This window comes from Phytopseudomonas straminea, from assembly GCF_900112645.1.
GTDB lineage: Bacteria > Pseudomonadota > Gammaproteobacteria > Pseudomonadales > Pseudomonadaceae > Aquipseudomonas > Aquipseudomonas straminea.
The window spans coordinates 342,113-455,240 of record NZ_FOMO01000001.1 but is presented as its reverse complement, the minus strand read 5'-3'; the positions used below and the strand labels follow the sequence as shown (position 1 = coordinate 455,240).

Sequence of the window (113,128 nt, the reverse complement as noted above, 5' to 3'; positions counted from 1 at the left end):
AATTCGACCGCCTCGACCAGCGCGAGCGCTTCGCTGGCCGGATACTTCCAGGCCGCTGCCCAGTGCGGCGGTTCAGCGCGCCAGCGATCGCTGCTAGGGCGCTGGCCCTGGCGCAGTACCACGCCGTCGGTGGCGAAGGGCAGCGGATTGCGATACCACTGCTCGCGCCAATACTGGGCTTCGTTGGGCGTGCCAATCGACTGGCTGTAAACGCTGCTGTCCTCGAAACCCATCCGCCCCAGGCCTTCCAGGCGCTGCTGCATATCGCTTGTGCCATTGGGCCAGTCCCAGACGAACAGTCCGATGCTGGCCGCTTGGTCCTGCTGCAATTGCTGACGGGCCATCAGGCCCGCCACCGTACTGCGTGCGGCGGCGCTGCCTTCGCGGGCCTGCACATGGCCCGGTCGCTTGAGGTACAGCTCGCCTTGCAGAATCAACTCGCTGTGCTCGCTCAGTTGCTTGGGGATGGCCGCGATCTGTGCAGCCTTGTGCATCCAGTCCTGGCCGCTGTTGCCATCGCCACGGCTGACCACCTGCTGCAGCTGGCCGCCTTCATAGCGCAGGGTGATTGCCACGCCGTCGACCTTGGGTTGTATCCACAGGTCGTCGCGGCTGGCCATCCACTGCGCGACGGCGCGCTCGTCCGCCAGTTTGCGCAGCCCGGTCTGCGCCACGGGATGCTGCACGGGGCCTCCGGCGCCGCTCAGCGGATTGGCGGTGCCGGCATCATTGCGGCAGCGCTGCCATTGTTCGAGGCGGGCGCGGGCCTGGTCGTAAAGCTCATCGCTGACCAGCGAGCGGCCCTGGCGGTGATAGGCATCGTCCCACTGCGCGATCTGGGTGGCGAGTTCGGCGACCTGGCGATCATGGGCTGGCGTCTGTGGCGGGCAGGTGTCGGCGAGGGCGGCGGCGGGCAGTAACAGGGAAATGCAGATAGCGATCCAGGCGTTCATGGGCGGAGCATCCTTGCTCGGGCGATGAATCTGCAGGCTAGTCGCCGCACCTTCAGGCCGCAAACCAGAGTCTTCTGGAAAGTGCGCATTGGCCGACATTTCCAGCACCCGACTATTTGTTGCGGAAAATGTCCGATGCTAAAGTTGCGGCCCCCGCACACACCAAAAGGACTTGCCCGGCGGCGGGATGTATTGCCGGGCCTCATCTCTGGAGGTCTAGACGCTCATGCGCATTTCCATTCTGCTGTGTTCCGCCGCCCTGGCCGTTGCCAGCTCGTTCGTCCATGCTGCCGATAACAATCAGCTCAAGTGTCAGCAGAAGATGGCCGCCAACGCCGACAAGATCGCCCAGGTCAAGCAGCTGGCCGGTCTGCTCGGCAACAAGCAGGCCGATGACACACTCGCCCAGGTCGAAGGCAGTTGCGACCAGCTCGGCGCCAACGCCGAAGGCAGCTCTGCTCCGGTTGCCCAGCAGGGCGATGGCAAGGCTGAAAACATCGCGGCTGCCGCCGAAACCCTGAAGAACCTGGGTTCGCTGTTCGGCAAATGATCCATTTGCCCGCCTGGCGGGCATGAAAAAGCCTCCGTGGACGTCGTGCCCACGGAGGCTTTTTTGTTGCCGCCGCACAAGGTGCGGCGGTGGCTTGGGCTTACAGGCCGGCGGCGGCGCGCAGTTCGGCGGCCTTGTCGGTTTTTTCCCAGGTGAAACTGGTGAAGCTGTCGTCGCCGACGGTCAGCTGCTGCGGCTCGCGGCCGAAGTGGCCGTAGGCGGCAGTCGGCTGGTACATCGGGTGCAGTAGGTCGAGCATCTTGGTGATGGCGTACGGACGCAGATCGAACACGTCGCGCACCAGCTTGATGATGGTCTCTTCCGCCACCTTGTTGGTGCCGAAGGTGTTGATCGAGATGGAGGTCGGCTGGGCCACGCCGATGGCGTAGGACACCTGGATCTCGCAACGTTCGGCCAGGCCGGCAGCGACGATGTTCTTGGCGACGTAGCGGCCGGCGTAGGCTGCCGAGCGGTCGACCTTGGACGGATCCTTGCCGGAAAACGCGCCGCCACCGTGGCGGGCCATGCCGCCGTAGCTGTCGACGATGATCTTGCGGCCGGTCAGGCCACAGTCGCCCACCGGGCCGCCGATCACGAAATTGCCGGTCGGGTTGATGTGGAACTGGGTGTCCTTGTGCAGCAGTTCGGCCGGCAGGGTGTGCTTGATCACCAGCTCCATCACCGCTTCGCGCAGGTCGCTTAGGCTGACGTCCGGGTTGTGCTGGGTGGACAGCACCACGGCGTCGATGCCGACTACCTTGCCGTTTTCGTAACGGCAGGTGACCTGGGATTTGGCATCCGGACGCAGCCACGGCAGCAGGCCGGACTTGCGGGCTTCGGCCTGGCGCTCGACCAGCGCGTGGGAGAAGCGAATCGGCGCCGGCATCAGCACGTCGGTTTCGTTGCTGGCGTAGCCGAACATCAGGCCCTGGTCGCCGGCGCCCTGGTCTTCCGGCTTGGCGCGGTCGACGCCCTGGTTGATGTCCGGGGACTGCTTGCCGATGATGTTCATCACGCCACAGGTGGCTCCGTCGAAGCCGACGTCGGAGCTGGTGTAACCGATATTGCAGATCACGTCGCGGACGATCTGCTCGAGGTCGACCCAGGCGCTGGTGGTCACTTCACCGGCAATGATCGCCACGCCGGTCTTGACCAGGGTTTCCACAGCCACGCGGGCGTGCTTGTCCTGGGTGATGATGGCGTCGAGCACGGCATCGGAAATCTGGTCGGCGATCTTGTCCGGGTGCCCTTCGGACACGGACTCGGAGGTAAACAGGGAGTATTCGCTCATCTATCGGTTGTCCTGGCGAGTGAGGGCCTCTCGGCCACGTGCGTGAGTGGAAGGGTGCGCTGGAAATGCCGCACCTGAATTTGAAAGCCATTGCGCAGGCCGACATACAGGCTTTCGCCAGGTGTCAGGCCGGCGGCGATTGCCCAGTGGGCGAGATCGTCCTGCTCGAAGCCTAGCCAGAGATCGCCGCAGGTGTCGCGGGCCCAGCTCTGGTCGTGGCTGCACAGTTCGGTGATCAGCAGGCTGCCGCCCGGATTGACCTGTTCGGCCAGTTTGCTCAAAGCCTGGGCCGGGGCGGCGAAATGGTGCAGCACCATGTTCAGCACCACGCAATCGGCGCTCGAGTAGGCATCCTGCAGGGCGTCGGCCAGGTGCAGCTGCACGTTGTCCAGGCCCTCCTGCTGGCAGCGTTGGCGAGCGAGCTCGAGCATCGCTTCACTGTTGTCCAGGGCGGTCACACGAGTGAAGCGGCGTGCCAGTTCCGGCAGGAAGCCGCCATCGCCGGGGCCGATTTCCAGGGCGCTGGCCTGGGCCGGTAAATCCAGCGAGTCGAGCAGCGCCACGACGCTGTCGCGGTACTGCGGCAGGCCGGCGATCAGATCCTGCTGAGCCTGGAAACGCTCGGCGCTGCGGGCGAAGAAATCGCGGCTGGCAGCGGCCCGTTGCTGGTGCACCTGGGCCACGCGCTGACGCACCTCGGCGGGCAGTTCGAGATTGTCGACTTCCTGCAGCAGCGCGGCATGCAGGGCGCCGCCGGGACTTTCGAGGTGGGCGAGGGCGCGGCGATAGAAGATCGCATTGCCTTCGCGACGTGTCGCCACCAGGCCGGCCTGGGCCAACACCTTGAGGTGATGGCTCATGCCCGACTGGCCGATGGCGAAAATCTGCGCCAGCTCCAGCACGCCAAACGAGTCGTTGCTCAGGGAGCGCAAAACGTTCAGGCGCAAGCCGTCGCCCGCAGCCTTGCACAGGGCGGACAGCAGGTCGGTGGGCTCGAAGTCGAGTGAGGGTGCGCGTTGTGTCATGGGGCGCAGTCTAGTCGGTCATTTTTCAGCCAGCAACCGCAATATCAAAAAGTTTTGATATTGCGGTCGGTCCGGCGCAGTCGCGAGATTTTCGAGGCTGCTGTGGATAAAAAGCGCAGCAATATTGTCGCGGACGACCATCTGTCATTGCCCCGGCGGTACTGGCTGGGCGAAAATGGGCGCCTTTTTTCGTCCAAGCTGCTTCGGCAGCCACCCGCAGGAGATTAGCGATGCCCAGCCGTCGTGAGCGTGCCAATGCCATTCGTGCCCTCAGCATGGATGCTGTGCAGAAAGCCAACAGCGGCCACCCCGGTGCCCCCATGGGCATGGCGGATATCGCCGAAGTGCTGTGGCGTGACTACCTGAAGCACAACCCGGCCAACCCGAATTTCGCCGATCGTGACCGCTTCGTGCTGTCCAACGGCCACGGCTCGATGCTGATCTACTCGCTGCTGCACCTGACCGGCTACGACCTGTCCATCGACGACCTGAAGAACTTCCGCCAGCTGCACAGCAAGACCCCGGGCCACCCGGAGTACGGCTATGCGCCGGGCGTCGAAACCACCACCGGCCCGCTCGGCCAGGGTATCGCCAACGCTGTGGGTTTCGCCCTCGCCGAGAAGATCATGGCAGCGCAGTTCAACCGCGACGGCCACAACATTGTCGATCACCACACCTACGCGTTCCTCGGTGACGGCTGCATGATGGAAGGCATCAGCCATGAAGTCTGCTCCCTGGCCGGCACCCTGGGTCTGGGCAAACTGATTGCCTTCTACGACGACAACGGCATTTCCATCGACGGCGAAGTGCACGGCTGGTTCACCGACGACACGCCGGCGCGCTTCGAAGCCTACGGCTGGCAGGTGATCCGCAATGTCGACGGCCACGATGCCGAAGAAATCAAGATGGCCATCGACACCGCACGCAAGTCCAGCGATCGTCCGACGCTGATCTGCTGCAAGACCATTATCGGTTTCGGCTCGCCGAACAAGCAGGGCAAGGAAGAGTCCCACGGCGCTGCCCTGGGCCACGACGAGATCGCCCTGACCCGCGCTGCCCTGAACTGGAGCCACGCACCGTTCGAAGTTCCGGCCGACATCTACGCCGAGTGGGATGCCAAGGAAGCCGGCCTGGCTGCCGAAGCCGAGTGGGACCAGCGCTTCGCTGCCTACTCCGCCGCCCATCCGGAACTGGCCAACGAATTCGTGCGCCGCATGGCCGGCGAGCTGCCGGCCGACTTCTCCGAAAAGGCCAGCGAGTTCATCCGCTCCGTGGCCGAGAAGGGCGAAACCATCGCCAGCCGCAAGGCCAGCCAGAACTGCCTGAACGCCTTCGGCCCGCTGCTGCCGGAGTTGCTCGGCGGCTCGGCGGACCTGGCCGGTTCCAATCTGACCTTGTGGAAGGGCTGCAAGCCGGTCGTCGCCGAAGATGCTTCGGGCAACTACATGTACTACGGCGTGCGCGAGTTCGGCATGAGCGCCATCATGAACGGCGTCGCCCTGCACGGCGGCCTGATCCCTTACGGCGCGACCTTCCTGATGTTCATGGAATACGCCCGTAACGCGGTGCGCATGTCGGCGCTGATGAAGCTGCGCGTGCTCTACGTGTTCACCCACGATTCCATCGGCCTCGGCGAAGACGGCCCGACCCACCAGCCGGTTGAGCAGCTGACCAGCCTGCGTACCACGCCGAACCTGGACACCTGGCGCCCGGCGGATACCGTCGAAGCAGCGGTGGCCTGGAAGCACTCGGTCGAGCGCAAGGACGGCCCGAGCGCGCTGATCTTCTCGCGCCAGAACCTGCCGCATAACCTGCGCGACCACGAAACCGAAGCGGCCATCAGCCGTGGCGGCTACGTGCTGAAAGACTGCGCCGGCGAGCCGGAACTGATCCTGATCGCCACCGGCTCGGAAGTCGGCCTGGCCATCCAGGCCGCCGACAAGCTGAGCGAGCAGGGCCGCAAGGTCCGCGTGGTGTCGATGCCGTCGACCAACGTCTTCGACCAGCAGGACGCTGCCTACAAGCAGTCGGTACTGCCGCTGCAGGTCACCGCGCGGATCGCCATCGAAGCTGCCCACGCGGACTTCTGGTACAAGTACGTCGGCCTCGAAGGCCGCGTGATCGGCATGGAAACCTACGGTGAGTCGGCGCCCGCCGGTCAGCTGTTCGAGCACTTCGGGTTCACCGTCGAGAACATCATCGGCACCGCCGAAGAACTGCTCGACGCTTGACCCTGTCAGCCGAGACGAGCCTGCGCGGTTCGTCTCGGCTCATGCTCGATTCTCTCAGATCCTCTTCAAAGGATCGCGAGCTAGAGCAGTGCAAGGCAAAAACAGGCGAGGAAGCGGAGTTTACTAGTGTAAATGAGCATTCCGAGCCTGTTTTTAACGCAGCAATGCCGACGCGTAGCAGTCTTTGAACAGGATCTCCGAGATCGCCATGTCCCATCGCCCTTACCGCGTTGCCCTGAACGGCTATGGCCGCATCGGTCGTTGCGTCTTGCGTGCGCTGCATGAGCGGGCAGGCGAGGCTCGGCTGGAAATCGTCGCGCTCAATGACCTGGCCGACCAGGCCAGCATCGAATACCTGACCCGTTTCGACTCCACCCACGGGCGTTTCCCCGGCGAGGTGAAGGTCGCCGGTGACCATCTGCACATCAACGGCAAGCCGCTCAAGGTGCTGCGCCAGCGCGAGCCCGAGGGCGTCGGCTGGCGTGCGCTGGACATCGACCTGTTGCTCGAATGCTCCGGCCAGTACACCACGCGCGAGCAGGCCGAGCGCTTCGTGCGTGCAGGCGCGCCGCGGGTGCTGCTGTCGCAGCCGATGGCCAGTGAGAGCGATGTCGACGCCACGGTGGTGTACGGCGTCAATCAGCAGTGCCTGACGGGCAGCGAGCGTCTGGTCTCCAACGCATCCTGCACCACCAACTGCGGTGTGCCACTGCTCAAGCTGCTCGACGAGGCGGTGGGGCTGGAGTACATCTCCATCACCACCATCCACTCGGCGATGAACGACCAGCCGGTGATCGATGCCTATCACGACGAGGACCTGCGTCGTACGCGTTCGGCCTTCCAGTCGGTGATTCCGGTGTCCACGGGCCTGGCGCGCGGCATCGAACGGCTGCTCCCGGAACTTGCCGGGCGAATCCAGGCCAAAGCCATTCGGGTGCCGACGGTCAACGTGTCCTGCCTGGATATCACCTTGCAGACCGCCCGCGACACCAGTGCCGAGGAGATCAACCGGATCCTGCGCCAGGCCGCCGAACAGGGGCCGCTGCAGGGTCTGCTGGCGTACACCGAGTTGCCGCACGCCAGTTGCGACTTCAACCATGATCCCCATTCGGCCATCGTCGACGGCAGTCAGACACGGGTTTCCGGGCCTCGCCTGGTCAACCTGCTGGCCTGGTTCGACAACGAATGGGGCTTCGCCAATCGTATGCTCGACATGGCCGTGCATTATCTCGATGCCGCCGCTCACTTATCACCAGCCCCTGTTAAGGACTGATTCAATGACCCTGAACATCGCGAAAATGACCGACCTTGATCTGCAAGGTAAGCGCGTGCTGATCCGTGAAGACCTCAACGTGCCGGTCAAGGACGGCGTTGTGAAGAGTGATGCGCGCATTCTTGCCGCGCTGCCGACCATCAAGCTGGCCCTGGAAAAAGGCGCCGCGGTAATGGTCTGCTCGCACCTGGGCCGCCCGACCGAAGGTGAATTCAGCGAAGAGAACAGCCTGGCGCCGGTGGCCGCCTACCTGAGCAAGGCCCTTGGCCGCGAGGTACCGCTGGTCAAGGACTACCTGAACGGTGTCGAACTGAAGGCCGGTGAGCTGGTGCTGTTCGAGAACGTGCGTTTCAACAAGGGCGAGAAGAAGAACGCCGACGAGCTGGCCCAGCAATACGCCGCCCTGTGCGACGTGTTCGTGATGGACGCCTTCGGTACTGCCCACCGTGCCGAGGGCTCGACCCAAGGCGTGGCCAAATTCGCCAAGGTCGCCGCGGCCGGCCCGCTGCTGGCCGCCGAACTGGACGCATTGGGCAAGGCCCTGGGTGCGCCGGCCCAGCCGATGGCGGCGATCGTCGCTGGCTCCAAGGTGTCGACCAAGTTGGACGTGCTGAACAGCCTGAGCGGCATTTGCGATCAGCTGATCGTCGGCGGCGGCATTGCCAATACCTTCCTGGCGGCGGCCGGTTTCCCGGTCGGCAAGTCGCTCTATGAGGCTGACCTGGTCGACACTGCCAAGGCCATCGCCGCCAAGGTCAACGTGCCGCTGCCGGTCGACGTGGTGGTCGCCAAGGAGTTTTCCGAGTCTGCCGTCGCGACCGTCAAAGCGGTCGCCGACGTGGCCGACGACGACATGATCCTCGACATCGGCCCGCAAACCGCCAAGCAGTTCGCCGAGCTGCTCAAGGCCTCGAAGACCATTCTGTGGAACGGCCCGGTCGGTGTGTTCGAGTTCGATCAGTTTGGTGAAGGCACCAAGGCCCTGGCCCTGGCCATCGCCGAAAGCCCAGCGTTCTCCATCGCTGGTGGTGGCGACACCCTGGCAGCCATCGACAAGTACGATGTGGCCTCGCGCATTTCCTACATTTCCACCGGCGGCGGTGCCTTCCTCGAGTTCGTCGAGGGCAAGGTACTGCCGGCAGTGGAAATCCTGCAGAAGCGCGCCGCCGAGTAATAAAGGTAAAAGCCAGGGTCGGTACGCTTGCGTACAGACCCTAAACCTTGGCGGCCTGTGGTGGTCATTAGCCTTGTACGGAAATCAGCCAGCAAGGAGTGACCCATGCGTAACGCGGCCGTGGTACTGATGGTGTGTGTGGTTCTGGGCGGATGTGCAGGTGGCGGCTCGCCACGCGACGACGCCTGCCGAGTCCTGAGCCCGGCGGAAATCGATCTGCCGACCACGCGCGACGATCAGCGCATCGAAGGGCAGAGTACTGGTGATTCGACGCCGCCCGTGGGCGAGCAGAACTGCTAAGGCAAGGAGAGTGCGATGACCCGATACCAATGCACGGCCGTGTTGTTCGGCCTGGCCATGCTAGCCGGTTGTGCCGGCAAGGATTACGCCGAGAGTCAGCCGTGGAACCACTGGGTCTGCGACAGCCATGCCGAAGTGTTCTGGCGTTACGCCGACCCGGCCCATGAGAAGGTCGATGTGCGCATGGGTGGCAGCGATGTCGTCCACCGCCTGAGCCTGGAACCGTCCGGTTCCGGCGAGCTGTACAGCGACGGTACGCTGTCCTTCCACGCCAAGGGTGAGGAAGGGCTGATCTACCGCACCGCCAATGACGATTTGCTCGGGCGCGGCTGCAAGGCGCCCTGAAAGACCTGCGAGCGGCATGCCCACTCGCGCAAACTTGAATAGCGCCTGCCACTGCGGCAGGCTTGCACGATCAACGAGCCCTATCGGGAGATAGCAAAACATGGCACTTATCAGCATGCGCCAGATGCTCGACCACGCCGCCGAATTCGGCTACGGCGTGCCGGCCTTCAACGTCAACAACCTCGAGCAGATGCGCGCCATCATGGAAGCCGCCGACAAGACCGATTCGCCGGTCATCGTCCAGGCCTCTGCGGGTGCCCGCAAGTACGCCGGTGCACCGTTCCTGCGCCACCTGATCCTCGCTGCGATCGAAGAATTCCCGCACATCCCGGTGTGCATGCACCAGGACCACGGCACCAGCCCTGACGTCTGCCAGCGCTCCATCCAGCTGGGTTTCAGCTCGGTGATGATGGACGGCTCGCTCAAGGAAGACGGCAAGACTCCGGCCGACTACGACTACAACGTGCGCGTCACCCAGCAGACCGTTGCCTTCGCTCACGCTTGCGGCGTTTCGGTGGAAGGTGAGCTGGGCTGCCTGGGTAGCCTGGAAACCGGCATGGCCGGTGAAGAAGACGGCGTCGGCGCCGAAGGCGTGCTCGATCACAGCCAACTGCTGACCGACCCGGAAGAAGCGGCTGACTTCGTCAAGAAGACTCAGGTCGACGCCCTGGCCATCGCCATCGGCACCAGCCACGGCGCCTACAAGTTCACCAAGCCGCCAACCGGCGATGTGCTGTCCATCGAGCGCATCAAGGAAATCCACAAGCGCATCCCCAACACCCACCTGGTGATGCACGGTTCCAGCTCGGTGCCGCAGGATTGGCTGGCGATCATCAACGAGTACGGCGGCGACATCAAGGAAACCTACGGCGTGCCGGTCGAAGAGATCGTCGAAGGCATCAAGTACGGCGTGCGCAAGGTCAATATCGACACCGACCTGCGCCTGGCTTCCACCGGTGCGATCCGTCGTTTCATGGCCCAGAACCCGGCCGAGTTCGACCCGCGCAAATACTTCGCCAAGACCGTCGAAGCCATGCGTGACGTGTGCATCGCCCGTTATGAAGCTTTCGGCACCGCCGGTAATGCCTCGAAGATCAAGCCGATCTCTCTGGAAGGCATGTTCCTGCGTTACGCCAAGGGTGAGCTGGCCGCCAAGATCAACTGATCTCGCATAGCCGCAAAGCCGCCTGCCCTTAGCGGGGCCGGCGGCTTTTCTGTATCTGGTGACGGCGTTTTGATTGCGAGTATTGGGTGTCGACCAGGTACGCGCGTGTCGTCTGTCGCCCACGAAAAACCATGTAAAACTCCTGTTCCACCGCGCCCGAGGCGCTGCGCCATACTGCCGCCACGCGTTTCAGGATGTCGGCTCCCATGCCTCAGAACTCTCGCCTCTGGCTGCCATTCGGCTTGGCCGTGCTCGTTGCCACCGTACTCGGTAGCATCGTTCAGACCCAGTTCAATCTCGCCGCCCTGCAGCAGCTTGGGGCGCAGATCCCGCCAGCTATTCGCCTGCAAGCCACTGCCCGTGATCTGCTGGGCTTCAGCCCGACTCTCGCCGCTCTGGTGATCGCTGCTTTCATCATCGCCTTGCCGCTGACCACCTGGCTGGCGCCTGCCCGCGGCGCATTGCGCTGGCTGGCGTTTCTGCTCGCGGGCGCCCTGGCCATGTGGCTGGCACTGACCTTCGCCAATGCCGTGGCGCCGATGCCGACCCTGATCGGCGCCAATCGCACCCTGGTCGGCACCCTGGCGCTGATGTGTTGCGGCGGCCTGGGTAGTCTGGTGTTCGCACGCTTCAGTGGGGGCGCACGCTGATGGCCTTGAAGAACGGGGTGGTGGCTTTGCTGGCACTGGGGCTCTGCGCGAGCGCGCTGGCCGAGGCCGATTATCGGATCGAAACCGTCACCGGCGGCCTGGCGTACCCTTGGTCTATGGCCTTCCTGCCCGATGGCCGCATGCTGGTGACCGAGCGCACTGGGCAGCTACGCCTGATCGACGCCCAGGGCAAGCTGCAGGCCGAGCCAATCGGCGGTATGCCGGCGCCCTTCGTGGCCACCCAGGCCGGCCTGATGGAGGTAGCGCTAGACCCGCATTTTGCCAGCGACCCGTGGATCTACCTGAGCTACGCCCACGGTGAGGCGGATGCCAACAACACACGGCTGGCTCGCGCCCGGCTGGTCGATGGCGAGCTACGTGATTTTCAGGTGCTGTTCACCGCCCAGCCGGCCAAGGCCGGCGCCTCCCACTATGGCGGGCGCATCGCCTTCCTGCCGGACGACACCCTGGTGCTGACCCTGGGCGATGGCTTCGACTGGCGTGAGCAGGCGCAGAACCCGGCCAATCACCTGGGCAAGACGGTGCGACTGAACCGCGACGGCAGCATTCCGCCGGACAACCCGCTGCGTGGCCAGCCGGGCGCCGCCGAGGAGATCTACAGCCTCGGACACCGCAACGTGCAGGGTATCGTCTACGACCGCCAGCGCCAGCGCCTGTACAGCCACGAGCACGGCCCCAAAGGCGGCGACGAGCTGAACCTGCTGCAGCCCGGCGGCAATTACGGCTGGCCGCTGGCGTCCTTTGGCGTCGATTACACCGGCGCGCTGGTCACCCCTTTTACCGAGCTGCCGGATTACCTCTCGCCGGAGTTGCACTGGACGCCGTCGGTCGCGCCCTCCGGGCTGGCGTTGTACACCGGTGACCGTTTCCCGCACTGGAAGGGCGATCTGTTCGTTTCCACGCTGAAGGAAAAGAGCGTGCGCCGGGTGCGCCTGGAGAAAGGCCGGCTGGCAGGGGAGGACATCCTCTTCCAGGAACTGGAGGAGCGCATTCGCGGTGTCTACAACGGGCCCGATGGCGCGCTGTATCTGCTAACCGACAGCGAGGAAGGCAGGCTGCTGCGGGTCGTGCCGCTGTAGTGCAGGTGCGGCATAATTGACCGCCAAGTCCGACCTGCCGTACCGCCATGACACCCCTCAAATACCTCCAGGGTTATCCCGCCTCCTTGCAGGAGCAAGTCCGCCAGATGATTGCGGGCGAGCGCCTGGGCGATTACCTGGCGCAGCGCTATCAGGGCCGCCACGGGATCCAGAGCGACAAGGCGCTGTACGTCTACGTCATGGCGCTCAAGCAGGAACACCTGAAGAATGCGCCGGCCATCGACAAGGTGCTGTTCGACAACCGTTTAGACCTGACCCATCGCGCCCTCGGCCTGCACACCAGTATCTCTCGGGTGCAGGGCGGCAAGCTCAAGGCCAAGAAGGAGATTCGCGTCGCCTCGCTGTTTCGCGAGGCGGCGCCGCAGTTCCTGCAGATGATCGTGGTGCACGAGCTGGCGCACCTGAAGGAAAGCGATCACAACAAGGCGTTCTACAAACTCTGCGAATACATGCTGCCGGACTATCAGCAACTGGAGTTCGACCTGCGCCTGTATCTAACCTGGCGTGATCTGCAGGCTGGTACGCCTCAATAGGCTTCGATGATTTCGTGATGCTGCGAGCGGCCGGCGACGGTCAGCTCGATTTCGTCACCGATGTGCCGTCCCAGCAGACGCTGGCCGAGCGGTGCATCCGGGCTCAGCACGAGAATCGCGCGCTGCTCGACCTGCACCTTGATCGCCGCGCCTTCCGGGCCGAGAAACAGCCATTGCTGCTGGTCGTTTTCGTCGGCCAGCAGTACCAGGCTGGTCAGCCGAATGCCCTGGGCATCGTCATAGGGGCGCACCTGCAGCTGGCGCCAGACGCGCAGGCGCTGGCCGATCTCTTCCACGCGGCGAGCCTGCCCGGCGGCCAGGTAGGCGGCTTCCAGCCCGAGGGTGTCGTATTTGTTCTCGGCGATGTTCTCTTCATGGGTGGCCGTTTCATGGGCGACCCGCGCTGCCTGTTCGGCTGCCTGCAGTTCCAGACCGAGCCGTTCGATGACCTGCTGCACGATAGCCTGCTTGTCCATGGCGGTCAGACCCCGACTGCCGGCTTTTCGCGGTTCTTCAGCAAGTGCGCCGCCAGGGTGCGTAGTGGGCCGAGCTGGCGGGCGATCAGCGACAGCTGGGTTTGCACCAGGCGCTGGGCGTCGTCCAAGTCATCGGGCATCTGCTCCAGGCTGCTGGCAAGGCGATCCTCATGGTCACTCTGGATGGCCACCGGCGTCTGTTCGCTGAGGCCGCGGGCAATCTCGTCGAGGCTGTCTGCCAGGCGCAAGGCAATGGCCGGCAGTTCGTTCTGCTCGTCGGCCAAAAGCGCCTCGCCACGGTGCGCACCGAGCCCCGACAGGTAGCTGAGCAGGGTGTGGGAGAGCACCAGAAAGCGAAAGCCGATATCCGCCTCCTTCCGGAAGTGTCCCGGCTCCATCAGCATGTTGCCAAGGGTGGTCGACAGCGCCGCATCGGCATTGTGGGCATTGCGCCGGGCCAGGCGATAGGCGAGGTCGTCGCGTTTGCCTTCGGCGTATTGGCGCATGATCTGCCGCAGGTAGGTGCTGTTGCAGCTCAGGGTGTTGGCCACCACGCGATTGAGTCGGCGGCCCTGCCAGTCCGGCAGGATCAGGAACACCGCTAGGCCGGCGATCAGGCTGCCGAGCAGGGTATCGAACAGGCGCGGCAGGATCAGCCCGTAGCCGTCGCCCACTTGGTTGAAGCAGAACAGCACCATCAGGGTGATCGCCGCGGTAGCCACGGTGTAGCGACTGGAGCGGGTGGCGAAGAACACCACGCCGGCGGCGACGGCGAAGAACGCCTGGACCAGCTGCGCTGGGAACAGGTCGATCAGCGCCCAGCCCAGCAGCAGGCCGAGCACGGTGCCGACGATGCGCTGCACCAGCTTCATGCGCGTGGCGCCGTAGTTGGGCTGGCAGACGAACAGGGTGGTGAGCAGGATCCAGTAGCCCTGGGTCGGGTGAATCCAGTGCAGCACGCCGTAACCGGCAGCCAGGGCTATGGACAGGCGCAGGGCGTGGCGGAACAGCAGCGAAGTGGGCGTGAGCTGCAGGCGGATGCGCTCCCACACATCGCGTAGTGACTGCGGTTCGCGGTCGAGCAGCGAGCTGTCCTGCTCCTCGGCGAGGGCGTCGGGGTTGCTGGCGCTGCCGAGCAGGCGATCTAGGGTGCCAAGGTTGCCGGCCAGGGCGCCGAGCGAGCGCAGCAGGTGCTTCCACGCCGGGTTGCTCTGGATGCGCAGGTGTTCCAGGGAGGCTTGCAGGTCGGCCTGGGCCTGGCTGTACTGCTCGCCGTACTCGAATGGCTGGCGCAGCTCGATGGCCTGGGCCAGCGCATGGCAGGCCTTGCCATGCAGACGCAGCAGGCGCTGGCAGCGGAACATCACGTCGCTGTGGAAGAAGGCTTCAGCCAGGGCGTTGTAGGGATAGTGCGAGGAGCTGGCGCGCTCGTGAATGTCCTGGGCGAGAAAGTACAGCTTCAGGTAGCGGCTGACCTTGGGGCCGGGACGACCATTGCCGACCCGGTGCAGGATGATTTCCTTGGTGGCGTTGAGCGCCGCCACCACCCGACCATTCTGCTTGGCCAGGTCCAGGCGCCGGGCTTCCACGTCCAGCTGACGCAGCGGCTCGAACAGCGCGGCCTTGAGCTTGAGGTAGAGCCCCAGCTCGCGGAACAGCCGGGCCAGGCTCTGCTGCACCGGCTGGTGGGCGAACAACGCATGCCACAGTACCGAGAGCACCCCGTACCAGGCGGCGCCCGCCACCAGCAGCAGCGGCTCCATCCACAACCCGGCAACGCCGCCGCGCTGTTCCACACCGATCATGCTGTACACCGCCAGAATCAGCGTGGCCGAGCCGAGGGTGGCGAAGCGTTCGCCGAGGGCGCCGAGCATCGTCAGGGAAAAGGCGGAGAGCGCGAGAGCGGTGACGAACAGCCAGGGGTAGGGGAACAGGAATTCGACCGTATAGGCCGCAGCGCTGAAACAGCCCAGGGTGACCAGCAGGGCGGTCAGCCGGCCCTGCCAGCTGTCGTCGGTCTCGGCCAGGGCGCTGGCGATCACACCGAGAAACAGCGGAATCAGGCTGTGCATCCAGCCCTGATGCCAGCACAGCGCCAGGCTGCCACCCAAGGCGATGAATACCCGCAGGCTGTAGCTGAACTTGTCCAGCGCCCAGAGGCGGCGCAGCGAGTGGCGCAAGGAGGAAGACGGCATCCGGATCGCGACCTGTACGGGTGAGGTGACTGATTGGGGCTCAACGCGGCGTTTCGATTGTGCCTTGCTGGCATCGTTCAGTGCGAGCGGCGCTTGCGTGATACGCCGAGCCGCGCACGCTGACGACGGGTGCAGCGTCTCGGTCACTAGGGCTGAACTCTGCTTGCAGCGCCTGGCTCCAAAGTTTTACTCATTGCACGCCATCATCGACAGGAGCGCCCCATGATCGATCTCCATTACTGGACGACCCCCAATGGCCACAAGATCAGCATCTTTCTCGAAGAGAGCGGGCTGGAGTACAACGTGTACCCGGTCAATATCGGCGAAGGCCAGCAGTTCGAGCCGGCGTTCCTGAAGATCGCGCCGAACAACCGTATTCCGGCCATCGTCGACAACAATCCCAGCGACGGCGGCGAGCCGATTTCGCTGTTCGAGTCCGGGGCGATTCTTGAATACCTGGCCGACAAGATCGGGCGCTTCATGCCGCTGCAGCCACGCCTGCGCGTCGAGGTGCAGCAGTGGCTGCACTGGCAGATGGGCGGCCTGGGCCCGATGGCGGGGCAGAACCATCACTTCGTACGCTTCGCGCCGGAGCAGATTCCCTATGCCATCGACCGCTACGTGAAGGAGACCGCGCGCCTGTACGGTGTGCTCGATCGTCGCCTCGAGGGGCGCGAGTACGTGGCCGGCGACTACTCGATCGCCGACATGGCCATCTATCCTTGGGCCAAGGGCTGGGAGCTGCAGCGCCAGCGCCTGGAGGATTTCCCCAACATGGCCGCCTGGCTGGCGCGCATGGGCAAGCGTTCGGCAGTGCAGCGCGCCTATCAAGTCGCGGAAGCCATCGGCCAGCGCCCGGATGAGGTATTGACCAGTGAGGCGCGCAAGGCGCTGTTCTGAAATGGACTGCTAGCGTGGCACTAGTTACGCCAGTTGCAGCTCCTGCGCCGGCACCGGCCGGCCAATGAAGTAGCCCTGAACGTAGTCACAGCCCAGCTGGCGCAGTCGCTCCAGCTGCTCGGCGCGTTCCACGCCTTCGGCGAGCACCTTCATCTCCATGCTGTGGGCAAGGGCAATGACCGCCCGGGTGATCGCCAGGTCGTCCTTGTCGTCGGGCAGGCCGGCGACGAAGCTTTGATCGAGTTTGAGCTTGTGCACCGGCAGGCGTTTCAAGCGCGCTAGCGAGCTGTAGCCGGTGCCAAAGTCGTCAATGGCCAGGCGCACGCCCAGGCCGCGCAGGCGTTCGAGCAAGGCCTGGGCCTGATCCGGGTCGTCCATCACTGCACTTTCCGTCACTTCCAGTTCCAGGCAGCCGGCCGGCAGGCCGGTGCTGGCCAGTATCTGGGCGACGCGCTGGTCCAGTTCGCCGCGGCTGAACAGGCGGCTGGAAACATTCACGGCGACGAATTGCAGACTACGCCCGGTGCTGCGCCAGGCGACCATCTGCCGGCACGCCTGTTCGAGCACCCAGGCGTCAATGGCGGCGATCATGCCGCTGTCTTCGGCAATCGGGATGAATTCGCCGGGCGGTACCAGGCCGCGTTGCGGGTGCTGCCAGCGCACCAGGGCCTCTACCCCTATCAATTGGTTGTCGGTCAGGCTGTGAAGCGGTTGGTAATGCACCCGCAGCTCGCTGTTCTCGATGGCGTGGCGCATGCCGGCGATCATCTCTACACGTTGGCGGGCATACTCGGTCTGCTCCTGGTCATAGAACGCGAAGCCGCCACGGCCAGTGCTCTTGGCTTTGAACAGCGCCGAGTCGACGTTACGCAGCACCTGATCGACGCTGTTGGCGTCATTCGGATACAGGCAGATACCGACACTGGCGGAAATGAACAGCTCCTGGCCTTCGAGCAGGAAGGGGGCGTCCAGGCAATCGATCAGTGTCTGTGCCAGTTGCGCCGCCTGCTCGGCCTGGGCGCAGTCTTCGCTGAGCACGGCAAACTCGTCGCCACCCAGGCGCGCCAGGGTGCTGCCATTACCCAACTGGCTGGCTAGTCGCTCACCAGTGGCCTTGAGCAGCAGGTCGCCGAGGTTGTGGCCGAGGCTCTCGTTGATGTGCTTGAAGTGATCTAGGTCGACGACCAGCACGGCGCCACGCTCCTCATCACGCTGGGCGCGCTGCAGGGCATGCTCGACTCGCTCGCTGAACAACAGGCGGTTGGGCAGGCCGCTCAGAGGATCATGGTGGACGAGGTGATCAAGCTCATGCTGGGAATGCTTGAGCACGGTGATGTCCGAGAACACCGCCACGTAATGGCTGAGCAGGCCGTTATCACCACGAATGGTGCGGATGCACTGCCACTGCGGATAGATTTCGCCGTTTTTGCGGCGGTTCCACACCTCGCCGCTCCAGGTGCCCTGAGTCTGCAGGGTGTGCCAGAGATGCTGGTAAAACGCCGCGTCATGGCGACCGGACTTGAGTAGGGTCGGGTGCTTGCCGAGGATTTCCGCTTCGCTGTAGCCAGTGATGCGACTGAACGCCGGGTTGATGTGCACGATGGTCTGCTGCGCATCGGTGACCAGCACACCTTCTTGGGTGGATTCGAATACCGCCGCCGCCTGGCGCAGACTGTCGGCATCGGCGCGGCGCTGGGTGATGTCCTTGACCGTGCCGATAAAGCGCGCAGGGCGCCCCTGTGTATCGAGCTGCAACCGTCCGCGCGACAGCACCCAGCGGTAGCTGCCGTCACGGTGGCGTAGGCGATAGCTGTTTTCGTAGGCGCTGTCTTCGCTGGCCTGCATCAATTGGTCGAGAACGCGCTGATAAACGGCGCGGTCGTCGGGATGCAGCAGTTCTTGCCAATGGTCGCGGTCGGCGCTCAGCTCACCATCGTGCATGCCCAGCAGGGCGTGATAAGCCGGCGAGTAATACACGCGCTGGTGGATCAGATCCCAGTCCCATAGACCATCTTCGGTGGCCGACAGCGCCAGGCTGAGTCGCTCTTCGCTGGCGTGCAGCGCGGTGCCGATCTTCGCCTGGCGTTCCAGGTGGCGACTGATCGTCAGGTACAGCAGGGCACTGGTCAGCAGCACGAACACCAGACCCTTCCAGACCTGAACCTGCTCCGCCTGTCGGGCGGTGAGACCGAGCGAGGCCAGTAGCAGGTCGCTGAACACGATCCACAGGCCGGCGGCGATCAGGTAGTTCAAAGTCAGGCGCAGTGCGCCCTGGCGAGTGCTCATGGGGAATGGTTGGCTTGGTTTTCGGGGGAAAAGATCATCCGTGGGGGCATCCTTGTAACATCCTTAGCCAAAAGACCAAGTGGTTTTCCAGCAGCGAGTGTTGATAATGGAGATGCGGCACTTTGTCCGCATCGCTTTTTCTCTGCAAGAGGTACCCCTGCCCATGTGGTACAACGGTTTTCTCGATCTGCCGGTCTGGCAGCTCATCGTCGTCACCCTGGTGCTGACTCACATCACCATCGTAGCCGTCACGGTCTATCTGCACCGTTATTCGGCGCACCGCTCCCTGGAGCTGAACCCTGCTCTCAAGCACTTCTTCCGATTCTGGCTGTGGATGACCACAGGCATGAATACCCGCGAGTGGACGGCCATCCACCGCAAGCATCACGCCAAATGTGAAACCGCCGAAGACCCCCACAGCCCGGTTGTGAAGGGCCTCGGCACGGTAATGCGCAAAGGTGCCGAGCTGTATGCCGAAGAGGCGAAGAACGAAGACACCCTGCGCATCTACGGCAAGAACTGCCCGGATGACTGGATCGAGCGCAACATCTATTCGCGCTTCCCGATTGGCGGCGTGTCGCTGATGCTGATCATCGATGTGCTGTTGTTCGGCGCCTTGGGCCTGACCGTCTGGGCCGTACAGATGATCTGGATTCCCTTCTGGGCTGCCGGGGTCATCAACGGGCTGGGCCATGCCGTCGGTTATCGCAACTTCGAATGCCGCGACGCGGCCACCAATCTGGTGCCCTGGGGCATCATCGTTGGCGGCGAGGAGCTGCACAACAACCACCACACCTACCCCAACTCCGCCAAGCTGTCGGTCAAACGCTGGGAGTTCGACATGGGCTGGGCGTGGATCCGGCTGTTCAGCATGCTGGGCCTGGCCAAGGTTCAGCGCGTTGCGCCGATTGCCCATCGCGTGCCGGGCAAAGGGATTCTGGACATGGATACCGCCATGGCCATCCTCAACAACCGTTTCCAGATCATGGCTCAGTACCGCAAGCTGGTGATCGGGCCGCTGGTCAAGCAGGAGCTGGCCAAGGCCGACGAGTCCGTTCGTCATCAGTTTCGCCGGGCCAAGCGCCTGCTCTCTCGTGAACCGAGTCTGCTGCAGGACAAGCAGCAGGTGCGTATCGACGCCATGCTGGCGCACAGCCAAGCGCTCAAGGTGATCTACGAGAAGCGCCTGGCACTGCAACTGATATGGGCGCGTACCAGTGCCAATGGTCATGACATGCTCGAAGCGATCAAACACTGGGTACACGACGCCGAAGCGAGCGGCATTCAATCGCTGCGTGATTTCGCCGAGCAGTTGAAAACCTACTCTCTGCGCCCAGTGGCCGCGTGATGTAGCGCACAAAGCCGGGAGGTCGGTGAACCGCCCACTGCAGCCATGGTCATAGTTGTGACCCGGCTGCCACCCAAAAGCCCGCCATTCGGCGGGCTTTTTCGATTCTCCTTGGCGGCCTTAACCGCAAGCAAGGGGCCAATGCTCTGGATCGGTATATGGATGAACTCGCTGCTATTGACCTGGAAGAGCTGACCCTGGCTCTGCTGCACAGCCGTGCTGAAGGCACCCGGCTGCGCGAGCGCGAGCAACTGTTCAGCACGCTCCTGGGCAGCGTCAATGCGGTGCTCTGGGCGTTCGACTGGGAGGCTCAACAGATCATCTATGTCAGCCCGGCTTACGAGTTGATTTTCGGACGCTCGGCCGGCTTGTTGCTGGCCGACTATGGAGAGTGGCGCAACAGCATCTATCCCGATGATGTGGAATACGCGGCCGAAAGCATGGCCAAGGTGCTGGAGACCGGTGCCGTGGAGGCTCGCGAATACCGGATCATCCGCGCTGACGGCGAGATTCGCTGGCTCAGCGACAAATGCTTTATCGGCAGACAAAGTGAAACTCATGCGTCGCCGATCATCTTCGGTATTGCCGAAGATATCACCGAGAAGAAGCAGCTCGAAGGTGAGCTGCACCGCCTGGCCACCACCGACGTGCTGACCCAGAGCAGTAACCGTCGGCACTTCTTCGAATGCGCGCAAAGCGAGTTCGAGCTGGCGCGCACCCACGGGCAGCCGCTGGCCTTCCTGCTGCTCGACCTGGACGACTTCAAACATATCAATGACACCTACGGCCACCAGGTCGGCGACCAGGTGCTGCAGCAGCTGGCCAATTGCGCCAGTTCGGTACTGCGCCGTGGTGACCTGTTCGGACGAATCGGAGGTGAAGAGTTCGCAGCGCTGTTCCCGGGATGCGAGCCGGAGCTGGCCTCGCAGATCGCCCAGCGCCTGCAACGCGAAATTCAGCGTCTGTCTTTCAGCCATGAAGGCACCACCTTCGGTATTACCGTTAGCCAGGGCCTGACCACGTTACGCAGCGGGGACCCAGGCCTGGACGTGCTATACGCCCGGGCCGATGCGGCGATGTACCAGGCCAAGCGTCAGGGCAAGAATCAGATCGTCACCAGCTGAGTTGGCGGAATATCGCCTTAACCTTGCTTTTATACGGCGGAAAATCGCTCATTTTTATCGATGAGCGCACGCCCCTTCCTGTCATTTTGCCAGTAACATATTGAAATGTTGGCGCTTATGCGACTTTGGTCGTCCATGGCATGCAATCTGCTGTGTTAAATTCCACAGCAACGGCCTACAGAGCCGAAAATAACAATGCCGAGAGTCGAACGATGCCTATTGCCTGTCGCAGCAGTCAGTCCAACCTGTTTCACCCTTACCCCTAAGTTTTCGTATTGCCGTCTTCGTAGTCATGGCGCCCTCCGGCTGCCTGGCGCCTGACGGCCGTACCCGAATTCGGCTGGCTGCGCGCCATGAAGGCGGCATCTGGCGGGCCGATGTGCAACACCACTAAAAGAACACTGGAGAGATCACGATGAAAAAAGCTTCCCTGGCGCTGGCCGTAGCCGCCGGCACTCTGGGTCTGACCCTGGGCAACGTTGCCAACGCTGCCTTTATTGAAGACAGCACGGCCAAGCTGGATCTGCGTAACTATTACTTCGATAACGACAACCGTGAAAGCCAAGGTGACGTTGGCGTTGGTGCTGCTCGTAGTGGCCAAGTTCGTGAGTGGGGCCAAGCGTTTCAGCTGAACTTGCAGTCGGGCTTCACCGAAGGCCCCGTTGGTTTTGGTGTAGACGCACTGGGCCTGCTGGGTGTGCGTCTTGATGGTGGTGGCCGTGCAGGCAAAGCCGGTCAAGATCGTACCCCGAGCGCTATGTTTCCGCTTGAAAGCGATGGCAGTGCTCGCGATGAGTTCAGCAGCTTGGGCCTGACCGGCAAGATCCGCTTCTCCAAGACGGTTGCACAGATTGGTACTTTGCAGCCGAAACTGCCGGTCGTGACCTTCAACGATGGTCGCCTGATCCCGCAAACCTTCGAAGGTGTGCAGATCACCTCCAATGAAATCGACAACCTGACCTTGATTGCAGGTCAGTTGGAGCACGCCAAGGGGCGTACCTCCAGCAACGCCGACTCCCTGGCGATTGCTGGTGCTGCCAATGGCGCCGATAGCAATAAGTTCTACTACGGTGGTGCTGACTACAAAATCAACAAGGATCTGTTGGTGCAGTACTACTACGGTAACCTGGACGACTTCTACAAGCAGCACTTCCTGGGGCTGACCCATACGCTCGCTCTTGGCGCTGGTTCCCTGAAGTCTGACCTCCGTTATTTCGATACCAGCTCCGACGGCAAGAATGGCAGTGTCGCTGGTCGTGCTGAAGGTTACCGCGCAGCTGGCAAGCCGGGTAATGACGGCGAAGCTGACAACCGCACCTGGAGCGCCTTCTTCACTTATAGCCTGGAAGGTCATGCCCTTAGTGCTGGCTACCAACAGGTGTCTGGTGACAGTAACTTCATGCAGCTGAACCAGACTTCGATCCCTGGCCAGGGCGGTGCTACCACTTACCTGATCACCGACCGTCAGATCACCAACTTTGCCCGCGCTGGCGAGCGTACCTGGATCACCCAGTACGGTTACGACTTCGGCAAGATCGGTGTGCCGGGCCTGACCGCCAACGTGCTGTACATGAAAGGCGACAACATCAAAGCAGTTGGTGGTGACCAGAAAGAGTGGGAGCGTGACCTGACCGTCAGCTACGTGGTACAGGAAGGCGTTGCCAAAGGCCTGGGCTTCGCCTGGCGTAATGCCTCGCTGCGCAGCGAAGCTACTGCTGACACCGACCAGAACCGCCTGATCGTCAGCTACAGTATCCCGCTGCTGTAAGCAGACCGTATCGAGCCGCACCACGCGGCGGCTCGTTCAAATGCAAAAGCCCGGACTGGTTCCGGGCTTTTGCGTTTCTGCTGGTTGGTTAAATTAATTGGCAGTAGCTGCAGGCTGCTGCTGGGTGATGCAGTGGATATTGCCGCCGCCCAGCAGGATTTCCCGGCCCGGCACCATCACCACTCGGTGCTCGGGGAACAGGCGCTCGAGGATGGCCTTGGCTTCTGCGTCCTTCGGGTCGTTGAAGCTGGGGGCGACGATGCCGCCGTTGACGATCAGGAAGTTCACGTAGGAACCGGCCAGGCGCACCTCAGGGCTGCGCTCCTGGCTGCCGGCTGCGCGGTCGACACCGGCGCATTCTTCCTCGGTGGCATACAGCGGGCCCGGGATCGGCATCTTGTGCACGGTCAGGGCGCGGCCTTTGGCGTCGCGGACTTTTTCCAGTACGCCCATGGCTTCCTGGCAACGGCTGTAGTTGGGATCCTGCGGATCGTCGGTCCAGGCCAACAGCACTTCGCCCGGTCGCACGTAACAGCAGAAGTTGTCGACGTGGCCGTCGGTCTCGTCGTTGTACAGGCCATGCGGCAGCCAGATCACGGTATCGATGGCCAGGTGATCAGCCAGCATGACTTCAATCTGTTCACGGTTTAGGTGCGGGTTGCGGTTGTGGTTGAGCAGGCACTCTTCGGTGGTGATCAGGGTGCCTTCACCGTCGACGTGGATCGAGCCGCCCTCGAGCACGAAACCTTCAGTGCGGTAGCGGTCGTAGCCTTCGATATTGAGGATCTTGCTGGCGACCTGATCATCACGCAGCCAGGGGAAGTAAAGGCCGCCCTCGAACCCGCCCCAGGCGTTGAAACCCCAGTCCACGCCGCGCACTTCGCCCTTCTGGTCGGTGACGAAGGTTGGGCCGGTATCGCGAACCCAGGCGTCGTCGGTGGTCATCTCGACGACGCGAATACGCTCGTGATCCAGGTGTGCGCAGGCATTTTCGTATTGCGCCGCCGAGGCGCAGACGGTGACCGGCTCGAACTCGGCGATGGCCTTGGCCACGGCGACGAACGCGTGCTGGCCAGGCTTGCCACCCAGTCGCCAGTTGTCCGGGCGCTCCGGCCACACGATCCAGATCTGGCTGTGTGGCTCCCATTCGGCCGGCATGCGGAAGCCATCGGCGCGGGGTGTGGAGGTCAAGGTGTTCATGGCGTTGCTCCGGTGCTGAAGTCGTTCAAGGGGGCAGGAGGCGGTTGCGCCATCCCAGGGTTCAATGGGGCATACAGAATCTGGTCGCCGTTTACGGAGCTTATCCCTAGTGCGCTTACAGCCCTTGCATCACATGCCTGTATTGCGGCGAGGCGAGGGCTTATACGCGGCGAGAAATGCTCATTCGAAATGATCTTATAGTCGATAAATATCGGCTTTGAAAGGATGTTTTTAGCACTATCCAGCATATTTAAAATATATTTGCGGATAAGTATTTGTATTAAATGAAATTGTTCGGGCTGATGGGCGCAACTCGCATGCGGTTCAGCGAAGCATGGCCACGGCGGCACCTTTCAGCTGATTGCGCGTTTGCGCAGGAAGGGCGGCAGGTAAAGCCCTAGGTACGCTTCGAATACGCGCAAGCCTTCCTCGGCATAGCGTGGGGTGATTTCTCCGTGCTGGTGAATCGAGCGGGCGTACACCCGATCGCCAAGCTCCATGGCCAGGCCGAACACATCGATATCGTCCGGCAGCGCCGGCAACTCGAAGTAGCGGTCGAACAGTGCCCGGTGCTGCTGACTGAGCTCGATATCGTGCTGGCGGTCAGCCTGGGTCACCTCGCTCAGACCGTGTTGGGCGAGGATCAGCTGCCTGGCCGCCGCATCGCCGGCATAGATGCGCAGCATTCGCTGCTCGATGATTCGGGAAAGATCACGCCAGGACTGCAACTGGTCCGCGTCGATGGGCTCCTGCAGGCAGTCTCGGAAGGCACGGTGAACATCGGCCGTCAGCGCCTGGAGCAAGGCGGGTACGCTAGGAAAGAAGTGGTAGACCGAGGACGGTGCGATTTCCGCGCGTTCGGCCACGGTGTAGATCGACAGCGCCGCCACCCCTTGCTCGGCCAGTAGCGTGCGGGCCGCGGCGAGAATCTGTTCGATACGTGCCTGGCTGCTGGCGCGGGGCTTGCGGGCGCTCACTCAGGCGTTCCTGGCTGCTTGCAGGCGTGTGCCAGGCCAATAACTGGCAAAGCCGGAAGGCGGTGAATCAATGTGGTCTTCCTATTTGACGATGGTGGCGAGTGCGACGAGATACCGTGGCGTCAGTACCTGGCCGGTCGCCGAATGATAGCGCCAGGCGACTATGAAAACGCCGGCTTCCGCCGGCGTTTTGCGCATCACACGGTGTGCAGGTACCAGTTGTACTCGAGATCGGAGATGGTCGTCTCGAACTCCTGCAACTCGGCTTCCTTGCAGGCGACGAAGATATCGATGTAATCCGGGCTGATGTACTTGTTGAGTACCTCGCTGTCGTCCAGCTGACGCAGGGCATCGCGTAGGTTGTTCGGCAGGCTCTGCTCCAGCTGCTCGTAAGAGTTGCCCTCGATGGGCTCGCCCGGATCCAGCTGGTTGGTCAGACCGTGATGAATACCGGCCAGGATCGCCGCCATCATCAGGTACGGGTTGGCATCGGCGCCGGCTACCCGGTGTTCGATGCGGATCGCATCGCTGCTGCCGGTCGGCACGCGTACCGCTACGGTGCGGTTGTCCAGGCCCCAGCTCGGCGCATTGGGCACGTAGAACTGCGCGCCGAAACGGCGGTAGGAGTTGACGTTCGGGCACAGGAAGGCCATCGACGCCGGCATGGTGTCGAGAATGCCTGCAATGGCATGACGCAGCGGGGCGTGCTGCTCCGGATCCTCGGTGGCGAAGATGTTCTGCCCGGTTTTCTTGTCGAGTAGCGAGATGTGCACGTGCAGACCATTGCCCGCTTGACCCGGATAGGGCTTGGCCATGAAGGTGGAGTCCATCTCATGGTCGTAGGCGATGTTCTTGATCAGGCGCTTGAGCAGCAGCGCGTGGTCGCAGGCCTTGAGCGCGTCCTTGGTGTGGTGCAGGTTGACCTCGAACTGCGCCGGTGCGCTTTCCTTGACGATGGCGTCGGCGGGCAGCGCTTGTTCCTTGGCCGCTTCGAGCATGTCCTGCAGGCAGTCCACGTACTCGTCGAGGTCGTCGATCAGGTAGACCTGGGTGGAGTGCGGACGCTTGCCGGAAATCGGCGAGCGCGGCGGTTGCGGGCGGCCATTCACGTTCTCCTGGTCGATCAGGTAGAACTCCAGTTCGAAGGCCGCGCAGATGGTCAGGCCAAGTTCGTCGAACTTCTGTACCACCTGACGCAATACCTCACGGGGATCGGCAAAGAAGGGGCTGCCGTCCAGTTCGTGCATGGTCATCAGCAATTGCGCGGTCGGGCGCTTCTGCCAGGGTTCCTTGCACAGGGTATCGGGGATGGGGAAGCAGATACGGTCGGCGTCGCCGATGTCCAGGCCAAGGCCGGTGCTTTCGACGGTTGAGCCGTTGATGTCCAGGGCGAACAGCGAAGCGGGCAGGTTGATGCCCTTTTCATACACCTTGTGGAGGCTGGCGCGTTCGATGCGCTTGCCGCGCACGACACCATTCATATCTGCAATCAGAAGGTCGACGAACTGAACCTCAGGGTGTTCCTTGAGGAACGCGTTCGCTTCATTGAGCTGAACGGCACGCGGGGGTACCGACATGATGCAACACCTTTGTTGTTAAAAATATCAATCAATTGCTGACGCACAGCGAGTCAATCCCAAACGCCAGAGGCTGTCAAGGCAGCTCGATGTTGCCCCAATGAGGGGCGCTGCGGCCATTTTTAGGGCGTTTCAGGGCATTTCCAGCGTTAGATCTCTGCACCCTTTTAGACGCGGCTGTGGGGCGGTGCGCGAATCATTGAGCCAGCTTGTGTTGAAAAATGAACAAGGATAAGCTCGGTCAAACCCCACATAATCCAACAATACGGGTGTTTCATGAGCTGCATGTCGCTGTCCGGCGTCATTGCCAGCCTCCCACGGTGCGCGGCATTGCCGGCTGTGGTAGAGGTTGCTCGATCCTCTTGCGCAGCCCTTGCGGCGCGCACTGCGGCGCATCGCATTGCGGTATCTCTTACCTGCTCCTTCGCTCGAAAATCTGCACACTTCTCAATCCGTGAAGACGTTTGCGTCTTCATTGCTAGGCGACGAGTATCGCGACGCCTCGATGCGCTCAACTGCATTGCCAATCGTGAACCTTGCCGTGAAGCAGGTGACGGCGCGCGCTTTGCAAAGGCATCTGACTCTGTCGAGTGCAACAAAGGTCGGTTACAGTCGGTGCACGATGGTGAAGCACCGCTGGGCATGCGCTGCGCTCTGCCGCCAGTGCCTGGAGGGTCGCTCGGGCAGTTGCCCGCAGTCGTGTAACACCCTGGTTTATTCCGCATCCACCTGGCAGGCCTGCCAGGCCTCTCGTGGTGCGGGGCATGTCGAGCCGGCCGAGGATGCCGGTTTCAAAACACTGAGGTCTCTATGAGCACCAAACTGGACCAGCTCTCGAGCTGGTTGAAAGAACGCAAGATCACCGAAGTCGAATGTCTGGTCAGCGACCTGACGGGGATTGCCCGGGGCAAGATCTCGCCGACCAACAAATTCCTCGACGAAAAGGGCATGCGCCTGCCCGAAAGCGTGTTGCTGCAGACTGTCACCGGCGACTACGTCGAAGACGACATCTATTACGACCTGCTCGACCCGGCAGATATCGACATGTTCTGCCGGCCGGACGAGAACGCCGTATTCATTGTACCCTGGGCCATCGAGCCCACCGCCCAGGTGATCCACGACACCTACGACAAGCAGGGCAACCCCATCGAGCTGTCGCCGCGCAACATCCTCAAGAAGGTGCTGCGCCTGTATGCAGAGAAAGGCTGGCAACCCATCGTGGCGCCGGAGATGGAGTTCTACCTGACCAAGCGCAACAGCGACCCGGACTTCCCGCTGGTGGCTCCGATGGGCCGTTCCGGGCGCCCGGAAACCGGCCGGCAGAGTTTCTCGATCGATGCGGCCAACGAATTTGACCCGCTGTTCGAAGACATGTACGACTGGTGCGAGCTGCAGGGCCTGGACCTGGACACTCTGATCCACGAGGAAGGCCCGGCGCAGATGGAGATCAACTTCCGTCACGGCGAGGCTCTGCACCTGGCCGACCAGATCCTGGTGTTCAAACGCACCATGCGCGAGGCGGCGCTCAAGCACGACGTGGCGGCGACCTTCATGGCCAAGCCGATCACCGATGAGCCGGGCAGCGCCATGCATCTGCACCAGAGCATCATCGACGTGAAGACCGGCAAGAACATCTTCTCCAACGAAGACGGTTCGATGAGCCAGCTGTTCATGCATCACATCGGTGGCCTGCAGAAATACATCCCCGAAGTGCTGCCGCTGTTCGCGCCCAACGTAAACTCGTTCCGCCGCTTCCTGCCCGACACCTCGGCGCCGGTGAACGTCGAGTGGGGCGAGGAAAACCGCACCGTCGGCCTGCGCGTGCCGGATGCCACGCCGAATAACCGCCGCGTGGAAAACCGCCTGGCTGGCGCCGACGCCAACCCTTATCTGGCCCTGGCAGCCAGCCTGCTGTGCGGCTACATCGGCATGGTCGAGGGCATCGAGCCCAGCGCGCCGGTCGTCGGCCGCGGCTACGAGCGCCGCAACCTGCGCCTGCCGCTGACTTTGGAGGCGGCGCTGGAGCGCATGGAAACCTGCCAGGTGGTCGAACAGTATCTGGGCCACAAGTTCGTCAGCGGCTACGTGGCGGTCAAGCGTGCCGAGCACGAGAATTTCAAGCGGGTGATCAGCTCCTGGGAACGCGAGTTCCTGCTGCTCTCGGTCTGATCCAGTCGGGGCTGCCGTGTGATCCGACCGGCCCCGCATTTATAAGAGGTGAACATGACGGCAAACAATGCAAAGACCCAGCAATGGCAGGCCATGAGCCGCGATCATCACCTGGCGCCTTTCAGCGACTTCAAACAATTGGCCGAGAAAGGTCCGCGCATCATCACCCGCGGTGAGGGCGTGCATCTGTGGGACAGCGAGGGCAACAAGATCCTCGATGGCATGGCCGGGCTTTGGTGCCTGGCCGTCGGCTACGGCCGTGAGGAACTGGTCGAGGCGGCCAGCAAGCAGATGCGCGAGCTGCCGTTTTACAACACCTTCTTCCAGACCGCCCACCCGCCAGTGTTGGAGCTGGCCAAGGCACTCGCCGAGGTGACGCCAGCTGGCATGAACCACGTGTTCTTCACCGGCTCAGGCTCGGAAGGCAACGACACCATGCTGCGCATGGTTCGCCATTATTGGGCACTCAAGGGCAAGCCGAACAAGAAGGTGGTGATCGCCCGCGAAAACGGCTACCACGGCTCCACCGTCGCCGGCGCCAGCCTGGGGGGCATGAAGGGCATGCACGAGCAGGGCGACCTACCGATTCCGGGTATCGTGCATATCGCCCAGCCTTACTGGTTCGGCGAGGGCGGCGACATGACGCCGGAAGCCTTCGGCATCTGGGCTGCCGACGAGCTGGAGAAGAAGATTCTCGAAGTCGGCGAAGACAATGTCGCCGCCTTTCTGGCTGAGCCGATCCAGGGCGCCGGCGGGGTGATCATCCCGCCGGACAGCTACTGGCCGCGGGTGCGCGAGATTCTCGCCAAGTACGACATCCTGTTCATCGCCGACGAAGTGATCTGCGGCTTCGGACGCACCGGTGAGTGGTTCGGCAGCGACTTCTACGGCAACAAGCCGGACATGATGACCATCGCCAAGGGCCTGACCTCCGGCTACGTGCCGATGGGCGGCCTGGTGGTGCGCGACGAGATCGTCAAGGTGCTCAACGAGGGTGGCGACTTCAACCACGGCTTCACCTATTCCGGGCACCCGGTGGCGGCGGCGGTGGCACTGGAGAACATCCGAATTCTGCGCGAAGAAAAGATCATCGAGCGGGTCAGAGAAGAAACGGCACCGTATTTGCAGAAACGCCTGCGCGAATTGGCGGATCACCCGCTGGTCGGTGAAGTGCGCGGCGTAGGTATGCTCGGCGCCATCGAACTGGTGAAGGATAAAGTCACTCGCGCGCGTTACCCGAGCGACAAGGCGGTGGGCATGATCTGCCGCGGTCACTGTTTCGAGAACGGACTGATCATGCGCGCCGTGGGCGACACCATGATCATTTCGCCGCCGCTGGTGATCAGCAAGAGCGAGATCGACGAGCTGGTGGAAAAGGCCCGCAAGTGCCTGGACCTCACCGCCCGTGCTTTACTGGCCTGACGGCTGCTGCAAGGCGTTTCGAAGGTAGCGACAGTTGGTGCAATAAATTGCCTGCCAGGGCTTGAGCGATGGGGCTGCTATCGCCAGACTTGCCGGCCAAAAAAACGGGCCTTCCGCACAGCGCGGCGGCCCGGTTAATCGACATCACATAGGGAGCTGAACCGCATGATCAAGACTTTCGGCAAGACTCTGCTGGCGGTGACGCTGGCCGGCGCCGTGGCCGGTATGGCGCAGGCTGATGGCAAGGTCCTCAACATCTACAACTGGTCGGACTACATCGCCCCGGACACCATCGAGAAATTCACCAAGGAGACCGGCATCAAGGTCACCTACGACGTCTTCGATTCCAACGAAACCCTGGAAGCCAAGCTGTTCGCCGGCAAATCGGGTTACGACATCGTGGTGCCGTCCAACAGCTTCCTGGCCAAGCAGATCAAGGCCAAGGTCTACCAGCCGCTGGACAAGTCCAAGCTGCCGAACTGGGACAACCTGGACAAGAACCTGCTGAAAACCGTCGAGGTCAGCGACCCGGGTAACAAGTATTCCTTCCCGTACATGTGGGGCACCGTGGGCATCGGTTTCAACCCCGAGAAGGTCAAGGCTGCGCTGGGCGAAAACGCCCCGGTTGATTCCTGGGACCTGCTGTTCAAGCCCGAGAACATCGAGAAGCTGAAGTCCTGCGGCGTGTCCTTCCTCGACTCGCCAACCGAGATCCTGCCGATCGCCATGCAGTACCTGGGCTATGAACCGACCAGCACCGATCCGAAGCAGCTCAAGGAAGCCGAAGCGCTGTTCATGAAGATCCGCCCGTCGGTCACCTACTTCCACTCCTCCAAGTACATCTCCGATCTGGCCAACGGCAACCTCTGCGTGGCCGTGGGCTACTCGGGCGACATCTACCAGGCCAAGTCGCGCGCCGAAGAGGCCGGTGGCAAGGTCAAAGTCTCCTACAACATTCCCAAGCAAGGTGCCGGCGCCTTCTTCGACATGGTGGCCATTCCGGCCGATGCGGAGAACGTCGAGTCCGCCCATGCCTTCCTGAACTTCCTGCTCAAGCCGGAAATCATGGCCGAGATCACCAACGAAGTGCACTTCCCGAACGGCAACGCGAAAGCCACCCCGCTGGTCGACGAAGCCATTCGTAACGACCCAGGCGTTTACCCGACCCAGGAAACCATGGGCAAGCTGTATGCCTTCCCGGACCTGCCGGCGGCCGCCCAGCGCACCATGACCCGCAGCTGGACCAAGATCAAGTCCGGTCGCTGATCGGCTGATGACCGCGGCGCCTGGTGCCGCGGTCCGTTTCAGCAGGCAAAGGGGCGGATCGTCGCCCATCGAGGGCAGCGCCACGACCGTGGCGCTCTCCCAGATCGCGATACGTCACCTCGGTGACGAGACACAAGAAGAGGACGACCTGTGCATTTTTCCCTGGGCAAGATCCTGACAACGACCGCGCTTTCGGTTGGCTTGGCAACCCTGGCACATGCGGACGGCACCGTGCATATCTACAACTGGAGCGACTACATCGGCGAGAACACCCTGGCCGAGTTCCAGAAGGCCACGGGCATCAAGCCGGTCTACGACGTCTTCGACTCCAACGAAACCCTGGAAGGTAAACTGCTCGCCGGCCGTACCGGCTACGACGTGGTGGTGCCGTCCAATCATTTTCTCGGCAAGCAGATCAAGGCGGGTGCGTTCCAGAAGCTCGACCGTTCGCTGCTGCCGAACTGGAACAACCTCGACCCGGCGCTGCTCAAGCAGCTGGAAACCAACGACCCGGGCAATCAATACGCCGTGCCTTATCTGTGGGGTACCAACGGCATCGGCTACAACGTGGCCAAGGTCAAGGAAGTGCTCGGTGTCGACAAGATCGATTCCTGGGCCGTGCTGTTCGAGCCGCAGAACATGAAGAAGCTCGCCAGCTGCGGCGTGTCCTTCATGGATTCGGCAGACGAGGTTATTCCCTCGGTGCTCAACTACCTGGGCCTGGACCCGAACAGCCAGAGCGCTGACGACTACGCCAAGGCCGAAGCCAAGCTGATGGAGGTGCGCCCCTATATCAGCTACTTCCACTCCTCCAAGTACATCTCCGATCTGGCCAACGGCAACATCTGCGTGGCGTTCGGCTACTCCGGTGACGTGCTGCAGGCCGCCGACCGTGCCGCGGAGGCCGGCAAGGGCGTCGAAATCGCCTATGCGATTCCCAAGGAAGGCGCCAACCTGTGGTTCGACATGCTTGCCATCCCCAAAGATGCCAGCAACGTCAAAGAGGCCCACGCCTTCATCAACTACCTCCTAGATCCCAAGGTGATCGCCGGGGTCAGTGACTACGTGGGTTACGCCAATGCCAACACCAAGGCGGGCGAGCTGATGGATCAGGAAATCCGCGAGGACGAGTCGGTGTACCCGCCGCAGGCCGTGCTGGACAAGTTGTACGTGATGGCCGAACTGCCGCCCAAGGCGCAGCGCCTGATGACGCGAAGCTGGACGAAGATCAAGTCCGGAAGATGATCAACCCTTTAGCGCCCGGCCTCTGTCGGGCGCCATTTTTACTGCGGGAGTTTGGTAATGGCAGTTGCTTCCAGTACCTATAAGAAGGTCATCGAGGGGAGCCAGCAACCCAAAGAGGTGTTGGTCAAGATCGAGCGTGTGACCAAGAAGTTCGACGAAACCGTCGCGGTCGACGATGTCTCGCTGACCATCAACAAGGGCGAGATCTTCGCCCTGCTCGGTGGTTCCGGTTCCGGCAAGTCGACCCTGTTGCGCATGCTCGCCGGCTTCGAGCGGCCGACCGAAGGGCGCATCTTCCTCGACGGCCAGGACATTACCGACCTGCCGCCGTACGATCGACCGATCAACATGATGTTCCAGTCCTACGCGCTGTTCCCGCACATGAGCGTGGCCGACAACATCGCCTTCGGCCTCAAGCAGGACAAGATGCCCAAGGCCGAGATCGACGCCCGTGTTGCCGAGATGCTCAAGCTGGTGCACATGACCCAGTACGCCAAGCGCAAACCGCACCAGCTTTCCGGCGGCCAGCGTCAGCGCGTGGCGCTGGCCCGCTCGCTGGCCAAACGCCCCAAGCTGCTGCTGCTCGACGAGCCGATGGGCGCGCTGGACAAGAAGCTGCGCTCGCAGATGCAGCTCGAGCTGGTGGAAATCATCGAGCGCGTCGGCGTGACCTGTGTGATGGTCACCCACGATCAGGAAGAGGCCATGACCATGGCCCAGCGCATCGCCATCATGCACCTGGGCTGGATCGCCCAGATCGGCAGCCCCATCGACGTCTACGAGACGCCGGCCAGCCGTCTGGTCTGCGAGTTCATCGGTAACGTCAACCTGTTCGACGGGCAGATCGTGCATGACGACACCGACCACGCGGTGATCGACTGCCCGCAGCTCGACAAGCCGATCTATATCGGCCACGGCATCAGCACCCGTGCCCAGGAGACCCAGGTCACCTACGCCCTGCGCCCGGAAAAACTGCTGATGGCCACCCAGCTGCCGGCTGACCACGAGCACCCGGAATACAACTGGAGCAACGGCACCGTGCATGACATCGCCTATCTGGGCGGCCATTCGGTGTACTACGTCAAACTGACCTCCGGGCAGATCGTGCAGTGCTTCATCGCCAACGCCGAGCGCCGTGGCAAGCGGCCGACCTGGGATGACCCGGTGGTGGTGTTCTGGGAAGACGACAGCGGCGTGGTGTTGCAGTCATGAAAATGAGCAGCCTGACCAAGCGTATGCCTAATGGCCGGCACCTGGTGATCGGCATCCCATTCATCTGGCTGTTCCTGTTCTTCCTGCTGCCGTTCATCATCGTGCTGAAGATCAGCTTCGCCGAAGCCGATGTGGCGATCCCGCCGTACACGGAAATCTATACCTGGGTCGACAATACACTGCAGGTGGTGCTGAACCTGGGCAACTACATCTTCCTTACCGAGGATGAGCTGTATCTGGCCGCGTACCTTGGCTCGCTGAAAATCGCCTTTTTCAGCACCCTTGCCTGTTTGCTAATCGGCTACCCGATGGCCTACGCCATCGCCCGGGCCAAGAAGGAAACCCAGACGGTCCTGCTGCTGCTGGTGATGATGCCGACCTGGACCGCGATCCTGATCCGCGTTTACGCGTGGATGGGCATCCTCAGCAACAACGGTCTGCTCAACGGCTTTTTGCAGAGCATCGGCTTGATCGACGCGCCACTGCAGATCCTCAACACCAACACCGCGGTGTACATCGGCATCGTTTACTCGTACCTGCCGTTCATGATCCTGCCGCTGTTCGCCAACCTGGTGAAACACGATCAGAGCCTGCTCGAAGCAGCTTCGGATCTGGGTTCGAGCACCTTCAACAGCTTCTGGAAGATCACCGTACCGCTGTCCAAGAACGGCATCATCGCCGGCTGCATGCTGGTGTTCATCCCGGTGGTTGGCGAGTTCGTGATCCCCGAGCTGCTCGGCGGGCCGGAAACCCTGATGATCGGCAAGGTGCTGTGGCAGGAGTTCTTCAACAACCGCGACTGGCCGGTAGCCTCGGCGCTGGCGGTGGTGATGCTGGCGATCCTCTTGGTGCCCATCATTCTGTTCAACCGTAACCAAGCCAAAGAGCTGGAGGGCCGGGCATGAAGAATTTCCGTTTCTCCACGCTGATGCTGTGGGCAGGCCTGACTTTCATCTATCTGCCGATGGTCATCCTGGTGATCTACTCGTTCAACGCCTCGCGGCTGGTGACGGTGTGGGGCGGCTGGTCGACCAAGTGGTACGTGAGCCTGCTCGACGACCGCCAGCTGATGGGCGCCGTCTGGCGTTCCCTGGAGATCGCCTGCTACACGGCGATCGCCGCGGTGGCGCTGGGTACGCTGGCGGCCTTCGTGCTGACCCGCATCAGCCGCTTTAAGGGCCGCACGCTGTTCGGCGGCCTGGTCACCGCACCGCTGGTAATGCCGGAAGTGATCACCGGTCTGTCACTGCTGCTGCTGTTCGTGGCCATGGCCCAACTGATCGGTTGGCCGGCGGAGCGCGGCATGATGACCATCTGGATCGCCCACACCACGTTCTGTTCGGCCTATGTGGCCGTGGTGGTGTCGGCGCGCCTGCGCGAGCTGGACCTGTCCATCGAAGAAGCGGCCATGGACCTCGGCGCGCGGCCATGGAAGGTGTTCTTCCTGATCACCATCCCGATGATCGCGCCTTCGCTGGTGGCTGGCGGCATGATGTCCTTCGCCCTGTCGCTGGATGACCTGGTACTGGCCAGCTTCGTGTCCGGTCCTGGCGCCACCACGCTGCCGATGGAGGTGTTCTCCAAGGTGCGCCTGGGCGTGACCCCGGCGATCAACGCCATCGCCAGTCTGATCCTGCTGGCGGTATCGCTGGCCACCTTCCTGGTGTGGTTCTTCAGCCACCGCGCCGAGGAGCGCCGTCGCAAGGCGATCCAGCAGGTCATGGAAGAAAGCCAGCACGCCATCGGTGCCCGTCCGGAGGTCAAGCCGGCTCACTGAGTCAGCTGAGCGGCAAGACGATGCCCGCCACTGCGCAAGCAGGGCGGGCATTTTCATTTCCGGCATTCGGATACCGATGCCCGCATCATCCGATTGCGTAGGAGCGGCTTTAGCCGCGAGTTTTTATTCAGGTAAACAAAGAGCTCGGGGCTAAAGCTCCTCCTAAAAGTATTCCGCTCGCCGACCGCTTCCACCTTTTTGCAGGCAAAGCGCGAAAGGTCGTGAGCAGGCTCTTAGAACCTGTTCAAAGTGTTGTATGCGCATGAAGGCAACTACGAAGCAAAGCGGACATCGTTGCTTTACCTGTGGGAGCGGGCGGGGACGCCCTGTCCATGCCCGTGACTTTTTCGCGGGCATGGCCCGCTCCCACAAATACTCCGTGAATGGCCGCTTCTGCCAATTAGTCGCCAAGGTCGACGCACCTGGGCTGAAAAGATTATGAACAGGTTGCAAGAGAGGTTGGCGTGGGCATCGCTAGCGACTAGGTCACAGGTTGCGCCCTGTTCTACGGCGACGCTTGTCCAGAAGTGATAAGGCAGAGGCAGATATAAAAACGCCCGGGCTGAGACGGCCCGGGCGTTTTCGTTACTGCAGAGGTTTAGCGCGTCAGGTGCAGGAAGTGCATATGGCGCTCATATTGGTCGAGGATATCGCCGATCACTTCTTCGCGGTTCCAGCCCATCACGTCATAGTCCTGGCCGCCCTCGTTGAGGTGCACTTCGGCGCGGAAGTACTTGCGTTCCTCGCTGGAGTCATCGCGCGTGTCGCGCAGGGCGAAGCTCGGCTGAATCAGCGCGCGGGGGCGTACATGATACTGGAAGTCGGCTTCGGCGCCGTGGCTGACTGACAGCGTAACGCGTCCGTCTTCACCGCTCTCCACTTGGGCTTCGCGGCCCTGTTTGCGCATCTCCTCGGCCACCTGCTGGCAGGCCGGCAGCACGGTTTCGGCGATGAAGCGATTGACGTGGGAACGACGTGGCAGCATCACCATGCTGCGTAGGCGCCGTTGCCAGCCGCCGGTGCTTGATGCACCGCGTGGGCTGAGGGCGACCTGGTCACGCAGGTTACGCTTGGCGGCGTCGATCTGCAGGGCGCGCAGCAGCCCCCACATCGACGCCAGCAGGGCAATCACGAAGGGCAGGGCACTGGCGATGGTCGCCGTCTGCAGCGCCTTTAAGCCGTCGGCCAGCAGCAGCGAGGCGGCGACTACCGCCATCAGCGCGGCCCAGAAGATACGCTGCCAGACCGGCGTCTGGTCCTGGCCGCCGGAGGCGAGCATGTCCACCACCATGGCGCCGGAGTCCGCCGAGGTGACGAAGAACACCACGATCATCAGCACCGCGATCTGCGACAGGACTGCCGAGAAGGGGAAGTGTTCGAGGAAGGCGAACAGCGCCAGCGAGCTGTCCTTGTCGACCGCCGCCGCGAGGTCGGTGATGCCGTCGACCAGAATCATGTGAATCGCGGTGTCGCCGAACACGGTCATCCACAGCAGGGTGAAGCCGGCCGGCACTACCAATACGCCGCCGATGAACTGGCGAATGGTACGGCCGCGGGAGATGCGCGCGATGAACAGGCCCACGAACGGCGACCAGGATAGCCACCAGCCCCAGTAGAACAGGGTCCAGCCGCCAATCCAGTCGGTCGGCTCGTAGGCGTAGAGGTTGAAGGTTTTACTGACGATCTCCGAAAGGTACTGTCCGGTGTTCTGCACGAAGGTCTGCATGATGAACACGGTCGGGCCGAGCACCAGCACGAACAGCATCAGGCAAACGGCCAGCAGCATGTTCAGTTCGGAAAGTATGCGGATGCCCTTGTCCAGGCCACTGACCACGGAAATCGTAGCTAGGCCCATGGTGCCGGTCAGCAGCAGGAGCTGAACCGTGGTAGTGGCGGGTATGCCGTATAGGTGGTTGAGCCCGGTGTTAATCTGCATCACGCCGTAGCCCAGCGATGTGGCTACGCCGAGCACGGTACCGATCACCGCGAAGATGTCCACGGCATGGCCGATGGGCCCGTAAATGCGGTCGCCGATAAGCGGATAGAGCGCCGAGCGCAGTGTCAGCGGCAGGTTATGGCGGAAGCTGAAATAGGCCAGGATCAGCGCGACGATGGCGTAGATCGCCCAGGCATGCAGGCCCCAGTGGAAGAAGGTGACGTTCATTGCCTCCTTGGCCGCTGCCACTGTCTGAGCTTCACCCACGGGCGGTGCGAGAAAATGCATCACCGGTTCGGCGACGCCGAAGAACATCAGGCCGATGCCCATACCGGCGCAGAACAGCATGGAGAACCAGGTTCGGTTGTTGTAGTCCGGCTCGCTATGGTCCGGGCCGAGCTTTATGTCGCCGTAGCGACTGATGGCCAGGAAGACCGCGAAGAGCAGGATCAGCGCGACGGAAAGGATGTAGACCCAGCTGGCGTTCTCGATGATCCACGACTGGGTGGCGCCGAACACGCTCTGAGCGCTTTCCTTGAAGGCTGTGCTGTAGATCACCAGGCAGGCGATCAAAAAGGTCGAGCCGAAGAAAACCGGCGGGTTAAGAGTGGAGCGGGAAGACAGATTTGCCCCCATTGAGCTAGCTCTCCTTGGTCGGAGTCAGTCCATGAATCACCCGCTCGCCGATCAGCTTTCGCTGGATCGCGGAAGGTGCACTGGAGATACGACTCGGTTTTCGGATGGCCGCCAAAAGCGGAAGGCCCGCAATTGTAGCACTGCCATTAGTCGGGGTTTTTGAACCTGTTTGTTATCGATAGGAAAGCGCTTCGTTTCGTTCAGCTTTTTTGTGCCGCTCACAGGCTGGTGCGGTACTGCAGCGCCTCGGCCAGGTGCTGTCGGCTGATCTGCTCTTGGGCCTGCAGGTCGGCTAGGGTGCGCGCTACCTTCAGCACGCGATGGGCCGAGCGCAGCGACAGGGTCAGGCGTTCGCAGGCGTGCTCCAGCCACTGGCGGTCGGCGTCGGCCAGCGCGCAGTGGGCGCGCAGCCCGGGCAGGTCGAGAAATGCGTTGGCGATGCCCTGGCGCTGCAGCTGGATATCCCGCGCAGCGGCGACACGGCTGGCCGCTGCTGCACTGGTGTCGCCGTTATCAACCGGGGCATCGAGCTGGGTGCTCTCCCGGGCCACGGTGATATGCAGGTCGATACGGTCGAGCAGCGGCCCGGAGAGTTTGCCCCGATAGCGCTGAATCTGCTCCGTGCTGCAGCGACAGCGCCCGCTGGGGTCGCCCAGAAAACCGCAGGGGCAAGGGTTCATCGCCGCTACCAGCTGGAAGCGGGCAGGGAAACTGACCTTGTCGCGGGCACGGGCAATTACAATCTGCCCGCTTTCCAGAGGCTCTCTGAGCACCTCAAGAACGCGACGGTCGAACTCGGGCAGTTCATCGAGGAACAGCACGCCGTGATGGGCGAGGGTGATTTCCCCAGGTTGCGGACGACTGCCGCCACCCACCAGGGCCGGCCCGGATGCGCTGTGGTGCGGATGGCGAAATGGCCTTTGCGGCCAGCTCTGCAGCGGCGTGTGGCTGGCCACCGAGCGAATCGCGGCGACCTGCAGGGCTTCCTCTTCGGTAAGTGGCGGCAGCAGACCGGGCAGGCGACTGGCCAGCAGCGTTTTGCCGGTGCCCGGGGGGCCACTCAGCAGCAGGTTGTGATTTCCTGCAGCCGCCACCAGCAGCGCGCGTTTGGCGGCGATCTGGCCCTGTACTTCGGCCAGGTCCGGATAGGGTTGGGTGTGGCGCAGCAAACCCTGGGGCTGGTAGGGCGACAGGGGTGTTTGGCCATTGAGGTGGGCGACCAGTTCCAGCAGGTGCTCGACCGCCAGCACGCTGAGGCCGGTAGCCAGGCTGGCTTCCTCGGCGTTTTCCTTTGGCACCACCAGAGTGCGACCGGCTTGTCGGGCGGCCAGCGCGGCGGGCAGCACGCCCTGCACCGGGCGGATCGCTCCCGAGAGCGCGAGCTCGCCGAGGCATTCCAGACTGGTCAGGGATTCGGCGGGTAACTGGCCACTGGCGGCGAGGATGCCCAGGGCGATAGCCAGATCAAAGCGGCCGCCATCCTTGGGCAGATCTGCCGGCGCGAGATTGAGGGTGATGCGGCGTGGCGGAAAGTCCAGGGCGCAGTTGAGGATGGCGCTGCGTACGCGGTCCTTGGATTCCTTGACGGCGGTTTCCGGCAGGCCGACCAGCGCCAGGGAGGGCAGGCCGTTGGCCAGGTGCGCTTCGACCGTAACGCTGGGTGCATCGACGCCGATCTGAGCGCGGCTGTGGACTATGGCCAATGACATCGATCACTCCTTGATCGTCTGCCGGCCGAGCGGATTACTCGGCCGGGGCGTGTTGCGTCGTTGCGGTGCGCGTTTCCAGTTCGGCGACCTTGGCTTCCAGCGCTTCGAGGCGCGCGCGGGTGCGGGCCAGCACGATCATCTGGCTGTCGAATTCTTCGCGGCTGACCAGATCCAGCTTGCTGAAGCTGCTCTGCAGCAGTGCCTTGAGCTGGGCTTCGATTTCACTGCGGGGCAGTGGGTTGTCACCGCTGAGCAGGCGACTGGCCTGGCTGCTGAGGGCATCGAGCAACGCTTTGGGTGGCAGCATGGGAACCTTCCAGAATGAGTTGGCGGCAGTGTAGCACGCCGGTTTTTGCCCACCGGTACAGTGACCTTGCACCAATGGTGTGCGTGACGCAGTGCGGTTTGGCGCTCTTCTGGTGCGATGGCTTTCGCGTGACGCCGATCACAACCGCCTGCAGGCCCGTAAGTTCCTGAAAAGCGGCGTTTTGCCGGTATTGGCAAGATTTCTGCTTAGAGGCTCATGACCCATGCACCGATGCGGTTCGGATGTCGCGAGCGGGCGGACGTGGTTCACCGGGAGCAGTCGGTGGTATCGGATCAGCCCGTCTTGGCAACCGATGCATACAAAAGCCAGACACTGAGCTTAGACTTGGGCCGGGGTAACAATTCCTGGGGCAAGTCCACCTTACACGGGAGAGAGTTTCATGAAACTAGTCACTGCCATCATCAAGCCGTTCAAGCTGGACGACGTCCGCGAATCGCTGTCGGAAATCGGGGTGCAAGGCATCACCGTCACCGAAGTGAAAGGCTTCGGTCGTCAGAAGGGTCATACCGAGCTGTATCGCGGCGCCGAGTATGTCGTCGATTTCCTGCCCAAGGTGAAGATCGACGTGGCTATCGCCGACGATCAGCTGGACCGCGTCATCGAGGCCATCACCAAGGCCGCCAACACCGGCAAGATCGGTGACGGCAAGATTTTCGTCGTAAACCTGGAACAGGCGATCCGCATCCGTACCGGCGAAACCGATACCGACGCGATCTAAAGCTCCGCCCCTACCCCCTTAACGTCCCAGGAGTTAAATCATGACTCTGCGAAAAATCGCAGGGCTTGGAGCCCTTTCGTCCCTGTTTTTCCCAAGCCTGGTCATGGCTCAGGAGAAAACCCTGAATTCCGGTGACACGGCCTGGATGCTGACGGCCACTGCGCTGGTGCTGTTCATGACCATTCCAGGCCTGGCACTGTTCTACGCCGGCATGGTGCGTTCCAAGAACGTGCTGTCGGTGATGATGCAGTGCTTCGCCATCACCGCGTTGATGTCCCTGTTGTGGTTCGCCTACGGCTACAGCCTGGCGTTCGACACCACCGGGATGGAAGCCGGCGTCACCAACTTCAGCTCCTTCGTGGGCGGCCTGGGCAACATGTTCCTCGGCAACCTGACCAAGGAATCGCTGACCTCGGCCTTCCCGGAAAGCGTGTTCATCACCTTCCAGATGACCTTCGCCATCATCACCCCGGCGCTGATCGTCGGTGCCTTCGCCGAGCGCATGAAGTTCTCCGCGATGCTGGTGTTCATGACCGTGTGGTTCACCCTGGTCTACGCGCCTATCGCGCACATGGTCTGGAGTGGTGACGGTGCCCTGATGTGGGACTGGGGCGTGCTGGACTTCGCGGGCGGCACCGTGGTGCACATCAACGCCGGTATCGCCGGTCTGGTGGCGTGCATCGTGCTGGGCAAGCGCAAGGGCTTCCCGAGCGTGGCCATGGCACCGCACAACCTGGGCTACACCCTGATCGGTGCGGCGATGCTGTGGGTCGGCTGGTTCGGCTTCAACGCCGGCTCCGCTGCCGCGGCTGACCAGACCGCGGGCATGGCCATGCTGGTCACCCAGATCGCCACCGCTGCTGCGGCCCTGGCCTGGATGTTCGCCGAGTGGGTCGCCCACGGCAAACCGAGTGCGCTGGGCATCGCATCCGGCGTGGTTGCCGGCCTGGTCGCCATCACTCCGGCTGCCGGCACCGTCGGCCCGATGGGCGCGATGATCATCGGCCTGGCTTCCGGCGTGATCTGCTTCTTCTGCGCCACCAGCCTCAAGCGCAAGCTCGGCTACGACGACTCGCTGGACGTGTTCGGCGTGCACGGCGTGGGCGGTATCGTCGGCGCGCTGCTGACCGGTGCCTTCGCAGCCCCGGCTCTGGGCGGTTTCGGTGAGGTCGAAAACATCGGCCTGCAACTGTGGATTCAGTTCAAGGGCGTCGCCGTCACCGTGATCTACACCGCCGTCGTCACCTTCGTGATCCTCAAGATCATCGATGCCGTGATGGGCCTGCGCGTGACCGAAGAAGAAGAGTCGGTCGGCCTCGACCTGGCTCAGCACAACGAGCGCGGCTACATCCTGTAAGTACCAGCGGCCCGCTGACTGTGGCGGGCCGACAGCACACGGAGTGCGCCCGGAGCCAACCCGGGCGCCTCGACCGCACAGCGCACCCCCCTGCGCAACGGCCTGAGGTGAATAAAAAATGGACAACACAGCACTGACTGCTCTGCAGTACGGTTTCGATACCTTCTACTTCCTGATTTGCGGCGCCCTCGTCATGTGGATGGCCGCCGGCTTCGCCATGCTCGAGGCGGGTCTGGTTCGGGCCAAGAACACCACCGAGATTCTCGCCAAGAACGTGGCGCTGTTCGCCATCGCCTGCATCATGTATCTGCTGATCGGCTACTACATCATGTATTCCAGCCCCGAGGGCGGCGTCCTGCCGAGCTTCGGTTTTCTGATCGGTGACGAAAACACCGTCGAGTCGGTACTGGCCGGTGGCGAAGATGCCCCCTACTACGCCGCCCGCTCGGACTTCTTCTTCCAGATCGTGTTCGCCGCCACCTGCATGTCGATCGTTTCCGGCGCGGTGGCCGAGCGCATGAAACTCTGGTCGTTCATCGCCTTCGCGGTGGTGATGACCGCCGTCATCTACCCCGTGCAGGGCTTCTGGAAATGGGGCGGTGGCTTCCTCGACGCGGCCGGTTTCCTCGACTTCGCCGGCTCCAGCGTGGTGCACATGGCCGGCGCCGCCGCGGCCCTGGCCGGGGTGATTCTGCTCGGTGCGCGCAAGGGCAAGTACGGCGCCAACGGCCAGGTCAACGCCATTCCGGGCGCCAACCTGCCGCTGGCAACCCTGGGCATGTTCATCCTGTGGATGGGTTGGTTCGGCTTCAACGGTGGCTCGCAGCTGAAGATGAGCACCATCGAGGACGCCAACGCGGTGGCCCAGGTGTTCGTCAACACCAACATGGCAGCGGCCGGCGGCCTGATCGCCGCGCTGATCGTGGCACGCATCCTGTTCGGCAAGGCCGACCTGACCATGGCGATCAACGGTGCGCTGGCCGGCCTGGTGTCGATCACCGCCGAGCCGCTGACGCCGACCGCGCTGCAGGCCACCCTTATCGGCGGTGTGGGCGGCGTGCTGGTGGTGTTCGCCATCGTCGGCTTCGACAAAATCAAGATCGATGACCCGGTCGGCGCCATCTCCGTACACGGCGCGGCAGGCATCTGGGGCACCCTGGCGGTCTGCCTGACCAACCCGGAAGCCAGCCTGGGCGCGCAGCTGCTGGGCATCGCCTGCATCTTCGCCTGGGTGTTCATCGCCAGCCTGATCGTCTGGAGCATCATCAAGGTGGTCGCCGGTCTGCGGGTTTCCGAGGAGGAAGAGTACGAGGGCGTCGACCTGGTCGAGTGCGGCATGGAAGCCTATCCCGAGTTCACCGGCAAGAAATGATGGGGGAGGCGCAGGGCGCCGACCATCATCAGTAAAAATGATGGTCCACACCGGCAAAAGGGCGCTCAGGCGCCCTTTGCTTTTTTGTCCGGCACGCTAGAATGCGCGCGTTGAAAAACGAGGGCGACGAGCATGTGGCAGCAACGGCTGATCACCCTGCGGCCACGGGCGCGAGGCTTCCACCTGGTGACCGATGAACTGCTGGATGCATTACCGGAACTGGCGAGCTACAGGGTGGGTCTGTTACACCTGTGGCTGCAGCACACCTCGGCGTCCCTGACGGTCAACGAGAATGCGGACCCTGCGGTACGCCGCGACTTCGAACGCTTCTTTCGCCGCCTCGTCCCCGAGGATGCGACAGGCTTTGAGCACTGCTACGAAGGCCCGGATGATCTGCCGGCGCATTTCAAGTCGAGTCTGCTCGGCGTTCAGTTGCAGTTGCCGGTGAGTAACGGGCGTTTGGCGATGGGCACCTGGCAGGGGATTTACCTGGGCGAACACCGCGAACAGGGTGGCGCTCGCCGCGTGCTGGCAACCTTGCAAGGTACGGCAAATTGAATTTTTTCCAGGCGTTCGGCAACGTCGGACGACTGGGCTATAACTAACCTGCTTTTCGCAAGTCATGAGGCTGAACATGAGCGACGAAGAACTGGAACAAGACGAGCTGGAAGGCGCAGACGAGGACGACGGCGAGGAGCTGGCGGCCGCGGATGGTGATGTTGCCGATGACGACAGCGAGTCCGATAGCGCGGCACCTGCCAAGGGCAAAGCCAAGAAGGCCGTCGAGGTCGAAGAGCTGCCCAGCGTAGAAGCCAAGCAGAAGGAACGCGATGCGCTGGCGCGCGCCATGGAAGAGTTCCTGGCCCGTGGTGGCAAGGTTCAGGAAGTGGAGCCCAACGTCGTATCCGACCCGCCCAAGAAGCCTGACAGCAAGTACGGCAGTCGCCCCATCTGACGCGAACGCCGGATTTGAATGCAAAAGCCCGCCTGTGAAGGCGGGCTTTTGCGTTTGTGGCGGTTGCTTTGTGTGGCGCAGAGAAAACCGCTGATTGCGGGGGCCGGGTGGGAGCGCGCCATGCGCGCGAAATCACGGGCATGGCCCGTTCCCACGGTACCCTGAGCAACCGGTTGTGCTTCGCTCAACGCTTCTCAAGTCATCGAGGCCCAGTCATGCAGGGTGGGCTTCAGCCCACCAGCTCTTATCCCCAGCGCTGCAACAGCGCCGGCAGCTCGCCAAGACTACGGATCTGCGCGTCGGCTTCCTTCTCGCCAGCCCAGGCCTTGCCCTCCGGGTTGAACCACACCGCACGCCAGCCGGCCGCCTGGGCCCCGGCGATATCGTCGCCGGGGTGGTCGCCGATATGCACCGCCTGCTCGGCCTGCATGCCGGAGCGGGCGAGGGCCTCCTCGAACGGCCTGCGATCGGGTTTGCCGACGCCCAGTTCTTCGGCGCAGAGGATGAAGCTGAAGTAGTCCGCCAACCCCAGGCGACGCACGTCAGCGTTGCCATTGGTGATCACGCCCAGGCTGTACCGATTGGCCAGCAGTTCCAGGGTGGTGACGGTGTCGCTGAAGAAGGTGATGGCGTGGCGTGCTTCGAGCATCGTCTGGAAGGCGGCCTCGGCTAACTGCGCGGCTTCCTCGGGGGCATGGCCGACGCCCTCCAGCGCATGGCGCAGGGTGCGTCGGCGCAGTTCGCTGAGGCGGTATTTCAGGTTGGGCTCGGCCTCCAGCAGACGACCGCGAACCTGGCCCAGGTGATCCACCGGCTGGCTCGCCAGGCGCGGTGCGTGGACGCTGATCCAGTCGCGCATGGCGGCCTCGGCACCGAGAATCACCGGGCGGTTGTCCCACAGCGTATCGTCGAGGTCGAAGGTGATCAGGCGGATGCTCATGAATCCTGTTCCTTGCGGCGCTTGGCCCGTGGGTGAGCACTGTCGTAGACCTTGCTCAGGTGCTGGAAGTCCAGGTGGGTATAGACTTGCGTGGTGGCGATATCGGCGTGGCCGAGCAGCTCCTGCACCGCGCGTAGGTCCTGGGACGACTCGAGCATATGGCTGGCGAACGAATGGCGCAGCATGTGCGGGTGAATGTGCTGGCCGAGCTCGCTGACACCCGCCTGGCGTACCCGCAACTGCACGGCGCGGGCGCCGATGCGGCGGCCCTGGCGGCTGATGAATACCGCGCCATCGGCCGGGTTGGCCAGTGCCCGCAGCGGCAGCCATTGCTGCAGGGCTTCACGGGCCTTGCTGCCCACTGGCAGCTCGCGCACCTTGCTGCCCTTGCCGGTGACGCGCACCAGGCCGGCGGGTAGATCGAGCCAGTCGAGGTTCAGTGCGACCAGCTCCGACAGGCGCAAGCCGGACGAATAGAACAGCTCGAGCATGGCGTGATCGCGGCGGGCGATGAAGTCGTCTTCCTGGGCGCCGTCGAGCAACTGGGTGGCGCGGTCCACGTCCAGCACTCTTGGCAGCTTGCGTTCGCCCTTGGGTGGCGTCAGGCCGGTGGCTGGATCGTGTTTGCAATGGCCTTCGCGTATCAGGTAGCGGTACAGACCACGGGTCGCCGAGAGCAGGCGCGCCAGGCTGCGCGCCGATTGGCCTTCCTTGTGCAGGCGGGCGACCAGGCGGCGAAGGCGAGCGATGTCGAGTGCGGCCCAGTCACTCAGGTCTTCCTTTTCGCAATAAGCGAGCAGTTTGGTGAGGTCGCGGCGGTAGCCATCCAGCGTATGGGCTGACATCTGTCGCTCGCTGCGCAGGTGTTCGAGGTAGGCATCCAGGTGGGCGACAAGCATCAACGGGCGGCTCCGTGACGAGAGGGCGCAACGCTTGCGCCCCTGTGGACGGCGCGTTACCTGACCGAGCGCAGCGGCGCGGAGAAACGTGGCAGCACGCGCGACAGCACTTCGGCGATGTAACCGAGGAACAGCGTACCCAGCGAGCTCTTGTAGTGCTGCGCATCGGCACTGCCGATCGCCAGCACGCCGTGCAGCCCTTGATGGGACAGGCCCACCACGGCGGCCGAACCGACCTCGTTGCCGGCTTCGCCGAAAAGGAACTTCAGCTCGTGCTCGCGCAGCACCCCACAGATGGTCTTGCCACCGGCCAGCAGGCCGCCAATGGCCTGGTGCGCCTCGGCGCTGCTGACGCTACGGCCGACCGGCAGTGGCGTATCGCTGAACAGGATCAGGCCCACGAACGGCACCTGGAATTCGCGTCGCAGGCTGTCTTCCACGCAACTGACCACTTCCTCGAGGCTGCTGGCGTCCATCAGGTCGAGTACCAGGCGGCGGGTCTTGTCGAACAACCGGTCGTTGTCACGGGCCACGTCCATCAGGTGCGACAGGCGCTGGCGCATCTCGATATTGCGCTCGCGCAGCAGTTTGACCTGACGCTCGACCAGCGACACGGTATCACCGCGCTGGTGCGGAATGCGTAGCTCGGGGATCAGGTCATCGTGGTCGATGAAGAATTCGGGGTGCAGGCGCAGGTAGGCGGCGACCGTTTCCGAGTCCAGGGGCTTGGGCGAATCCTGCTGGTCAGTCATAGGCGAACCTGTCCTTCGTACACGCGCACGGCGGGGCCGGTCATCATAACGGGCTGGCCGGGGCCTGCCCACTCGATGTGCAGCTTGCCGCCCGGCAGCTCCAACTGTACGGGCGAGTCCATCCAGCCCTGGCGGATCGCCGCGACGGCGGCGGCGCAGGCGCCAGTGCCGCAGGCCTGGGTTTCCCCAGCGCCGCGCTCCCAGACGCGAAGGCGGCCACGCTGACGATCAATCACCTGCAGGAAGCCGACGTTGACCCGTTGCGGAAAGCGCGGATGGTGTTCCAGCTTCGCGCCCAGTTCGTGCACCGGAGCGCCGTCGACATCATCGACGCGCAGCACGGCATGGGGGTTGCCCATGGAAACGGTGGCCAGTTGATGGTCCTTGCCATCGACCTCGACGGCATAGCTCAGCGCTTCGCCATCGGCCTGGAACGGGATCTGCTCGGGTGCCAGGCGCGGTGCGCCCATGTCCACGGTGATCAGGCCATCGGCGCGCACGTTCAGCTCGATGATGCCGCCTTTGGTTTCCACGCGGATGTTCTTCTTCACCGTCAGGCGCTTGTCCAGCACGAAGCGGGCGAAGCAGCGTGCGCCATTGCCGCACTGTTCCACTTCGCTGCCATCGGAATTGAAGATGCGGTAGCGGAAATCCACGTCCGGGTGCTGCGGCGGCTCGACCAGCAGCAGCTGATCGAAGCCGATGCCGGTGTGGCGATCGCCCCACTGCTTGGCGTGCTTGGGCTGGATGTGGGCATGCTGGCTGACCAGGTCGAGAACCATGAAGTCGTTGCCCAGGCCATGCATCTTGGTAAAGCGCAATAACATGGGCATCACTCCGGCAGGCGGCTTTCGCCCGCGAAGAGCTCGTCCAGGGTTTCGCGGCGCCGCACTTCGTAAGCCTGCTCGCCGTCCACCATCACCTCGGCGGCGCGGCCGCGGGTGTTGTAGTTGGAACTCATCACGAAGCCGTAGGCACCGGCCGAACGCACGGCCAGTAGGTCGCCTTCTTCGAGCACCAGCTGACGATCCTTGGCCAGGAAGTCGCCGGTCTCGCAAATCGGCCCGACCAGGTCGTAATTGCGCGCCTCGCCGTCACGAGGCTGCACCGCCGATACGTCCATCCAGGCCTGGTACAGGGCTGGGCGGATCAGGTCGTTCATCGCCGCATCGATGATGGCGAAGTCCTTGTGTTCGGTGTGCTTGAGGTATTCCACCTGAGTCAGCAGCACGCCGCCATTGGCGACGATAAAGCGGCCCGGCTCGAACACCAGGGCCAGGTCACGACCGGCCATGCGCTGGCGTACCGCGGCGATGTAGTCGCCGACCTGCGGTGGCTGCTCGTCGCGGTATTGCACGCCGAGGCCGCCGCCCAGATCCAGGTGCTTGATGACGATGCCGCGCGCGGCCAGCTTGTCGACCAGCAGCAACAGGCGATCCAGGGCATCGAGGAATGGCTCTAGTGTGGTCAACTGCGAACCGATGTGGCAGTCGACGCCGATCACTTCGATGTTCGGCAGTTCGGCGGCGCGGGCGTAGACCGCCTCGGCCTGCTCGATGTCGATGCCGAACTTGTTTTCCTTCAGGCCGGTGGAGATGTACGGGTGGGTGCCGGCGTCCACGTCCGGGTTGACCCGCAGCGAGACGGGCGCCTTGACGTCCATCTCGGCGGCGACCTTCTGCAGACGCTCGAGCTCGACGCCCGACTCGACGTTGAAGCAGTGCACGCCGACTTCCAGCGCGCGGCGCATGTCGTCGCGGCTCTTGCCCACACCGGAGAAGACGATGCGGCTCGGCTCGCCACCGGCCGCCAGCACGCGCTCCAGCTCACCGCTGGAGACGATGTCGAAACCGGCGCCGAGGCGCGCCAGCACGTTCAGCACGCCGATATTGGAGTTGGCCTTGACCGCGTAGCAGACCAGATGCGGCATACCCGCCAGCGCATCGGCGTAGGCGCGGTACTGCCCTTCGATGTGGGCGCGCGAGTAGACGTAGGTGGGCGTGCCGAAGCGCTGGGCAATGGCGGACAACGCCACACCTTCCGCGAACAGCGAACCGTCGCGGTATTCGAAGGTGTTCATGGGTGGCCCTTATTCGTGTTGGTCGTGCGACGAGCCGGACTGGTTATCATCCGGCAGGTACAGCGGGCCTTTCTGGCCGCAGCCGCCGAGCAGGGTGGTGACGGCGACGAGCGCGATGAGGGCAGTGAACAGCCGCTTCATGGTCAAATCCTTGTAATAAAGCATAATTGCCCCCGAGTATACCGACCCCCCGGCATGTTGCCTATGCGCCGGGGTTCCCGTCCGGCGGGGCTTTGCCCTGGCTGGCTGACCTGTGCAGGCACCGCAGTCCTTGGCCCTGGCGTTGGTCCGATGCAGCTGAATTTTTCATGAGGTAAGTGCAATGAGTTTGAGCGAAGCCCGTTTCCACGACTTGGTCGATGCGGTGCAGCAGGCGCTGGAAGACATCTTCGACGACAGCGACCTGGATATCGATCTGGAGAACTCCGCGGGCGTGCTGACGGTGCGTTTCGAAAACGGCTCGCAACTGATCTTCAGCCGCCAGCCGGCGCTGCGTCAGCTTTGGCTGGCGGCCCGTTCGGGAGGTTTTCACTTCGATTACGACGAGGACAATCAGCGCTGGATCTGCGACAGCAGCGACGAACTGCTGAGCGAGATGCTCGAGCGTATCGTCGCCGAGCAGGCAGGCGCCGAACTCGAGTTCGATGAAATCTGAAGATGCCGGCAAGCCCGCGCCGGGCGCCACTGTGGTGGCCTCGCCCTGTCGCCGGCGCTGCTGCCTGAACGAGGCCGAGCGCTGCCTGGGCTGCGGGCGACTGCTGGCGGAAATTCTCGAATGGGGCAACGCCAGCGACGAGCGTCGGCGGGTTATCCGCGACCTGGCCGAGCGGCGCCTGATGGACGGGTGAGCCGGCTCTTGTTTATTTGGGTGGCTGTGTTACGGTCAGCCTGGCTTCTGCAAAATGAGCTTCTGCAAAAACCCCGTCGTTTCGATGGGGTTTTGCTTTTTTGGCGTCCAGCAAAGGAGATATGCCCGCACCATGGCCAGCACACCGTCCATCACCATTACCCGCCTCGATCTGCAGCGCCTGGAGCAACTGCTCGATGGCCTCGATGAGTTTGGCCCGACCGCCGAAGCCCTGCAGGCCGAGCTTGACCGCGCCGAGGTGGTTGGCCACGAGCAGATTCCGGCCGGGGTGGTGACCATGAATTCGCGTGTGCACTGCCGCGAGGAAGGGAGTGGCAAGGACTATCACCTGACCCTGGTCTATCCCCAGGACGCCGGCGGCGAAGGCAAGGTATCGATCCTCGCGCCGGTCGGCGCGGCTCTGCTGGGCTTGAGCGTTGGCCAGCACATCGATTGGCCGGCACCGGGCGGCAAGGTGCTCAAGCTGACCCTGCTGGAAGTCGAATACCAGCCGGAAGCGGCAGGCGAATACGCTCGCTGAGTTGCACCCGACTCGGCGCCGTTCCCTCTGCCGAGTCGGCTTCCTTCTTGGCCCGGATCGCGCCGCGATTCGGGTTTTCAGGTAACGCCCATGATCAGGACGTGCGCAGCGCGCCGTTCAGTGCCTCTTCGAGGCTGGCCTTGTAGCGCAGGTAATGCACCACCGAGGGCTGCCGCTCGCCGAGCAGAGCGGAAAGGTCGAGGTCGGTGATGTAGCAGGGATACGGTTGCTGCTCGCTGCGCTGGGCGAGAATGTGCCGAGCCACGTTGGTGAATAGCTGTTCGCCGTGTTCAAGCTCGGAAAACTCCCGGTGGTTGCAGAACAGGCTGACGTAGGCGCGTGGGCCGTTGCCCGGCTCGACGATGGCCTGAACGTCATAGAACGGCAGGCTGACTTCGTTCAGCGGCGCCGGTCTGGGCTCCAGGCGCTGCGCACGCAGCGGAGCGGCCGGCAGCAGTTGGTGGTAAAGGATTTCGAGCGGTTGCTGCGGGCCTTCGAGGGCCTGGGCGGCGTCGCGCCGGTACAGCAGCGATTGCAGGAAGCGGTGCAGCGGGGTCAGCAGGCTGGTTTCGTTATGGAACGGCACCTGGCTGCGCCACAACGCGCCGCATTCGTCGAGCACGTTGATCTGCGCCAGGCCTTCCGTTTCGTGCAGGCGATAGAACACCTGGATGCACGCCGGGCGTCCGGCCTCGAGGATCAGCGCCAGGTCTTCACCTTCCAGCGCGTTACGGTCCAGGCGCAGCGGGCTGTATTCGGCGCGATCCTGGGCTAGGTGTTCGAGCAGCGTGGGCAGATCCTCCAGCATGCTGTGCCGCACTCTGCCAGGCGTCAGGTCGAGCAGGTGATAGCGGCGGGCGATCTGCAGCAGGTAGCGCTGCTGCTGGCCGCTATCGAGGCAGTCGACCAGCTCATTCAGCAAGCCCTCGACGCGCTCGACGATGGTCGTGGCGCGGTTGCGGCAGTAGCAGAACACCCTCAGGTTGGGGCGTTCATCGCGACCAGGCATCGCGTTGAGTACATCGCTCAGGCAGTCGAGCAGGGCGGTGGGCCCGTCGTAGCGCTCGACCAGCAACTCGTTCCAGCTGTTTAGGGTGATGCGGTCCAGGGTCAGCACCAGGTTGTCGCGCACGCCGGAATAGCCCAGTGGGTCGGTGCGCTCACTGGTCATGTGCACATTCATCTGGCTGTGCTGCCGCAGCGGATCGATGCCAACGTTGATCAGCAGCAGTTCTTCGGCAGGCCGGCGTGGGCGTGCCAGAGCGGCTTCGGTCACGCTCGCCAGGGGCATCGGCAGGGCCTGGGCCAGGCAGCCGAGCAACTGGCTCAGCTCGACTTCGGTGAGGTCGCTGTCACCCGGATGCAGCGACAGGTGCGTGCCGCTGTCGATCACGCCATTGCGATGGCTCCAGGCGAGCAGCTCGATCAGGCTGCGGGCCTGGCGCAGCGGGGCGAAATCCTGCCATTCCTGGGCGCCGAGGCTACCGCTGTAGAGCGCCCAGCGCTCGCCCTTGGGCGACGGATTATGCACCAGAGTCAGGGTGTCTTCGCCCAGGTCCGGGGCGATGCCCGGGTTGATGAATTCCACCTTGCCGGCGCGGCGTTCGAAGGCAGCGTACAGGCGCCGACCCAGCACGGCCAGGTCGCGGCTGCTGGCCGCCACACCGTCAGGGCGCTTGCGCGCGAACAGCGACAGGAAGCGGTAGCTGTAGTTGAGTTCGTTGACCAACGCCTGGCGTTCGGCGACGACCTGTCGGACCTTCCACTGGCTGCGGCTGTCGAGCAGGATCAGCTGGCGCTCGCCCCAGCCCCACTCACCAGTCAGCCGTTCGAGCAACAGGCGCTGCCAGCTCTTTTCGCGGTGGCGCGGCGGCTTGCTAATCTTCTTGTTGACCTTCAGGTACAGGCAGCGCCTGACCAGTTCCAGGCGCTCGGTTTCGCCGCGTGCCTGCAGGTATTGCTCCAGGCGGCGGTAGATCAGCACGTAGGGGTCCAGCTCGTCGAGGTCGAGCAGGCCGTCGTAAACCGCCTGCTTGAAGCGCAGCGACAGGCAGCGCACCTGGGGATGTTCGCTGGCGTATACCTCGGTGAGCAGTAACTTGAGCGCTGACTTGTAGGGCGACTCGATGCCCTTGAACAGTTGCCACATACCGGCGCCGAGAAACTCACCGGCCGGCACCTCGGCCAGGTGGCCAAAATCCAGTACATCTTCGGCGCGCACGAAACGCTTGCTCAGCAAGGCTTCGGTGACATGGGCATAGCGATGCTCGTCGTCCGCCGGCACCAGCCACCACAGCGGCATACGCCCGCCCAGCCAGATCGCCGTGCGGTAGAACTCGTCGAGGAGCAGGAAATGCTGGGTGGTGCCGCAGTCGTCCGAGGTCAGCCGCGCGTCCCGTAAACCGCTGCGAAAACGCTCGGGGTCGATCAGGAAGAAATGCGCTTCGGCGCCCTGGCTGGCCGCCCAGCTCTGCAGCAGGTCGCACTTGCGTTGCAGCGCTTCGCGTTCGCCAGGGTCGAGCTCGCTGGCATGACAGACCCACAAATCCATGTCGCTCTGTTCGGCCTGGGCCACGGTGCCCAGGCTGCCCATCAGAAACAGGCCATGGATGGGCGTTGGCGCCGGCGCGCGAGCCGGTTTGTAGGCGAAGGAGCGGGTCAGGCGCTGGGCTTCGGCCAGCAGCTGCGCCGAAGGCTCGAAGTGCGCCAGACCAGCCGGCGTCTGCGCCGACACGTAGCCGGGCAGTAACGGATGATTGACGTGAAACAGCAACGGTAACAGCGTCAGCACTCGTTGCTGGCGGGTCGACAGGGCCTGCATCGCGCGCTGCTGGCGGCCGTGGTTGATGCGCATGAAGCGTGCGCGCAGCTGCGTCAGCACCTTGCGGTCGATGCCGTCATCGATATTGGGTCGCAGGGGCAGGTGGCGCGTCATGCTCGGGCTCGGCCGGGTGATGAGCAAGCCTACAGGCGCGGCGCACCTGCTCGCAATGGCGTTCGGGAGAGGGCCTGCCGCCTCGGACGGCAGGCGTGTTCAGGCGGTCAGAGCGCTTTGCCGGTGGTGAGGATGGTTTTCAGGCTTTGCGCGTGTTCGGCAGCTTCGTGACCCAGGCGGGTCAGGTAGCCGCCATCCGGGAGGGTGATCAGGCCCTTGCCATGCAGGCGCCCGGCAGCGGCGACGGCGGATGAGGCGGCATCGTGGTGGATCTTCAGACCCTCCTGTCCATTGTCCAGGTTGAACAGCAAAAGAATTTCCAGTTCGGCGACCAGATCGGCATTAAAGGCCATGGTGACTCCTGCCTGTTGTTGTAGTGCACGGCTCGGGCCGTGGATCGCGGGTTCGCCCCGCAGGCGAAGTGTAGTCAAGGCGGCGGCAGTTCGCCGGAACGTGCTGCCAGCGCTCGAGAATCTTCTGGTAACGGCCATCTTTGTGCAAGACGCGCATGCCCTGTTCGAAGTGCTTGAGCAGCGCGGCTGCATCGGGATTGTGACGCGAAAAACTTAAGTAGAGCGTGGGGCTGTCGAGGGTCTCCAACGCCACGAACTGGTCGGCCAGTTGCGGGTTCTCGCGAAACAGCGCCTGGGCGGTGCCGCGGTAGGCGGCCACGAAATCCACGCGGCCGCGCTGCAGCATTAGAAAACCGCTGAGGTCGCGGCGCACGGGGATGCGGATCACCTGCTGGTCATTGTCCAGGCGCGCGCCGTATTCGTAGCCGATGGTCACCGCCACCTTGCGCCCGGCGAGACTCTGCGGCTTGCCGTTTGCTGGCGTTTCACCGGCGCGGGCCCAGAGCAGGATGTCGTCGCTGAACAGTGGCTCTTCGGGGATCAGATAATCGGCGTCAATGCGCGCATCCGGTGCGGTGTTGAAGCAGGCCGCCAATATGCCTTCTTCAGTCATCTGCATGCAGCGGGCGTAAGGGTAGGGCACCAGCTGCACCGGCGTGTCGCTGGCGGCGAAGGCGGCCTCGACGATCTCCACCGACATGCCCTGCACGCGGCCGTCGCGGTAGGCGGTGTAGGGATACCAGTCATCCTCGGCGCCGATGCGCGGCACCTGCCCGGCCAGGGCGCTGGTGGCGAGCAGTAGAGTCAGGCACAGGCTAAGGGATGTGGAGTAACGCATCCGGGCTTATCCACAGGGGCGTTGTGCAACCATAGCAGTGCCCACCGCGGGAAAGAAGGTGGCTGGCTGTCGCGCGGGCTCAGGCTTCGTCGGGCAGGGTCGGCAGGGCGCGCAACAGGCGCTCATAGTTCTCGGCATCGAAGGGCCGATCTTCGCGCAACATGGCGTCCACTTCGTGGGCCAGCACCATGGCCATCATCTGCACGCTTTCCTCGCGGTCATGGCCGACCAGGGTCAGCTTGTTCAGCACCGCCTGGGCGAACGCCGGCTCACCGGACTCCAGCTGATTCTCGATGGCCTGAACCAGGGTGTTTTCGGTGAAGGTGTCGTCGTGCTCGTCGGCGCTGCTCATGGGGCGGTCCAGTCGGTCGGGAGAAAGTGGGCAGTGTAGGCAGGTGATTGGCTGCTGACCATGGATGTGGCGGCCAAAATATATTCCCGAATTGTGGGAGTTGATTTCTCATATTGAGAATTGCGGATCGCGCGACTACAGTCCTGCGTCTGGAGAAACTCATGCAAGCAGATCACGACAAACAGGCGCCGGCGGGCGCCCAGGCGCTGTTTCGCGGCCTGGCGGTCATCGATGCCGTCGCCCAGGGCGCCTGCAGCCTGGCCGATATTGGCGCCGCCATCGGCTGCTCGCGCAGTACCACTCACCGGTTGATCGCCGCCCTGGTGCAGGCGGATTACCTGCGCGCCCTGGGTGGCAGCAGTGGCGGTTATCAGCTGGGCCCGCGGCTGATCGAGCTCGGCTACAAGGCTCGCGCGCAGATGCCGCTGAGCAAGCTCGCGCATGCGCATCTCGCTCGCTTGGCCCGGGCCACCCAGGACACGGTGCACCTGGGCGTGCGTGACGGCAGCGATGTGTTGTACATCGACAAGCTGCCAGGTAGTCGCGGTCTGGAAATGCGCTCGCGCATCGGCCTGCGCATGCCGCTGGCGCTGACCGGCATCGGCAAGGCGCTGATGCTCGATCTGCCGGAAAGCGAATGGCAGGTGCTCCATGAGCGCGACCGCCAGTTACGTGCCGGCAGCGCCGCGATGTCCTGGGAAGATTTTCGTGACCGCATGCGCGACTACGCCAGCGGCGGCTTTAGCCTCGATCTGGAAGACAACGAGCTGGGGATTCGCTGCGTGGCCGCGCCGATACGTGATGCCAGCGGGCAGATCGTCGCAGCCCTGAGTGTGGCCAGTGCCGTGCCCTATATGCCCGAGGCACGCCTGCATGACCTGCGACCCGAGGTTATTACCTGCGCGGCGGCCATTTCCGCCGAGCTTGGCTGGCGGCCCTGAGACCGAGCTTTCATCCATTTCCGTGACGCCCGAGGAGGGCCTGTAATGTCCGCTACCTACCTTCGCGAGCTGCCGTTGATCGCCATTCTGCGCGGCGTTGCCCCCGAGGAAATCGTGCCTGTGGGCCTGGCGCTCTACGAGGCCGGTTTCCGGGCTATCGAGATTCCCCTGAACTCGCCCGAGCCACTGCAGAGCATCGGCCTGCTGGCGTCCGAGCTGGGCGAGCGCGCGCTTATCGGCGCCGGCACCGTGCTCAGTGTCCGCCAGGTCGAGGAGGTGGCGCAGGCCGGCGGGCGGCTGATCGTTTCGCCCAACTGCAATACCCAGGTGATTCAGGCGACCCGCCAGGCCGGGCTGTTCAGCGCACCGGGCGTGGCGACGCCGAGCGAAGGTTTCGCGGCGATTGAGGCGGGTGCCGATGTGCTCAAACTGTTCCCGGCCGAACAATTCAACCCGCAGATCGTCAAGGCATGGCGCGCGGTGTTCGCCCGTGACGTCGCGTTGTTGCCGGTGGGTGGTATCACGCCAGCGAACATGGCCGACTACGTAGCGGCGGGGGCGAGCGGCTTCGGCCTGGGTTCGGCGCTGTACAAGCCCGGCATGGGCGTTAGCGAAGTGGCTGACAACGCCGCCGCATTCGTCGCAGCCTGGCAGGCGATCCAGCGCTGAGCCGAGTCGCCTGCCTTGCGTCTGGGGTCAGGGGCGGTTGGCGATCTTCTGCAGGTTCTCGTGGATCTTGAACAGCACGATCATCAGCTCGCAGCCGATCCGTGCGCCGATCACTCCGCCGATCAGGGTGCCCAGGCCGCCGAGGAAGCTGCCGTAGGCGCCGAACATCATCGTCAGGCTGCTTACGGCCACGCTGAGCAGCATCAGCCAGTAGACGAAGGTGATGATTTTCGGGGTGAGCATTGCGTCGAAGAAGAACAGATTCTTCATGGGAGAAACTCCAGTCCATGGGTTGGCATAGGCCCGGTCGCTGGCGCCGCCAAGCGTAGTCGGCGACGTCGGGCGGGCGCAGGGTAGCAGTCGTCACTGGCGGCGGCCAGTTGTCCGAAATGCCCCTGGCGGCCGGCACGCAATGCCGCTAGCGTGTAGCCCTGACCGAGCCCGGTCTGCCTACCAGAGGAAACGTATCCATGCTCAGGCTCCATGGTTTCGCCGTCAGCAACTACTACAACATGGTCAAGCTCGCCCTGCTGGAGAAGGGGTTGCCGTTCGAGGAAGTGCAGGTCTTCGCGTCCCGCGACGAGGCCTTCCTGGCGATCAGCCCGCGCGGCAAGGTGCCGGTGCTGCAATGCGCGCATGGCTACATCAGCGAGACCTCGGCGATTCTCGAATACCTCGAGGCGCTGGGCCAGGGGCCATCGCTGTTGCCTGGCGATGCCTACAAGCAGGCGCGGATACGCGAGCTGGCCAGGCACATCGAGCTGTATATCGAGCTGCCGGCTCGTGCCTGCTACGCCCAGGCGTTCTTCGGTCTGCAGGTCGACCCGGCGATCCAGGCCAAGACCCGTGAAGAGCTGCTGGCCGGTATCGATTCGCTGAAGCGCCTCGGCGCCTTCTCGCCCTACGTGGCGGGCGACAGCCTGAGCCTGGCCGACCTGTATTTCCTGTACAGCGTCGACCTGGCCGCCGCCGTGGCCCACAAGGTGTTCGCCATCGACCTGCTGGGCGATTTTCCCACGGCAAAAGAACTGCTCGACAGATTCGCCAAGAACCCTAATGTACAGCGCATCGCGGCCGACAAGGACGCGTTGATGGGGCCGTTCCTGGCCCACATGAAGGCGCGTTTCGGCGGTTGAATCAGCCGGCGGCGAAGCTCGTCAGGGCTTCGCCGGTCAGGCGATAGCCGATCCATTCGTTCTGCGGCCTGGCGCCGATCGATTCGTAGAAATCGATGGCGGGCGTGTTCCAGTCCAGCACCGACCACTCGAAGCGCCCGCAACCGCGAGCCACCGCCAGCTTGGCCAGGTGGCGCAGCAGCGCCTTGCCGGCGCCGACGCCGCGCTGCTGCGGGGTGACGTACAGGTCTTCCAGGTACAGACCGTGTTTGCCCAGCCACGTCGAGTAATTGAAGAAATACACGGCGTAGCCGATCGGCTCACCGTTCAGTTCGCAGATCAGACCGTGGGCGGTGCTGCCCTCGCCGAACAGGCTGTTCTCGATGCCGGCGACATCGGTTTTCACTTCGTGCTCGGCCTTCTCGTAGATGGCCAGGTCGGTGATGAAACGCAGGATCAGGGCGGCGTCTTCGCGTACCGCGGGGCGGATGTTCAGGGTCATGAAAGTCTTCCGATATAGAAATTTAACGATGCGGCAGGCTGGCCAGAAAGTTCTCGACGGCTTGGCGTGAGTCCAGGCGCAGGTAGGTGCAAGACGGTGAAACGTTGCGCATTTCTTCGCTGTAGCGCTGCCGGTAGACCGCGTGTCGCGTCCAGACCCAGGCCAGAATGGATTGCCGCGGGTCGAGTTTGAAGAGATTACTCCAGCGCTCGCGATTGCCGTTCCACAGCACCTCTCGCGTGGTGAGCCGGCGCAAGGTACGCCAGATCACCTGGCGCATGACCTTGTGGCGCGGCAGGTCGAGCCAGATGACCATGTCCGAGCGCTCGCGTACCAGCGGCCGCACCGCCGAATAGTTGCCTTCGGCGATCCAGCCGTCACCGTGCAGAGCTTCACGCGTTGCCTGCTGGAATTGCTCGGTGGGCAACGGTTGCCAGTTGGGTTGATGGAACAGTGCATCGAGCTCGATATGCCGGTAGCCCAGCTGCCGTGCCAGTTGGCGCGACAGTGTGCTCTTGCCTGCGCCGGAGCAGCCGACCACCGAAATCCGGCGGCCGGGAACGCTCATCGTGTGGCCAGCAGGTTCTGGCCGCGGGCCACCGCCGCACGCACCTGGGCCGGTGCGGTGCCGCCGATGTGGTTACGGGCATTCACCGAGCCTTCCAGAGTCAGCACGGCGAACACGTCCTGCTCGATCTGGTCGCTGAACTGGCGCAGTTCGTCGAGGCTCATTTCGGCCAGATCCTTGCCGCTCTGTACGCCGTACTTCACGGCATGACCGACGATTTCGTGGCAGTCGCGGAAGGGCAGGCCCTTGCGCACCAGGTAATCGGCCAGGTCGGTGGCGGTGGAGAAGCCGCGTAGCGCCGCCTCGCGCATGATTTCGCGCTTGGGCTTGATTGCCGGCACCATGTCGGCGAACGCGCGCAGGCTGTCGCGCAGGGTGTCGGCAGCGTCGAACAGTGGCTCCTTGTCTTCCTGGTTGTCCTTGTTGTACGCCAGCGGCTGGCCTTTCATCAGGGTCAGCAGGCCGGTCAGGGCGCCGAACACACGGCCGGTCTTGCCGCGCACCAGCTCGGGCACGTCCGGGTTCTTCTTCTGCGGCATGATCGAGGAGCCGGTGCAGAAGCGATCCGGCAGGTCGATAAACTGGAACTGCGCGCTGGTCCACAGCACCAGCTCTTCGGAGAAGCGCGACAGGTGCATCATCGCCAGCGAGGCGGCGGCGCAGAATTCGATGGCGAAGTCGCGATCGGAAACACCGTCCAGGGAGTTTCCGCCAACGGCGTCGAAACCCAGCAATTCAGCAGTGATCTCGCGGGCAATCGGGTAGGTGGTGCCGGCCAGTGCGGCCGAGCCCAGCGGCATGCGGTTGGTGCGCTTGCGGCAGTCGACCAGGCGCTCGTAGTCACGCGAGAGCATCTCGAACCAGGCCAGCAGATGATGGCCGAAAGTCACCGGCTGCGCGGTCTGCAGGTGGGTGAAGCCGGGCATGATGGTGTCCGCTTCGGCTTCGGCCAGGCCCAGCAGGCCCTGCTGCAGGCGGGTGATCTCGGCAAGGATGATGTCGATCTCGTCGCGCAGCCACAGGCGGATGTCGGTAGCTACCTGGTCGTTGCGCGAGCGGCCGGTGTGCAGCTTCTTGCCTGTGACGCCGATGCGGTCGGTCAGGCGCGCCTCGATGTTCATATGCACGTCTTCCAGATCAACGCGCCAGTCGAACTGACCGGCTTCGATCTCGCCCTGGATCTGCTTGAGGCCGTCGACGATGGCGTCGCGCTCGGCATCGGTGAGCACACCGACCTTGGCCAGCATGGTGGCGTGGGCCATGGAGCCCATGATGTCGTGGCGATAGAGGCGCTTGTCGAATTCCACCGAGGCGGTGAAGCGTGCGACGAAGGCGTCGACGGGCTCGCTGAAGCGGCCGCCCCAGGACTGATTGGTTTTTTCTTGGCTCATGAATGTGGCTCGGCTGTAGGCGTGTTCGGACGGATCAAGGCTGCCCGTCATGGCGGAAAAGTGTGTCGATGATAACAGACCCGACACCCTGCGCAGTGGCCGGTGCGAGTGTCGCCTGGGTCACAGTTTCGTCCCTCGGCCACGCGTTTACGCGGCTTATTTCGCCTGCCTGCCACGGGCTCTCTTGCCGGTTGCGCAGTGCACGCCGAAACTGCCGAGATGAACGACAAACGCAAGACCTCGCCCCCCCAGGCGCCGAACGATTTCTTCGTGCCCGAACTGTGCCAGCCCGAAGCGCTGCTCAGCACCGTGCTGCTCGCCGAATTGCTGGTGCTGGTACTGGTGCTCGCCGAGCCGATGTTGCCCGGTTTCGACTGGGTGCGCCTGGCGCTGACCTCGCTGTTCGTGCAGTGGATCATGCTGCTGTCCTCGGCACTGTTGTGTCGGCTGCGGCCGCTGCTCGCCAGGTTGCGGGCGATGTGGGCGGGGGCGGCCTGCTGCGCCCTGGTTGTTGGGCTGACGATGGGCTGCACGGCGGTGGCCGACTACTACGATCTGGGCGGGCCGTTGCCCCATGAGGGCGAGGTCAACCTGTACCTGCGCCATGCGCTGATCAGCCTGATCATGTCAGCGTTGCTGCTGCGTTATTTCTACCTGCAGAGCCAGTGGCGGCGTCAGGAGCAGGCCGAGCTGCGCGCGCGCATCGAGTCGCTGCAGGCGCGCATCCGCCCGCACTTCCTGTTCAACAGTTTGAACAGCATCGCGAGCCTGGTTGTCACAGATTCTGCCAGGGCGGAACAGGCGGTGCTGGATCTCTCCGACCTGTTCCGGGCAAGCCTGGCCAAGCCCGGAAGCCTCGTCAGTTGGAGCGAGGAACTGGATCTGGCACGGCGGTACCTGTCTATCGAGCAATACCGGCTTGGCGAACGGCTACAGTTGCAGTGGGATGTCGACGATGTTCCCGCTGACCTGCCGATTCCTCAGCTGACTCTGCAGCCGCTGCTGGAGAACGCTCTGATCTACGGTATCCAGCCACGTATCGAGGGGGGACTGGTGCAGATATCAGCCACATACAACGATGGTGTATTCCATCTCAGCGTCTGCAACCCCTATGAGGAGGGCGGCGCACCCATGGCCTCGCGCGGTACGCACCAGGCACTGGCCAACATCGATGCACGGCTTGCGGCACTTTTCGGTTCGCAGGCCAATCTCAGTGTGGAGCGCCGCGATGGCCTTCACTACACCCGTCTACGCTACCCATGTGCAAGACCCATGCAGGAAGCCAGATCATTATGAATGTCTTGATCGTTGATGACGAACCCCTTGCCCGTGAGCGCCTGAGCCGAATGGTGGCCGCGCTGGACGGCTATCGTGTGGTCGAGCCCTCTGCGAGCAATGGCGAAGAGGCGTTGGCGCTCGTGGAGAGCCTCAAGCCCGACGTAGTGCTGCTCGACATCCGCATGCCGGGCCTCGACGGCCTGCAGGCCGCCGCCAGGCTCTGCGAGCGCGAGGCGCCGCCAGCGGTGATCTTCTGCACCGCCCATGATGAATTTGCCGTGGAGGCCTTTCAGGTCAGCGCGGTGGGCTATCTGGTCAAACCCGTGCGTCCCGAGCATCTTGAAGATGCGCTGAAGAAGGCCGAGCGCCTCAACCGTGTGCAATTGGCTGCACTGACCCGCCCAGCCGCCGAAAGCGGCGTCGGCCCGCGCAGCCACATCAGCGCGCGGACTCGCAAAGGTATCGAGCTCATCCCCCTGGACGACGTGATCTACTTCATCGCCGACCACAAGTACGTGACGCTGCGTCATGACGGTGGAGAAGTACTGCTCGACGAGCCGCTCAAAGCCCTCGAAGACGAATTCGGTGATCGCTTCGTGCGTATCCACCGCAATGCCCTGGTGGCCCGCGAGCGCATCGAGCGCCTGCAGCGCACTCCGCTGGGTCACTTCCAGCTGTATCTGAAGGGGCTTAATGGCGATGCGCTGGTGGTCAGCCGCCGCCATGTCGCGGGTGTGCGCAAGCTGATGAACCAGATCTAGCGAATCAGTAGCAGAGTCGCGAGCAGTAGGGCGAAGGGTCGCAGCCGGCTTCGGGCCGGCGCCCCGTGAGCCTGTTATCATTCGCGGCAACTGGTTTTCTGGAACGTCCGCATGACCCGCGAAATTCGCATCGCCACCCGCAAGAGTGCCCTGGCCCTGTGGCAGGCCGAACACGTCAAGGCCCGTCTCGAACTGGCCCACCCGGGCTTGCGGGTGAGCCTGGTGCCGATGGTCAGCCGTGGTGACAAGTTGCTCGACGCGCCACTGGCCAAGATTGGTGGCAAGGGCTTGTTCGTCAAGGAACTGGAAACCGCGCTGCTCGAAGACCAGGCCGACATCGCCGTGCATTCGATGAAAGACGTGCCGATGGATTTCCCGGAAGGGCTCGGCCTGTTCTGCATCTGCGAACGTGAAGATCCGCGCGACGCCTTCGTTTCCAATACCTATGAAAGCCTCGACGCGCTGCCGGCCGGCAGTGTGGTCGGCACCTCCAGTCTGCGTCGCCAGGCCCAGCTGCTGGCGCGTCGCCCGGATCTGAAAATCCATTTTCTGCGTGGCAACGTCAACACTCGTCTGGCCAAACTGGATGCCGGCGAGTACGACGCCATCATCCTGGCGGCGGCGGGGCTGATCCGCCTCGGTTTCGAAGATCGCATCCGCGCCTCCATTACGGTCGAGCACAGCCTGCCGGCGGGCGGGCAGGGCGCGGTGGGTATCGAGTGCCGGGTCGGCGATGCTCAATTGCAGCAACTGCTGGCGCCGCTCAACCACACCGAGACGGCGCTGCGCGTCACCGCCGAGCGTGCCATGAACAAGCGCCTCAACGGCGGCTGCCAGGTGCCGATTGCCTGCTACGCCATTCTCGAAGGCGAGCAGCTGTGGCTACGTGGCCTGGTTGGCGAGCCTGATGGCAGCCGCTTGCTGCGTGCCGAACAACGCGGTTCGGCTGAGGACGCCGAGCGCCTTGGCATCGACGTCGCCGAGGCACTGCTGGCTCAGGGTGCGGGCGAAATCCTCAAGGCCGTATACGGCGAGGCCGCTGCCGAGTGAGTGCCTGGCGCCTGCTGCTGACCCGAACCGAGCAGGAGGGCCAGGCACTGGCCCAAACGCTCGCCAGTGAAGGCATCCACTGCGCCTGCCTGCCCCTGCTGGGTATCGAGCAACTGCCAGAAACGCCTCAGCATGGCGCGACCATTTGCGACCTGCACCGCTACACGGCAGTGATCGTGGTGAGCAAGCCCGCCGCCCGTTTCGGTCTTGAACTGCTCGATCGGTATTGGCCGCAGCCACTATCCGATCAGCCCTGGTTCAGCGTTGGTGCCGGCACCGGGCAGATCCTCGCCGACTACGGCCTGACGGTGTTCTGGCCGAAAAACGGCGACGATAGTGAAGCGTTGCTGGAGCTACCCGAGCTGCAAGAACCCCTCAAGGCCGCGATGTTCCCGCGGGTGCTGATCATCCGCGGCGAGGATGGCCGTACCCTGCTTGCTGACAGCTTGCGGGCCCAGGGCGTCGAGGTGGACTATCTACCGGTCTACCGCCGCATGCTGCCTACCTACCCGGCCGGCACGCTGCAGCGGCTGATACAGGTGGAACGCTTGAATGGCTTGGTGGTCAGCAGTGGGCAGGGTCTGATGCATCTGCAGCAACTGGCGGCGGATGACTGGCCCACGCTGGCGCAGCTACCCTTGTTCGTGCCCAGCCCGCGTGTCGCTGAGATGGCGCGCGAGCTGGGCGCGGTTGATGTTGTGGATTGCCGTGGTGCCGACACTGCGGCGTTGTTGGCGGCCTTGCGTGCGCAGGCTTCGCCCGACTCTTGAAGCAAAGGATGGATACGTGAGCGAAGCGACTCCCCCGAAAGAGCAGGAACAGCCTGTGTTGACCGCCCCCGAATCTTCCCCGGTCGCTGCCGAGGCCAAGCCCGCGGCGCGTGGCTCAGCCATCGCCGCCGTGGCCCTGCTGATTGGCGCCATTGGTGTCGGCGTCGGCGGCTGGAGTGCCTGGCAACTGCGTGCGCTGCAGAGCGAAACCCGGCAGCAGTCCAGCCAGCTCGAGCAGGCACGCAGCCAGGCCCAGGCACTGAACCAGCGCACCGAAAGTCTCGATGATCGTCTTCAGCAACTGCCCAGCGTGCAGGAGCTCGAAGAGCGCCGCCAACTGGTAGCGCAGTTGCAGGGCGACCAGCAGCTACTCAATCGCCGCCTGGAAACCGTGCTGGGCGCGAGCCGCCAGGAGTGGCGCTTGGCCGAGGCCGAGCACCTGCTGCGTCTGGCCAGCCTGCGTCTGTCGGCGTTGCAGGACATCAATAGCGCCACGGCGCTGGTCCAGGCGGCCGACGAGATCCTTCGTGACCAGGACGACCCCGCCGCCTTCGCCGCTCGCGAGCAGTTGGCCAGGAGCCTGGAAGCCTTGCACGCCACCGACAACCCCGATCGCACCGGTCTGTTCCTGCAGCTCGGCGCATTGCGAGAGCAGGCCGCGCAGCTCAACTCGCTCAATCCCAAGTTCGTCGCCGATGGCGGCGTGCTCGGCGAACTGGCCGCCGAAAGCGAGCCCGGCACTTGGTGGGGCCAGGCTCTGCACAAGCTCTCGCAGTATTTCCGTCTCGATTTCAACGCTGACCAGAACGTGCGTCCGCTGCTCGCCGGGCAAAGTCTGACGCAAGTGCGCCTGGCCCTGAGCCTGGCGCTTGAGCAGGCCCAGTGGGCCGCGCTGCATGGGCAGACCCAGGTTTACCGGCAGGCGCTGCAGCAAGCAGCCGAGGTGCTGGACGCCAATTTCAACCGCGACAACCCGGATAGCCGCGCCCTGCGCGCCCGCGTCGGCGAACTGGTCGACCAGCCCATCGAGGTCAAGGCGCCTGAGCTCGGCGAATCGCTCAACGCCGTTCAGGCCTATATCGAGCACAAGCAGTCGGCGCGTGAGCGCCTCAAGGATGCGCCGGGCGAGGACGGTGAGGAGGAGCGCCCATGAAGCGCGTTTACCTGCTGTTGCTCACCGTGCTGGTGATCGGCGCTCTGGCGCTTCTGGGCCTGGCCATCTCCGAGCATCAGGGCTACGTGCTGTTCGCCTACAAGGGCTTTCGCTACGAGTCGACGCTGTGGGCCTTTGTGCTATTGCTCGCCGCGGTCGTGCTGGCGCTTTGGTTGCTGCGCGTGCTGATTCGTGCGCTGCTGGTCTCGGTCGGGCTGATCAACCCCTGGTCGCGGCTGCACCGCGAGCGCCGCGTGCGCAGTGCTTCCGAGCATGGCTTCCAGGAACTGATCGAAGGGCGTTGGAGCAAGGCGCAGACGCACCTGAGCCGCATCGCACGCAACGAGCCGCGGCCCCTGATCCATTACCTGGGCGCCGCCCGTGCCGCTCACAACCTCGAGCATTACCAGGAAAGCGACGCCCTGCTGGAAGAGGCGCTGCAGCGCCAGCCCAACGCCGAGCTGGCAATCGCCCTGACCCACGCCGAACTACAACTGGCGCGTGGTGAAATCGATGACGCCCAACAAACCCTGCAGGTGATGCACGAACGCCATCCGCACAACCCGCAGGTGCTGCGCCAACTGCAGCAGCTCTATGCAACCCGTGGCGATTGGCAGGCGGTGCTCAAGCTGCTGCCGGTGCTGCGCAAGGAAAAGGCCCTGGCGCCGGCCGAGCTGATGGCGCTGGAGCGACGTGCCTGGCGTGAATATCTGCTGGCGCTGGAGTTCGATGATGCCGGCGACGGGGCGCTGCCGTCTCTGGCCCAGGCCTGGGAACGTCTGTCGCCAAACCTGCGCGGCGAGCCTGAATTGCTGGCGGTGTATGCCGACCGTTTGCGCGCACTGGGCGCCGAGCCGGGCGCCGAGGAGTTGCTGCACAAGGCGCTTAATCGTGAATACGATGGCCGCCTGGCGCGTCTCTACGGCCTGCTGCGTGGCCGCGACTCGGCCAGGCAGTTGCAGGCCGCGGAGGGCTGGCTCAAGCATCATCCGGACGATGCCGGTCTGCTGCTCACTCTGGGCCGGCTGAGCCTGCACAACCAGCTGTGGGGCAAGGCCCGCGATTACTTCGAAACCAGCCTGCGCCTGGAGCGGCACCCGGAAACCTGTGCCGAGCTGGCGCGCCTGCTCGCCCAGCTGGGCGAGGTGGAGCGCAGTAACCGCTTGTTTCAGGAAGGCCTGGGCCTGCTCGACCGGCGCCTGAGTGGTCAGGCAGTGAGCGTGGCGCCGGTAACCACAGCAGTTGAACCACAGCCCACGGCCGGCCGCGGCTAAGGTTTTTAGGCGCCGGCCTTTTGGTCGGCGCCACTTGCGATGTCGCTTGAAGGGTGCTGGACGCAGGCATAACCTGAGACGAAATGAGTGGTCGGACTGCAGTTCGAATCGTGCTAGTGTCCGGACTCGGCTGCACGTTCAGGGATCGACTCGTGGTGCGTTGCCGTCTTTGCCCGCCTTGTCCGGCATCGACTTTCGGCCAGTGGGATATGGCCCGGTGACCAGCCAACTTCCGATTCGTGGCGAAGACAGGTTGAACGATGTTCTGAGCCCCGATGCCTACAGGACTTACTCAAAGGGAGCGGATCACCATGCTCGAAAGTTGCCAGAATGCGCAGGAGCGGTGGGGTGGCGTACACCTGATGATCGACCGTTGGCTGCAGGAACGTGCCGAACTGATCAAGGCTTATGCCGCCATCGACGACGTCGGTGACAAGGTGGTGATGCAGCGGTTCTGCGAATACCTCGTCGATTATGTGTCCGCCGGACATTTCGAGGTCTACCAACAGCTCACCGAAGAAGCCCGGGCGTTTGGTGATCAGCGTGGCCTGGAGCTGGCCAAGCAGATCTATCCGCGTATCGAGGTGATCACCGAAGCGGCCCTGGCCTTCAACGACCGCTGCGACGAGGGCGATTGCGGTGATCCCGACGCGGTGAGCCTGGAGCTCAAACGCCTCGGCAAAATGCTGCACGAGCGCTTCGAACTCGAAGACTGCCTGATCGAAGTGCTGCACACCGCCCACAAGCAGCAGGCGACCGCCGCTGCCGTATGAGCCACGAGGCCGCGATCATCCGCGGCCTCGTCGTTTCTGGCTTTCGCCACCCTGCGCAGGTGCTTGCAAAGCGCAGCGGGCGGGCGCAAATTTCACCCCACCTAGTATGGCTTTATCCCATCCGCCTGGAGGCGCGTCATGCCGGCCACAAAAAACGTGAAGAAAAAAGCGGTCACCACCCCTTTGCATCTGCTGCAGCAACTCTCTGGCAGCTTGCTCGAACACCTCGAAAACGCCTGCTCGCAGGCGTTGGTAGATGCCGAGAAGATTCTCGCCAAGCTGGAAAAACAGCGCGGTAGCGCTCAGGAAAAACTGCACAAAGCCCGTGGCAAGCTGCAGTCCGCGGTGGCCGATGGCAAGGCCAAGGCGCAGTCCAAAGCCAAGGTCGTGGTGGATGAGCTGGAAGGCGCGCTCGATGCGCTGCAGGCACGCCAGACCGAAACCCGTCAGTACATTGTGCAACTCAAGCGCGATGCCCAGGAAAGCCTGAAGCTGGCCCAGGGCGTTGGCAAGGTGCGTGAAGCAGCCGGCAAGGCACTGTCCAGCCGTGACAAGGCTCCGGCCAAGCCGGCTGCTTCTAAGGCCGCAGCCAAGCCTGCTGCCAAAGCGGCTGCAAAACCTGCTCCGGCTAAGGCGGCGTCGAAACCCGCAGCCAAGCCAACGGCCAAGTCCGCCACAAAACCGACTGCCGCCAAAGTCGCTGTCAAACCGACTGCAACTAAGCCGGCTGCCAAGGCAACTGCCAAACCTGCCGTGGCTAAAGCTGCGGCGAAACCCGCAGCTAAGCCGGCTGCGCAGACTGCTGCCAAGCCAGCGGCCAAGTCCGCTGCGAAACCGGTTGCCGCCAAAACCGCGACTAAACCGGCTGCAGCCAAGCCTGCCGCTAAGGCAGCTGCGAAGCCCGCTGCTGCTAAACCTGCGACCAAGACCGCAGCTAAACCTGCTGCCAAGCCAGCGAGCAAAGCAGCCGCTAAGCCATCAGCCCAAACGGCTGCCAAGCCTGCGACCGCTGCCAAAGCGGCAGCCAAACCAGCGGCTAGCAAACCTGCCGCCAAGGCTGCGAGCAAGCCGGTTGCAGCCAGGCCAGCCGCAAAGCCTGAAGCCAGCAAGCCAGCCGCTTCCGCCGCCAGCAAGCCGGCGACCGAGCCAGCCGCTGCCTCGACTCCAGCTGCCAACGGCGCAACGCCGCCAGCCAGCAACTGATAGGCTGTCCCAAGCCTGCGAGCCGTGCGCTCGCAGGCTTCGCACGAACTCTCCTCGTTTCACCTGAACGCTCCGCGCAATCCTGGTCGCGCCGATTAGTATGCGTTTTCTAGTTTTGCTCTTTACGGTGCTTGTTAAGCCTGTGTCGTGCAGGCCATCTCCCAAGCTACTGTGAGGTGCACCATGTCCAACGCTACCGTCAGCAAGACACCGCTCGTCTCTACTCGTCGCTCAACTGCCACCAATGAACCTTCAGGGGTCAGAAAGCTGTGGCTCGCCGGTCTGGGTGCCTACGCTAAGGCGGGACAGGAAGGGCTGGATTATTTCCACTCCCTAGTACGCCTCGGGGAGCTGGCGGAACGGCGCGGCCGTGAGCAGGTCAATGAACAGGTCGATGCGGCCAATGGCCAGATCGACGAAGCCAGAAGCAGAGTGTCCGTTGTGAAGAACCAGGTCGCTGCCCGAATCGAGAAGATCGAGCAGGCCTTCGACTCGCGCGTGGCTGGCGCACTGAACCGTCTTGGCATTCCCGCCCGACAGGATATTCAGGCCCTGTCTGCTAAGCTGGATGAGCTGAGCGCGTTGCTCGAGCGTGTCGCGCGTACCCAATAAGGAGAGCAGGATGGCTGTCAAAAAGAAAACCGAGAAACAGACCAGCTCGTGGATCGGCGAGGTTGAAAAGTACTCGCGGCAGATCTGGTTGGCAGGCCTGGGCGCTTACTCCAAGGTCAGCAAGGACGGCACCAAGCTGTTCGATACCCTGGTCAAGGATGGCGAAAAGGCCGAGAAAACCGCCAAGAGCAACGTGGGCAAGCAGGCCGATGCGGTGAAATCGTCGGTCGACTCGTCCGTCAGCAGCGCCCGTTCGCGCGTCGACGAGGTCAAGGACAAGGCGATCGGCAAGTGGAGCGAGCTCGAGGAAGCCTTCGACAAGCGCCTCAACAACGCCATCTCCCGATTGGGTGTGCCGAGCCGCAACGAGGTCAAGGCGCTCAATGACAAGGTCGACCTGCTGACCCGGCAACTGGAGACGCTGACCGGCGTTTCCAGCAAGGCAGCAGCCAAGCCTGTGGTGAAAAAGGCTGCGGCCAAGCCGGCGACCAAAGCGTCGACTCCGAGCAAGGCAGCCAGCACTGCCGTTGCCAAACCCGCCACCAAGCCAGCTGTCGCCAAGCCCGCAGCGGTCAAGAAGGCGCCGGCCAGCAAGACGGCTGCAGCCAAACCGGCTACTGCCGCCAAGACGCCGGCCAAGCCAGCCGCCAAAGCGGCTACCAAGCCAGCGGCCAAATCGGCAGCCAAACCTGCCGCGAAATCCGCTACCAAGGCAGCCAGCAAACCGGCAGCGAAGAAGCCGGCTGCGAGCAAGGCCGCCACACCGCCGGCACCGTCCGCTACAACGCCAGCTCCAGCGGCAACTCCGGCCACCACCACGACGCCTACCGGCACGCAGTCCTGAGCCGTTGAGCGACCTCCCCAAACGCCCGATCTCGTATCGGGCGTTTTTATTTCAGCGGGCGCTTTCCTGCAGATAGCTCAGAGCCAAGAGCTCGGTGGTGTGGCGCGCTTCGTCCTGCAGGTGAGGGGCGACCAGCATCATCACGTGGTAGACCACCAGGCGGCTGTCGGCTGGCTGGGCGACGATGCGCTGGTAGTCCTGGGCGAACAGCAGGGTCAGCACGATCTGCTCGACCAGTTGCTGCAGGGTTTTTTCGTCGCTTACCAGCAGGTGTTGGGCTTTAAGGCGCGCCAGCAGGGCCGCCAGCGTATGGCGTAGCCTGGCGAGCCAGTGGCGCATGCCGGCAGCCAGCTTGGGCAGGCGCCCGCTGAGGTTGGAGAGATCCTGGAACAGGAAACGATAGGCCGACATGCCTTCGGCTATCAGATGCAGGAACAGCCAGTAGTCCTGTGCATCGAGATCGACATCGTCAGGGGGCGTGAGCAGAGGCGCCAGCTTGGCCTGGAACTGCTCGAAAAGCGCCAGGGTCAGCGGCTCCTTGCCGTGGAAGTGGTAGTAGAGATTGCCCGGGCTGATATCCAGCTCGTTGGCGATTTCCAGGGTCGAGACGTTGGGCTCGCCGCGCTCGTTGAACAGCAGCAGGGTAGCGGCGAGGATACGGTCACGGGTTTTCATCTGTTCAGCGCGTCCCAGCGCAGGCGGTATTCAAGGCTGCCCACGAGCCGTCACGTTCTGGGGATGCATGATCGCCGGCTGCCGCTCCTCGGCGAGGAATTTCATGATGATCGGTGCCACCACCTCGGCGCGGGTCACCAGAAACAGGTGGCCGTCGTCGATCACGTGTAGTTCGGAGTTGGGGATGCGCCACGCCAGCAGGCGCATGTTGAGCAGCGGGATGATCGGGTCGTCGTCGCCGGCCAGCACCAGGGTCGGCTGGCGGATCTTGTGCAGCCAGTGAATGCTCGTCCAGCCCATGCCGGCGAACAGCTGCCAGTAGTAGCCGAGCTTGCCGCCCGAGCGCACCTTGCTGGCGTGGGACAGTGCGAGTTTGGGGTCGCGGCGGAAGGCGCCGCCGTAGATATCGGCGGCGATATGCACGCCGTAGGACGGCTGCAGATAGCGGCGCGGGCTGGCCATGCGCCACAGCACCTTGGGCTTGCCCGGAATCATCATCGCGCCCGCCGAGGTTGCGGCCAGCACCAGCTTCTTGCAGCGCTCCGGGTAGTCGCGGGCGAACTGCTGTGCCAGGGCGCCGCCCCAGGACACGCCGATGGCGTTGACCCGGCCGTAGTCCAGGTAATCGAGCATGCGCGCCGCGAGCTTGGCCAGGCCGGGAAAACGATAGGGAATGCTCGGCGTGGAGGAGCCGCCCACGCCCGGCACATCGAAGGCGATGATTTCCTGATCCTTATCCAGGGCGTTGACGAAGGGCATGACCAGCTCGAGGTTGGCGCCGATGCCGTTGAAGATCAGCAGCGGCACCTTGTCCGGGCTGCCAGGGCGCACGGCGGTGCGGATCGTCTGTTGATCCAGCACGATAGTGCGAAACACGAAGGCTGATGACATGTGGCGCCCCTGTCGGTGGTCGTCGTGCGTTTAGCGTTCGTGCACATAGGTGCCCGGCGCCGCCTCGGCTGCCGGGTAGCGCTTGTTGCCCAGCTTGGCGGGTGCCTTCTTGGTTTCTCCGGAGCGGGCGGTCAGCCATTGCTGCCAGTGCAGCCACCAGGAATCGGCGTGCTTGGTGGCGTCCTCCTGCCAGGCCTTAGGGTCGGCCGGCATGTCGGGGTTGGTCATGTAGCGCGCCTTGGGGTTGCCCGGCGGGTTGAGAATGCTCTGGATATGCCCGCTGCTGGACAGCACGAACTCGCACTGCCCGCCGAACAGCCGCGCCGACTTGTAGCAGGACGTCCATGGCGTGATGTGGTCGTTACTGCCAGCCACCACGTAGTAATCACAGCTGACCTGTTTGAGATCGATAGGCGTGCCGCAGACCTCCAGCGCGCCGGCGCGTGTCAGTGGGTTGGCCTGGAACATCTCGATGAATTCGCCGTGCAGGGCGGCGGGCAGGCGGGTGGTGTCATTGTTCCAGTAGAGGATGTCGAACACCGGCGGCTCGTTGCCGAGCAGGTAGTTGTTGACCCAGTAATTCCAGATCAGGTCGTTGGGGCGCATCCAGGCGAACACCTTGGCCATGTCGCTGCCTTCCAGCACGCCGGCCTGATAGGAGCGGCGCTTGGCGGCCTCCAGGGTCTGCTCGTCGGCGAATAGTGCGTATTGGCTGTCCAGCTGAGTATCCAGCACGCTGACCAGCAGGGTCTGGGCATGCACCTTCTGTTCACCGATAGCTGCGTAGTGGCCGAGCAGCGAGGCGGTGGTGGCGCCGCCGGAGCAGGCGCCCAGCACGTTTACATCGCTGCTGCCGGTGATCGCGCAGACCACCTCGACGGCTTCCTTGAGCGCCTCGATATAGGTCGACAGGCCCCATTCGCGCTGGGCCTTGGTTGGGTTGCGCCAGCTGACGATGAAGGTCTGCACCTGGCTGCGCAACAGAAAACGCGCCAGGCTCTTTTCCGGCGACAAATCGAATACGTAGTACTTGTTGATCTGTGGCGGCACCACCAGCAGCGGGCGCTTGTAGACCTGCTCAGTGACCGGCGTGTACTGGATCAGCTCCAGCACCTCGTTGCGAAACACTACGGCGCCTTCGGTGGTGGCCAGGTTGCGGCCCACTTCGAAGGCCTTCATGTCCACCTGGCTGGGCATGCCACCGTTGTTCAGCAGGTCCTTGGCCATGTGCGAAAGGCCATCGAGCAGGCTCTTGCCGCCGGTGTCGAAGATGCGTTTGACCGCTGCCGGGTTGGCCAGGCTGTTGCTCGGCGCCATCGCCTCGGTCAGCAGGTTGATGATGAAGTGGCCGCGGCTGACGTCCTGCTCGGACAGCGAGCTGTGCTCGACCCAGTCGTGCAGTTCCTGACGCCAAGCGAGATAGGTTTGCAGGTACCGGCGGTATAGCGGGTTCTGGCTCCAGGCCGGGTCATTGAAACGACGATCGGTGTCGTCGGGCTGCAGTTTGGATTGGCCGAGCAGCACGTTCTTCAGCTCGAGGCCGAAGTGGGCGGCATGCCGGGCGCTGTGCAGTGGCTGGCGCATGGCCTGGGTCAGCACCAGACGGGCGGAGGTCAGCAGATCCCTGCCGCGTATACCGATGACCGGGTTGATCCCCATGGTGCTCTTGGTCGGCTTGTATTTCAGGTCATCGTTCTGCTTTTCACTCATCGACAACGCTCCCTTTGCCCGCGCAGGCAGCCATTGGCTTTAGCCATGACGTCGATCCTGGCGAGGCTTGCGATTGGCAGTGGTAGTGGCGCTTGCAGCATCCAGAGGATGGCGGGTGAACCTGAAATGCTCTGGTTACCCGAGTTTAGACGCTAGCGCAAGATCGGCCAGGTGGGGGCGGGGTGGGAAAACGACGATCTGAACGGCGTCAGAGTATCAGGCGTACGACCGACTCGTTCGGGTCGCGGGACTGACCGGCTGCGGCCAGGGCGTCCAGATAATCACGCCAGAGTTCGTCCTGGCGCAGAGCCAGTTGGTGCAGATAATCCCAGCTGAACAGCCCGCTGTCGTGGCCGTCGTCGAAGGTCAGCTTGAGGGCGTAGTTGCCGGCCGGTTCGATGCCAATCAATGCGACATTCAGCTTGCCGGTCTGCAGGATGGGCTTGCCGTGGCCCTGCACTTCGGCCGACGGCGAATGCACGCGCAGAAACTCGGCGGGCAGCCGATAACTGTCGCTGCCGTAATGCAGCTCCAGAATGCGCGAGGCCTTGTGCAGCTTGATCGAAGTGGGGATGAGCACGACGGGCTCCAGGCGGGCTGAAAGACTGCACGGCGCCAGGCGGCGCCGTGCAGGGTCAGGCTATCAGAGAATGTAGCGGGACAGGTCTTCGTCTTGGGCCAGCTCGCCCAAGTGGCTGTTCACATAGGCGGCGTCGATGCGAATGGTCTCGCCGCTTTGCTGGCCGGCGAGGTCCGCCGCGCTGAACGACACCTCTTCGAGCAGACGCTCGAGCAGGGTGTGCAAGCGACGAGCACCGATGTTCTCGGTCTTCTCGTTGACTTGCCAGGCGATCTCGGCGATACGCTTGATGCCCTTGTCGACGAACTCGACGCCCAGGCCCTCGGTCTGCAGCAGCGCCACGTACTGCTCGGTGAGCGACGCATGGGGCTCGCTGAGGATGCGCTCGAAGTCTTGCGGGCTCAGTGCCTTGAGCTCGACACGAATCGGCAGGCGGCCCTGCAGCTCCGGCACCAGGTCGCTCGGCTTGCTGAGGTGGAAGGCGCCTGAGGCGATGAACAGGATATGGTCGGTCTTGACCATGCCCAGCTTGGTGTTCACGGTGCAGCCTTCGATCAGCGGCAGCAGGTCGCGCTGCACGCCTTCGCGGGACACGTCGGCGCCGCCGGCATTGGCGCGCTTGGCCACCTTGTCGATCTCGTCGATGAACACGATGCCGTGCTGCTCGACGGCCTCCAGGGCCTTGGCCTTGAGTTCTTCTTCGTTGACCAGGCGACCGGCTTCCTCGTCACGCACCAGTTTCAGGGCGTCCTTGACCTTGAGCTTGCGGCTCTTCTTCTTGCCCTTGCCCATGTTGGAGAACAGGTTCTGCAACTGGCTGGTCATTTCTTCCATGCCGGGTGGGGTCATGATCTCGATGCCGGCCGGGCTGTCGGCCACTTCGATGTCGATTTCCTTGTCGTCCAGCTGGCCTTCGCGCAGACGCTTGCGAAACAGCTGACGGGTGTTCGAGTCGCTGCCTGACGCCGCTTCCTCGGCGAAGCCGGTGCGTGCCGGTGGCAGCAGAGCGTCGAGGATGCGGTCTTCGGCGGCGTCTTCGGCGCGGTGACGCACGCGGATGATTTCCTGCTCGCGCAGCATCTTCAAGGCGGCATCGGCGAGGTCGCGAATGATCGACTCGACGTCACGGCCGACGTAGCCGACCTCGGTGAACTTGGTGGCTTCGACCTTGAGGAACGGCGCGTTGGCCAGCTTGGCCAGGCGGCGGGCGATTTCGGTCTTGCCGACGCCGGTTGGGCCGATCATCAGGATGTTCTTCGGCGTGACCTCGGCGCGCAGCTCGGCCGGCAGCTGCATGCGCCGCCAGCGGTTGCGCAGGGCGATGGCCACGGCGCGCTTGGCGTCGTCCTGGCCAATGATGTGGCGATTGAGTTCGTGAACGATCTCGCGGGGTGTCATGGACATGGGCGGGCTCCGATCCGGACTGGCTTAAATAGCCGAGTCCAGCTCCTCGATGGTCAGGTTCTGGTTGGTGAACACGCAGATCGAGCCAGCGATGTTCAGCGCGGTTTCGGCGATCTCGCGGGCGCCCAGTTCGTCGCTGCCTTTTTGCAGCAGCGCGAGGGCCGCAGCCTGGGCGAAGCCGCCACCGGAACCCATGGCGATCAGGCCGTGCTCGGGTTCGACCACGTCACCATTGCCGGTGATGATCAGCGAGGCGTCCTTGTTGGCCACGGCGAGCATGGCTTCCAGGCGGCTGAGGGAACGATCGGTACGCCAGTCCTTGGCCAGTTCGACGGCGGCGCGCACCAGATGGCCCTGGTGCTTCTCGAGTTGCGCTTCGAAACGCTCGAACAGGGTGAAGGCGTCGGCAGTGGCACCGGCGAAACCGGCGATCACCTGACCGTGGTAAAGGCGGCGAACCTTCTTGGCGTTGCCTTTCATCACGGTATTGCCGAGCGAAACCTGGCCGTCGCCACCCATGACGACTTTGCCATGGCGGCGGACTGAAACGATGGTGGTCAAGGGAGAGTCTCCACGCTGCGGGGCGAAATGGCCCTGATGAAAACTCAGATGGGGGCCCGCCGCGGTTTTTCAACCGGCGGCGGGTTAGCAGGCCATTGAAAAGCGTAGGCGAGGCCGCCGATGCGAGGCAAAACAGGCTAAAAAAGCGCAGTTTACGTGTTGTAAATGAGCATTTTTTAGCCTGTTTTAACGAAGCAGCGGCAACGCAGGTAGTTTTCCAATCGCCTATTAAAGGCGATCAGCGTAGCTGGCGCTGCTGTAAAAGCAGATTGCCGAAACCGCCGGCCGCCAGAGTCTTCTGGGCGCTGGCCAGTTGTTCGCGGTTGGCGAAGGGGCCGACAAGCACGCGGTGCCAGGTCTTGTCCTGCACGGTGCCGGATTCCACGCGCACGTTCTGGCCGAGCAGGATGATCTGCGCGCGCATGCTTTCGGCCTTGTCCTTGCTCGGGAAGGAGCCGGCCTGCAGGAAGAACTGGGTGGTCAGCGGCGCCTGGCTCGCTTCCGCCGGCTTGGTGACCGGAGGCGCGGGCGGCGGGGTTTCGCCGTTGAGCGCGGCCTGGGCGCGGGCAGCGTCGATCTTGGCGGCTTCCTCGGGCGTGACTGGCTTCTGCTCGGGCGTCGGCGTGGTAGGCGGCGGTACGGCATCGGGCGGCACGATGACCTCCGACTCCGGCAGCAGGGTGTAGAAGTCGTACTTGGGCTTGCCCGGCTCCTGGCTGCTGGTGGTTGGCGTCGGTTTGGGCTTGGCGGCGGTGCTGCGCTCAGGCTGGGGCTTTTCGCGCTTGACTGCGTCGTCGCCCGGCTTGAGGTTGAGCAGCAGGGTGACGAACACGCCCACGGCCAGGCCGCAGGCTAGCCAGATCCAGCCGGGTACCGGGCGTTTGCTCGGGGCCTTGTAGCGACTGGCGCCGCGCTTGGGTGCTGGCTTCTTGCGGGCTGCCACTTACATGCGCTCCAGGGTTTCCAGGCCCAGCAGTTCCAGGCCTTGCTTGAGGGTGCGGCGAGTCAGGCCGGCCAGGCGCAGGCGGCTCTGGCGGGTGCCTTCGTCCTCGGCGCTGAGTACCGGACAATGCTCGTAGAAGCTGGAGAACAGCCCGGCGACGTCGTACAGGTAGGCGCACAGCAGGTGCGGCGTGCCCTTGTCGGCGACACTGCCCAGCACTTCACCGAACTGCGCCAGCTTGCCGGCCAGTTCGATTTCCTGGGGGGCGTGAAGTTCGATGTGGCCACCGATGTCCTCGATGCCCTTGCCCAGCTTGCGGAAGATGCTCGCGGTACGGGTGTAGGCGTACAGCAGGTAGGGCGCGGTGTTGCCCTCGAAGCTCAGCATCAGCTCGAAGTTGAAGCTGTAGTCGCTGGTGCGGTGCTTGGACAGGTCGGCGTATTTCACCGCGCCGATGCCCACTGCGCGAGCGATCTGGCGCAGCTCGGCTTCGTCGAGCTCCGGGTTCTTGGCCTTGACCAGTTCGTAGGCGCGCGATTCGGCTTCGTCGAGCAGGTCGATCAGCTTCACGGTGCCGCCGTCGCGGGTCTTGAACGGGCGGCCATCGGCGCCGTTCATGGTGCCGAAGCCCATGTGCTCCAGGTCCATACCTTCGTGCACGAAACCGGCGCGGCGGGCGACTTCGAAGGCCATCTGGAAGTGCAGGGCCTGGCGCTGGTCGACGAAGTACAGCGCGCGGTCGGCCTTGAGCACCTGGCTGCGGTAACGCATGGCCGCCAGGTCGGTGGTCGAATACAGGTAGCCGCCGCCGGCCTTCTGCACGATCACCGGCAGCGGGTTGCCTTCGGCGTTCTTGTACTCGTCGAGGAAAACGCACTGGGCGCCGTTGTCCTCGGTGAGCAGGCCCTTGCTGCGCAGGTCGGCGACCACGTTGGCGAGATCCGCGTTGTAGGCGCTTTCGCCCTTGACGTCGGCCGGGGTCAGCTTGACGCCCAGGCGGTCGTAGGCCTTCTGGCAGTGGCTCAGGGAAATGGCGTTGAAGCGGTTCCACAGGCGCATGCACTCCGGCTCGCCGGCTTGCAAATCGACGACCAGGGCGCGGGCGCGCTCGGCGAATTCCGGCGACTCGTCGAAGCGCTTCTTGGCGGCGCGGTAGAAGCCCTCCAGGTCGGCCAGCTCGCTTTCCGCGGCGGCCGGGTTCTCTTCCATGAAAGCCAGCAGCATGCCGAACTGGGTGCCCCAGTCGCCGACGTGGTTCTGGCGGATCACCTCGTCACCGAGGAACTCCAGCACCCGAGCCACGGCGTCGCCGATGATGGTCGAGCGCAGGTGGCCGACGTGCATTTCCTTGGCCAGGTTCGGCGAGGACAGGTCGACGACCACGCGCTGCGCCGGGCCGTTCTTGCGCACGCCGAGGTGCTCGTCGGCCAGGGCCGCTTCCAGGCGCTCGGCCAGGGCGTCGCTGTTCTGGAAGAAGTTGAGAAAGCCGGGGCCGGCGATCTCGACCTTGCTGATCTGCGCATCGGCCGGCAGGGCGTCGATCAGTTTCTGGGCCAGGTCGCGTGGCTTCATGCCGGCCGGCTTGGCCAGCATCATGGCGATGTTGCTGGCGAAGTCACCGTGGGTCTTGTCCCGGGTGTTCTCCACCTGAATCGTCGGGCTCAGGCCGTCGGGCAGCACGCCTTCGGCGGTCAGGCGGGTCAGGGCTTGCTGGATCAGGTGGCGAATGCTGTCTTTCATGGTCTGCTCGTTCGGCCGCGAGGTGCGGCGCCGCTCGAAAGCGTGGGTGGAAAACTGCGCATTATAAAAGCAGCCGTAGGTTGCAGGCCACCGGCGGCAAGGAAAAGCGCGTGGCAGTTGTCTCTGGATGAGAGTCGGGTGCTCAGAACAGGTCGATAGGGTCCACATCCAGCGACCAGCGCACCGCGCGGCCGCTGGGCAGGCTTTCCAGGATCAGCAGCCAGTGCGCCAGCAGCTTGTGCAGCGGCGCACGGGCGTTGCCCTGCAGCAGCAATTGCGCGCGGTAGCGTCCGGCGCGCCGCTCCATGGGCGCGGGCACCGGGCCCAGCAGTTCGATGCCGCTGAGCGCCAGTTCGTTCAGCAAGTGCTCGGCCTCGCTGCAGGCATCTTCGAGAAAACTCTCGGCCTGGCCGGGCTTGTGCGCCTCGGCGCGCAGCAGCGCCAGGTGGCAGAACGGCGGCAGGCCGGCCGCGCGCCGCTCGCTCAGGGCCTGATCGGCAAAGGCGAAATAACCCTGCTCGGTGAGTTGCACGAGCAGCGGGTGGTCGGCCAGATGGCTTTGAATGATCACCTTGCCCGGCTCCTCGGCGCGGCCTGCGCGGCCGGCGACCTGGACGATCAGCTGGGCCATGCGTTCGCTGGCGCGGAAGTCGGCGGAGAACAACCCGCCGTCGGCATCGAGGATCGCCACCAAGGTGACGCGCGGGAAGTGGTGACCTTTGGCGAGCATCTGGGTGCCGACCAGGATGCAGGATTCGCCGCGCTGTACTGTGTTGAACAGCGTATTCATCGCCTCCTTGCGCGAGGTGCTGTCGCGGTCGACGCGCAGTACGGGAACGTCGGGGAAGAGAATCTCCAGCCTTTCTTCGGCGCGCTCGGTGCCGGCGCCCACCGGGCGCAGGTCGACGTTGTTGCAGCTCGGGCAGTTGCTCGGCTGGCGTTCGGCGTGGCCGCAATGGTGGCAGCGCAGCTCGCGGCTGCGCTGGTGCACGGTCATGCGCGCGTCGCAGCGCGGGCATTCGGACAGCCAGCCGCATTCGTGGCACAACAGCGTCGGCGCAAAACCTCGGCGGTTGAGAAACACCAGCACCTGCTGGCCGGCGGCCAGGGTCTGGGTGATGGCCTGCTGCAGTGGTGGCGACATGCCAGCATCCAGCGGGCGGCTCTTGATGTCCAGGCGCAGGAAGCGCGGTGGTTGGGCACCGCCGGCACGCTGGTTCATGCGCAGCAGGGCGTAGCGGCCGCTGTGGGCGTTGTGCAGGCTCTCCAGTGACGGCGTGGCCGAGCCGAGCACGATCGGTACGTTTTCCTGGTGGGCGCGCACCACGGCCAGGTCGCGGGCGTGGTAGCGCAGGCCTTCCTGCTGCTTATAGGAGGCGTCGTGCTCCTCGTCGATGATGACCAGCCCCGGACGCTTCATGGGAGTGAACAGCGCCGAGCGGGTACCGATGATAATGTCGGCCTCGCCGTCGCGCGCTGCCAGCCAGGCATCCAGGCGCTCGCGGTCGTTGACCGCCGAGTGCAGCAGGGCGATGCGCGCATTGAAGCGCCGCTCGAAGCGCGCCAGGGTCTGCGGGCCCAGGTTGATTTCGGGAATCAGCACCAGCGCCTGCTTGCCGGCTTCCAGGGTCTCGCGGATCAGTTGCAGGTAGACCTCGGTCTTGCCGCTGCCGGTCACGCCGGCCAGCAGGAAGGCATTGAACCCGTCGAAGCCGGCGCGCACCGCCTCCGCGGCCGCGCGCTGCTCGGTATTGAGCGGCAGCTCCGGCTGGGCCAGCCAGTTGCCGTGGCGTTCCGGGCTGCTCAGGCGGCGCACTTCGACACGCACCAGGCCCTTCTCCTGCAGCAATTGCAGGCTGTCGCGGTTGATCTGCAGCTGGCTGAGCAGTTGGTGGGCGACGCCGTGGGGGTGCTGGGCGATTGTCTTCAGGGCTTCGCGCTGACGCGGTGCGCGGGCCAGGCGCGGGTCGTCCAGGCGAGCGTCCTTGGCTATCAGCCAGAAGCGTTCCTGGCGCGCTTCGGCCGGTTCGCCCTGGCGCAGCAGCACCGGCAGCGCCCAGCTCAGGGTGTCGCCAAGACTGTGCTGGTAATACTGTGCGGTCCATTGGCATAGGCGCATCAGCGCTGGCGGCACCGGGGCTTGCAGATCGAGCAGCTCGAGGGCGGGCTTGAGCTTGTCGGCCGGCACCTCGCTGTGATCGCTGACCTCGATCAACACGCCGATCATCTCGCGGCGGCCGAAGGGCACGCGCAGCCGCGCGCCAGGCTGCAGGTCGCGGGCCGATACGCCACGCGGGGCGAGATAGTCGAATAGCCGGCGCAGTGGCGAGGGCAGGGCGAGTCGCAGGATGACGTCAGGCACGCAAGGGCTCCAGGCAGGCGAGGCGCGATCTTAGCAGGCCCCTGAAAAACAACCTACGTTGCTTTCACGGTCTGAAACCAGAGTTTGCGATAGGTTGGCGCGACGGTCGGTAGCCGCAGGCGAGTTGCATCGTGGCCCGGCTCTGGTATGATCCGCGGCCAACCTAAGTGCGGTACCTGACAATAGTGTCGGGTGGCGGCACAAAATCTGAGGAAGAATCATGAAAGCCGATATCCATCCGGAATACGTCGCCATTGACGCCACCTGCAGCTGCGGTAACGTCATCAAGACCCGCTCCACTCTGGGCAAGCCCCTGAGCCTGGACGTGTGCTCCGAGTGCCACCCGTTCTACACCGGCAAGCAGAAGGTGCTGGACACCGGCGGCCGTATCGATCGCTTCAAGCAGCGTTTCGGTGTGTTCGGCGCCAAGTAAGCGACCGAGCAGCGAAAGAGGCCCACATGGCTGTTTTCGCATCATTGAAAAAGGCGTCCCTGGTGGGCGCCTTTTTCGTTTCTGTCTTTTGCCTTCCCGCTCATGCGTTCTGCCCGGCGCCCGGCAAGCTGCCCCAGGCCAAGGTGCAGCGGGTGGTGGATGGCGACACCGTGCGCCTGGCCGATGGTCGCAGCGTGCGGCTGATCGGCATCAACGCCCCCGAACTGGCGCGCAAGGGCAGGCCGGCCGAGCCCTTCGCCGAGGCCGCCCGTGAGCGCCTCACCGCGCTGGTCGCCGCCAATGGCGGCCGGGTGGGCGTAAAGGTCGGTGTCGAGCGGCAGGATCGCTATGGGCGAACCCTGGCCCATCTCTACGACCGCGCCGGCAACAATCTGGAGGCGCAACTGCTCGCCGAGGGCTATGGCCAGCTGGTAGCGATCACCCCCAATGTCAGCCTGGTGAACTGCCAGCTTGAAGCCGAGCGCCAGGCGCGCAGTGCTCGCGCTGGGCTTTGGGCGCAACTGCGGCCGTTGCCGGCCCGCGCGATACGCAGCGGCGGCTTCGTGTTGCTCGAAGGCCAGGTGCAGCGTGTCGATCGTAATCGTGGCGGCTTGTGGATCGAGCTGGGCAACTCGGTGGTGCTGCGTATTGCACCTCAGGTGCTGGATACCTTTGCCGCAGCGGATCTTCGCGATCTACAGGGCAAGCGCGTAGAAGCGCGTGGCTGGGTGGTCGACCGCTCCCGCGGCGGCCTCAAGGTCGGCCAGGCGCGCTGGCTGTTGCCGCTAACCCATGGCGCCATGCTGGAGGTGCAGCGATGAAGCTGTGCCTGCTGATTCTGATGCTGGCGACCCTGGCCGGCTGTGCGGTGAATCCGGCCACTGGGCGCACCGACTTCGTGATGATGAGCGAATCCCAGGAGCTGTCCATCGGCCGCGACGCCCATCAGCAGATTCTCAAGCAATACCCGCGTTATCCCGATGAGGCCTTGCAAGCCTATGTGCAGCAGGTCGGCGAGCGTGTGGCGCGACACAGCCACCGCGGCCAGCTGGATTATCACTTCACGGTGATCGACAGCCCGGACATCAATGCCTTCGCGCTGCCAGGCGGCTACATCTATATTCATCGCGGTTTGATGACTTACCTGAGTTCCGAGGCCGAGCTGGCGGCCGTGCTCGGCCATGAGGTCGGTCACGTGACCGCTCGCCACGGTGTGCGTCAGCAAAGCCAATCGACCGCCTGGGGAATCCTCGGCCAGGCGGTGGCCATGGGCACCGGAGTAGGGGCCGCGGCGGACGTGACCGGTGTGCTGGGCAATGCCGTGGTACGCGGCTATGGCCGTGACATGGAGCTGGAGGCCGACGGCCTTGGCGCCCAGTATCTGGCCCGCGCTGGTTACGACCCACAGGCGATGATCGAGGTGGTCAAGGTGCTCAAGTTGCAGGAGGACTTCGCCCGCGACCAGGCCGCTGCGCGTGGTGAGCAGCAGCCGGTGGGCAGCTATCACGGTCTGTTCGACACTCACCCGGACAACGACCGGCGCCTGCAGCAGGTGATCGGCCCAGCGCGTGCGCTGGTCGGCGGGCAGCAGGAGGTCAACCGCGAGGCCTTTCTCAAGCATCTGCAGGGCCTGCCGTTCGGCGATTCGGCCGAGAGCGGCATTCGCCGCGGCGAGCGCTTCTATCACCGCGATCTGGATTTCACCCTGGCGTTCGCCAAGAGCTGGAGCATAATCAACGAGCCGCAGCAAGTGGTTGGCCAGTCGCCCGACAAGCAGGTGCTCGTCGCTATGACACTGGAGGACAATCCGCGTGGTCTCGACGCTGCCAGCCTGCTAAAGCAGCGCATCGGTGGCCGGCGTCTGCTCGCTGGCGAGGCACTGCAACAAACCGGGTTACAGGGCTATACCGGCCTGGTCGAGGGCAATGTGCCGCGACGGGTGGCGGTGATCCTCAAGGGTGGCAAGGCCTACCTGTTCGTGGGGGCGGTCAAAGGCCGCGCTGCCAGTGCCGCGGAAGATGCGCAGATGCTCGCGACGATCAATAGCTTCCGGCCACTTCAGCCGGCCGAGCGCAAGCTGGCCGAGCCGCTGCGGTTGCAGCTGGTGCGCATAACGCCGGGTCAAACGGTCAAGTCATTTGCCGCACGTAGCGGCCTGGCCAGTGATGCAGAGGCTACCTTGCGGTTGCTCAACACTCTTTATCCACAGGGCGAGCCTCGCCCGGGGGAATGGTTCAAAACGGTTCGCTGAGGCACGTTTGCAGGCTGACTGCATAGTCTTGTGCAGGCCCCTGCACATTGCGTATCCTCGCCGACTGCCAGTCAATAGCCCAAAAAAAGCGGAACGCCACTATGTCTGATCTGAAAACTGCCGCTCTCGAATACCATGAGAAGCCCCGTCCGGGTAAGTTGAGCGTCGAGCTCACCAAACCCACCGCCACTGCCCGTGACCTGTCGCTGGCCTACAGCCCGGGTGTCGCCGAGCCAGTGCGCGAGATCGCTCGCGATCCGGAGCTCGCCTACCGCTACACCGGTAAAGGCAACCTGGTAGCGGTCATTTCCGACGGCACCGCAATCCTCGGCCTGGGCGACCTCGGCCCGCTGGCTTCCAAGCCGGTCATGGAAGGCAAGGGCGTGCTGTTCAAGCGTTTCGCTGGCGTCGACGTGTTCGATATCGAAGTCGATGCCGAAAGCCCGCAAGCCTTCATCGACACCGTCAAGCGCATCTCCATCACCTTCGGTGGCATCAATCTGGAAGACATCAAGGCGCCCGAGTGCTTCGAGATCGAGCGCGCCCTGATCGAGCAGTGCGACATCCCGGTTTTCCACGATGACCAGCATGGCACCGCGATCGTCACCGCGGCCGGCATGCTCAACGCCCTGGAAATCGCCGGCAAGACTCTGCCAGAAGCCAAGATCGTCTGCCTGGGCGCCGGCGCTGCGGCCATCTCCTGCATGAAGCTGCTGGTGAGCATGGGCGCCAAGGTCGAGAACATCTACATGATCGACCGCAAGGGCGTGATTCACGCCGGCCGCGACGACCTGAACCAGTACAAGGCGGTATTCGCCACCGAAACCGACAAGCGTACTCTGGATGACGCGCTGACCGGCGCTGACGTGTTCGTCGGCCTGTCCGGCCCGGACCTGCTGAGCCCTGAAGGTCTCAACTTGATGGCGCCGAACCCGATCGTGTTCGCCTGCTCGAACCCGGACCCGGAAATCAAGCCCGAAGTGGCGCACGCCACCCGCAGCGACGTGATCATGGCCACCGGTCGTTCCGACTACCCGAACCAGGTCAACAACGTGCTGGGCTTCCCGTTCATCTTCCGTGGAGCACTGGACGTTCGCGCCACCCGCATCAACGAAGAGATGAAGATCGCTGCCGCCAACGCCCTGCGCGAGCTGGCCAAGCTGCCGGTTCCTCAGGAAGTGTGCGACGCCTACGGCGGTATAAAGCTGGAATTCGGCCGTGAGTACATCATTCCGAAGCCGATGGATGCGCGACTGATCAACGTGGTGTGCGACGCGGTGGCCAAGGCCGCTATCGAAAGCGGTGTGGCGACCCTGCCGTATCCGAAGCACTACCCTCTGCAGTCGGTAGCTGACGTGTTCAAAGGCTGAGTGATTCAGCCGGCAATAAAAAACCCGCTTCGGCGGGTTTTTTATTGGGCGCGTTTCGAGTCGTTGATGCGTGCCGCGAGAGGTTCCGCCAGCAGCTGGGCTGCTGGCGTTGCCCTTAGAACAGGTCGATTGGCGCGCTCTCGTCGGCTGGCAGTGGGCTGTTCGGCGCGCCCATGCCTGGGTCGAGCTCGTTCATGGGCGGCGGCGAGTCTTCGCTTTTGAACAGCTCGAAATACGCATCCGGCGTGCCTGGCGCGGCGGCACGACCGCTGTGCGGATCGACACGCAGGGTGAGGATGCCATCCGGCTCGATGGGCGCGTGATTGGGCTTGTCCTTGAGTGCTGCGCCCATGTAGTTCATCCAGATCGGCAGCGCCACGGTGCCGCCGTATTCATTGCGGCCCAGGCTTTCCGGCTGGTCGAAGCCGGCCCATACGGTGGTCACGTAATCGGCGTTGTAGCCGGAGAACCAGCTGTCCTTGGATTCGTTGGTGGTACCGGTCTTGCCGGCCAGGTCGTTGCGGCCCAGGGCCATAGCGCGGCGTCCGGTGCCGCGCTTGATCACGTCCTGCAGCATGCTGGTCATGATGTAGGCGGTGCGCTCATCAAGAATGCGCTCGGCCTCGGCTGGCTGCGGTGCGTCCGGCAATTGTTCGGGCGCCGCTTCGGCCGGGTTCATCACGCCTTCTTCGTTGACCGGCGGCGGCACTTCGACCTTGGCAGCGTTGGGTACGCTCGGCGGATTGGCGACGAACAGCAGGTTGCCATGACGGTTGTCGATACGCTGGATCAGGTACGGCTGCACCTTGTGGCCGCCGTTGGCGAACGCCGTCCAGCCGGTGGCGATTTCCATGGGCGTCAGGTTGGCGGTGCCGAGTGCCAGCGACAGGTTGCGCGGCAGGTCCTGGCGATTGAAGCCGAAGCGCTCGATGTAGCTCAGCGTGTTTTCGATGCCCATGGCCTGCAGCAGGCGGATCGACACCAGGTTGCGCGACTTGTACAGCGCCTCGCGTAAGCGAATCGGGCCTAGGAAAGTGTTGTTGTCGTTCTTCGGGCGCCAGACCTGATCCATGTAGTCATCGACGAACACGATCGGCGCGTCGTTGACCAGGCTGGCGGCGGTGTAGCCGTTATCCAGCGCGGCGCTGTAGATGAACGGCTTGAAGCTCGAGCCGGGCTGACGTTTGGCCTGCACGGCGCGGTTGTAGTTGCTTTGTTCGAACGAGAAGCCGCCGACCAAGGCGCGGATGGCGCCGTTCTGCGGGTCGAGTGAAACCAGGGCACTTTGCGCACTGGGTAGTTGCGCAAAGCGCAGGCTGCCGTCGTCCTGGCGTTGCACGCGGATCAGGTCACCGATCTGTGCCACGTCCGCCGGTTGCTGCGGGCGCGGCCCCAGGCTGTTGGTATTGAGGAACGGGCGCGCCCATTTCATGCTGTCCCACGACACGGCTTCTTCGTCGCCGCGGCGGGTCAGTACAAGAATGCCGCTCTTCTCGACCTGGGTGACGATGGCCGGCTCCAGGCCACCACGCAGGCCTTGCTTGCTCAGTTCGGTCTGCCAGGTTTCCCGGGTCATGCCGGGCAGGCGGCTCTCCGGGCCGCGGTAGCCGTGGCGCTGGTCGTACTCGATCAATCCGTCGCGCAGCGCCTTGTTGGCCATCACCTGCAGGTTGCTGGGCACCGTGGTGGTGACGTTGAAGCCCTGGGTGTAGGCGTCGCTGCCATAGCGGCCGACCATTTCGGCGCGGGCCATCTCGGCAACGTAGGGCGCCGACACTTCAGGCGTCGCGACGTGGTAGCTGGCATCCACTGGCTCGGCCAGGGCGGCCTGGTAGCGCGCCTGGTCAATGCGGCCAAGGCGGAACATGCGGCCGAGGATCCAGTCGCGGCGCTCCTTGGCGCGCGTGGGATTGGTCAGCGGGTTGAACGCCGAGGGCGCCTTGGGAAGACCGGCTATCGTCGCAAGCTGCGAAAGGTTCAAGTCTCGGATGGACTTGCCGTAATAGACTTGTGCGGCGGCTTCGATGCCGTAGGCGCGGTGGCCCAGATAGATCTTGTTGACGTACAGCTCGAGGATTTCGTTTTTGCTCAGCTCGCGCTCGATCTGCAGGGCGAGGAGGATCTCGGTGATCTTGCGCGAAAAACTGCGCTCGCTGGTGAGGAAGAAGTTCTTCGCCACCTGCATGGTGATGGTGCTGCCACCGGATTGAATCTGACCTGTTTTCAATAATTGCGTGGCAGCGCGCATCAGGCTCGTAAGATCGACGCCATAATGATTTGCGAAGTTATCGTCTTCGGCTGCCAGCAGGGCGCTGGTGAAGTCGGGCGGAATATCGGCGAAGGCGATGGGCGAGCGACGCATCTCGCCGAATTCGGCGATGAGTTTTCCATCGCTTGTGTAAACGCGAAGCGGTATCTGCAGCTCTATACTGCGCAAGGCATCGACAGAGGGTAGGGTCGGGCTCAGGTAGAGGAAAGCACCACTGACGGCGAGTACCAGCGCACAAAAAACGGCGATGACGGACCAGCAGAAAAACTTCAGCAAACGCATCAAGATTTTTGGATTTCCAGATAAAAGAATGAGTTAAGCGGAAGGCAAATTGAAAAGGCAAAAGCTGATCACATTATAAGCGTTTTTTTTGCTGGGGAGCCATTTGCGCTTCTGTCAAGTCTGCTATTTAATGTGGAAAAACATAAATCATCCGTAAGTTATGGATGTGAATAGGAAATCGGTCGTGCTAGGGCTCTTCAGTAAAAAAGCGAATACGCTTTTGGGGATCGATATAAGTTCGACCTCCGTCAAGCTCCTCGAATTGAGTCGCTCAGGTAGCCGCTACAAGGTAGAGGCCTACGCTGTCGAGCCGCTCCCCGCCAATGCTGTGGTTGAAAAGAACATCGCCGAACTTGAGGGTGTCGGGCAGGCGTTGTCGCGCGTGCTCGCCAAGGCCAAGACCAGCGTGCGCTCGGTTTCCGTGGCCGTTGCCGGCTCCGCGGTTATCACCAAGACCGTGGAAATGGAAGCAGGCCTGTCGGACGATGAACTGGAAAACCAGCTCAAGCTCGAAGCCGACCAGTACATTCCTTACCCTCTTGAAGAGGTGGCGATCGACTTCGAAGTTCAGGGTATTTCGCCGCGCAACCCTGACCGGGTCGAAGTGCTGCTGGCGGCCTGCCGTAAGGAAAACGTCGAAGTTCGTGAGGCAGCCCTGGTGCTTGCCGGCCTGACTGCCAAGGTCGTCGATGTCGAGGCCTATGCCCTTGAGCGTGCCTACGAGCTGCTTGTCGAGCAGTTGGGTGGCGCGCACGACGAGCTAACCGTGGCGGTCGTCGATATCGGCGCGACCATGACCACCCTCAGCGTGCTGCACAATGGCCGCACCATCTATACCCGCGAGCAACTGTTCGGCGGGCGTCAGCTGACCGAAGAAATTCAGCGCCGCTACGGCCTTTCCGTCGACGAAGCCGGGCTTGCCAAGAAACAGGGCGGCCTGCCCGACGATTACGAAAGCGAAGTGTTGCAGCCGTTCAAGGACGCGCTGGTACAGCAGGTGTCCCGCTCGCTGCAGTTCTTCTTCGCTGCGGGGCAGTACAACGATGTGGATTACATCCTGCTGGCCGGCGGAACTGCCTCCATCCCGGATCTAGATCGCCTGATCCAGCAGAAGATTGGCACCCAGACACTGGTCGCCAACCCCTTCGCCGATATGGCCCTGAGCGGCAAGGTCAACGCGGGAGCGCTGGCCAGTGACGCGCCGGCACTGATGATTGCCTGTGGCCTGGCGATGAGGAGTTTCGACTGATGGCGCGGATTAACCTCCTTCCCTGGCGTGAGCAGCTTCGCGAAGAACGCAAGCAGCGCTTCCTGGTTTCGCTGGGCGGCCTTTTGGTCGCTGCTGCGGCGCTGGTTTTCCTCGGCGACCAGTATCTGAATGGCGAAATCGAGAATCAGCAGGCCCGTAACGACTTCGTGCGCAAGGAAATTGCTGTGCTCGATACCCGTATCGCGGAGATCAGCGAGCTGCGCACCCGCCGCCAGCAGCTGCTGGAGCGGATGAAGATCATTCAGGATCTGCAGGGCAACCGCCCGATCATCGGCCATGTGTTCGACCAGTTGGTGCGAACGCTGCCCGATGGTGTGTATTTCACCGGGGTGAAAATGACCGGCAAGACCATCGCCATTGTCGGCGCCGCGGAATCCAATAGCCGAGTTTCCAAACTGATGCGTGACATGGATGCTTCCGACTGGCTGACCGCCCCCAACCTGACCGAGGTCAAGGCCGTCACCGCCGGTGCAGTGGATCAGGCCAATACCTTTCAGCTGACCGTGCAGCAAGCGCAGCCGGGCAAGGATCAGGCGGAGGTCAAGCCATGAGCCTGAACGATTCTCTGGCCAGTTTGCGCAAGATCGACGTCAATGATCTGGATCTGAACAACATCGGCTCCTGGCCTGCCGCGGTCAAGGTGATCGCCGGCATTCTGGCCGTCGTACTGGTGCTGGCCCTCGGTTACAACTTTCACCTCAAGGATCTGCAGGCCACGCTGGATCAGCAGCGGCTGGATGAGGAAACGCTCAAGGAGCAGTTCTCCACCAAGGCTTTTCAGGCCGCCAACCTTGAGGCTTACCGCGAGCAGATGAAGGAGGCTGAAACCTCATTCGGCGCCCTGCTCAAGCAGCTGCCCAGCGATACCGAAGTGCCGGGCCTGCTCGAAGACATCACCCGTATCGGCCTCGATAGCGGCCTGGAGTTCGAGGAAATCAAGTTGCTGCCGGAAGTGACCCAGCCCTTCTACATCGAACTGCCAATTCAGATCAAAGTGGTAGGTGGCTATCACGATCTGGCGACGTTCGTCAGTGGCGTGGCCAGTCAGCCGCGAATCGTCACCCTGCATGACTTCGAGCTGGTGCCGGCCGAACAGGGCAGCACCTCCAAGCTGCGTATGAGCGTTCTGGCCAAGACCTACCGCTACAACGACAAAGGGGCACACCAATGAAACGTGTCCTCTTACCCGGCCTGCTGCTGGTGACCCTGAGTGGCTGCGGCGGTGGTGACTTCAGTGATTTGCAAGCCTACATGGATGAAGTGCGGGCACGGCCGAAAGGGCAGATAGAGCCCCTGCCGCAACCCGAGCCCTACGAAAGCTTTACCTACAGTGCCGCTGCTCTGCGTAGCCCTTTCCAGCCGCCGGTGAAGATCGATATGGTCGCCCGGGCGAAAGGCAGCAAGGAAATCAAGCCCGACGAGACGCGCGTCAAGCAGTTCCTCGAAGGGTTCAATATCGAGCTGTTCGAGATGGTCGGAACCCTGGCCAATGACAAGGGTTCGTTCGCGTTGGTAAGCGGTGCCGGTGGTGTTCATCGCGTCAAGGTCGGGGATTACCTGGGACGCAATGAGGGCCGCATCGTTGCCATCGACAGTGCCAAGATCGACGTGGTCGAGATCGTCCCGGACGGTGAGGGCGGCTGGCTCGAACGTCCTCGCACCCTCACTCTGAAGGAGCGCTCCTGAGGAGCGAGGTGATCCATGAATAGAAATAACCGGTCTGCCAAACGGAACCCAAGCATGAACAGCTCCCTCTCTCGCCTCAGCATTTCGCTGCTGGTGGCTATGCTCTCTCCTGCCGTTCTGGCCGCCAATCTGCAGGCGCTGGATGTGGCTGCTCTGCCGGGTGACCGTGTCGAGTTGAAACTGTCTTTTGATGAGCCGGTGGCAGCGCCCCGCGGCTATACCATCGAGCAGCCGGCGCGTATCGCCCTGGATCTGCCGGGCGTATCCAACAAGCTGGGCGTGAAGAATCGCGAGCTGGGCATGGGTAATGCGCGCAGCGTCACGGTTGTGGAGGCCAAGGATCGTACGCGGCTGATCATCAACCTGACCAACCTGTCGCCTTACAACACTCGCACCGAAGGCAATAATCTGTTCGTGCAGGTGGGCACCGGCGTGGCCACGTCGGCGACCACGACCGCTGCAGCGCCCGTGACTGCGCCTGCCGCAGCGGCCCCGCGTCCTGCTCAGGCTGCAGCGCCAGTTTCCGCGCCGGCCGCTCCGAAGGTATTCGGCGCCGTGAACAAGTCGATCAGCAATATCGACTTCCAGCGCGGTGAGCAGGGTGAGGGCAATGTCGTCATCAACCTGTCCGATGCGTCCGTCAGCCCGGATATTCAAGAGCGCGGCGGCAAGATCATCCTCAACTTCAATCGCACCCAGCTTCCTGAGGCTCTGCGCGTGCGTCTGGACGTCAAGGACTTCGCCACGCCCGTGCAGTTCGTCAGTGCCACTGGCAAAGGCGATGATGCCAGTATCGTCATTGAGCCGGTTGGTGCCTTCGACTACCTGGCCTACCAGACCGAAAACAAGCTGACCCTCAGCGTCAAGCCGCTGACCCAAGAAGATGCCGAGAAGCGTCAGGCTGATCGCTTCGCCTATACCGGCGAGAAGCTATCGCTGAACTTCCAGGACATCGACGTACGCTCGGTACTGCAGCTGATCGCCGACTTCACCGATTTGAACCTGGTGGCCAGTGATACGGTTGCAGGCAATATCACTCTGCGCCTGCAGAACGTACCGTGGGATCAGGCGCTGGATCTGGTGCTGAAAACCAAGGGCTTGGACAAGCGCCAGGTCGGCAACGTATTGCTGGTCGCGCCTGCCGAAGAAATCGCTGCCCGTGAGAAGCAGGAGCTGGAGTCGCAGAAGCAGATCGCCGAACTGGCGCCGCTGCGTCGTGAGCTGATTCAGGTCAACTACGCCAAGGCTGCCGACATGGCCAAGTTGTTCCAGTCGGTGACCAGTGCCGATGGCGGCGTGCCGGATGACCGCGGTTCTATTACGGTCGACGAGCGCACTAACAGCATCATTGCTTACCAGACTCAGGAACGCCTGGATGAGCTGCGTCGTATCGTGGCTCAGCTGGATGTGGCGGTGCGTCAGGTAATGATCGAAGCGCGAATCGTCGAGGCCAACGTTAACTACAGTAAAGCGCTTGGGGTCCGTTGGGGTGGTGCAGTGAACGCGGGTAATGGCTGGCGGACGTTCGGTAAGAACGGCAACATTGGCGTAGAAGATGAAGATGGCTTCAGCTGCGGTCCCTTTGCCGGTCGCTGCACCCTGCCGGTTACTGAGGGTGGCAGTGGTGGTGGCTCACCGACCCCGTTTGTCGATATGGGCGTGACCGGAAGCACATCTGGTATTGGTATCGGCTTCATCTCCAACAGCGCCATCATCGATTTGCAGCTCTCAGCCATGGAAAGCTCGGGCAACGGCGAAGTTGTCTCCCAGCCGAAGGTTGTCACCTCCGATAAAGAAACGGCGAAAATTCTCAAGGGTCAGGAAATTCCTTATCAGGAGGCGAGCTCCAGCGGTGCTACCAGCACATCTTTCAAGGAAGCTGCGCTTTCCCTTGAGGTTACTCCGCAAATTACGCCGGATAATCGCATCATCATGGAAGTGAAGGTTAATAAGGACTCTGCCGATTATCAGCGTACTCTCGATGGTGGCGCGCCCCCTATTAACAAGAATGAGGTCAATGCCAAGGTTTTGGTATCCGACGGTGAGACAATTGTTATCGGTGGGGTCTTTGAGAACACGCAGACAAAAGCTACCGAAAAGGTGCCTTTCCTTGGTGATGTGCCTTATCTCGGAAGGATCTTCCGTCGCGATATTGTCAACGACAACAAGACCGAGTTGCTGGTTTTCATCACTCCGCGCATCATGAACAACTCTGCGGTGGCCGTGAGTCGGTAATTTGTGCGTAATCTGATCCTTGTCGGCCCGATGGGGGCTGGTAAAAGCACCATCGGGCGTTTGCTTGCCAAAGAGTTACGGTTGCCATTCAAGGACTCCGACAAGGAGATCGAACAGCGTACCGGTGCCGATATACCCTGGATTTTCGATGTCGAAGGTGAGCAGGGTTTTCGCGAGCGTGAGCAGGCGGTGATCTGCTCGCTGTGCGAATCCGATGGCTTGGTCTTGGCTACCGGGGGCGGTGCTGTATTGCGGCCGCAAAATCGTCAGGCGCTGCGCGAAAGTGGCCGGGTCGTCTATCTGCATGCTTCCGTAGAGCAGCAAATCGACCGTACGGCGCGTGATCGCAATCGTCCGTTGTTGCGTGCACCCAATCCTGGGCAGGTGCTGGCTGATCTGCTCGCCATCCGTGACCCGCTGTATCGCGAAATCGCCGATGTGATCATCGAGACCGACGAGCGTCCGCCGCGAATGGTGGTTCAGGAAATTCTCGAGCGGCTGGAAGCGCTGGCGCCCCGTTAATGACAGGGCAGAACTACGCTATCCTAGAGCCCTTTTTCAATCGGGGGCTCCATGCAAACACTTCATGTTGATCTCGCAGAGCGCAGCTACCCCATCTATATCGGGGCTGGGGTGCTGAGTCGCGCCGATTTGCTGGCGTCGCATATCGTCGGCCGTCAGGTGGCCATCGTCACCAACGAGACCATCGCGCCGCTGTATCTGCAAAAACTGCAGGACACCCTGGCGAATTACCGCGTCACCCCGATCGTGCTGCCCGATGGCGAGGCGTTCAAGAACTGGGAAACCCTGCAGAGCATCTTCGATGGCCTGCTCGGCGCTCGCCATGACCGGCGCACGACCGTTCTGGCCTTGGGCGGCGGGGTGATCGGTGACATGGCCGGCTTCGCTGCAGCCTGCTATCAGCGCGGCGTTAACTTCATTCAGTTGCCGACTACGCTGCTGTCCCAGGTCGACTCGTCCGTGGGCGGCAAGACCGGCATCAACCACCCGCTGGGCAAGAACATGGTCGGTGCTTTCTACCAGCCGCAGGCCGTGCTGATCGATACGCGCAGCCTGGATACCTTGCCGCCGCGCGAGCTGTCGGCGGGCCTGGCGGAAGTAATCAAGTACGGGCTGATCTGCGACGCGCCGTTTCTCGACTGGCTCGAGGAGAACATGGCCGCCCTGCGCAGCCTGGATCAGGCTGCGCTGACCGAGGCCATCGAGCGCTCCTGTGCCGCCAAGGCGCGGGTTGTCGGTGCCGACGAGAAGGAAACCGGCGTGCGCGCCACGCTGAACCTAGGCCATACCTTCGGTCATGCCATCGAGACGCAGATGGGCTATGGCGTCTGGCTGCATGGTGAGGCCGTGGCGGCCGGAACGGTGATGGCCCTCGAGATGTCTCATCGCCTGGGCTGGATCAATGCCGACGAGCGTGATCGTGGTATTCGTCTGTTCCAGGCGGCAGGGCTGCCTGTGGTGCCACCGCAGGAGATGACGCCTGCGCAGTTCATGGAGCACATGGCCGTGGACAAGAAGGTGCTGGATGGTCAATTGCGCCTGGTGCTGCTGCGCTCGCTCGGCGAAGCGGTGGTGACCAGCGATTACCCGGCAGACATATTGAGTGCCACCCTGGCTGCCGACTACCCGGCGCTGGTGGCCCGGCTTAACAATCAGTGAGTATTCAATGACCAGTTTGCACGCCGACGAAGCATTTCTCGATCACTACCAGTTCACCCACGATCCCTTCGCGGCGCGGGTGCCTGGTTTCAAGTTCTTCCCGGCGCAACGCAAGCCGGTGCTCGGGCAGTTGCATCACCTGGCGCGCTATAGCCAGTTGCTGCTGGTGGTCACCGGCCCGGAGGGTAGCGGCAAGACCCTGCTGCGGCAGGCGCTGGTGGCCAGCACCAACAAGCAGGCCGTGCATAATGTGGTGGTTTCGGCCCAGGGCGCTGCCGATCCGGCGACCCTGATGCGCCACATCGCCCAGGGTTTGAATACGCAGCAGACCGATCGTGCCGCACTGCTCGGTCAGGTCGGCCAGCTGTCGCTGACCGGCCAGGAAGTCTACCTGCTGATCGACGATGCCGAAGAGCTCAGCGACGCAGCGATCGATGAGCTGCTGATACTGGCCCAGGGCAATGCCGAAGGGCGCCCTCACGTTTTCCTGTTCGCCGACACCGATCTGATCGGTCGCCTGGATGCGCTGAGCAACGGCGAAGAGTCGTTCCACATCATCGAACTCGAACCGTACAGCGAAGAGGAAACCCGCGAGTACCTGGCCGTTCGCCTGGAAGGCGCGGCCCAGGGCATCGAGCTCTTGTCCGACGAGCAGGTCGAGCTGATCCACGAGCGCTCCGGCGGCTGGCCGGGCGAGATCAACCGGGTGGCTCGGGACGTGCTGATCGACGCCATGGCTTCGCGCCGTGGCGCGGCTAAGGCCGGTGGCTTGGCGCTCAAGCTGCCGAAGAAGCACCTGCTGGCCCTTGGCGTGGTCGCTGTCGGTGTAGCTGCCGCGCTGCTGATGCAGGGCCGCTCCGAACCGACCGATGCACAGGCCCCGGCGCCGACCCAGGCTCAGTTGCCCATGGGTAGTGCACCACAGCCGCAAACGGCGCCAAGCGCTCCGGTAAGTGCCGAGCAGGGCGCTGATGGCAAGCCGCCGATCGAGTTTGCCGGCAGCAACCAGCCGTTGCCGCTGCCGCTGGTAGGCCAGTCCCAGCCGGTGATCCGTCAGCCGCTGGCCCAGGCGGCTGGCGAAACGGATGGTGAGGCCAATGTGGAGTTGCCCGAGTCCACGCCGGCCGCGCCGGTGACCCTGCCGCCCACGCAAAACGCACCGGCGCCGACTCCGGCCCCACAAGTGACCACGCCGGCCGCGCCGCAACCGAAGCCAGCCGAACAACCCAAAGTCGCTCAGCAGCCGAAACCGGTTGAGCAACCCAAACCCGCAACCCAGCCTGCGCAGGCTGCCCGGCCGGCTCCCGCCACCCAGGCACCGGCTGCGGCAGGCGGTTCGCAAGCCAATGGCTGGTACGCGTCGCAGAACAAGGCCCACTTTACCCTTCAGGTGCTGGGTACCAGCACGGAAGCCGCGGCACGCTCCTTCGTCAGCCAGAACGGCGTGCAGTACCGTTACTTCAAGAAGATGCACCAGGGTAAGCCACTTTTCGTCATCACTTATGGTAGTTTTGCCAGCCGCGATGCCGCCCAGGCTGCCGTGAAGACCCTGCCTGCCAAGGTTCAGGCCGGCAAGCCCTGGCCGAAGACCTTCGCCAGCGTCACCCAGGAAATGGCCAACTGATCGAAAGAGCCCGTTACGCAGAAACTGACGTAACGGGCTCTTTCGTTTTTGCGACATTTTATTCCTGTTTTTCGTCACATTGTTCTTTGTGACGTCTATCTCGCTATGTACAATGCCCTCCGTTTGCCTGCGCAACGCGGCGTCTAGACCTGCGCGCGGATTAGAGAAAACGCCTGAGAAAGGCTGTCTGGTGAGAGTCCCTTATGAAAGCAGGTTTGTACCGTCCTGATGAGTTCAAGGATAACTGCGGCTTCGGCCTGATCGCCCACATGCAAGGTGAGGCCAGCCATCATCTGTTGCAGACGGCGATCGAAGCACTGACCTGTATGACCCACCGTGGTGGCATCAACGCCGATGGCAAGACCGGTGACGGTTGCGGTTTGCTGATTCAAAAGCCCGATCTGTTCCTGCGCGCCATCGCCAAGGACACCTTTGGCGTCGAACTACCCAAGCAATATGCCGTCGGCATGGTCTTCCTCAACCAGGATGACGCCAAGGCCAGCGCTGCCCGCGAGAACATGAACCACGAGATCCAGGCTGCCGGCCTGAACCTGGTCGGCTGGCGCAAGGTGCCGCTGGATACCAGCGTGCTCGGCCAACTGGCGCTCGAGCGTTTGCCGCAGATCGAGCAGGTGTTCATCGGCGGTGAAGGCCTGAGCGATCAGGAATTCGCCATCAAGCTGTTCTGCGCCCGTCGCCGTTCCTCGGTGGCCAATGCCGCCGACACCGAGCACTACATCTGCAGCTTCTCGCACAAGACCATCATCTACAAAGGCCTGATGATGCCGGCCGACCTGCAGCAGTTCTACCCGGACCTGGGTGACGAGCGCCTGCAGACCGCCATCTGCGTGTTTCACCAGCGCTTTTCCACCAACACCCTACCGAAGTGGCCGCTGGCTCAGCCGTTTCGCTTCCTCGCCCACAACGGCGAGATCAACACCATTACTGGTAACCGCAACTGGGCCCAGGCGCGCCGCACCAAGTTCGAGAATGGCCAGATCCCGGCCCTCGACGAGCTCGGCCCGCTGGTCAACCGCGTCGGTTCCGATTCCTCGAGCATGGACAACATGCTCGAGCTGATGGTCACCGGCGGCATCGACCTGTTCCGCGGCGTGCGCATGATCATTCCGCCGGCCTGGCAGAACGTCGAGACCATGGACGCCGACCTGCGCGCGTTCTACGAATACAACTCCATGCACATGGAACCCTGGGATGGCCCGGCCGGCGTGGTGCTGACCGATGGCCGCCATGCCGTGTGCCTGCTCGACCGCAACGGCCTGCGCCCGGCGCGCTGGGTGACCACCACCAATGGCTACATCACCCTGGCTTCGGAAATCGGCGTGTGGAATTACCAGCCCGAGGACGTGGTCGCCAAAGGCCGTGTCGGCCCGGGCCAGATCCTTGCCGTGGACACCGAAACCGGCCAGGTGCTGACCACCGACGACATCGACAACCGCCTCAAGTCGCGCCACCCCTACAAGCAGTGGCTGCGCAAGAGCGCGCTGCGCGTGCGCGCGACCATGGAAGACAACGACCATGGCTCGGCCTTCTACGAGGCCGATCAGCTCAAGCAGTACATGAAGATGTTCCAGGTCACCTTCGAGGAGCGTGACCAGGTGCTGCGCCCGCTCGCCGAGCAGGGCCAGGAAGCGGTCGGCTCCATGGGCGATGACACGCCGATGGCCGTGCTGAGCCAGCGCGTGCGCTCGCCGTACGACTACTTCCGCCAGCAGTTCGCCCAGGTCACCAACCCGCCGATCGACCCGCTGCGTGAAGCCATCGTCATGTCGCTGGAGATCTGCCTCGGGGCCGAACGCAACATCTTCGAGGAGTCGCCCGAGCACGCCATTCGCGTGATCCTCAGCTCGCCGGTGATCTCTCCGGCCAAGTGGCGCACCCTGATGAACCTGGACCGCCCGGGCTTCGAGCGGCAGATCATCGACCTCAACTACGACGAGTCGATCGGTCTGGAAGCGGCCGTACGCAACATGGCCGATCAGGCCGAGGAGGCCGTGCGTTCCGGCAAAGTGCTGCTGGTGCTGACCGACCGCCATATCGCCCCGGGCAAGCTGCCGGCCCACGCCGCACTGGTCACCGGTGCCGTGCATCACCGCCTGACCGAGACCGGCCTGCGTTGCGACTGCAACATCCTGGTGGAAACCGCCACCGCCCGTGACCCGCACCACTACGCGGTGCTGATCGGTTTCGGCGCCTCGGCGGTTTATCCGTTCCTGGCCTACGAAGTGCTCGGCGACCTGATCCGCACCGGCGAAGTGCTGGGCGATCTGTACGAAGTCTTCAAGTATTACCGCAAGGGCATCTCCAAGGGCCTCTTGAAGATTCTCTCGAAGATGGGGATCTCCACCGTCGGCTCCTACCGCGGCGCCCAGTTGTTCGAGGCCGTTGGCCTGGCCGACGAGGTCACCGACCTGTGCTTCCGCGGTGTGCCAAGCCGCCTCAAGGGCGCGCGTTTCGTCGATCTGGAAGCCGAACAGAAGGCCCTGGCTGGCGAGGCCTGGAACAACCGCAAGGCGATCCAGCAGGGCGGTTTGCTCAAGTTCGTCTATGGCGGTGAATACCACGCCTACAACCCGGACGTGGTCAACACCCTGCAGGCTGCGGTGAAGCAGGGCAGCTACGAGAAATTCAAGGAGTACACCGCACTGGTGGACACCCGCCCGGTGTCGATGCTGCGCGACCTGTTGCAGGTGAAGCTGGCCGACCAGCCGCTGAGCCTGGACGACGTCGAGCCGCTGGAGTCGATTTTCAAGCGTTTCGACGCTGCCGGCATTTCCCTCGGCGCGCTGTCGCCGGAGGCCCACGAAGCGCTGGCCGAGGCGATGAACCGCCTGGGCGCGCGCTCCAACTCGGGTGAGGGCGGCGAAGACCCGGCGCGCTACGGCACCATCAAGAGCTCGAAGATCAAGCAGATCGCCACTGGCCGTTTTGGTGTGACCCCGGAATACCTGGTCAATGCGGAAGTGCTGCAGATCAAGGTCGCCCAGGGCGCCAAACCGGGCGAGGGCGGTCAGCTGCCTGGCGGCAAGGTCAATGGCCTGATCGCCAAGCTGCGCTATGCGGTGCCGGGCGTGACGCTGATCTCGCCGCCGCCGCACCACGACATCTACTCCATCGAAGACCTGGCGCAGCTGATCTATGACCTCAAGCAGGTCAACCCCAGCGCCCTGGTCTCGGTGAAGCTGGTCTCCGAAGCCGGCGTCGGCACCATCGCCGCCGGTGTCGCCAAGGCCTACGCCGACCTGATCACCATCTCCGGCTATGACGGCGGTACCGGCGCGTCGCCGCTGACCTCCATCAAGTACGCCGGCGCACCGTGGGAGCTGGGCCTGGCGGAAACCCACCAGACCCTGCGCGGCAACGACCTGCGCGGCAAGGTGCGTGTACAGACCGACGGCGGCCTGAAGACTGGCCTGGACGTGATCAAGGCCGCCATCCTCGGCGCCGAGAGCTTCGGCTTCGGCACCGCGCCGATGGTCGCCCTGGGCTGCAAGTACCTGCGCATCTGCCACCTGAACAACTGCGCCACCGGTGTGGCCACCCAGAACGACAAGCTGCGCAAGGACCACTTCATCGGCACCGTCGACATGGTGGTGAATTTCTTCACCTATGTGGCCGAGGAAACCCGCGAGTGGCTGGCCAAGCTGGGTGTGCGCAGCCTCGGCGAGCTGATCGGGCGTACCGATCTGCTCGACGTGCTGCCGGGCGAAAGCGCCAAACAGAACCACCTGGATCTGACCCCGCTGCTGGGCAGCGACCACATCCCGGCGGACAAACCGCAGTTCTGCGAAGTCGACCGCAACCCGCCGTTCGACCAGGGCCTGCTGGCCGAGGAAATGCTGTCCATGGCCAAGTCGGCCATCGATGGCGCCACTGGCGGCGAGTTCGAACTCGACATCTGCAACTGCGACCGTTCCATCGGGGCCCGCGTGTCCGGCGAGATCGCCCGGGTGCATGGCAACCAGGGCATGGTCAAGGCGCCGATCACCTTCCGCTTCAAGGGCACGGCCGGGCAGAGCTTCGGCGTGTGGAACGCCGGCGGCCTGAACCTGTACCTCGAAGGTGACGCCAACGACTACGTCGGCAAGGGCATGACCGCTGGCAAGCTGGTGATCGTGCCGCCGAAGGGCAGCCCGTTCGCCACCCAGGACAGCGCCATCATCGGTAACACCTGCCTGTACGGTGCTACCGGCGGCAAGCTGTTCGCCGCGGGTACCGCGGGCGAGCGTTTCGCCGTGCGCAACTCCGGCGCCCATGCGGTGGTCGAGGGCGTGGGCGACCACTGCTGCGAGTACATGACTGGCGGTTTCGTCTGCGTACTGGGCAAGACCGGCTACAACTTCGGTTCCGGCATGACCGGCGGCTTCGCCTATGTGCTCGATCTGGACAACAGCTTCTACGACCGCGTGAACCATGAGCTGGTGGAAATCCAGCGCATCAACAGCGAGTCCATGGAGGCCTATCGTAGCCACCTGGAGCGCGTGCTGGTCGAATACGTCGAAGAGACGTCGAGCGAGTGGGGCCGTAACCTGCTGGAAAACCTGGACGACTACCTGCGCAAGTTCTGGCTGGTCAAGCCCAAGGCCGCGAACCTCAAGTCGCTGCTCTCCAGCATCCGCGCCAACCCGCAATAAGCAGCTTCAAGCGGCGTGCCCTGACAGCAGGGCCGTCGCTCAACGTGATTGTCTCGCAGCTCTGGGCGTACCGCCCGGCGCTGCTGCTAAGAGGTTTATGACATGGCTGAACGTCTGAATAACGACTTCCAGTTCATCGAAGTCGGGCGTAAAGACCCGAAGAAGAAGCTGCTGCGCCAGCGCAAGAAAGAGTTCGTCGAGATCTACGACACCTTCAAGCCGGCCCAGGCCAGCGACCAGGCGCATCGCTGCCTGGGTTGCGGCAACCCGTATTGCGAGTGGAAGTGCCCGGTGCACAACTTCATCCCCAACTGGTTGAAGCTGGTCTCCGAAGGCAACATCCTGGCCGCTGCCGAGCTGAGCCACCAGACCAATACCCTGCCGGAAGTCTGCGGTCGCGTTTGCCCGCAGGATCGTCTCTGTGAGGGCGCCTGTACCCTCAACGACGGTTTTGGCGCGGTGACCATTGGTTCGGTGGAGAAGTACATCACCGATACCGCCTTCGCCATGGGCTGGCGCCCGGACATGTCCAAGGTCAAGCCGACCGGCAAGCGCGTCGCGGTGATCGGTGCCGGCCCTGCTGGGCTGGGCTGTGCCGACGTGCTGGTGCGCAACGGCGTGACCCCGGTGGTGTTCGACAAGAACCCGGAAATCGGTGGTCTGCTGACCTTCGGCATCCCCGAGTTCAAGCTGGAAAAGAGTGTGCTCAGCAACCGCCGCGAAGTATTCACCGGCATGGGCATCGAGTTCCGCCTGAACACCGAAATCGGCAAGGACGTCACCCTGCAGCAGCTGCTGGATGAGTACGATGCCGTGTTCATGGGCATGGGCACCTACACTTACATGAAAGGCGGCTTCCCGGGTGAGGATCTGCCAGGCGTCCACGACGCCCTGGATTTCCTGATCGCCAACGTCAACCGCAACCTCGGCTTCGAGAAGTCGCCGGAAGACTTCGTCGACATGAAGGGCAAGCGCGTCGTGGTGCTCGGCGGTGGCGACACCGCGATGGACTGCAACCGCACCTCGATCCGCCAGGGCGCCAAGGCCGTCACCTGCGCCTACCGCCGCGACGAAGCGAACATGCCGGGCTCGCGCAAGGAAGTGAAGAACGCCAAGGAAGAGGGCGTGAAATTCCTGTTCAACCGCCAGCCCATCGCCATCGTCGGCGAGGACAAGGTCGAAGGCGTCAAGGTGGTCGAGACCCGTCTCGGCGAGCCGGATGCCCGTGGCCGTCGCAGCCCCGAGCCGATCCCGGGCTCCGAGGAAATCATCCCGGCCGAAGCCGTGCTGATCGCCTTCGGCTTCCGCCCGAGCCCGGCGCCGTGGTTCGAGGAATTCGATATCCGTATCGACACCCAGGGCCGCGTGGTCGCACCGGAAAAGGCCACCTTCAAGCACCAGACCAGCAACCCGAAAGTGTTCGCCGGCGGTGACATGGTGCGCGGCTCTGACCTCGTGGTCACTGCCATCTATGAGGGGCGCAATGCTGCCGAAGGCATCCTCGACTATCTGGGCGTCTAAGCGACAGCGCTCGGCGAGCCGTCAGGCAGTTGCCCGCGACAAATTGACCCGATAGAGAAAAGGCACGGCACTCGCCGTGCCTTTTGCTTGGCGCTCTGCGAAAATGCCCACACTTTTTTCGCTGGATGCTGCCATGACTGCCCTGAAGAACGACCGCTTCCTTCGCGCCCTGCTCAAGCAGCCCGTCGACGTCACGCCGGTGTGGATGATGCGCCAGGCCGGTCGTTACCTGCCCGAATACCGCGCCAGCCGCGCCAAGGCCGGGGACTTCATGAGCCTGATGATGAACCCCGAGTTCGCCTGCGAAGTCACCCTGCAACCGCTCGATCGCTACCCGCAGCTCGATGCCGCGATCCTCTTCTCCGACATCCTCACCATTCCCCATGCCATGGGCCAGGGCTTGTATTTCGAGACCGGCGAAGGTCCGCGCTTCAGGAAGGTGATCAGCAGCGCGGCGGATATCGATGCGCTGCCGATTCCCGATCCGGAACAGGATCTGGGCTACGTGATGGATGCGGTGCGCACCATCAAGTCGGCGCTGAACGGCCGGGTGCCGCTGATCGGCTTTTCCGGCAGTCCCTGGACCCTGGCGACCTACATGGTCGAGGGCGGCTCGTCGAAGGACTTCCGCAAGATCAAGGCGATGGTCTATGACCAGCCCGAGGCCATGCACGTGCTGCTCGACAAGCTGGCGCAATCGGTGACCGCCTACCTCAATGGGCAGATTCGCGCGGGCGCCCAGGCGGTGCAGATCTTCGATACCTGGGGCGGCAACCTGTCGTCGGCGGCGTACCAGACGTTCTCCCTGGCCTACATGCAGAAGATCGTCGACGGGCTGATCCGCGAGCAGGATGGCCGCAAGATTCCGGTGATCCTGTTCACCAAGAATGGCGGCCTGTGGCTGGAGTCCATGGCCGCTACTGGCGCCGATGCGCTGGGCCTGGACTGGAGCTGCGATATTGGCGAGGCGCGCCGCCGCGTCGGCAATCAGGTGGCCCTGCAGGGCAACATGGACCCGACCGTGCTGTACGCCAAACCGGCTGCGATCCGCGCCGAAGTCGCGCGCATTCTCGAGAGCTATGGCAATGGCACAGGCCATGTCTTCAACCTGGGCCATGGCATTACTCCTGAAGTGGATCCGGCTCATGCTGGCGCCTTCCTCGAAGCGGTGCACGAGCTGTCGGCCCAATACCACGGCTGATCCTGGTCAGTTCGCCTGTGGCTTGCCGCGAGGCGAGTGCAGGCGGATGTCGATCAGCGTGTCGTCTTCGCCATGCCCGAACTGCGCCGCCTCGGGCGCAGGCTTGCCCTTGAGCAAGGTCGGGTTGCTGGAAAAACCGACCGGCTCCAGCGGAATGCCGCGGGGGCTGAGGTCGAGCCTGCCGTTGCCGTTGCTGTCCTGATACAGCTGCAGGGCAAACCGCCCGGGCGGCACGTCCTTGACGATCAGCTGTTCGCCGTTGCCCTGCTGGGTGCGCAGCAGCGGCTCCCAGTCGGGCTGGTCAGCGGCGACCAGCCCCAAGTACAGCGGCGCATCACTCTGCTTGCCTTGCACGCGCACCAAGAGATCCCCCGCCTGGGCCGACAACGTGCCAAACAGGAGAACCACTGCGCATGCCGCGCAGCGTTTGGTTACGATTTGAAGACGTCTCTGTGGCATAATCCGCCTATTTTGCAGGGATTCGCTTAAAAAATGCGTCAGGTTCTCGTCGTTCACTTCTCACAGACTGGCCAATTGAACCGCCTGGTGCAATCGGTCTGTGCGCCCTTGCAGGCGAGTGACGGCGTGCAGGTCGACTTCCTGGCCCTGCAACCCGCCCAGCCGTTTCCCTTTCCCTGGCCCTTTCTCGGCTTCTTCCGGATCTTCCCGGAAACCGTACTGATGAAACCACAGCCGCTGCTGCCGTTGGCCGTCGACCCCGACAAGCGTTATGACCTGATCATTCTCGCCTACCAGGTGTGGTTCCTGTCGCCCTCGCTGCCCTGCACCAGTTTTCTCGCCTCTCCCGAGGCCGCGCAGTTGCTCAAAGGCACGCCGGTGGTGACCCTGATCGGTTGCCGCAACATGTGGCTGATGGCCCAGGAAAAGGTCAAGGCGCGCCTGCAGGCGTTGGGTGCGAAACTGGTCGACAACGTGGTTCTAACCGATGCCTGCGGCACGGCGGCCAGCTTTCTGGCCACGCCGCTGTGGATGTTCACCGGCCGGCAAAAACCCTACAGCTGGGTGCCGCGCGCCGGTATCGACGAGACGGAAATCGCCGCCGCCAGCCGCTTTGGCGAGGCCATGGCGCGCCGCCTGCTGGCGGACCAGCAGCCTATCGAGCAGCCGATGCTCAGCGGCCTGGGCGCGGTGAAAGTGGACGAGAAGCTGATCGCCAGCGAGAAGGTCGGCAATCGCAGCTTTACCCTGTGGAGCCGCCTGCTGTCAGCGCTCGGGCCGCAGCAAAGCCGACGCCGTGGTGCCGGACTGGTGGTCTACATCGTTTTTCTGATCTGCCTGATCATCACCGTGGTGCCGATCACCGCGGTGCTGAAGAAGTTGCTGGCGCCGCTGTTCCAGGCGCGCATCCAGCGTGAAAAGGCCTATTTCGCCGAGCCTTCTGGCGAGTGACGCAGGCCGAGGACAAGTTTATGGCTACACCCGTATTCATCAATCGCATCAGTACCTGCCTGCCCCACGAGCCAGTCGACAACGAACAGATGGAAGCACGCCTCGGCATGGTCGGCGACAAGCCGTCACGGGCGCGCAAGCTGATCCTGCGTCGCAACGGCATCCAGCAGCGCCACTACGTCATCGATCCGCGCACCGGCGAGCCGAGCATGAACAACGCCCAGCTCAGCGCCGAGGCGATTCGCGGCCTGGTCGGCGATGGCTTCGACCTGAATACGCTTGAGTGTCTGGTGGCCAGTACCTCGTCGCCTGACCAGGTGATGCCCGGCCATGCGGTGATGGTGCATGGCGAGTTGGGCAACCCGCCCTGCGAAGTGGCAACCACTGCCGGCATCTGCGTGTGCGGGATGACTGCCCTGAAATATGCCTGGATGAGCGTGGCCAGCGGGCAGAGCTGCAACGCCGTGGCCTGCGGCTCGGAGGTGGCCTCGGCGATGATGCAGGCGCGTAACTTCAACGCCGAATACGAGAGCCGTGTCGACGAGCTGGAGACGCACCCGGAAATCGCCTTCGAGAAGGACTTTCTGCGCTGGATGCTCTCCGACGGCGCCGGCGCGGTGCTGCTGCAGGACCGCCCCAATTCGAAGGGCCTGAGCCTGCGCATCGACTGGCTGGACATCGTCTCCTTCGCTGGTCAGATGTCGGCCTGCATGTATGCCGGTGCGGAGATGGAAGGTGGCGAGCTGCGTGGCTGGACAAGCTATGACGCCGAGCAGCGCGCGCAGCGCTCGGTGATGGCGGTCAAGCAGGACGTCAAACTGCTCAACGACAACATCGTGCGCCTCACCGTGGTCGAGGCGCTGCGCCGCATCATGGCGCGCCGCGAGTTGCGTGTGGCGGACATCGACTGGTTCCTGCCGCATTACTCGTCCGAATTCTTCCGCGAGCGCCTGGCGGCCGGCCTGGCCGAGGTCGACCTGCCGATTCCCATGGCGCGCTGGTTCACCAACCTGACGAGCAAGGGCAATACCGGCGCAGCGTCGATCTTCATCATCTTAGAAGAGCTGTTCAATGGCGGGCATCTGCGCAGTGGCCAGAAGCTGCTCTGCTACGTGCCGGAAAGCGGTCGTTTCTCCAGTGCGTTCATGCACCTGACGGTGGTTGGCGATGAAGCTTGACGAGGTTCCCCAGGACCCGGATTCCGCTTACGGCGGGCACAGCAAACTGCTCTATGCCGTCGATGACAAGGGCCGGTACCAGGGCGCGCCGAGCGCCGGCTGGGAGCCGGAGTCCTATTCCACCCAGCTGGCGGTCGCCGAGCTGCAGGCCCAGGAAGCCGAGGCCCATGCCGCCTGGCAACGTGGCGAGGCATCGCCGCTCGAGTGCCTGATGTACCGCTACCGCATGGACCTGCCCGCCCTGGCGCAGATCGCCGGGCTCTGGCAATGGCGCGTGCGCCGGCACTTTCGCCCGGAAATCTACCGGCGCCTGAGCGATTCGCTGCTGGCCCGCTATGCCGAAGCCTTCGGCCTGACCATCGACGAGTTGCGTCGTTACCAGAAGGAATTGCCATGAGCGCGTTCGAGCATCGCCAGAGCGCTCACTGCGAAAGCGGCGTGATGGCCAGCCTGCTGAGCCAGGCCGGCTTGCCGATGAGCGAGCCGATGGCCTTCGGCCTGGCCTCGGGCCTGGCGTTCGCCTACCTGCCGATCGTCAAGCTCGGTGGTATGCCGCTGATCGCCTACCGCATGCCGCCGCGGCACCTGATCAAGACGCTCAGCAAACGCCTGGGCGTGCGCCTGACCAGCCGCACCTTCAACAACCCCGAGCAGGGCCGGCAAGCCCTCGACGAAGCGCTGGACAGCGGCCGCCTGGTCGGGCTGCAGAGTTCGGTGTTCTGGCTGCCGTACTTCCCGCCGGAGATGCGCTTTCACTTCAATGCCCACAACCTGCTGGCCTATGGGCGCGAGGGCGACGACTACCTGCTCAGCGACCCGGTGTTCGAGGCGCCGGTGCGCTGCGCCGCCGCGGACCTGCAGAAGGCGCGCTTCGCCAAGGGCGCCCTGGCGGCCAAGGGGCTGATGTATTACCTGGACGATGTGCCGCCCGAGCAGGACTGGCAGCGGCTGATTCGCCAGAGCGTGCTGTCCACCACGCGCATCCTCGATGGCCTGCCGCTGCCGTGGATCGGAATTCGCGGTATCCGCCACCTGGCCAGCTGCGTGGAGAAACTCGACCCGGTTCAGGCCAAATACAACCGCCTGTACCTCACCCACATCGTGCGCATGCAGGAAGAGATCGGCACCGGCGGCGCCGGTTTTCGCTTCATGTACGCGAGTTTTTTGCAGGAGGCCGGCGAGAAGATCGGCGACGCCACCTTGCGCGAAGCCTCGACGCGCCTGACCGCGGTGGGCGACGACTGGCGCCAGTTCGCCTCTGCCTGCGTGCGCGCCAGCCGCAGCAAGGGCGAAGCACCGGACTTCCGGCCGATTGCCGAGATGCTGCGGGGGATTGCCAGCCAGGAGCGGGTTTTGATGAAAGAGCTGGGGGCTTGGGCCAGGCGTAAGGGCTGAAGCACAGCAGCTTTATACGTTCAGGAGCGGCTAGAGCCTGTAGATTATTCGCGGGCATGGCCCGCTCCCACGGGGGCGCTGGAAGGCCGCTTGGGTCTTTCGACGTTAAACGGTCTTGCTTTTTCCGAGTATTCAGTCCGTAGGATGGGTGAAACCCATCAATTGCCGATGGGTTGCACCCATCCTACGAATGGTCGCTCCGACCACAAAACAGTCACTATTTAGAGCTGCAACTGCAGCACATCGATCCCCGCTGTCAGCTCGGCAAAATCCGCTGCCTGGCTTGGTCTCTCAATTAGCACCGCCTGCGCCTTGAACTCGTCGTCTTCATCAATCATCACCAGTAGCGCCTGGCCGATCAGGCCGTCGGCCAGGTCCAGCCCAGCCAACGCCTGCAGGTGTTTCCATACATTGGGGCCGGCGCCGATGAACAGGTTCGGGCCTTCCAAGCCCAGTTGTGCGGCGACGTGGAAGCCGGCGGCGTTGCTGACGCTGTTGACGAATTCGAAGGGCTTGGGTTGCAGCTGGTGCACGCACACGCTGTCGAGCAGCGAGCCCATGGTGGCCCGCGCTGGATGGCGGGAGGCCAGGTACAGGCCGCAGTCACGGCGGATCTTGGCCTTGAGCGGCGCGGTGCATAGCAGCGCCTGGAGGATCAGCCGATCGATGCGACGCGGCGTGGTCGGCAGCCAGTTGATCAGCGCGGCTTTCAGGTCCTTGTCGGTGTCCTGTGCGTCGCCGCTTACGCTGCAGGCTGCGATGGTTGGATTCATGGTGTGTCTCCCGCGCCGCGTTGCAACACCAGGCTGGCGTTGTTGCCGCCGAAGCCGAAGTAGTTGGCCAGCAGCAGGCTGCCTTCGCTGATCGCCAGTGGTTCGCTCGGCAGCGGCAGCAGCGTGTCACCAGCGTAATTGCAGGCGGGCAGGTGGGCGAGGTTTTCCACCAGCAGCAGGGTTTCGGTCAGGCCGCAGGCGCCCAGGGTGTGGCCGAGCCAGGGCTTGAGCACACAGAGCGGCGGCAGCGCGTCGCCGAACAGCAGGCTTACGCCGTTGCTTTCGGCGCGGTCGTTGGCGCCGGTGGCGGTGCCGTGGGGCTTGACCAGGCCGATCTGCGTGGCATCCACGCCAGCGCTGCGCAGGGCTTGGCGCATCACCCATTCGATATGGCTGCCGTCTTCGCGGGTATTGGTCAGGCTGCTGGTGTCGCAGGCGCTGAAGCCGCCAAGCAGGCGCGCCAGCGGCGCCGGGCCGGGCTCCAGGGCCAGCAGGGTGGCCGCGTAGGCTTCGCCGAGCACCAGGCCATCGCGTTGCGGATGAAAAGGCCGGTACTCGCCGCTCGGCGAGACCAGGCCCAGAGCGCCAAAGCCCTGCTGAGCGATGGCGCTGGGTGTTTCGAAGGCCAATACCAGCACCCGCCGATAGAGCCCGGTACCGAGCATCCGGGCACCGTAGAGCAGGCCATTGGCGGCGCTGGTGCAGGCGGTGTTGAGGGTGAAGGCATCATTGAAGCCCCAACGCTGGCGCAAGCGGTCAGCGATCAGGTCGAGGGAGGTCGAGTGATCCGGGTGAAAGCCGCCATTTCGAGCGGCCTGCGCTTCCAGCTCGTCGATATCCAGACTGGTGCTGGCGACGATCAGCAGGCAGTCGTCCAGCGCGCCGGGCGCGTCGCCCAGGGTTTCGCGGATCAGCCGGTCGAAATGCTCGCCCGGGGTTTCGTTGCCTACCACGGCCAGATACGGCCGTGGTTCCTGCAACTCGTGCAGCAGTACGGTTTCAGCAATTGGCCGCACGCCGCTACGCAGGGCGGCGTTGGCGGCGCGCAGGTCGATGCCGAGGGCGCTGTGCAGGGCGCCGCGCTGCAGGTAGACGGGCGTCACGCCTGTTGCCTGATGAAGGCCGCGATACTGGCGATGCTATTGAGAATGCGGCGGCCATCCTGGGCGCCTTCGATGCGCACCCCGTAGTGCTGCTGCAGCGCCAGGGAGACCTGCAGGGCGTCGAGGCTGTCCATCTGGATGCGGCTCTGCTGGCCGAACAGCGGTTCGTCGTCGGTAATGCTCTGCCAGTCGATATCGTCTTCTTTGTCGCACTCGCGAATCAGCAATTGCTTGAGCTTTTCTTCTAGTAGTGTGTGGTCCATTGCGTTTGCTGTACTCGTTGGTGAAACAGGAACAGGCCGCTGATGCCGGCTATCGCTGCAAACAGCAGCAGGCGCGCGCACCAGGGGGCTACGTCGTTCAGTGAGCCGTGGCCCACCAGCAGGGTGAGAAAGGCGTCCAGTGCCCAGCTCATCGGAGATACTTCTGCCAGTTGGCGCATGGCCTCGGGCATCACGCTCTTGGGCACCATGATGCCGCCGATGGCTGCGAGGATGATATTGATCCCGCCGCCAAGCAATAGGGCTTGTTCACTGCTGCGCGCCAGGGCGGCCAACAGCAGGCCCAGGCTGGTGGTGGCCAGGGCGATGCTGATGGCCAGCCAGGCATAGGCAAGCAGGCTGCCGTTGAGTTCCAGCGCCGGCAGGCCGACCAGTGGCAAGCCGTGCACGCCGATGCTCAGCAGCACCGCGAACTGCACCAGATTGATGGCCAGATACGGCAGCATCTTGCTCGCCGCCAGGGTGCCGAGCCCCAGGCCAAGGCAACGGAAGCGCAGCAGCGCGCCGCTCTGCTGCTCGCGCTGGAAGCTGCCGGCCATGGGCAGCATCACGAAGAACATGCCGAAGATCAGCCAGGCCGGCACGCTCATCTGCGTGGCGTTGGCCTGGGCGCTGAGGTCGCCGCTGGCCAGGCGTTCCTGCTCGTCGATGCGGCTTTCGGTGCGTTGCTGGATCAGTTCGAGCTGCTCGGCGCGGGACAGGCCGTCCTGCAGTGCGCCGCTGTCCTGCAGATAGGCGAGCAGCCGGGTCTGCGCCAGGGCGATGGTCACCGCGCCATGCAGACGCTGGCGCGAGAGGCGGTCGAACTGGGCGGGGAAACTCAGGGTCGGGCCCTGATGCGGCGTATCCAGCAAGTGCTGGTCGAAGCCTTCGGGCAGGCTGATGCGCGCCATTTGCGCCGGGCCGTTTTCGAGCAGCTGACTGTCCGGCAGCTGCGCCTGCAGGGCGTCGTGGAAGAAACGGCTCGACTCGCTCTGCTGCGGGGCTTCCAGCACCAGCTGCAGTGGCGGCAGATGGTCCTGCAGGTAGCTGGACATGGCGCCGGCCATGATCACCAGAAACATCGTCGGCATCAGGAACAGCACGGCCAGGGCGTGAGGGTCGCGCGCCAGCAGGAGGATCTCCTTGCGAACCAGGGCGCGCAGTCTCACAGGCGACCTCCGTTGAGGCGCAGGTACAGCTGCTCCAGAGACGGCCGACCGAAGCGCAGCAGGCTGGGCGCTTGCGGCTGTGCCGCGATGAAGCGGGTGATCGCCAGCAGCTGTTCGACGTTCAGCGCGGCGATGCGCAGGCCGTCCGGCGTGGGCTCGGTGCTCAGCTCGAGTTCGGCCAGCAGCGCCGGCAAGGCTTGCGGCATACCCTCGGGCCATTCCAGAAACAGCCCCGGCTGGTCGCCGAGCAACTGGCGCGTGTCGACATCCAGCTGCACGCGGCCTTCGTGCAGCAGCAGGATGCGGTCGGCGATCTTTTCCACTTCATCCAGGTAATGACTGGTGTAGATCACCGCCTTGCCATCGGCGGTCAGCTGCTGCACGGCGTCGAGCAGCAACTGCCGGCTGGCGGCGTCGACGCCCACGGTGGCCTCATCGAACAGGTACAGCTCGGCCGGTTGCAGCAGGCCGATGGCGAAGTTCAGGCGCCGCTGCTCGCCGCCGGACAAGCGCTCGGCGCGGCGCTCGAGCTTGTCTTCCAGGGACGTGCTGGCGATGCAGCGCTCCAGGCGCTGGCGCCGCTCGGCGCCGCGCAGCCCATAGAGATCGGCGAACAGCGCGAGGTTCTCCCGCACCTTCAGCCCGGCGTAAAAGGCCAACTGCTGGGGCACCAGACCCAGGCGCCGCTCGCCGTGCCAGGCGATCTGCCCATCGAGCGGCTGCAGCACGCCACTAAGCAACGACAGCAGGGTGGTCTTGCCGGCGCCGTTGCTGCCCAGCAGCCCCAGGCACTGGCCGGCCTGCAGCTGCAGGTCGATGCCCTGCAGCGCCGGTCGCGCGGCGCCAGGGTAGCGATAGGCGAGGCGGCTGAGTTCAAGCACGGACGAGTACCAGCAGCAGTTTGCCGTCCAGCAGCAGGCGCTCGCCTTCGTGCACGCTGAACTCGTAAAGCGCACCCGCCGGGCTGAGGGCTTCCTGGGTCGCGCTGACCAGCAAGAAGCCTTCGCGATGCGTGGGGTGATAGTGCAGCTGCAGCTGGGAGAGTTTGCCGACCAGGGCCATTTCGATGGCGCTGTCGTTGCCGTATAAGGCACCATGCGCAGCGCACAACTGGGCAGCGGCCTCGAACAACAGGCAGGGCGAAGCGTTCTCGCCCAGGCTCTGCAGATGCCGCCAGTGGCTCAGGCCGCGAATGCCGGTGGCATCGTGGTCGAGCAGGGCATCCAGCCAGAGGGCTTGGCCCTGATGCGGCAGCAGTGAGTGCAGTTGGGTGCGATCCATGGCGGGTGTCTGGCGTGCGAGCGCAGCAGTGTAACAGAGGGTCTCAGGGAGCAAACGAGTGAGCGGTTGGCAATTGGTGGTTTTCGTGGGGCTGAGCATCGCCCTGACCCTGGTCTCCTGGCGTTCGCTGGGCAACCCGCGCAGCCACGGCTTCTACCGCTACTTCGCCTGGGAGGTGATGCTGGTGATGCTGGTGCTCAACGCGCCGTTCTGGTTCGAGGACCGCGCCGCCGTGCATCAGCAGATTTCCTGGGTGTTGCTGACCGCCTCGCTGGCGGTGCTGTTCGCCGGCATACACCAGATGCGCCGCTTTGGCCGCGCTAATGAGCAGCGTCAGGATGACGAGCTGTTTGCCTTCGAGCGCACCTCGCAGCTGGTCACCAGTGGCATCTTCGGCTACATCCGCCACCCGATGTATTGCTCGCTGCTGCTGCTCGCCTGGGGCATCGCCTGGAAGCAGCCGACCATCCTCGTCATGCTGCTGGCCGTGGCTGCCAGCGTGTTGCTGTGGCTGGCAGCGCGCGTCGAGGAGCGTGAGTCGCTGGCCTATTTCGGCGACGCCTACCGCGGCTACATGGCGCGCAGTCGGATGTTTGTGCCCTACATCTTCTGAGAACCCGTTTAGGGTCTTTCGCTACAGGCTCACCGATTTTGGCAGCTAAGTGGCGGGAACGGACGTTCGTAGGTTGGACGACGCTTCACCTACGCGGCCCGATCTGTCCACCGCTCTCCAATCGCAATGGCAGATGAAAAGAGCGTCATCCACCCTACGTAGCTGAATTCAGCGAACGTCGGATGAAGGCTGGTCTTCCAGCATCAGCTGCCGGTAAGCGCGCTGGTATGCCTCGTAATCCAGGTTCTGCTGCTGAAGCTGCTTGAGGCGCTCCTGCTTGCTCAGCTTGCCGCTCTCGCTTACAGCTGGAGCCTTGGCGACAGGCTCGTCGATCAGCTGAGTGTTGCTCAGCAACTCATCGATCACCGGGTCCATCTTGCTTTTTGTGCCCTGCCACTTCATCAGCGACAGGCCACCTTTGCCGCGCAGGTGATAGGCCGCCGTGGCCAGTGTCTGCCGCTGCGGGCCGAGAACGGTCAGCTCGGCGCTGGACAGATAAGGCGCCATGTCCCACGTGCGCCGCGCCGTATACCGCACTACGTAAGGGCACTGGTGCCATGGAATCGTCGAATATGGCTGGGTGGTTATGCCGTGTCGG

The 113,128-nt window shown here is 63.5% G+C and carries 106 protein-coding genes (2 of these 106 cut by a window edge); 62 read left to right on the top strand and 44 right to left on the bottom strand.

The window, feature by feature from the left end; all coding sequences use genetic code 11:
- On the bottom strand, positions 1-953 hold the 5' portion of the coding sequence (gene ligB / locus BM279_RS02050) for an NAD-dependent DNA ligase LigB (protein WP_093500479.1). The gene continues 718 nt to the left of window position 1, outside the view; the window shows 953 of its 1,671 coding nt (coding positions 1-953); it begins with the start codon at positions 951-953; its stop codon lies off the left edge, out of view.
- A gap of 226 nt (positions 954-1,179) precedes the next feature.
- Between ligB and BM279_RS02045 the strand changes: the two genes are divergently transcribed.
- The gene (locus tag BM279_RS02045; RefSeq protein WP_093500477.1) at positions 1,180-1,503 is read left to right on the top strand and encodes a hypothetical protein; all 324 of its coding nucleotides are present in this window, start codon (positions 1,180-1,182) and stop codon (positions 1,501-1,503) included.
- Between the two features lie 100 nt (positions 1,504-1,603).
- Here BM279_RS02045 and metK read toward each other — a convergent pair whose 3' ends face one another.
- Positions 1,604-2,794, bottom strand: coding sequence for a methionine adenosyltransferase (metK, locus tag BM279_RS02040; protein WP_093500475.1), 1,191 nt, complete (start codon positions 2,792-2,794; stop codon positions 1,604-1,606).
- The gene (locus tag BM279_RS02035) at positions 2,791-3,819 is read right to left on the bottom strand and encodes an ArsR/SmtB family transcription factor (protein WP_093500472.1); all 1,029 of its coding nucleotides are present in this window, start codon (positions 3,817-3,819) and stop codon (positions 2,791-2,793) included. The genes metK and BM279_RS02035 overlap by 4 nt, the downstream gene beginning before the upstream one ends.
- A 230-nt stretch (positions 3,820-4,049) precedes the next feature.
- Between BM279_RS02035 and tkt the strand changes: the two genes are divergently transcribed.
- From tkt to BM279_RS01990, 9 genes are all read left to right on the top strand, one after another.
- Positions 4,050-6,050 carry a transketolase gene (tkt, locus tag BM279_RS02030; RefSeq protein WP_093500470.1) on the top strand — a complete coding sequence of 667 codons (2,001 nt, stop codon included), beginning with the start codon at positions 4,050-4,052 and terminating at the stop codon, positions 6,048-6,050.
- A gap of 208 nt (positions 6,051-6,258) precedes the next feature.
- Entirely contained in the window at positions 6,259-7,323 is a 1,065-nt protein-coding gene (gene epd / locus BM279_RS02025) for an erythrose-4-phosphate dehydrogenase (protein ID WP_093500468.1), read from the top strand.
- 10 nt (positions 7,324-7,333) lie between these two features.
- On the top strand, positions 7,334-8,497 hold the full coding sequence (locus BM279_RS02020; protein WP_093501205.1) for a phosphoglycerate kinase: 1,164 nt from the start codon (positions 7,334-7,336) through the stop codon (positions 8,495-8,497).
- Between the two features lie 105 nt (positions 8,498-8,602).
- Positions 8,603-8,797 carry a hypothetical protein gene (locus BM279_RS02015; protein ID WP_093500466.1) on the top strand — a complete coding sequence of 65 codons (195 nt, stop codon included), beginning with the start codon at positions 8,603-8,605 and terminating at the stop codon, positions 8,795-8,797.
- Positions 8,798-8,812: 15 nt separating this feature from the next.
- Positions 8,813-9,142, top strand: coding sequence for an MliC family protein (locus BM279_RS02010; RefSeq protein WP_093500463.1), 330 nt, complete (start codon positions 8,813-8,815; stop codon positions 9,140-9,142).
- A gap of 100 nt (positions 9,143-9,242) precedes the next feature.
- Positions 9,243-10,307, top strand: a complete 1,065-nt coding sequence (gene fba, locus BM279_RS02005) for a class II fructose-bisphosphate aldolase (protein WP_093500461.1) — start codon at positions 9,243-9,245, stop codon at positions 10,305-10,307.
- A 206-nt stretch (positions 10,308-10,513) separates the two neighbouring features.
- Positions 10,514-10,957, top strand: coding sequence for a hypothetical protein (locus tag BM279_RS02000; protein ID WP_093500459.1), 444 nt, complete (start codon positions 10,514-10,516; stop codon positions 10,955-10,957).
- The gene (locus BM279_RS01995; protein ID WP_208604507.1) at positions 10,957-12,057 is read left to right on the top strand and encodes a PQQ-dependent sugar dehydrogenase; all 1,101 of its coding nucleotides are present in this window, start codon (positions 10,957-10,959) and stop codon (positions 12,055-12,057) included. Before BM279_RS02000 ends, BM279_RS01995 begins: the two co-directional genes overlap by 1 nt.
- Before the next feature lie 47 nt (positions 12,058-12,104).
- Entirely contained in the window at positions 12,105-12,611 is a 507-nt protein-coding gene (locus BM279_RS01990; RefSeq protein ID WP_093500457.1) for a M48 metallopeptidase family protein, read from the top strand.
- Here the strand turns inward: BM279_RS01990 and BM279_RS01985 are convergent.
- Both BM279_RS01985 and yccS read right to left on the bottom strand, forming a co-directional pair.
- On the bottom strand, positions 12,605-13,087 hold the full coding sequence (locus tag BM279_RS01985) for a GreA/GreB family elongation factor (RefSeq protein WP_093500455.1): 483 nt from the start codon (positions 13,085-13,087) through the stop codon (positions 12,605-12,607). The genes BM279_RS01990 and BM279_RS01985 overlap by 7 nt on opposite strands.
- Before the next feature lie 5 nt (positions 13,088-13,092).
- Complete coding sequence (yccS, locus tag BM279_RS01980) at positions 13,093-15,282, bottom strand: YccS family putative transporter (protein ID WP_093500453.1); 2,190 nt, start codon at positions 15,280-15,282, stop codon at positions 13,093-13,095.
- 222 nt (positions 15,283-15,504) lie between these two features.
- Here yccS and BM279_RS01975 point away from each other — a divergent pair, with 222 nt between their 5' ends.
- Positions 15,505-16,182, top strand: coding sequence for a glutathione S-transferase N-terminal domain-containing protein (locus BM279_RS01975; protein ID WP_093500451.1), 678 nt, complete (start codon positions 15,505-15,507; stop codon positions 16,180-16,182).
- 24 nt (positions 16,183-16,206) lie between these two features.
- On the opposite strand, the gene BM279_RS01970 is transcribed toward BM279_RS01975, so the two are convergent.
- On the bottom strand, positions 16,207-18,468 hold the full coding sequence (locus BM279_RS01970) for a putative bifunctional diguanylate cyclase/phosphodiesterase (RefSeq protein WP_093500449.1): 2,262 nt from the start codon (positions 18,466-18,468) through the stop codon (positions 16,207-16,209).
- Positions 18,469-18,631: 163 nt separating this feature from the next.
- On the opposite strand from BM279_RS01970, the gene desA reads away from it, so the two are divergent.
- The 3 genes from desA to BM279_RS01955 all read left to right on the top strand — a co-directional run bounded on the left by desA (position 18,632) and on the right by BM279_RS01955 (position 22,708).
- The gene (gene desA / locus BM279_RS01965) at positions 18,632-19,816 is read left to right on the top strand and encodes a delta-9 fatty acid desaturase DesA (RefSeq protein ID WP_093500447.1); all 1,185 of its coding nucleotides are present in this window, start codon (positions 18,632-18,634) and stop codon (positions 19,814-19,816) included.
- 158 nt (positions 19,817-19,974) lie between these two features.
- A complete protein-coding gene (locus BM279_RS01960; protein WP_093500446.1) occupies positions 19,975-20,940 on the top strand; it encodes a GGDEF domain-containing protein in 966 nt (321 codons plus the stop codon).
- A 415-nt stretch (positions 20,941-21,355) separates the two neighbouring features.
- Entirely contained in the window at positions 21,356-22,708 is a 1,353-nt protein-coding gene (locus tag BM279_RS01955; RefSeq protein ID WP_093500444.1) for an OprD family porin, read from the top strand.
- 93 nt (positions 22,709-22,801) lie between these two features.
- Here BM279_RS01955 and aguA read toward each other — a convergent pair whose 3' ends face one another.
- The 3 genes from aguA to BM279_RS01940 form a co-directional block, all read right to left on the bottom strand.
- Positions 22,802-23,908: an agmatine deiminase gene (aguA, locus tag BM279_RS01950; protein WP_093500442.1), complete on the bottom strand. Its 1,107-nt coding sequence runs from the start codon at positions 23,906-23,908 to the stop codon at positions 22,802-22,804.
- Positions 23,909-24,261: 353 nt separating this feature from the next.
- Positions 24,262-24,885, bottom strand: a complete 624-nt coding sequence (locus tag BM279_RS01945) for a TetR/AcrR family transcriptional regulator (RefSeq protein WP_093500440.1) — start codon at positions 24,883-24,885, stop codon at positions 24,262-24,264.
- A 197-nt stretch (positions 24,886-25,082) separates the two neighbouring features.
- On the bottom strand, positions 25,083-26,462 hold the full coding sequence (locus tag BM279_RS01940; protein WP_093500438.1) for a glutamine synthetase family protein: 1,380 nt from the start codon (positions 26,460-26,462) through the stop codon (positions 25,083-25,085).
- 810 nt (positions 26,463-27,272) lie between these two features.
- Between BM279_RS01940 and BM279_RS01935 the strand changes: the two genes are divergently transcribed.
- The 7 genes from BM279_RS01935 (at position 27,273) to BM279_RS01905 (ending at position 35,553) form a co-directional block, all read left to right on the top strand.
- Positions 27,273-28,631, top strand: a complete 1,359-nt coding sequence (locus BM279_RS01935; protein WP_093500436.1) for a glutamine synthetase family protein — start codon at positions 27,273-27,275, stop codon at positions 28,629-28,631.
- 54 nt (positions 28,632-28,685) lie between these two features.
- Positions 28,686-30,053 (top strand): aspartate aminotransferase family protein, encoded by a 1,368-nt coding sequence (locus tag BM279_RS01930; protein WP_093500434.1) that lies wholly within the window; start codon positions 28,686-28,688, stop codon positions 30,051-30,053.
- 165 nt (positions 30,054-30,218) lie between these two features.
- Positions 30,219-31,319, top strand: coding sequence for a polyamine ABC transporter substrate-binding protein (locus BM279_RS01925; RefSeq protein ID WP_093500432.1), 1,101 nt, complete (start codon positions 30,219-30,221; stop codon positions 31,317-31,319).
- Between the two features lie 150 nt (positions 31,320-31,469).
- Positions 31,470-32,564, top strand: a complete 1,095-nt coding sequence (locus BM279_RS01920; RefSeq protein WP_208604505.1) for a polyamine ABC transporter substrate-binding protein — start codon at positions 31,470-31,472, stop codon at positions 32,562-32,564.
- 57 nt (positions 32,565-32,621) lie between these two features.
- Positions 32,622-33,776 (top strand): polyamine ABC transporter ATP-binding protein, encoded by a 1,155-nt coding sequence (gene potA, locus BM279_RS01915; protein WP_013789494.1) that lies wholly within the window; start codon positions 32,622-32,624, stop codon positions 33,774-33,776.
- Complete coding sequence (locus tag BM279_RS01910; RefSeq protein WP_093500430.1) at positions 33,773-34,681, top strand: ABC transporter permease subunit; 909 nt, start codon at positions 33,773-33,775, stop codon at positions 34,679-34,681. The genes potA and BM279_RS01910 overlap by 4 nt, the downstream gene beginning before the upstream one ends.
- Positions 34,678-35,553: an ABC transporter permease subunit gene (locus tag BM279_RS01905; protein WP_093500428.1), complete on the top strand. Its 876-nt coding sequence runs from the start codon at positions 34,678-34,680 to the stop codon at positions 35,551-35,553. Before BM279_RS01910 ends, BM279_RS01905 begins: the two co-directional genes overlap by 4 nt.
- Before the next feature lie 598 nt (positions 35,554-36,151).
- On the opposite strand, the gene BM279_RS01900 is transcribed toward BM279_RS01905, so the two are convergent.
- The 3 genes from BM279_RS01900 to BM279_RS01890 all read right to left on the bottom strand — a co-directional run bounded on the left by BM279_RS01900 (position 36,152) and on the right by BM279_RS01890 (position 40,141).
- Positions 36,152-38,125 (bottom strand): BCCT family transporter, encoded by a 1,974-nt coding sequence (locus tag BM279_RS01900; protein ID WP_093500426.1) that lies wholly within the window; start codon positions 38,123-38,125, stop codon positions 36,152-36,154.
- 218 nt (positions 38,126-38,343) lie between these two features.
- Positions 38,344-39,834, bottom strand: a complete 1,491-nt coding sequence (locus BM279_RS01895) for a YifB family Mg chelatase-like AAA ATPase (RefSeq protein WP_093500424.1) — start codon at positions 39,832-39,834, stop codon at positions 38,344-38,346.
- A gap of 34 nt (positions 39,835-39,868) precedes the next feature.
- Positions 39,869-40,141 carry an accessory factor UbiK family protein gene (locus tag BM279_RS01890; RefSeq protein ID WP_027908906.1) on the bottom strand — a complete coding sequence of 91 codons (273 nt, stop codon included), beginning with the start codon at positions 40,139-40,141 and terminating at the stop codon, positions 39,869-39,871.
- 400 nt (positions 40,142-40,541) lie between these two features.
- Between BM279_RS01890 and glnK the strand changes: the two genes are divergently transcribed.
- The 5 genes from glnK (at position 40,542) to sutA (ending at position 44,564) form a co-directional block, all read left to right on the top strand.
- On the top strand, positions 40,542-40,880 hold the full coding sequence (glnK, locus tag BM279_RS01885; protein ID WP_003096476.1) for a P-II family nitrogen regulator: 339 nt from the start codon (positions 40,542-40,544) through the stop codon (positions 40,878-40,880).
- Positions 40,881-40,920: 40 nt separating this feature from the next.
- Positions 40,921-42,237 carry an ammonium transporter gene (locus tag BM279_RS01880; protein WP_027908905.1) on the top strand — a complete coding sequence of 439 codons (1,317 nt, stop codon included), beginning with the start codon at positions 40,921-40,923 and terminating at the stop codon, positions 42,235-42,237.
- Positions 42,238-42,355: 118 nt separating this feature from the next.
- Complete coding sequence (locus BM279_RS01875) at positions 42,356-43,609, top strand: ammonium transporter (RefSeq protein WP_093500422.1); 1,254 nt, start codon at positions 42,356-42,358, stop codon at positions 43,607-43,609.
- A 132-nt stretch (positions 43,610-43,741) separates the two neighbouring features.
- Entirely contained in the window at positions 43,742-44,167 is a 426-nt protein-coding gene (locus BM279_RS01870; RefSeq protein WP_093500420.1) for a secondary thiamine-phosphate synthase enzyme YjbQ, read from the top strand.
- Between the two features lie 76 nt (positions 44,168-44,243).
- Positions 44,244-44,564, top strand: coding sequence for a transcriptional regulator SutA (gene sutA, locus BM279_RS01865; RefSeq protein WP_013789502.1), 321 nt, complete (start codon positions 44,244-44,246; stop codon positions 44,562-44,564).
- A gap of 244 nt (positions 44,565-44,808) precedes the next feature.
- Here sutA and BM279_RS01860 read toward each other — a convergent pair whose 3' ends face one another.
- From BM279_RS01860 to lptM, 6 genes are read right to left on the bottom strand one after another with little or no spacing between them, the layout of a single operon-like run.
- Positions 44,809-45,504, bottom strand: a complete 696-nt coding sequence (locus BM279_RS01860; protein ID WP_093500418.1) for an HAD family hydrolase — start codon at positions 45,502-45,504, stop codon at positions 44,809-44,811.
- The gene (gene xerC / locus BM279_RS01855) at positions 45,501-46,403 is read right to left on the bottom strand and encodes a tyrosine recombinase XerC (protein ID WP_093500416.1); all 903 of its coding nucleotides are present in this window, start codon (positions 46,401-46,403) and stop codon (positions 45,501-45,503) included. Before xerC ends, BM279_RS01860 begins: the two co-directional genes overlap by 4 nt.
- 56 nt (positions 46,404-46,459) lie before the next feature.
- Positions 46,460-47,155, bottom strand: a complete 696-nt coding sequence (locus BM279_RS01850; protein WP_093500414.1) for a DUF484 family protein — start codon at positions 47,153-47,155, stop codon at positions 46,460-46,462.
- Positions 47,152-47,982 carry a diaminopimelate epimerase gene (gene dapF, locus BM279_RS01845; protein WP_093500413.1) on the bottom strand — a complete coding sequence of 277 codons (831 nt, stop codon included), beginning with the start codon at positions 47,980-47,982 and terminating at the stop codon, positions 47,152-47,154. Before dapF ends, BM279_RS01850 begins: the two co-directional genes overlap by 4 nt.
- A 5-nt stretch (positions 47,983-47,987) precedes the next feature.
- Complete coding sequence (lysA, locus tag BM279_RS01840) at positions 47,988-49,235, bottom strand: diaminopimelate decarboxylase (RefSeq protein WP_093500411.1); 1,248 nt, start codon at positions 49,233-49,235, stop codon at positions 47,988-47,990.
- A gap of 9 nt (positions 49,236-49,244) precedes the next feature.
- Entirely contained in the window at positions 49,245-49,376 is a 132-nt protein-coding gene (gene lptM / locus BM279_RS01835) for an LPS translocon maturation chaperone LptM (RefSeq protein WP_093500409.1), read from the bottom strand.
- A 181-nt stretch (positions 49,377-49,557) separates the two neighbouring features.
- Between lptM and cyaY the strand changes: the two genes are divergently transcribed.
- From cyaY to rnk, 3 genes are all read left to right on the top strand, one after another.
- The gene (cyaY, locus tag BM279_RS01830; protein WP_093500407.1) at positions 49,558-49,890 is read left to right on the top strand and encodes an iron donor protein CyaY; all 333 of its coding nucleotides are present in this window, start codon (positions 49,558-49,560) and stop codon (positions 49,888-49,890) included.
- Entirely contained in the window at positions 49,880-50,083 is a 204-nt protein-coding gene (locus BM279_RS01825; RefSeq protein WP_093500405.1) for a DUF1289 domain-containing protein, read from the top strand. Before cyaY ends, BM279_RS01825 begins: the two co-directional genes overlap by 11 nt.
- A gap of 132 nt (positions 50,084-50,215) precedes the next feature.
- Positions 50,216-50,623, top strand: coding sequence for a nucleoside diphosphate kinase regulator (gene rnk, locus BM279_RS01820; protein ID WP_027903920.1), 408 nt, complete (start codon positions 50,216-50,218; stop codon positions 50,621-50,623).
- 94 nt (positions 50,624-50,717) lie between these two features.
- Here rnk and BM279_RS01815 read toward each other — a convergent pair whose 3' ends face one another.
- The 4 genes from BM279_RS01815 to BM279_RS01800 form a co-directional block, all read right to left on the bottom strand.
- Positions 50,718-53,558 carry a class I adenylate cyclase gene (locus BM279_RS01815; protein WP_093500403.1) on the bottom strand — a complete coding sequence of 947 codons (2,841 nt, stop codon included), beginning with the start codon at positions 53,556-53,558 and terminating at the stop codon, positions 50,718-50,720.
- A 107-nt stretch (positions 53,559-53,665) separates the two neighbouring features.
- Positions 53,666-53,911 carry a TIGR02647 family protein gene (locus BM279_RS01810; protein WP_093500401.1) on the bottom strand — a complete coding sequence of 82 codons (246 nt, stop codon included), beginning with the start codon at positions 53,909-53,911 and terminating at the stop codon, positions 53,666-53,668.
- On the bottom strand, positions 53,901-54,749 hold the full coding sequence (locus BM279_RS01805) for a substrate-binding periplasmic protein (RefSeq protein WP_093500399.1): 849 nt from the start codon (positions 54,747-54,749) through the stop codon (positions 53,901-53,903). Before BM279_RS01805 ends, BM279_RS01810 begins: the two co-directional genes overlap by 11 nt.
- Positions 54,750-54,828: 79 nt before the next feature.
- The gene (locus BM279_RS01800) at positions 54,829-55,101 is read right to left on the bottom strand and encodes a hypothetical protein (protein ID WP_093500396.1); all 273 of its coding nucleotides are present in this window, start codon (positions 55,099-55,101) and stop codon (positions 54,829-54,831) included.
- Between the two features lie 161 nt (positions 55,102-55,262).
- On the opposite strand from BM279_RS01800, the gene BM279_RS01795 reads away from it, so the two are divergent.
- Together BM279_RS01795 and BM279_RS01790 are read left to right on the top strand one after the other, a co-directional pair.
- Positions 55,263-56,042: an IclR family transcriptional regulator gene (locus tag BM279_RS01795; protein WP_093500394.1), complete on the top strand. Its 780-nt coding sequence runs from the start codon at positions 55,263-55,265 to the stop codon at positions 56,040-56,042.
- Positions 56,043-56,087: 45 nt separating this feature from the next.
- A complete protein-coding gene (locus BM279_RS01790) occupies positions 56,088-56,711 on the top strand; it encodes a 2-dehydro-3-deoxy-6-phosphogalactonate aldolase (protein WP_093500392.1) in 624 nt (207 codons plus the stop codon).
- A gap of 27 nt (positions 56,712-56,738) precedes the next feature.
- Here BM279_RS01790 and BM279_RS01785 read toward each other — a convergent pair whose 3' ends face one another.
- On the bottom strand, positions 56,739-56,981 hold the full coding sequence (locus tag BM279_RS01785; RefSeq protein WP_075960223.1) for a DUF4282 domain-containing protein: 243 nt from the start codon (positions 56,979-56,981) through the stop codon (positions 56,739-56,741).
- A gap of 200 nt (positions 56,982-57,181) precedes the next feature.
- Between BM279_RS01785 and BM279_RS01780 the strand changes: the two genes are divergently transcribed.
- Positions 57,182-57,847, top strand: a complete 666-nt coding sequence (locus BM279_RS01780) for a glutathione S-transferase family protein (protein ID WP_093500390.1) — start codon at positions 57,182-57,184, stop codon at positions 57,845-57,847.
- A 1-nt stretch (position 57,848) separates the two neighbouring features.
- Here the strand turns inward: BM279_RS01780 and BM279_RS01775 are convergent, their stop codons facing one another.
- From BM279_RS01775 to argH, 3 genes are read right to left on the bottom strand one after another with little or no spacing between them, the layout of a single operon-like run.
- Positions 57,849-58,328 (bottom strand): GNAT family N-acetyltransferase, encoded by a 480-nt coding sequence (locus BM279_RS01775; protein WP_093500388.1) that lies wholly within the window; start codon positions 58,326-58,328, stop codon positions 57,849-57,851.
- A 22-nt stretch (positions 58,329-58,350) separates the two neighbouring features.
- Positions 58,351-58,896 carry an AAA family ATPase gene (locus BM279_RS01770; protein ID WP_093500386.1) on the bottom strand — a complete coding sequence of 182 codons (546 nt, stop codon included), beginning with the start codon at positions 58,894-58,896 and terminating at the stop codon, positions 58,351-58,353.
- Positions 58,893-60,287: an argininosuccinate lyase gene (gene argH, locus BM279_RS01765; RefSeq protein ID WP_093500384.1), complete on the bottom strand. Its 1,395-nt coding sequence runs from the start codon at positions 60,285-60,287 to the stop codon at positions 58,893-58,895. Before argH ends, BM279_RS01770 begins: the two co-directional genes overlap by 4 nt.
- Positions 60,288-60,506: 219 nt before the next feature.
- On the opposite strand from argH, the gene BM279_RS01760 reads away from it, so the two are divergent.
- The 10 genes from BM279_RS01760 (at position 60,507) to BM279_RS01715 (ending at position 70,005) form a co-directional block, all read left to right on the top strand.
- Positions 60,507-61,583: a sensor histidine kinase gene (locus BM279_RS01760; RefSeq protein WP_093500382.1), complete on the top strand. Its 1,077-nt coding sequence runs from the start codon at positions 60,507-60,509 to the stop codon at positions 61,581-61,583.
- Positions 61,580-62,326: a LytR/AlgR family response regulator transcription factor gene (locus BM279_RS01755; protein WP_093500379.1), complete on the top strand. Its 747-nt coding sequence runs from the start codon at positions 61,580-61,582 to the stop codon at positions 62,324-62,326. Before BM279_RS01760 ends, BM279_RS01755 begins: the two co-directional genes overlap by 4 nt.
- Before the next feature lie 111 nt (positions 62,327-62,437).
- A complete protein-coding gene (gene hemC / locus BM279_RS01750) occupies positions 62,438-63,376 on the top strand; it encodes a hydroxymethylbilane synthase (protein ID WP_093500377.1) in 939 nt (312 codons plus the stop codon).
- Complete coding sequence (locus BM279_RS01745; RefSeq protein WP_093500375.1) at positions 63,373-64,146, top strand: uroporphyrinogen-III synthase; 774 nt, start codon at positions 63,373-63,375, stop codon at positions 64,144-64,146. The genes hemC and BM279_RS01745 overlap by 4 nt, the downstream gene beginning before the upstream one ends.
- Before the next feature lie 16 nt (positions 64,147-64,162).
- Positions 64,163-65,299: a uroporphyrinogen-III C-methyltransferase gene (locus tag BM279_RS01740; RefSeq protein WP_093500373.1), complete on the top strand. Its 1,137-nt coding sequence runs from the start codon at positions 64,163-64,165 to the stop codon at positions 65,297-65,299.
- The gene (locus tag BM279_RS01735) at positions 65,296-66,573 is read left to right on the top strand and encodes a heme biosynthesis HemY N-terminal domain-containing protein (RefSeq protein WP_093500371.1); all 1,278 of its coding nucleotides are present in this window, start codon (positions 65,296-65,298) and stop codon (positions 66,571-66,573) included. The genes BM279_RS01740 and BM279_RS01735 overlap by 4 nt, the downstream gene beginning before the upstream one ends.
- 311 nt (positions 66,574-66,884) lie before the next feature.
- A complete protein-coding gene (gene rsd / locus BM279_RS01730) occupies positions 66,885-67,346 on the top strand; it encodes a sigma D regulator (protein WP_093500369.1) in 462 nt (153 codons plus the stop codon).
- Between the two features lie 138 nt (positions 67,347-67,484).
- Positions 67,485-68,549: an AlgP family protein gene (locus tag BM279_RS01725; protein ID WP_093500367.1), complete on the top strand. Its 1,065-nt coding sequence runs from the start codon at positions 67,485-67,487 to the stop codon at positions 68,547-68,549.
- A gap of 183 nt (positions 68,550-68,732) precedes the next feature.
- Positions 68,733-69,161, top strand: coding sequence for a phasin family protein (locus tag BM279_RS01720; RefSeq protein ID WP_093500365.1), 429 nt, complete (start codon positions 68,733-68,735; stop codon positions 69,159-69,161).
- A gap of 10 nt (positions 69,162-69,171) precedes the next feature.
- Complete coding sequence (locus BM279_RS01715) at positions 69,172-70,005, top strand: phasin family protein (RefSeq protein WP_093500363.1); 834 nt, start codon at positions 69,172-69,174, stop codon at positions 70,003-70,005.
- Between the two features lie 51 nt (positions 70,006-70,056).
- On the opposite strand, the gene BM279_RS01710 is transcribed toward BM279_RS01715, so the two are convergent.
- From BM279_RS01710 to BM279_RS01670, 9 genes are all read right to left on the bottom strand, one after another.
- Positions 70,057-70,680 carry a TetR/AcrR family transcriptional regulator gene (locus tag BM279_RS01710; protein WP_093500361.1) on the bottom strand — a complete coding sequence of 208 codons (624 nt, stop codon included), beginning with the start codon at positions 70,678-70,680 and terminating at the stop codon, positions 70,057-70,059.
- 30 nt (positions 70,681-70,710) lie between these two features.
- Entirely contained in the window at positions 70,711-71,571 is an 861-nt protein-coding gene (phaZ, locus tag BM279_RS01705; protein ID WP_093500359.1) for a poly(3-hydroxyalkanoate) depolymerase, read from the bottom strand.
- 30 nt (positions 71,572-71,601) lie between these two features.
- Complete coding sequence (gene phaC, locus BM279_RS01700; RefSeq protein ID WP_093500357.1) at positions 71,602-73,281, bottom strand: class II poly(R)-hydroxyalkanoic acid synthase; 1,680 nt, start codon at positions 73,279-73,281, stop codon at positions 71,602-71,604.
- 208 nt (positions 73,282-73,489) lie between these two features.
- A complete protein-coding gene (locus BM279_RS01695; RefSeq protein WP_093500355.1) occupies positions 73,490-73,861 on the bottom strand; it encodes a gamma-butyrobetaine hydroxylase family protein in 372 nt (123 codons plus the stop codon).
- A 63-nt stretch (positions 73,862-73,924) separates the two neighbouring features.
- Positions 73,925-75,265, bottom strand: a complete 1,341-nt coding sequence (gene hslU / locus BM279_RS01690; protein ID WP_093500353.1) for an HslU--HslV peptidase ATPase subunit — start codon at positions 75,263-75,265, stop codon at positions 73,925-73,927.
- 24 nt (positions 75,266-75,289) lie between these two features.
- A complete protein-coding gene (hslV, locus tag BM279_RS01685; protein ID WP_093500351.1) occupies positions 75,290-75,826 on the bottom strand; it encodes an ATP-dependent protease subunit HslV in 537 nt (178 codons plus the stop codon).
- A gap of 238 nt (positions 75,827-76,064) precedes the next feature.
- Entirely contained in the window at positions 76,065-76,769 is a 705-nt protein-coding gene (locus tag BM279_RS01680) for an SPOR domain-containing protein (RefSeq protein WP_093500349.1), read from the bottom strand.
- Complete coding sequence (gene argS / locus BM279_RS01675; protein WP_093500347.1) at positions 76,770-78,509, bottom strand: arginine--tRNA ligase; 1,740 nt, start codon at positions 78,507-78,509, stop codon at positions 76,770-76,772. It abuts the gene before it with no gap.
- Between the two features lie 142 nt (positions 78,510-78,651).
- Positions 78,652-80,871 (bottom strand): primosomal protein N', encoded by a 2,220-nt coding sequence (locus BM279_RS01670; protein WP_093500345.1) that lies wholly within the window; start codon positions 80,869-80,871, stop codon positions 78,652-78,654.
- Between the two features lie 220 nt (positions 80,872-81,091).
- Here BM279_RS01670 and rpmE point away from each other — a divergent pair, with 220 nt between their 5' ends.
- The 4 genes from rpmE to BM279_RS01650 all read left to right on the top strand — a co-directional run bounded on the left by rpmE (position 81,092) and on the right by BM279_RS01650 (position 84,925).
- A complete protein-coding gene (gene rpmE, locus BM279_RS01665; protein ID WP_070885964.1) occupies positions 81,092-81,304 on the top strand; it encodes a 50S ribosomal protein L31 in 213 nt (70 codons plus the stop codon).
- A 26-nt stretch (positions 81,305-81,330) separates the two neighbouring features.
- On the top strand, positions 81,331-82,125 hold the full coding sequence (locus BM279_RS01660; protein WP_093500343.1) for a thermonuclease family protein: 795 nt from the start codon (positions 81,331-81,333) through the stop codon (positions 82,123-82,125).
- Positions 82,122-83,555, top strand: coding sequence for a M48 family metalloprotease (locus BM279_RS01655; RefSeq protein WP_093500341.1), 1,434 nt, complete (start codon positions 82,122-82,124; stop codon positions 83,553-83,555). Before BM279_RS01660 ends, BM279_RS01655 begins: the two co-directional genes overlap by 4 nt.
- A gap of 101 nt (positions 83,556-83,656) precedes the next feature.
- Positions 83,657-84,925 carry a malic enzyme-like NAD(P)-binding protein gene (locus tag BM279_RS01650; protein WP_093500339.1) on the top strand — a complete coding sequence of 423 codons (1,269 nt, stop codon included), beginning with the start codon at positions 83,657-83,659 and terminating at the stop codon, positions 84,923-84,925.
- Between the two features lie 115 nt (positions 84,926-85,040).
- Here the strand turns inward: BM279_RS01650 and BM279_RS01645 are convergent, their stop codons facing one another.
- On the bottom strand, positions 85,041-87,479 hold the full coding sequence (locus BM279_RS01645) for a penicillin-binding protein 1A (RefSeq protein ID WP_093500336.1): 2,439 nt from the start codon (positions 87,477-87,479) through the stop codon (positions 85,041-85,043).
- Between the two features lie 181 nt (positions 87,480-87,660).
- Between BM279_RS01645 and BM279_RS01640 the strand changes: the two genes are divergently transcribed.
- The 11 genes from BM279_RS01640 to hemE all read left to right on the top strand — a co-directional run bounded on the left by BM279_RS01640 (position 87,661) and on the right by hemE (position 103,345).
- Positions 87,661-88,725 carry a pilus assembly protein PilM gene (locus BM279_RS01640; protein WP_093500334.1) on the top strand — a complete coding sequence of 355 codons (1,065 nt, stop codon included), beginning with the start codon at positions 87,661-87,663 and terminating at the stop codon, positions 88,723-88,725.
- A complete protein-coding gene (pilN, locus tag BM279_RS01635) occupies positions 88,725-89,297 on the top strand; it encodes a type 4a pilus biogenesis protein PilN (protein WP_013789548.1) in 573 nt (190 codons plus the stop codon). Before BM279_RS01640 ends, pilN begins: the two co-directional genes overlap by 1 nt.
- Positions 89,294-89,917 (top strand): type 4a pilus biogenesis protein PilO, encoded by a 624-nt coding sequence (gene pilO, locus BM279_RS01630; protein ID WP_013789549.1) that lies wholly within the window; start codon positions 89,294-89,296, stop codon positions 89,915-89,917. Before pilN ends, pilO begins: the two co-directional genes overlap by 4 nt.
- Positions 89,914-90,432, top strand: coding sequence for a type 4a pilus biogenesis lipoprotein PilP (pilP, locus tag BM279_RS01625; protein ID WP_093500332.1), 519 nt, complete (start codon positions 89,914-89,916; stop codon positions 90,430-90,432). The genes pilO and pilP overlap by 4 nt, the downstream gene beginning before the upstream one ends.
- Positions 90,433-90,486: 54 nt before the next feature.
- Positions 90,487-92,667 (top strand): type IV pilus secretin PilQ, encoded by a 2,181-nt coding sequence (locus BM279_RS01620; protein WP_093500330.1) that lies wholly within the window; start codon positions 90,487-90,489, stop codon positions 92,665-92,667.
- Positions 92,668-92,670: 3 nt separating this feature from the next.
- Complete coding sequence (gene aroK, locus BM279_RS23505; RefSeq protein ID WP_093500328.1) at positions 92,671-93,189, top strand: shikimate kinase AroK; 519 nt, start codon at positions 92,671-92,673, stop codon at positions 93,187-93,189.
- A 51-nt stretch (positions 93,190-93,240) separates the two neighbouring features.
- A complete protein-coding gene (gene aroB, locus BM279_RS01610; RefSeq protein WP_093500326.1) occupies positions 93,241-94,347 on the top strand; it encodes a 3-dehydroquinate synthase in 1,107 nt (368 codons plus the stop codon).
- A 7-nt stretch (positions 94,348-94,354) separates the two neighbouring features.
- Positions 94,355-95,971 carry an AAA family ATPase gene (locus tag BM279_RS01605; protein ID WP_093500324.1) on the top strand — a complete coding sequence of 539 codons (1,617 nt, stop codon included), beginning with the start codon at positions 94,355-94,357 and terminating at the stop codon, positions 95,969-95,971.
- 203 nt (positions 95,972-96,174) lie between these two features.
- Positions 96,175-100,623 carry a glutamate synthase large subunit gene (gltB, locus tag BM279_RS01600; RefSeq protein ID WP_093500322.1) on the top strand — a complete coding sequence of 1,483 codons (4,449 nt, stop codon included), beginning with the start codon at positions 96,175-96,177 and terminating at the stop codon, positions 100,621-100,623.
- A 102-nt stretch (positions 100,624-100,725) separates the two neighbouring features.
- Entirely contained in the window at positions 100,726-102,144 is a 1,419-nt protein-coding gene (locus BM279_RS01595) for an FAD-dependent oxidoreductase (RefSeq protein ID WP_093500320.1), read from the top strand.
- 133 nt (positions 102,145-102,277) lie between these two features.
- A complete protein-coding gene (gene hemE, locus BM279_RS01590) occupies positions 102,278-103,345 on the top strand; it encodes a uroporphyrinogen decarboxylase (protein WP_093500318.1) in 1,068 nt (355 codons plus the stop codon).
- A gap of 6 nt (positions 103,346-103,351) precedes the next feature.
- Here hemE and BM279_RS01585 read toward each other — a convergent pair whose 3' ends face one another.
- Positions 103,352-103,753 carry a DUF2141 domain-containing protein gene (locus BM279_RS01585; protein WP_167363080.1) on the bottom strand — a complete coding sequence of 134 codons (402 nt, stop codon included), beginning with the start codon at positions 103,751-103,753 and terminating at the stop codon, positions 103,352-103,354.
- An 84-nt stretch (positions 103,754-103,837) separates the two neighbouring features.
- On the opposite strand from BM279_RS01585, the gene BM279_RS01580 reads away from it, so the two are divergent.
- From BM279_RS01580 to darH, 4 genes are read left to right on the top strand one after another with little or no spacing between them, the layout of a single operon-like run.
- The gene (locus BM279_RS01580) at positions 103,838-104,755 is read left to right on the top strand and encodes a hypothetical protein (protein ID WP_093500314.1); all 918 of its coding nucleotides are present in this window, start codon (positions 103,838-103,840) and stop codon (positions 104,753-104,755) included.
- A 20-nt stretch (positions 104,756-104,775) separates the two neighbouring features.
- Positions 104,776-105,933, top strand: coding sequence for a beta-ketoacyl-ACP synthase III (locus BM279_RS01575; RefSeq protein ID WP_093500312.1), 1,158 nt, complete (start codon positions 104,776-104,778; stop codon positions 105,931-105,933).
- Positions 105,923-106,330, top strand: a complete 408-nt coding sequence (locus BM279_RS01570) for a DarG family dialkylresorcinol biosynthesis protein (RefSeq protein ID WP_093500310.1) — start codon at positions 105,923-105,925, stop codon at positions 106,328-106,330. The genes BM279_RS01575 and BM279_RS01570 overlap by 11 nt, the downstream gene beginning before the upstream one ends.
- The gene (darH, locus tag BM279_RS01565) at positions 106,327-107,328 is read left to right on the top strand and encodes a BtrH-related acyltransferase DarH (RefSeq protein WP_093500308.1); all 1,002 of its coding nucleotides are present in this window, start codon (positions 106,327-106,329) and stop codon (positions 107,326-107,328) included. The genes BM279_RS01570 and darH overlap by 4 nt, the downstream gene beginning before the upstream one ends.
- 221 nt (positions 107,329-107,549) lie before the next feature.
- On the opposite strand, the gene BM279_RS01560 is transcribed toward darH, so the two are convergent.
- From BM279_RS01560 to BM279_RS01535, 6 genes are read right to left on the bottom strand one after another with little or no spacing between them, the layout of a single operon-like run.
- Positions 107,550-108,101, bottom strand: coding sequence for a hypothetical protein (locus tag BM279_RS01560; RefSeq protein ID WP_093500306.1), 552 nt, complete (start codon positions 108,099-108,101; stop codon positions 107,550-107,552).
- Positions 108,098-109,204 (bottom strand): beta-ketoacyl synthase N-terminal-like domain-containing protein, encoded by a 1,107-nt coding sequence (locus BM279_RS01555; protein ID WP_093500304.1) that lies wholly within the window; start codon positions 109,202-109,204, stop codon positions 108,098-108,100. The genes BM279_RS01560 and BM279_RS01555 overlap by 4 nt, the downstream gene beginning before the upstream one ends.
- Entirely contained in the window at positions 109,201-109,467 is a 267-nt protein-coding gene (locus BM279_RS01550) for an acyl carrier protein (protein ID WP_013789565.1), read from the bottom strand. Before BM279_RS01550 ends, BM279_RS01555 begins: the two co-directional genes overlap by 4 nt.
- Positions 109,449-110,636, bottom strand: a complete 1,188-nt coding sequence (locus tag BM279_RS01545) for an ABC transporter permease (protein ID WP_093500302.1) — start codon at positions 110,634-110,636, stop codon at positions 109,449-109,451. Before BM279_RS01545 ends, BM279_RS01550 begins: the two co-directional genes overlap by 19 nt.
- Positions 110,633-111,517, bottom strand: coding sequence for an ABC transporter ATP-binding protein (locus BM279_RS01540; RefSeq protein WP_093500300.1), 885 nt, complete (start codon positions 111,515-111,517; stop codon positions 110,633-110,635). The genes BM279_RS01545 and BM279_RS01540 overlap by 4 nt, the downstream gene beginning before the upstream one ends.
- On the bottom strand, positions 111,510-111,917 hold the full coding sequence (locus BM279_RS01535) for a hotdog family protein (protein ID WP_093500298.1): 408 nt from the start codon (positions 111,915-111,917) through the stop codon (positions 111,510-111,512). Before BM279_RS01535 ends, BM279_RS01540 begins: the two co-directional genes overlap by 8 nt.
- 58 nt (positions 111,918-111,975) lie before the next feature.
- Between BM279_RS01535 and BM279_RS01530 the strand changes: the two genes are divergently transcribed.
- On the top strand, positions 111,976-112,530 hold the full coding sequence (locus BM279_RS01530; RefSeq protein WP_093500295.1) for a methyltransferase family protein: 555 nt from the start codon (positions 111,976-111,978) through the stop codon (positions 112,528-112,530).
- A gap of 168 nt (positions 112,531-112,698) precedes the next feature.
- On the opposite strand, the gene BM279_RS01525 is transcribed toward BM279_RS01530, so the two are convergent.
- A protein-coding gene (locus tag BM279_RS01525) for an Sbal_3080 family lipoprotein (RefSeq protein ID WP_093500292.1) crosses the window boundary here: on the bottom strand, positions 112,699-113,128 show its 3' portion. 170 nt of this gene lie beyond the right edge of the window; 430 of the gene's 600 nt are visible here — the last part of the coding sequence; its start codon lies beyond the right edge, outside the window — the gene reads right to left on this strand; the stop codon is at positions 112,699-112,701.

Excerpts from the sequence above, each read along its gene's own strand:
- epd (WP_093500468.1), top strand. The coding sequence starts at position 6,259 with ATGTCCCATCGCCCTTACCGCGTTGCCCTGAACGGCTATGGCCGCATC.
- potA (WP_013789494.1), top strand. The coding sequence starts at position 32,622 with ATGGCAGTTGCTTCCAGTACCTATAAGAAGGTCATCGAGGGGAGCCAG.
- aroB (WP_093500326.1), top strand. The coding sequence starts at position 93,241 with ATGCAAACACTTCATGTTGATCTCGCAGAGCGCAGCTACCCCATCTAT.
- BM279_RS01925 (WP_093500432.1), top strand. The coding sequence starts at position 30,219 with ATGATCAAGACTTTCGGCAAGACTCTGCTGGCGGTGACGCTGGCCGGC.
- BM279_RS01910 (WP_093500430.1), top strand. The coding sequence starts at position 33,773 with ATGAAAATGAGCAGCCTGACCAAGCGTATGCCTAATGGCCGGCACCTG.
- xerC (WP_093500416.1), bottom strand. The coding sequence starts at position 46,403 with ATGCTTGTCGCCCACCTGGATGCCTACCTCGAACACCTGCGCAGCGAG.
- BM279_RS01955 (WP_093500444.1), top strand. The coding sequence starts at position 21,356 with ATGAAAAAAGCTTCCCTGGCGCTGGCCGTAGCCGCCGGCACTCTGGGT.
- yccS (WP_093500453.1), bottom strand. The coding sequence starts at position 15,282 with ATGCCGTCTTCCTCCTTGCGCCACTCGCTGCGCCGCCTCTGGGCGCTG.
- BM279_RS01900 (WP_093500426.1), bottom strand. The coding sequence starts at position 38,125 with ATGGGGGCAAATCTGTCTTCCCGCTCCACTCTTAACCCGCCGGTTTTC.
- lptM (WP_093500409.1), bottom strand. The coding sequence starts at position 49,376 with ATGAAGCGGCTGTTCACTGCCCTCATCGCGCTCGTCGCCGTCACCACC.
- BM279_RS01735 (WP_093500371.1), top strand. The coding sequence starts at position 65,296 with ATGAAGCGCGTTTACCTGCTGTTGCTCACCGTGCTGGTGATCGGCGCT.
- glnK (WP_003096476.1), top strand. The coding sequence starts at position 40,542 with ATGAAACTAGTCACTGCCATCATCAAGCCGTTCAAGCTGGACGACGTC.
- dapF (WP_093500413.1), bottom strand. The coding sequence starts at position 47,982 with ATGTTATTGCGCTTTACCAAGATGCATGGCCTGGGCAACGACTTCATG.
- fba (WP_093500461.1), top strand. The coding sequence starts at position 9,243 with ATGGCACTTATCAGCATGCGCCAGATGCTCGACCACGCCGCCGAATTC.
- BM279_RS01655 (WP_093500341.1), top strand. The coding sequence starts at position 82,122 with ATGAAGCTGTGCCTGCTGATTCTGATGCTGGCGACCCTGGCCGGCTGT.
- BM279_RS01550 (WP_013789565.1), bottom strand. The coding sequence starts at position 109,467 with ATGGACCACACACTACTAGAAGAAAAGCTCAAGCAATTGCTGATTCGC.
- BM279_RS01575 (WP_093500312.1), top strand. The coding sequence starts at position 104,776 with ATGGCTACACCCGTATTCATCAATCGCATCAGTACCTGCCTGCCCCAC.
- BM279_RS01970 (WP_093500449.1), bottom strand. The coding sequence starts at position 18,468 with ATGAGCACTCGCCAGGGCGCACTGCGCCTGACTTTGAACTACCTGATC.
- BM279_RS01710 (WP_093500361.1), bottom strand. The coding sequence starts at position 70,680 with ATGAAAACCCGTGACCGTATCCTCGCCGCTACCCTGCTGCTGTTCAAC.
- BM279_RS01940 (WP_093500438.1), bottom strand. The coding sequence starts at position 26,462 with ATGTCGGTACCCCCGCGTGCCGTTCAGCTCAATGAAGCGAACGCGTTC.
- rsd (WP_093500369.1), top strand. The coding sequence starts at position 66,885 with ATGCTCGAAAGTTGCCAGAATGCGCAGGAGCGGTGGGGTGGCGTACAC.
- argS (WP_093500347.1), bottom strand. The coding sequence starts at position 78,509 with ATGAAAGACAGCATTCGCCACCTGATCCAGCAAGCCCTGACCCGCCTG.
- BM279_RS01995 (WP_208604507.1), top strand. The coding sequence starts at position 10,957 with ATGGCCTTGAAGAACGGGGTGGTGGCTTTGCTGGCACTGGGGCTCTGC.
- BM279_RS01825 (WP_093500405.1), top strand. The coding sequence starts at position 49,880 with ATGAAATCTGAAGATGCCGGCAAGCCCGCGCCGGGCGCCACTGTGGTG.
- BM279_RS01895 (WP_093500424.1), bottom strand. The coding sequence starts at position 39,834 with ATGTCATTGGCCATAGTCCACAGCCGCGCTCAGATCGGCGTCGATGCA.
- darH (WP_093500308.1), top strand. The coding sequence starts at position 106,327 with ATGAGCGCGTTCGAGCATCGCCAGAGCGCTCACTGCGAAAGCGGCGTG.
- BM279_RS01770 (WP_093500386.1), bottom strand. The coding sequence starts at position 58,896 with ATGAGCGTTCCCGGCCGCCGGATTTCGGTGGTCGGCTGCTCCGGCGCA.
- pilO (WP_013789549.1), top strand. The coding sequence starts at position 89,294 with ATGAGCCTGAACGATTCTCTGGCCAGTTTGCGCAAGATCGACGTCAAT.
- BM279_RS01785 (WP_075960223.1), bottom strand. The coding sequence starts at position 56,981 with ATGAAGAATCTGTTCTTCTTCGACGCAATGCTCACCCCGAAAATCATC.
- BM279_RS01570 (WP_093500310.1), top strand. The coding sequence starts at position 105,923 with ATGAAGCTTGACGAGGTTCCCCAGGACCCGGATTCCGCTTACGGCGGG.
- BM279_RS01985 (WP_093500455.1), bottom strand. The coding sequence starts at position 13,087 with ATGGACAAGCAGGCTATCGTGCAGCAGGTCATCGAACGGCTCGGTCTG.
- BM279_RS01660 (WP_093500343.1), top strand. The coding sequence starts at position 81,331 with ATGGCTGTTTTCGCATCATTGAAAAAGGCGTCCCTGGTGGGCGCCTTT.
- BM279_RS01935 (WP_093500436.1), top strand. The coding sequence starts at position 27,273 with ATGAGCACCAAACTGGACCAGCTCTCGAGCTGGTTGAAAGAACGCAAG.
- BM279_RS01990 (WP_093500457.1), top strand. The coding sequence starts at position 12,105 with ATGACACCCCTCAAATACCTCCAGGGTTATCCCGCCTCCTTGCAGGAG.
- BM279_RS01795 (WP_093500394.1), top strand. The coding sequence starts at position 55,263 with ATGCAAGCAGATCACGACAAACAGGCGCCGGCGGGCGCCCAGGCGCTG.
- aguA (WP_093500442.1), bottom strand. The coding sequence starts at position 23,908 with ATGAACACCTTGACCTCCACACCCCGCGCCGATGGCTTCCGCATGCCG.
- BM279_RS01720 (WP_093500365.1), top strand. The coding sequence starts at position 68,733 with ATGTCCAACGCTACCGTCAGCAAGACACCGCTCGTCTCTACTCGTCGC.
- BM279_RS01650 (WP_093500339.1), top strand. The coding sequence starts at position 83,657 with ATGTCTGATCTGAAAACTGCCGCTCTCGAATACCATGAGAAGCCCCGT.
- metK (WP_093500475.1), bottom strand. The coding sequence starts at position 2,794 with ATGAGCGAATACTCCCTGTTTACCTCCGAGTCCGTGTCCGAAGGGCAC.
- hemC (WP_093500377.1), top strand. The coding sequence starts at position 62,438 with ATGACCCGCGAAATTCGCATCGCCACCCGCAAGAGTGCCCTGGCCCTG.
- BM279_RS01595 (WP_093500320.1), top strand. The coding sequence starts at position 100,726 with ATGGCTGAACGTCTGAATAACGACTTCCAGTTCATCGAAGTCGGGCGT.
- phaZ (WP_093500359.1), bottom strand. The coding sequence starts at position 71,571 with ATGTCATCAGCCTTCGTGTTTCGCACTATCGTGCTGGATCAACAGACG.
- BM279_RS02015 (WP_093500466.1), top strand. The coding sequence starts at position 8,603 with ATGCGTAACGCGGCCGTGGTACTGATGGTGTGTGTGGTTCTGGGCGGA.
- BM279_RS01535 (WP_093500298.1), bottom strand. The coding sequence starts at position 111,917 with ATGGATCGCACCCAACTGCACTCACTGCTGCCGCATCAGGGCCAAGCC.
- lysA (WP_093500411.1), bottom strand. The coding sequence starts at position 49,235 with ATGAACACCTTCGAATACCGCGACGGTTCGCTGTTCGCGGAAGGTGTG.
- BM279_RS01780 (WP_093500390.1), top strand. The coding sequence starts at position 57,182 with ATGCTCAGGCTCCATGGTTTCGCCGTCAGCAACTACTACAACATGGTC.
- rpmE (WP_070885964.1), top strand. The coding sequence starts at position 81,092 with ATGAAAGCCGATATCCATCCGGAATACGTCGCCATTGACGCCACCTGC.
- BM279_RS01960 (WP_093500446.1), top strand. The coding sequence starts at position 19,975 with ATGGATGAACTCGCTGCTATTGACCTGGAAGAGCTGACCCTGGCTCTG.
- BM279_RS01870 (WP_093500420.1), top strand. The coding sequence starts at position 43,742 with ATGTGGCAGCAACGGCTGATCACCCTGCGGCCACGGGCGCGAGGCTTC.
- BM279_RS01930 (WP_093500434.1), top strand. The coding sequence starts at position 28,686 with ATGACGGCAAACAATGCAAAGACCCAGCAATGGCAGGCCATGAGCCGC.
- BM279_RS01725 (WP_093500367.1), top strand. The coding sequence starts at position 67,485 with ATGCCGGCCACAAAAAACGTGAAGAAAAAAGCGGTCACCACCCCTTTG.
- hemE (WP_093500318.1), top strand. The coding sequence starts at position 102,278 with ATGACTGCCCTGAAGAACGACCGCTTCCTTCGCGCCCTGCTCAAGCAG.
- BM279_RS01580 (WP_093500314.1), top strand. The coding sequence starts at position 103,838 with ATGCGTCAGGTTCTCGTCGTTCACTTCTCACAGACTGGCCAATTGAAC.
- BM279_RS01775 (WP_093500388.1), bottom strand. The coding sequence starts at position 58,328 with ATGACCCTGAACATCCGCCCCGCGGTACGCGAAGACGCCGCCCTGATC.
- cyaY (WP_093500407.1), top strand. The coding sequence starts at position 49,558 with ATGAGTTTGAGCGAAGCCCGTTTCCACGACTTGGTCGATGCGGTGCAG.
- BM279_RS01815 (WP_093500403.1), bottom strand. The coding sequence starts at position 53,558 with ATGACGCGCCACCTGCCCCTGCGACCCAATATCGATGACGGCATCGAC.
- sutA (WP_013789502.1), top strand. The coding sequence starts at position 44,244 with ATGAGCGACGAAGAACTGGAACAAGACGAGCTGGAAGGCGCAGACGAG.
- argH (WP_093500384.1), bottom strand. The coding sequence starts at position 60,287 with ATGAGCCAAGAAAAAACCAATCAGTCCTGGGGCGGCCGCTTCAGCGAG.
- BM279_RS01890 (WP_027908906.1), bottom strand. The coding sequence starts at position 40,141 with ATGCTGCCACCCAAAGCGTTGCTCGATGCCCTCAGCAGCCAGGCCAGT.
- BM279_RS01860 (WP_093500418.1), bottom strand. The coding sequence starts at position 45,504 with ATGAGCATCCGCCTGATCACCTTCGACCTCGACGATACGCTGTGGGAC.
- BM279_RS01715 (WP_093500363.1), top strand. The coding sequence starts at position 69,172 with ATGGCTGTCAAAAAGAAAACCGAGAAACAGACCAGCTCGTGGATCGGC.
- BM279_RS01560 (WP_093500306.1), bottom strand. The coding sequence starts at position 108,101 with ATGAATCCAACCATCGCAGCCTGCAGCGTAAGCGGCGACGCACAGGAC.
- BM279_RS01850 (WP_093500414.1), bottom strand. The coding sequence starts at position 47,155 with ATGACTGACCAGCAGGATTCGCCCAAGCCCCTGGACTCGGAAACGGTC.
- BM279_RS02000 (WP_093500459.1), top strand. The coding sequence starts at position 10,514 with ATGCCTCAGAACTCTCGCCTCTGGCTGCCATTCGGCTTGGCCGTGCTC.
- rnk (WP_027903920.1), top strand. The coding sequence starts at position 50,216 with ATGGCCAGCACACCGTCCATCACCATTACCCGCCTCGATCTGCAGCGC.
- pilP (WP_093500332.1), top strand. The coding sequence starts at position 89,914 with ATGAAACGTGTCCTCTTACCCGGCCTGCTGCTGGTGACCCTGAGTGGC.
- pilN (WP_013789548.1), top strand. The coding sequence starts at position 88,725 with ATGGCGCGGATTAACCTCCTTCCCTGGCGTGAGCAGCTTCGCGAAGAA.
- BM279_RS01975 (WP_093500451.1), top strand. The coding sequence starts at position 15,505 with ATGATCGATCTCCATTACTGGACGACCCCCAATGGCCACAAGATCAGC.
- phaC (WP_093500357.1), bottom strand. The coding sequence starts at position 73,281 with ATGAGTGAAAAGCAGAACGATGACCTGAAATACAAGCCGACCAAGAGC.
- BM279_RS01805 (WP_093500399.1), bottom strand. The coding sequence starts at position 54,749 with ATGCGTTACTCCACATCCCTTAGCCTGTGCCTGACTCTACTGCTCGCC.
- BM279_RS01905 (WP_093500428.1), top strand. The coding sequence starts at position 34,678 with ATGAAGAATTTCCGTTTCTCCACGCTGATGCTGTGGGCAGGCCTGACT.
- tkt (WP_093500470.1), top strand. The coding sequence starts at position 4,050 with ATGCCCAGCCGTCGTGAGCGTGCCAATGCCATTCGTGCCCTCAGCATG.
- BM279_RS02035 (WP_093500472.1), bottom strand. The coding sequence starts at position 3,819 with ATGACACAACGCGCACCCTCACTCGACTTCGAGCCCACCGACCTGCTG.
- BM279_RS02010 (WP_093500463.1), top strand. The coding sequence starts at position 8,813 with ATGACCCGATACCAATGCACGGCCGTGTTGTTCGGCCTGGCCATGCTA.
- BM279_RS01875 (WP_093500422.1), top strand. The coding sequence starts at position 42,356 with ATGGACAACACAGCACTGACTGCTCTGCAGTACGGTTTCGATACCTTC.
- BM279_RS01800 (WP_093500396.1), bottom strand. The coding sequence starts at position 55,101 with ATGAGCAGCGCCGACGAGCACGACGACACCTTCACCGAAAACACCCTG.
- BM279_RS01755 (WP_093500379.1), top strand. The coding sequence starts at position 61,580 with ATGAATGTCTTGATCGTTGATGACGAACCCCTTGCCCGTGAGCGCCTG.
- BM279_RS01760 (WP_093500382.1), top strand. The coding sequence starts at position 60,507 with ATGAACGACAAACGCAAGACCTCGCCCCCCCAGGCGCCGAACGATTTC.
- BM279_RS01605 (WP_093500324.1), top strand. The coding sequence starts at position 94,355 with ATGACCAGTTTGCACGCCGACGAAGCATTTCTCGATCACTACCAGTTC.
- BM279_RS02045 (WP_093500477.1), top strand. The coding sequence starts at position 1,180 with ATGCGCATTTCCATTCTGCTGTGTTCCGCCGCCCTGGCCGTTGCCAGC.
- BM279_RS01810 (WP_093500401.1), bottom strand. The coding sequence starts at position 53,911 with ATGGCCTTTAATGCCGATCTGGTCGCCGAACTGGAAATTCTTTTGCTG.
- hslU (WP_093500353.1), bottom strand. The coding sequence starts at position 75,265 with ATGTCCATGACACCCCGCGAGATCGTTCACGAACTCAATCGCCACATC.
- gltB (WP_093500322.1), top strand. The coding sequence starts at position 96,175 with ATGAAAGCAGGTTTGTACCGTCCTGATGAGTTCAAGGATAACTGCGGC.
- BM279_RS01880 (WP_027908905.1), top strand. The coding sequence starts at position 40,921 with ATGACTCTGCGAAAAATCGCAGGGCTTGGAGCCCTTTCGTCCCTGTTT.
- desA (WP_093500447.1), top strand. The coding sequence starts at position 18,632 with ATGTGGTACAACGGTTTTCTCGATCTGCCGGTCTGGCAGCTCATCGTC.
- BM279_RS01790 (WP_093500392.1), top strand. The coding sequence starts at position 56,088 with ATGTCCGCTACCTACCTTCGCGAGCTGCCGTTGATCGCCATTCTGCGC.
- BM279_RS01620 (WP_093500330.1), top strand. The coding sequence starts at position 90,487 with ATGAACAGCTCCCTCTCTCGCCTCAGCATTTCGCTGCTGGTGGCTATG.